Source organism: Pseudoalteromonas sp. P1-8 (assembly GCF_001399985.1).
Classification (GTDB): Bacteria; Pseudomonadota; Gammaproteobacteria; order Enterobacterales; family Alteromonadaceae; genus Pseudoalteromonas.
This window is the reverse complement of record NZ_LJSO01000002.1, coordinates 190267-305609: the sequence shown is the minus strand read 5'-3', so window position 1 is coordinate 305609 and position 115343 is coordinate 190267. Positions and strand designations below refer to the sequence as shown.

The 115343-nt window shown below is 41.8% G+C and carries 102 protein-coding genes and 2 rRNA genes (2 of these 104 only partly in view); 52 read left to right on the top strand and 52 right to left on the bottom strand.

Annotated elements, in window-relative coordinates:
* From AN213_RS04925 to AN213_RS04890, 8 genes are all read right to left on the bottom strand, one after another.
* Positions 1-74, bottom strand: the start of a protein-coding gene (locus AN213_RS04925) for a 1-acylglycerol-3-phosphate O-acyltransferase (RefSeq protein ID WP_095209707.1). 613 nt of this gene lie to the left of the window's left edge; only the first 74 of its 687 coding nucleotides appear in the window; it begins with the start codon at positions 72-74; its stop codon lies off the left edge, out of view.
* A 167-nt stretch (positions 75-241) separates the two neighbouring features.
* Complete coding sequence (gene parC / locus AN213_RS04920) at positions 242-2539, bottom strand: DNA topoisomerase IV subunit A (protein ID WP_055021197.1); 2298 nt, start codon at positions 2537-2539, stop codon at positions 242-244.
* 10 nt (positions 2540-2549) lie between these two features.
* Positions 2550-3650: a sorbosone dehydrogenase family protein gene (locus AN213_RS04915; RefSeq protein WP_054562724.1), complete on the bottom strand. Its 1101-nt coding sequence runs from the start codon at positions 3648-3650 to the stop codon at positions 2550-2552.
* A 52-nt stretch (positions 3651-3702) separates the two neighbouring features.
* On the bottom strand, positions 3703-5592 hold the full coding sequence (gene parE, locus AN213_RS04910) for a DNA topoisomerase IV subunit B (RefSeq protein WP_054552648.1): 1890 nt from the start codon (positions 5590-5592) through the stop codon (positions 3703-3705).
* Positions 5593-5625: 33 nt separating this feature from the next.
* Entirely contained in the window at positions 5626-6186 is a 561-nt protein-coding gene (locus AN213_RS04905) for a YqiA/YcfP family alpha/beta fold hydrolase (RefSeq protein ID WP_055021196.1), read from the bottom strand.
* Positions 6171-6953, bottom strand: coding sequence for a metallophosphoesterase (locus AN213_RS04900; protein WP_055197688.1), 783 nt, complete (start codon positions 6951-6953; stop codon positions 6171-6173). Before AN213_RS04900 ends, AN213_RS04905 begins: the two co-directional genes overlap by 16 nt.
* Positions 6940-7398 (bottom strand): DUF1249 domain-containing protein, encoded by a 459-nt coding sequence (locus tag AN213_RS04895; protein WP_055021209.1) that lies wholly within the window; start codon positions 7396-7398, stop codon positions 6940-6942. Before AN213_RS04895 ends, AN213_RS04900 begins: the two co-directional genes overlap by 14 nt.
* Positions 7399-7407: 9 nt before the next feature.
* Positions 7408-8040, bottom strand: coding sequence for an NUDIX domain-containing protein (locus AN213_RS04890; RefSeq protein ID WP_055197686.1), 633 nt, complete (start codon positions 8038-8040; stop codon positions 7408-7410).
* A gap of 150 nt (positions 8041-8190) precedes the next feature.
* On the opposite strand from AN213_RS04890, the gene tolC reads away from it, so the two are divergent.
* The 3 genes from tolC to AN213_RS04875 all read left to right on the top strand — a co-directional run bounded on the left by tolC (position 8191) and on the right by AN213_RS04875 (position 11200).
* A complete protein-coding gene (gene tolC, locus AN213_RS04885; protein WP_054562729.1) occupies positions 8191-9531 on the top strand; it encodes an outer membrane channel protein TolC in 1341 nt (446 codons plus the stop codon).
* Between the two features lie 107 nt (positions 9532-9638).
* Positions 9639-10565, top strand: a complete 927-nt coding sequence (gene lpxL, locus AN213_RS04880) for an LpxL/LpxP family Kdo(2)-lipid IV(A) lauroyl/palmitoleoyl acyltransferase (protein WP_054562730.1) — start codon at positions 9639-9641, stop codon at positions 10563-10565.
* A 59-nt stretch (positions 10566-10624) separates the two neighbouring features.
* Positions 10625-11200: a TcpQ domain-containing protein gene (locus AN213_RS04875; RefSeq protein ID WP_054562731.1), complete on the top strand. Its 576-nt coding sequence runs from the start codon at positions 10625-10627 to the stop codon at positions 11198-11200.
* Here AN213_RS04875 and glnE read toward each other — a convergent pair.
* The gene (gene glnE, locus AN213_RS04870; RefSeq protein WP_055197684.1) at positions 11197-13983 is read right to left on the bottom strand and encodes a bifunctional [glutamate--ammonia ligase]-adenylyl-L-tyrosine phosphorylase/[glutamate--ammonia-ligase] adenylyltransferase; all 2787 of its coding nucleotides are present in this window, start codon (positions 13981-13983) and stop codon (positions 11197-11199) included. The genes AN213_RS04875 and glnE overlap by 4 nt on opposite strands.
* A gap of 72 nt (positions 13984-14055) precedes the next feature.
* On the opposite strand from glnE, the gene AN213_RS04865 reads away from it, so the two are divergent.
* The 6 genes from AN213_RS04865 to ruvX all read left to right on the top strand — a co-directional run bounded on the left by AN213_RS04865 (position 14056) and on the right by ruvX (position 18317).
* Positions 14056-14949 (top strand): hypothetical protein, encoded by an 894-nt coding sequence (locus AN213_RS04865; RefSeq protein ID WP_054562733.1) that lies wholly within the window; start codon positions 14056-14058, stop codon positions 14947-14949.
* A 28-nt stretch (positions 14950-14977) separates the two neighbouring features.
* Positions 14978-15439: a hypothetical protein gene (locus AN213_RS04860; protein ID WP_054562734.1), complete on the top strand. Its 462-nt coding sequence runs from the start codon at positions 14978-14980 to the stop codon at positions 15437-15439.
* A 69-nt stretch (positions 15440-15508) separates the two neighbouring features.
* Positions 15509-16243: a 16S rRNA (uracil(1498)-N(3))-methyltransferase gene (gene rsmE / locus AN213_RS04855; protein WP_054562735.1), complete on the top strand. Its 735-nt coding sequence runs from the start codon at positions 15509-15511 to the stop codon at positions 16241-16243.
* A gap of 68 nt (positions 16244-16311) precedes the next feature.
* A complete protein-coding gene (gene gshB / locus AN213_RS04850; RefSeq protein ID WP_054562736.1) occupies positions 16312-17265 on the top strand; it encodes a glutathione synthase in 954 nt (317 codons plus the stop codon).
* A gap of 24 nt (positions 17266-17289) precedes the next feature.
* Positions 17290-17847, top strand: a complete 558-nt coding sequence (locus tag AN213_RS04845; protein ID WP_054562737.1) for a YqgE/AlgH family protein — start codon at positions 17290-17292, stop codon at positions 17845-17847.
* A gap of 20 nt (positions 17848-17867) precedes the next feature.
* A complete protein-coding gene (gene ruvX / locus AN213_RS04840) occupies positions 17868-18317 on the top strand; it encodes a Holliday junction resolvase RuvX (RefSeq protein ID WP_054562738.1) in 450 nt (149 codons plus the stop codon).
* On the opposite strand, the gene AN213_RS04835 is transcribed toward ruvX, so the two are convergent.
* Genes AN213_RS04835 through AN213_RS04825 form a run of 3 tightly spaced genes read right to left on the bottom strand, consistent with a single transcriptional unit; the run spans position 18314 to position 21375 of the window.
* Positions 18314-19186, bottom strand: a complete 873-nt coding sequence (locus tag AN213_RS04835; RefSeq protein ID WP_235575490.1) for a hypothetical protein — start codon at positions 19184-19186, stop codon at positions 18314-18316. The two genes, ruvX and AN213_RS04835, sit on opposite strands and share 4 nt — an antisense overlap.
* The gene (locus tag AN213_RS04830; RefSeq protein WP_054562739.1) at positions 19187-20320 is read right to left on the bottom strand and encodes a PilT/PilU family type 4a pilus ATPase; all 1134 of its coding nucleotides are present in this window, start codon (positions 20318-20320) and stop codon (positions 19187-19189) included. It abuts the gene before it with no gap.
* A 14-nt stretch (positions 20321-20334) separates the two neighbouring features.
* On the bottom strand, positions 20335-21375 hold the full coding sequence (locus tag AN213_RS04825) for a type IV pilus twitching motility protein PilT (RefSeq protein WP_054562740.1): 1041 nt from the start codon (positions 21373-21375) through the stop codon (positions 20335-20337).
* Positions 21376-21377: 2 nt separating this feature from the next.
* Between AN213_RS04825 and AN213_RS04820 the strand changes: the two genes are divergently transcribed.
* The 9 genes from AN213_RS04820 to AN213_RS04780 all read left to right on the top strand — a co-directional run bounded on the left by AN213_RS04820 (position 21378) and on the right by AN213_RS04780 (position 29643).
* Entirely contained in the window at positions 21378-22091 is a 714-nt protein-coding gene (locus tag AN213_RS04820) for a YggS family pyridoxal phosphate-dependent enzyme (RefSeq protein WP_054562741.1), read from the top strand.
* Positions 22092-22108: 17 nt separating this feature from the next.
* Positions 22109-22930, top strand: coding sequence for a pyrroline-5-carboxylate reductase (proC, locus tag AN213_RS04815; RefSeq protein ID WP_054562742.1), 822 nt, complete (start codon positions 22109-22111; stop codon positions 22928-22930).
* A 23-nt stretch (positions 22931-22953) separates the two neighbouring features.
* Complete coding sequence (locus tag AN213_RS04810; protein WP_054562743.1) at positions 22954-23487, top strand: YggT family protein; 534 nt, start codon at positions 22954-22956, stop codon at positions 23485-23487.
* A 58-nt stretch (positions 23488-23545) separates the two neighbouring features.
* Positions 23546-23986, top strand: coding sequence for a DUF4426 domain-containing protein (locus AN213_RS04805; protein WP_054562744.1), 441 nt, complete (start codon positions 23546-23548; stop codon positions 23984-23986).
* 7 nt (positions 23987-23993) lie between these two features.
* A complete protein-coding gene (locus AN213_RS04800; RefSeq protein ID WP_054562745.1) occupies positions 23994-24593 on the top strand; it encodes an XTP/dITP diphosphatase in 600 nt (199 codons plus the stop codon).
* Positions 24590-25723 carry a radical SAM family heme chaperone HemW gene (gene hemW, locus AN213_RS04795; protein ID WP_054562746.1) on the top strand — a complete coding sequence of 378 codons (1134 nt, stop codon included), beginning with the start codon at positions 24590-24592 and terminating at the stop codon, positions 25721-25723. The genes AN213_RS04800 and hemW overlap by 4 nt, the downstream gene beginning before the upstream one ends.
* A gap of 40 nt (positions 25724-25763) precedes the next feature.
* Entirely contained in the window at positions 25764-27599 is a 1836-nt protein-coding gene (locus AN213_RS04790; RefSeq protein ID WP_054562747.1) for a DUF885 family protein, read from the top strand.
* Positions 27600-27698: 99 nt separating this feature from the next.
* Positions 27699-28382: a hypothetical protein gene (locus AN213_RS04785; RefSeq protein WP_054562748.1), complete on the top strand. Its 684-nt coding sequence runs from the start codon at positions 27699-27701 to the stop codon at positions 28380-28382.
* A 4-nt stretch (positions 28383-28386) separates the two neighbouring features.
* On the top strand, positions 28387-29643 hold the full coding sequence (locus tag AN213_RS04780; protein WP_054562749.1) for a lipopolysaccharide biosynthesis protein: 1257 nt from the start codon (positions 28387-28389) through the stop codon (positions 29641-29643).
* On the opposite strand, the gene AN213_RS04775 is transcribed toward AN213_RS04780, so the two are convergent.
* The gene (locus AN213_RS04775) at positions 29632-30348 is read right to left on the bottom strand and encodes an SIMPL domain-containing protein (protein WP_054562750.1); all 717 of its coding nucleotides are present in this window, start codon (positions 30346-30348) and stop codon (positions 29632-29634) included. The genes AN213_RS04780 and AN213_RS04775 overlap by 12 nt on opposite strands.
* Before the next feature lie 169 nt (positions 30349-30517).
* On the opposite strand from AN213_RS04775, the gene AN213_RS04770 reads away from it, so the two are divergent.
* Both AN213_RS04770 and AN213_RS04765 read left to right on the top strand, forming a co-directional pair.
* Positions 30518-33187, top strand: coding sequence for a bifunctional acetate--CoA ligase family protein/GNAT family N-acetyltransferase (locus AN213_RS04770; RefSeq protein WP_054562810.1), 2670 nt, complete (start codon positions 30518-30520; stop codon positions 33185-33187).
* A 10-nt stretch (positions 33188-33197) separates the two neighbouring features.
* Positions 33198-34151 (top strand): ion transporter, encoded by a 954-nt coding sequence (locus AN213_RS04765; RefSeq protein WP_054562751.1) that lies wholly within the window; start codon positions 33198-33200, stop codon positions 34149-34151.
* Positions 34152-34178: 27 nt separating this feature from the next.
* Here AN213_RS04765 and AN213_RS04760 read toward each other — a convergent pair whose 3' ends face one another.
* From AN213_RS04760 to AN213_RS04750, 3 genes are read right to left on the bottom strand one after another with little or no spacing between them, the layout of a single operon-like run.
* Entirely contained in the window at positions 34179-38678 is a 4500-nt protein-coding gene (locus AN213_RS04760) for an EAL domain-containing protein (RefSeq protein ID WP_054562752.1), read from the bottom strand.
* Positions 38679-38693: 15 nt separating this feature from the next.
* Positions 38694-39119 (bottom strand): GNAT family N-acetyltransferase, encoded by a 426-nt coding sequence (locus tag AN213_RS04755; protein ID WP_054562753.1) that lies wholly within the window; start codon positions 39117-39119, stop codon positions 38694-38696.
* A gap of 2 nt (positions 39120-39121) precedes the next feature.
* Positions 39122-39322: a DUF3283 family protein gene (locus AN213_RS04750; protein ID WP_054562754.1), complete on the bottom strand. Its 201-nt coding sequence runs from the start codon at positions 39320-39322 to the stop codon at positions 39122-39124.
* Between the two features lie 153 nt (positions 39323-39475).
* On the opposite strand from AN213_RS04750, the gene AN213_RS04745 reads away from it, so the two are divergent.
* Positions 39476-40177, top strand: coding sequence for a transporter substrate-binding domain-containing protein (locus AN213_RS04745; protein ID WP_235575491.1), 702 nt, complete (start codon positions 39476-39478; stop codon positions 40175-40177).
* On the opposite strand, the gene AN213_RS04740 is transcribed toward AN213_RS04745, so the two are convergent.
* From AN213_RS04740 to zntR, 4 genes are all read right to left on the bottom strand, one after another.
* Positions 40174-40419: a DUF1289 domain-containing protein gene (locus tag AN213_RS04740; RefSeq protein WP_055197682.1), complete on the bottom strand. Its 246-nt coding sequence runs from the start codon at positions 40417-40419 to the stop codon at positions 40174-40176. The two genes, AN213_RS04745 and AN213_RS04740, sit on opposite strands and share 4 nt — an antisense overlap.
* Positions 40420-40656: 237 nt before the next feature.
* Positions 40657-41787 carry a 1-acyl-sn-glycerol-3-phosphate acyltransferase gene (locus tag AN213_RS04735; protein ID WP_055197680.1) on the bottom strand — a complete coding sequence of 377 codons (1131 nt, stop codon included), beginning with the start codon at positions 41785-41787 and terminating at the stop codon, positions 40657-40659.
* Between the two features lie 155 nt (positions 41788-41942).
* Positions 41943-43223 (bottom strand): SO_0444 family Cu/Zn efflux transporter, encoded by a 1281-nt coding sequence (locus AN213_RS04730; protein WP_054562757.1) that lies wholly within the window; start codon positions 43221-43223, stop codon positions 41943-41945.
* Entirely contained in the window at positions 43207-43620 is a 414-nt protein-coding gene (gene zntR, locus AN213_RS04725; protein WP_082401639.1) for a Zn(2+)-responsive transcriptional regulator, read from the bottom strand. Before zntR ends, AN213_RS04730 begins: the two co-directional genes overlap by 17 nt.
* Positions 43621-43714: 94 nt before the next feature.
* Here zntR and AN213_RS04720 point away from each other — a divergent pair, with 94 nt between their 5' ends.
* Together AN213_RS04720 and AN213_RS04715 are read left to right on the top strand one after the other, a co-directional pair.
* Positions 43715-44659, top strand: coding sequence for a D-2-hydroxyacid dehydrogenase (locus AN213_RS04720; protein ID WP_054562758.1), 945 nt, complete (start codon positions 43715-43717; stop codon positions 44657-44659).
* Positions 44660-44822: 163 nt separating this feature from the next.
* Positions 44823-45203 carry a DUF3192 domain-containing protein gene (locus AN213_RS04715; RefSeq protein WP_054562759.1) on the top strand — a complete coding sequence of 127 codons (381 nt, stop codon included), beginning with the start codon at positions 44823-44825 and terminating at the stop codon, positions 45201-45203.
* 32 nt (positions 45204-45235) lie between these two features.
* Here AN213_RS04715 and AN213_RS04710 read toward each other — a convergent pair whose 3' ends face one another.
* From AN213_RS04710 to AN213_RS04700, 3 genes are all read right to left on the bottom strand, one after another.
* A complete protein-coding gene (locus AN213_RS04710; protein ID WP_054562760.1) occupies positions 45236-46159 on the bottom strand; it encodes a diguanylate cyclase in 924 nt (307 codons plus the stop codon).
* Positions 46128-49556, bottom strand: a complete 3429-nt coding sequence (locus tag AN213_RS04705) for a response regulator (RefSeq protein ID WP_055197678.1) — start codon at positions 49554-49556, stop codon at positions 46128-46130. The genes AN213_RS04710 and AN213_RS04705 overlap by 32 nt, the downstream gene beginning before the upstream one ends.
* Before the next feature lie 62 nt (positions 49557-49618).
* Positions 49619-51016 (bottom strand): PhoH family protein, encoded by a 1398-nt coding sequence (locus tag AN213_RS04700; RefSeq protein ID WP_055197676.1) that lies wholly within the window; start codon positions 51014-51016, stop codon positions 49619-49621.
* Positions 51017-51315: 299 nt separating this feature from the next.
* Here AN213_RS04700 and rapA point away from each other — a divergent pair, with 299 nt between their 5' ends.
* Positions 51316-54210, top strand: coding sequence for an RNA polymerase-associated protein RapA (rapA, locus tag AN213_RS04695; RefSeq protein WP_055197674.1), 2895 nt, complete (start codon positions 51316-51318; stop codon positions 54208-54210).
* Between the two features lie 56 nt (positions 54211-54266).
* Here rapA and AN213_RS04690 read toward each other — a convergent pair whose 3' ends face one another.
* Positions 54267-54497 carry a hypothetical protein gene (locus AN213_RS04690; RefSeq protein ID WP_055197672.1) on the bottom strand — a complete coding sequence of 77 codons (231 nt, stop codon included), beginning with the start codon at positions 54495-54497 and terminating at the stop codon, positions 54267-54269.
* Positions 54498-54630: 133 nt separating this feature from the next.
* Here AN213_RS04690 and rluA point away from each other — a divergent pair, with 133 nt between their 5' ends.
* Both rluA and AN213_RS04680 read left to right on the top strand, forming a co-directional pair.
* The gene (gene rluA / locus AN213_RS04685) at positions 54631-55284 is read left to right on the top strand and encodes a bifunctional tRNA pseudouridine(32) synthase/23S rRNA pseudouridine(746) synthase RluA (protein WP_082401641.1); all 654 of its coding nucleotides are present in this window, start codon (positions 54631-54633) and stop codon (positions 55282-55284) included.
* Between the two features lie 80 nt (positions 55285-55364).
* The gene (locus tag AN213_RS04680; RefSeq protein WP_055197669.1) at positions 55365-56297 is read left to right on the top strand and encodes a DUF3530 family protein; all 933 of its coding nucleotides are present in this window, start codon (positions 55365-55367) and stop codon (positions 56295-56297) included.
* On the opposite strand, the gene djlA is transcribed toward AN213_RS04680, so the two are convergent.
* From djlA to AN213_RS04665, 3 genes are read right to left on the bottom strand one after another with little or no spacing between them, the layout of a single operon-like run.
* A complete protein-coding gene (djlA, locus tag AN213_RS04675; RefSeq protein WP_055197666.1) occupies positions 56280-57152 on the bottom strand; it encodes a co-chaperone DjlA in 873 nt (290 codons plus the stop codon). The two genes, AN213_RS04680 and djlA, sit on opposite strands and share 18 nt — an antisense overlap.
* A 23-nt stretch (positions 57153-57175) precedes the next feature.
* On the bottom strand, positions 57176-57832 hold the full coding sequence (murU, locus tag AN213_RS04670) for an N-acetylmuramate alpha-1-phosphate uridylyltransferase MurU (protein ID WP_055197664.1): 657 nt from the start codon (positions 57830-57832) through the stop codon (positions 57176-57178).
* On the bottom strand, positions 57829-58830 hold the full coding sequence (locus tag AN213_RS04665; RefSeq protein WP_054562769.1) for an aminoglycoside phosphotransferase family protein: 1002 nt from the start codon (positions 58828-58830) through the stop codon (positions 57829-57831). Before AN213_RS04665 ends, murU begins: the two co-directional genes overlap by 4 nt.
* A gap of 103 nt (positions 58831-58933) precedes the next feature.
* On the opposite strand from AN213_RS04665, the gene lptD reads away from it, so the two are divergent.
* The 7 genes from lptD (at position 58934) to AN213_RS04630 (ending at position 67662) form a co-directional block, all read left to right on the top strand.
* Positions 58934-61180, top strand: coding sequence for an LPS assembly protein LptD (lptD, locus tag AN213_RS04660; RefSeq protein WP_055197662.1), 2247 nt, complete (start codon positions 58934-58936; stop codon positions 61178-61180).
* Between the two features lie 36 nt (positions 61181-61216).
* Positions 61217-62509, top strand: a complete 1293-nt coding sequence (gene surA, locus AN213_RS04655) for a peptidylprolyl isomerase SurA (protein WP_055197660.1) — start codon at positions 61217-61219, stop codon at positions 62507-62509.
* A 5-nt stretch (positions 62510-62514) separates the two neighbouring features.
* Positions 62515-63507, top strand: coding sequence for a 4-hydroxythreonine-4-phosphate dehydrogenase PdxA (pdxA, locus tag AN213_RS04650; protein WP_055197658.1), 993 nt, complete (start codon positions 62515-62517; stop codon positions 63505-63507).
* Positions 63504-64310, top strand: coding sequence for a 16S rRNA (adenine(1518)-N(6)/adenine(1519)-N(6))-dimethyltransferase RsmA (gene rsmA / locus AN213_RS04645; protein WP_054550997.1), 807 nt, complete (start codon positions 63504-63506; stop codon positions 64308-64310). The genes pdxA and rsmA overlap by 4 nt, the downstream gene beginning before the upstream one ends.
* Positions 64294-64683, top strand: a complete 390-nt coding sequence (gene apaG, locus AN213_RS04640; RefSeq protein WP_054550996.1) for a Co2+/Mg2+ efflux protein ApaG — start codon at positions 64294-64296, stop codon at positions 64681-64683. Before rsmA ends, apaG begins: the two co-directional genes overlap by 17 nt.
* 6 nt (positions 64684-64689) lie before the next feature.
* Positions 64690-65505: a symmetrical bis(5'-nucleosyl)-tetraphosphatase gene (locus AN213_RS04635; protein WP_055197656.1), complete on the top strand. Its 816-nt coding sequence runs from the start codon at positions 64690-64692 to the stop codon at positions 65503-65505.
* A gap of 141 nt (positions 65506-65646) precedes the next feature.
* A complete protein-coding gene (locus tag AN213_RS04630; protein ID WP_054562774.1) occupies positions 65647-67662 on the top strand; it encodes a methyl-accepting chemotaxis protein in 2016 nt (671 codons plus the stop codon).
* A 500-nt stretch (positions 67663-68162) separates the two neighbouring features.
* Here the strand turns inward: AN213_RS04630 and AN213_RS04625 are convergent, their stop codons facing one another.
* The 5 genes from AN213_RS04625 to rplU all read right to left on the bottom strand — a co-directional run bounded on the left by AN213_RS04625 (position 68163) and on the right by rplU (position 71070).
* A complete protein-coding gene (locus AN213_RS04625) occupies positions 68163-68540 on the bottom strand; it encodes a DUF3718 domain-containing protein (protein WP_054562775.1) in 378 nt (125 codons plus the stop codon).
* Between the two features lie 79 nt (positions 68541-68619).
* Positions 68620-69099, bottom strand: coding sequence for a type 3 dihydrofolate reductase (folA, locus tag AN213_RS04620; protein WP_082401652.1), 480 nt, complete (start codon positions 69097-69099; stop codon positions 68620-68622).
* A gap of 80 nt (positions 69100-69179) precedes the next feature.
* Positions 69180-70334: an Obg family GTPase CgtA gene (gene cgtA / locus AN213_RS04615; protein ID WP_054562776.1), complete on the bottom strand. Its 1155-nt coding sequence runs from the start codon at positions 70332-70334 to the stop codon at positions 69180-69182.
* Positions 70335-70484: 150 nt separating this feature from the next.
* On the bottom strand, positions 70485-70742 hold the full coding sequence (gene rpmA, locus AN213_RS04610) for a 50S ribosomal protein L27 (RefSeq protein ID WP_054551015.1): 258 nt from the start codon (positions 70740-70742) through the stop codon (positions 70485-70487).
* A gap of 16 nt (positions 70743-70758) precedes the next feature.
* The gene (gene rplU / locus AN213_RS04605) at positions 70759-71070 is read right to left on the bottom strand and encodes a 50S ribosomal protein L21 (protein WP_036965957.1); all 312 of its coding nucleotides are present in this window, start codon (positions 71068-71070) and stop codon (positions 70759-70761) included.
* A gap of 411 nt (positions 71071-71481) precedes the next feature.
* Between rplU and ispB the strand changes: the two genes are divergently transcribed.
* Positions 71482-72453 (top strand): octaprenyl diphosphate synthase, encoded by a 972-nt coding sequence (gene ispB, locus AN213_RS04600; RefSeq protein ID WP_054562777.1) that lies wholly within the window; start codon positions 71482-71484, stop codon positions 72451-72453.
* A gap of 89 nt (positions 72454-72542) precedes the next feature.
* On the opposite strand, the gene mdh is transcribed toward ispB, so the two are convergent.
* Positions 72543-73478 carry a malate dehydrogenase gene (gene mdh / locus AN213_RS04595; protein ID WP_054562778.1) on the bottom strand — a complete coding sequence of 312 codons (936 nt, stop codon included), beginning with the start codon at positions 73476-73478 and terminating at the stop codon, positions 72543-72545.
* 225 nt (positions 73479-73703) lie between these two features.
* Here mdh and argR point away from each other — a divergent pair, with 225 nt between their 5' ends.
* The gene (argR, locus tag AN213_RS04590) at positions 73704-74171 is read left to right on the top strand and encodes a transcriptional regulator ArgR (protein ID WP_054551012.1); all 468 of its coding nucleotides are present in this window, start codon (positions 73704-73706) and stop codon (positions 74169-74171) included.
* Here the strand turns inward: argR and AN213_RS04585 are convergent.
* The 11 genes from AN213_RS04585 to ampD form a co-directional block, all read right to left on the bottom strand.
* Positions 74168-75067 carry a Dyp-type peroxidase gene (locus AN213_RS04585; RefSeq protein ID WP_054562779.1) on the bottom strand — a complete coding sequence of 300 codons (900 nt, stop codon included), beginning with the start codon at positions 75065-75067 and terminating at the stop codon, positions 74168-74170. The two genes, argR and AN213_RS04585, sit on opposite strands and share 4 nt — an antisense overlap.
* 61 nt (positions 75068-75128) lie before the next feature.
* Complete coding sequence (locus AN213_RS04580) at positions 75129-76172, bottom strand: ABC transporter ATP-binding protein (protein ID WP_054562780.1); 1044 nt, start codon at positions 76170-76172, stop codon at positions 75129-75131.
* Complete coding sequence (locus tag AN213_RS04575) at positions 76169-77803, bottom strand: iron ABC transporter permease (protein WP_054562781.1); 1635 nt, start codon at positions 77801-77803, stop codon at positions 76169-76171. Before AN213_RS04575 ends, AN213_RS04580 begins: the two co-directional genes overlap by 4 nt.
* 77 nt (positions 77804-77880) lie before the next feature.
* Positions 77881-78885 (bottom strand): Fe(3+) ABC transporter substrate-binding protein, encoded by a 1005-nt coding sequence (locus AN213_RS04570; protein WP_055197654.1) that lies wholly within the window; start codon positions 78883-78885, stop codon positions 77881-77883.
* 790 nt (positions 78886-79675) lie between these two features.
* Positions 79676-80338 (bottom strand): tRNA-uridine aminocarboxypropyltransferase, encoded by a 663-nt coding sequence (locus tag AN213_RS04565; RefSeq protein WP_055197840.1) that lies wholly within the window; start codon positions 80336-80338, stop codon positions 79676-79678.
* Between the two features lie 209 nt (positions 80339-80547).
* Positions 80548-81972, bottom strand: coding sequence for a dihydrolipoyl dehydrogenase (lpdA, locus tag AN213_RS04560; protein ID WP_054562783.1), 1425 nt, complete (start codon positions 81970-81972; stop codon positions 80548-80550).
* A gap of 188 nt (positions 81973-82160) precedes the next feature.
* Positions 82161-84065 (bottom strand): pyruvate dehydrogenase complex dihydrolipoyllysine-residue acetyltransferase, encoded by a 1905-nt coding sequence (gene aceF / locus AN213_RS04555; RefSeq protein ID WP_055197652.1) that lies wholly within the window; start codon positions 84063-84065, stop codon positions 82161-82163.
* A 9-nt stretch (positions 84066-84074) separates the two neighbouring features.
* A complete protein-coding gene (aceE, locus tag AN213_RS04550) occupies positions 84075-86741 on the bottom strand; it encodes a pyruvate dehydrogenase (acetyl-transferring), homodimeric type (protein WP_055197650.1) in 2667 nt (888 codons plus the stop codon).
* An 84-nt stretch (positions 86742-86825) separates the two neighbouring features.
* Positions 86826-87575: a pyruvate dehydrogenase complex transcriptional repressor PdhR gene (pdhR, locus tag AN213_RS04545; protein ID WP_036965924.1), complete on the bottom strand. Its 750-nt coding sequence runs from the start codon at positions 87573-87575 to the stop codon at positions 86826-86828.
* 544 nt (positions 87576-88119) lie between these two features.
* The gene (gene ampE / locus AN213_RS04540) at positions 88120-88971 is read right to left on the bottom strand and encodes a beta-lactamase regulator AmpE (RefSeq protein WP_054562786.1); all 852 of its coding nucleotides are present in this window, start codon (positions 88969-88971) and stop codon (positions 88120-88122) included.
* Positions 88972-88992: 21 nt separating this feature from the next.
* Complete coding sequence (gene ampD / locus AN213_RS04535) at positions 88993-89535, bottom strand: 1,6-anhydro-N-acetylmuramyl-L-alanine amidase AmpD (RefSeq protein WP_054562787.1); 543 nt, start codon at positions 89533-89535, stop codon at positions 88993-88995.
* Positions 89536-89722: 187 nt separating this feature from the next.
* Between ampD and nadC the strand changes: the two genes are divergently transcribed.
* The 8 genes from nadC to yacG all read left to right on the top strand — a co-directional run bounded on the left by nadC (position 89723) and on the right by yacG (position 98000).
* A complete protein-coding gene (nadC, locus tag AN213_RS04530; protein WP_055197648.1) occupies positions 89723-90571 on the top strand; it encodes a carboxylating nicotinate-nucleotide diphosphorylase in 849 nt (282 codons plus the stop codon).
* 493 nt (positions 90572-91064) lie between these two features.
* Entirely contained in the window at positions 91065-91499 is a 435-nt protein-coding gene (locus AN213_RS04525; RefSeq protein ID WP_055197646.1) for a pilin, read from the top strand.
* Between the two features lie 47 nt (positions 91500-91546).
* Positions 91547-92875: an O-antigen ligase gene (locus AN213_RS04520; RefSeq protein ID WP_055197644.1), complete on the top strand. Its 1329-nt coding sequence runs from the start codon at positions 91547-91549 to the stop codon at positions 92873-92875.
* Positions 92876-92938: 63 nt separating this feature from the next.
* Positions 92939-94168 carry a type II secretion system F family protein gene (locus tag AN213_RS04515; protein ID WP_055197642.1) on the top strand — a complete coding sequence of 410 codons (1230 nt, stop codon included), beginning with the start codon at positions 92939-92941 and terminating at the stop codon, positions 94166-94168.
* A 156-nt stretch (positions 94169-94324) separates the two neighbouring features.
* Positions 94325-95221: an A24 family peptidase gene (locus tag AN213_RS04510; RefSeq protein WP_055197640.1), complete on the top strand. Its 897-nt coding sequence runs from the start codon at positions 94325-94327 to the stop codon at positions 95219-95221.
* A 2-nt stretch (positions 95222-95223) separates the two neighbouring features.
* The gene (coaE, locus tag AN213_RS04505; protein ID WP_055197638.1) at positions 95224-95823 is read left to right on the top strand and encodes a dephospho-CoA kinase; all 600 of its coding nucleotides are present in this window, start codon (positions 95224-95226) and stop codon (positions 95821-95823) included.
* Positions 95824-96016: 193 nt separating this feature from the next.
* Positions 96017-97693, top strand: a complete 1677-nt coding sequence (pilB, locus tag AN213_RS04500; protein WP_055022084.1) for a type IV-A pilus assembly ATPase PilB — start codon at positions 96017-96019, stop codon at positions 97691-97693.
* Between the two features lie 73 nt (positions 97694-97766).
* Complete coding sequence (gene yacG / locus AN213_RS04495) at positions 97767-98000, top strand: DNA gyrase inhibitor YacG (RefSeq protein WP_054562797.1); 234 nt, start codon at positions 97767-97769, stop codon at positions 97998-98000.
* 57 nt (positions 98001-98057) lie between these two features.
* Here the strand turns inward: yacG and AN213_RS04490 are convergent, their stop codons facing one another.
* Positions 98058-98585: a Spy/CpxP family protein refolding chaperone gene (locus tag AN213_RS04490; protein WP_054562798.1), complete on the bottom strand. Its 528-nt coding sequence runs from the start codon at positions 98583-98585 to the stop codon at positions 98058-98060.
* 171 nt (positions 98586-98756) lie between these two features.
* Here AN213_RS04490 and AN213_RS04485 point away from each other — a divergent pair, with 171 nt between their 5' ends.
* The 3 genes from AN213_RS04485 to AN213_RS04475 are packed head-to-tail and all read left to right on the top strand — an operon-like array spanning position 98757 to position 101775.
* Positions 98757-99446: a response regulator gene (locus AN213_RS04485; RefSeq protein ID WP_055197636.1), complete on the top strand. Its 690-nt coding sequence runs from the start codon at positions 98757-98759 to the stop codon at positions 99444-99446.
* Position 99447: 1 nt separating this feature from the next.
* Positions 99448-100833 (top strand): ATP-binding protein, encoded by a 1386-nt coding sequence (locus tag AN213_RS04480; RefSeq protein ID WP_095209705.1) that lies wholly within the window; start codon positions 99448-99450, stop codon positions 100831-100833.
* Positions 100834-101775 carry an alpha/beta fold hydrolase gene (locus AN213_RS04475; RefSeq protein WP_055197635.1) on the top strand — a complete coding sequence of 314 codons (942 nt, stop codon included), beginning with the start codon at positions 100834-100836 and terminating at the stop codon, positions 101773-101775. It begins immediately after the preceding gene.
* Here AN213_RS04475 and AN213_RS04470 read toward each other — a convergent pair.
* Positions 101754-102662, bottom strand: coding sequence for a cation diffusion facilitator family transporter (locus AN213_RS04470; protein ID WP_082401648.1), 909 nt, complete (start codon positions 102660-102662; stop codon positions 101754-101756). The genes AN213_RS04475 and AN213_RS04470 overlap by 22 nt on opposite strands.
* Before the next feature lie 101 nt (positions 102663-102763).
* On the opposite strand from AN213_RS04470, the gene trmL reads away from it, so the two are divergent.
* Together trmL and AN213_RS04460 are read left to right on the top strand one after the other, a co-directional pair.
* Entirely contained in the window at positions 102764-103228 is a 465-nt protein-coding gene (gene trmL, locus AN213_RS04465) for a tRNA (uridine(34)/cytosine(34)/5-carboxymethylaminomethyluridine(34)-2'-O)-methyltransferase TrmL (protein ID WP_054550977.1), read from the top strand.
* A 104-nt stretch (positions 103229-103332) separates the two neighbouring features.
* Entirely contained in the window at positions 103333-105216 is a 1884-nt protein-coding gene (locus AN213_RS04460) for a bifunctional diguanylate cyclase/phosphodiesterase (protein ID WP_054562801.1), read from the top strand.
* A gap of 74 nt (positions 105217-105290) precedes the next feature.
* Here AN213_RS04460 and gpsA read toward each other — a convergent pair whose 3' ends face one another.
* The 4 genes from gpsA to AN213_RS04440 are packed head-to-tail and all read right to left on the bottom strand — an operon-like array spanning position 105291 to position 107548.
* The gene (gene gpsA / locus AN213_RS04455) at positions 105291-106298 is read right to left on the bottom strand and encodes an NAD(P)H-dependent glycerol-3-phosphate dehydrogenase (RefSeq protein WP_054562802.1); all 1008 of its coding nucleotides are present in this window, start codon (positions 106296-106298) and stop codon (positions 105291-105293) included.
* A 3-nt stretch (positions 106299-106301) separates the two neighbouring features.
* A complete protein-coding gene (gene secB, locus AN213_RS04450; protein WP_054550974.1) occupies positions 106302-106787 on the bottom strand; it encodes a protein-export chaperone SecB in 486 nt (161 codons plus the stop codon).
* 41 nt (positions 106788-106828) lie between these two features.
* Complete coding sequence (gene grxC, locus AN213_RS04445) at positions 106829-107086, bottom strand: glutaredoxin 3 (RefSeq protein WP_054550973.1); 258 nt, start codon at positions 107084-107086, stop codon at positions 106829-106831.
* A gap of 30 nt (positions 107087-107116) precedes the next feature.
* A complete protein-coding gene (locus tag AN213_RS04440) occupies positions 107117-107548 on the bottom strand; it encodes a rhodanese-like domain-containing protein (RefSeq protein ID WP_054562817.1) in 432 nt (143 codons plus the stop codon).
* A 192-nt stretch (positions 107549-107740) separates the two neighbouring features.
* Between AN213_RS04440 and gpmM the strand changes: the two genes are divergently transcribed.
* From gpmM to AN213_RS04420, 4 genes are read left to right on the top strand one after another with little or no spacing between them, the layout of a single operon-like run.
* Positions 107741-109285, top strand: a complete 1545-nt coding sequence (gene gpmM / locus AN213_RS04435; RefSeq protein ID WP_054562803.1) for a 2,3-bisphosphoglycerate-independent phosphoglycerate mutase — start codon at positions 107741-107743, stop codon at positions 109283-109285.
* Between the two features lie 3 nt (positions 109286-109288).
* On the top strand, positions 109289-110428 hold the full coding sequence (locus tag AN213_RS04430) for a murein hydrolase activator EnvC (protein WP_054562804.1): 1140 nt from the start codon (positions 109289-109291) through the stop codon (positions 110426-110428).
* Between the two features lie 35 nt (positions 110429-110463).
* Positions 110464-111732, top strand: coding sequence for a S41 family peptidase (locus AN213_RS04425; RefSeq protein ID WP_055197633.1), 1269 nt, complete (start codon positions 110464-110466; stop codon positions 111730-111732).
* 35 nt (positions 111733-111767) lie between these two features.
* On the top strand, positions 111768-112526 hold the full coding sequence (locus AN213_RS04420) for a divergent polysaccharide deacetylase family protein (protein WP_055197631.1): 759 nt from the start codon (positions 111768-111770) through the stop codon (positions 112524-112526).
* A 611-nt stretch (positions 112527-113137) separates the two neighbouring features.
* Here the strand turns inward: AN213_RS04420 and rrf are convergent.
* A 5S ribosomal RNA gene (gene rrf / locus AN213_RS04415) occupies positions 113138-113252 on the bottom strand.
* Positions 113253-113432: 180 nt separating this feature from the next.
* Positions 113433-115343: ribosomal RNA gene (locus AN213_RS04410) — 23S ribosomal RNA — on the bottom strand; it runs 973 nt beyond the window's last position.

Here is a 115343-nt window from a genome sequence, read left to right as displayed (position 1 = left end):
TTATTAGTATGAAACGGCTTGACGATGCATAAAAGCAGCCCAAAAACACAGGTCAAAACAATGAATAACGCCATGAAAATTATGCGAAAAATAGCTAACAAACGAATTCTCCTCGTACTAATCAGCGCGCATTATAACGTGAAAAATACCATTTCCATAGCTTTAAGCGCACATGTGTACGCTTAAAATTTCATAACGTTTTAACAATAAAAAAGGCCTGCAATTGCAGACCTTTTATTTTTTACTCTGTTACTTCGCTTGGCGACTCATCACTATCATCTGTTTGAGTCACTTCGACTACAGCTTCATCAACACGCTGTAAGCCACGCGGTAATTTATTACCTCGTCTACCACGTTCACCATGATAATGCTCAAGATCAGCCGGTTTAAGTGTCAGTTTTCGTTTCCCTGCATGCAGGGTTACGCTACTGCCCGCAGGCACCACAGCCAGTACTTTTACAAACTCTTCTCGGGCTTGTACTTTCGCACTTGGGATAGAAATAATCTTATTTCCTTTACCCTTACTAAGCTTAGGTAAATCACGCAGTGGGAATAACAACATGCGGCCTTCATTAGAAATTGCCATACAGTAATCTGTTGCTACATCTGTTACTCTAATTGGCGCGAGTAATTCACCGCCTTTAGGAACACTGACCAGCGCTTTACCGTTTTTATTTTTACTCACCAGATCTTTAAAGTCGCTTATAAAGCCATAACCTGCATCTGAGGCCATTAACAACACTTGGTTGTCTTCTGCCATCACCACATGCTCAAAGTTGGCTCCTGCGCTTAAGTTAAAGCGCCCTGTCATTGGCTCACCTTGGCTTCGAGCTGAAGGTAAACTGTGTGCATCAGTAGCAAAAGCACGACCACTTGAGTCTAAGAACACTGCAGGTTGATTGCTCTTACCGCGCGCTGAGGCTTTATAGCTGTCGCCTGACTTGTAACTTAGCCCTTCAACATCTAAATCATGGCCTTTGCCAACACGTGCCCAACCTTTTTCAGATAACACAACGGTCACTGACTCTGAAGGGATAAGGTCTTTTTCACTTAACGCTTTTGCTTCTAAACGTTCAACAACTGGTGAGCGACGATCATCGCCATACATTTCAGCCGCTTCTTGGATTTCTTTTTTCATCAAGGTCGACATACGACGTTCTGAACCAAGCGTTTGCTCTAGCTTGTCACGCTCAAGGGCAAGTTCATCCTGCTCACCTTTAATCTTGAACTCTTCAAGTTTTGCTAAATGACGTAGTTTTAACTCTAAAATCGCTTCCGCTTGAATATCAGTTAAACCAAAACGCTCCATTAATACAGGCTTTGGTTTATCTTCAGTACGGATAATTTCGATAACTTCATCAATATTTAAAAAGGCCGTTAATAAACCTTCTAAAATATGTAAGCGAGCTAATACTTTATCTAAACGGTGCTGTAAGCGGCGGCGAACTGTTTCACGGCGGAACGTTAACCACTCGGTTAAAATACTACGTAAATCTTTAACTTGCGGACGACCATCAAGGCCAAGCATGTTTAAGTTTACGCGGTAGTTCTTTTCTAAATCTGTGGTTGCAAATAGGTGCGCCATTAGTGGCTCAGCTTTAATGCGGTTTGAACGCGGTACAATCACGATACGAGTTGGGTTTTCGTGATCAGATTCGTCACGTAAATCAGCAACCATTGGCAACTTTTTAGCATTCATCTGGGCTGCAATTTGCTCAAGCACTTTTGCACCTGAACACTGATGAGGCAGCGCGGTGATCACTATGTCACCTTGCTCTTCAGTGTAAATTGCACGCATCTTGATAGAACCACGTCCGGTTTGATAAATCTTACGAATATCGTCTTTTGGTGTGATGATTTCAGCTTCTGTTGGGTAGTCAGGCGCATGCACTAACTCAAGCAACTCTTCGATTTCTGTCTTTGGCTTATCAAGTAATAGACAACAGGCACTGGCAACTTCACGCACATTGTGTGGTGGAATATCGGTTGCCATACCTACCGCAATCCCCGTTACACCATTAAGTAAGATGTGTGGTAAACGCGCAGGTAACACCATTGGCTCATCAAGTGTACCGTCAAAGTTTGCGGTCCAATCTACAGTGCCTTGACCCAGCTCTTTTAGCAGAACTTCTGAGAACTTAGATAAACGCGCTTCGGTGTAACGCATTGCAGCAAATGATTTAGGATCATCGGCAGCCCCCCAGTTACCTTGACCGTCCACCAGCGGGTAGCGGTAAGAAAACGGCTGCGCCATTAACACCATCGCTTCGTAACAAGCACTATCGCCATGGGGGTGGTATTTACCCAGTACATCACCCACGGTACGGGCTGATTTTTTATATTTTGCTTGCGCCGATAGCCCCAGCTCGCTCATTGCATAGATGATACGACGCTGTACAGGCTTAAGACCATCACCTACATGAGGTAAAGCACGGTCCATGATGACGTACATTGAGTAGTTTAAGTAGGCGTCTTCAGTAAAGCGCCCCATTGTTTGTTGTTCTACGCCTTGCATCAGCAAGGTATCTGTATCACTCATTAACGCTTACCTATTTTTTCTTAGCACTAACGCGATAGATCACATTAGCAAAGTCGTCTGAGATCAATAAGCTGCCATCTGCAAGCTCTGCAAATGCAACTGGGCGACCAAATGTTTCTTCGTTTTGCATAAAGCCTGTGATGAACGGGGTGTACTTAGTAATACGACCTTGTTCAACATTCGCTAGCATCACTTTATAGCCTGATTTTTTACTACGGTTCCACGAACCATGCTCAGCAACAAAAAGCTGCTCTTTGTATTTAGCAGGAAACTGCTTACCGTTATAAAAATGAATACCTAGAGGAGCAACATGAGCACCAAGTGCAAGGGCTGGCGATTTATAGTCAGCAATACTTTTACCTTTGCCAAACTCAGGATCTAAAATCGCACCAGCGTGAACATAAGGGAAACCATAATGCGCGCCCTCTTCACCTTCACCAACACGGTTAATTTCGCATGGTGGCATGTCATCGCCCATCATGTCACGGCCGTTATCACTAAACCAAAATGCATTCGTTGTAGGGTGATAATCAAAACCAACTGAGTTACGAACACCTTTGGCGATGGTTTTAATTTCTTTTGTATCCACATCTAACGAGAAGATACGGCCGTATTTGTCGTCTTCCGCACAAATGTTACATGGCACACCCACTGGCACAATTAGCTCACCGGTTGGCGCAAAACTAATAAACTTCCAACCATGGTGACGATCAGTTGGAAACTTGTCGTATACCACGTCAAATTTAGGATCTTTTAGGTTTTTGTCTACGTCTTTAAAACGAATGATACGTGACACTTCAGCCACATATAAATCACCATCTTTAATCGCTAAACCTGATGGCATTTCAAGGCCAGTAGCAATGACAATCTTTTTATCTGCAACACCATCACTGTTGTGGTCAATCAGTGCATAAACATTACCTGCTTTACGCGAACCTGCGTAAACAATGCCTCTTTTTGATACCGCAATTTGACGCGCGTTTTCAACATCATCGGCAAACAGGCTTATAGAAAAGCCATCAGCAACTGTTAATTTATCGAGAATATCTTTTGCCATTACAGGCGCTGATAACAAGCTCAGCGATAATAATGAGGTCAGTAGTTTTTTCATTTTTGTCTTGCCCTTTAATTCTTTGCTAGCAACTAAGTTGCTACACCCTTTATTAAACTTCTGCGCGGTTACCGTGATCTTCTAACCATTGGCGACGGTCTGACGAACGTTTCTTCGCAAGTAACATATCCATCATTTCCATGGTTTGTTCTTCTTCGTCTAAAGTTAGTTGCACTAAACGACGCGTATTAGGATCCATGGTGGTTTCGCGTAATTGTAACGGGTTCATTTCACCTAACCCTTTGAAGCGTTGAACATTAACCTTACCGCGTTTTTTCTCAGCTTCAATGCGCGCTAAAATACCGTTCTTTTCGTCTTCATCAAGGGCGTAGTAAACCTCTTTACCAATGTCGATACGAAATAGCGGCGGCATAGCTACATACACATGGCCTTGTTTGATAAGCGATGGAAAGTGACGAACAAAAAGCGCACAAAGCAAGGTAGCAATGTGCAATCCATCCGAGTCAGCATCGGCCAAGATACAAATTTTGTTATAACGCAGACCAGATAAATCACTTGAATCAGGGTCAATACCCAAAGCGACAGAAATATCATGCACCTCTTGCGATGCTAAAATCTGCCCAGATTCAACTTCCCAGGTATTTAAGATTTTACCGCGCAGCGGCATGATTGCTTGGAATTCACGGTCGCGCGCTTGTTTTGCTGAACCACCCGCTGAGTCACCCTCTACTAAAAACAGTTCAGTACGGTCATTATCTTGGGCGCTACAGTCAGTTAATTTACCCGGTAATGCAGGGCCTGAGGTAACACGCTTACGCACGACTTTTTTAGCAGCACGTAAACGGCGCTGCGCATTTGAGATACATAACTCAGCTAATAATTCTGCCGTTTCTGTATGCTCGTTTAACCATAAACTAAATGAGTCTTTCACTACACCAGATACAAACGCAGCACATGAGCGAGATGAAAGCTTTTCTTTTGTTTGGCCTGCAAATTGTGGGTCTTGCATTTTAACCGATAATACGTAGCTACAGCGCTCCCAAATATCATCTGGCGTTAGCTTTACACCGCGTGGTAGTAAGTTTCTGAATTCACAGAATTCACGCATTGCTTCAAGCAAGCCTTGGCGTAAACCATTAACATGCGTACCGCCTTGTGCAGTAGGAATTAAGTTTACATAACTTTCAGCGATTGATTCACCGCCTTCAGGTAGCCATACAACAGCCCAGTCAGCGCCTTCTGTTGAACTTGAAAAGTCACCAATAAACGGCTCTTTTGGTAATACTTCAAAACCTTTAACTGCTTCAACTAGGTAATCTTTTAAACCTGTTTCGTAATACCATTCTTGGCTTTCTTTGGTTTGCTTGTTAGTAAACTTAATGCGCAGGCCTGGGCACAATACCGCTTTGGCTTTTAATAAGTGATTAAGCTTAGTGATAGAAAAGTTAGCTGAGTCAAAATAGCTAGCATCAGGCCAAAAACGCACGGTTGTACCTGTATTACGCTTACCCACAGTGCCAATGACGTTTAAATCTTCAACCTTGTCACCGTTTTCAAAGGCCATACGAAATTGCTGCGCATCACGGCGCACAGTGACTTCAACACGAGTCGATAGCGCATTTACAACCGAAATACCTACACCGTGTAAACCACCCGAAAACTGATAGTTTTTATTAGAGAACTTACCACCGGCGTGCAGCTTGGTAAAAATAAGCTCCACCCCTGGAATACCTTCCTCAGGGTGAATATCAATCGGCATACCACGGCCATCATCGATAACCTCAAGGGAGTTATCTTCATGAAGGATGACATCTATTTTAGTGGCATGACCTGCCATTGCTTCATCGACACTGTTATCGATAACTTCTTGACCTAAATGATTAGGTCGAACCGTGTCGGTATACATACCTGGGCGGCGTTTTACGGGCTCTAATCCGTTTAAGACTTCAATTGCTTCGGCGTTATAATTTTGCTGACTCATAGTTTTTATATCTTTTATGCGCTTAGCTATGTTTTACGTGATTTTAAGAAAATCTACAATACTTGCAAAGGTTTGTTCGAAGCCGATAAAACTATGATCGCCTCCAAATTCAACGTGTTGCTTACACTGAGAATAATATTTAACCGCCTGCTGAAACGGCAGTACTTCATCGCCCGTTTGCTGTAGCAAATAAATCAATGAAGGGGTGTCTAATTGCGGCAAATATAAGCTACGCAATGCATCCATGTGACGGGTACCAAGTTCATAATGACTGTCTTGGTACGGGTTATAGTTTTCCCCTAAATAGTTATCAAGTAACTCAAATGGGCGAACTGCAGGGTTAATGACCACCGCAGGGATCGAATAACGTTGCGACAAATAGGTCGCATAAAAACCGCCTAATGAACTACCTAGTAATACAGTATCATCATTTAGCAGTTGTTCTAATTGTAAAATTGCATGTAATGGCTCATGAGTTAATCGCGGCACCTGATAATCGACATCAAATTGCGCCATGTGCTCACCAAAACGAACGGCTTTGTAAGATTGCTCAGAGCTATTAAAGCCATGAATATAAATTACTCGTTTAGCCATACTACATCCGTGCTTAATAGTAAGTTTTGTTGCTCATCAATGTTTAAGTCGATGAGTCGAAATGCGGGGCCCAAATCCTCTTGCAGCCACGCCATAGTGTGTTTGGTAAACTGTATTGAGCTGGCCGGTGTCGCATACACACTAAGATTACGGTAGGTTTGCGTGTACCCATGATGCACATGACCATGAAATACCCCCACACACTGCTCAGTATTAACACAGGTATTTAAAAACTGCGGGCCATTTTCTAGCATATGTTTATCTAGGTAGGCTTGAATAGGCAGCGGGTTATGATGACAAAACACCACGCTAGGTACCTGCCCTACCGCTTGGCTTAATTCATCTAAATGCGTTTGTGTTACCCAACCTGCTGGCGTTGGGCCTTTTGAGTTTGCCAACAGCAGCTGCCCACCTAAAAAGGTAATTCGCTTATTGTTTAAAATTTGCGGGCTTGTAAGCTTTTCATATTCGGCAAGTTCATCATGATTACCCGGCAACCAAAACACCGGACAACTCAGCGCTGAGTCTGCTATTAATTTAGCAAAAAGCTGGTAAGACTCAGTGCTGTGATCTTGTGTTAAATCACCACCAAATACCACACAATCCACATCGAGCTCAGCAATAACCTGTAAACAGCGCCCAAAATACGCTGCCGTATTCACGTTAAAGTATTCACCCGTTGTGTCTTTTGATAAGTGGCAATCAGTGATATGGGCAACTTTCAGTGCTGTTTTATCAAAATGGTAGGCGTTACTAAACCAAGCCATTATTTACATCCCAATTTAAAACTGCTCGGCCGTTTTCAACACAAGCCACCAGCCAGTCATATAAGAAGGCGTTAAGTTGATATTTTTCATCTTTTTGATGCATATTCGGATTCGGGTAAGCATAGGAAGGCTTGATGCGCTGATGAAAATCATGATGCACAATTTCAGCGACTTTCGCATCATGATACATACGTACCGTTAAATACAAAGGCTTAACCGAAGGCAAATTACCGGCTTCTTGTTTGATAGAAATATCTGTAGTGTATTTTGCTGTATCGTCAACTTTAACCGCAAAAGTGCTGTGCCCTAGTTGTACCTTTCGCTCCTGACCTATACGGCGCTCATTGGGTAATAGCTTTAGCGCACGCACGTAATTATGCTCACACAAAGTTAAGTACTTAGGTAAGCTTTGAATATAACGCTGCTGGGCACTGACGTACGACAAAATAATCCCCTATGAGTTTTTCCAATCAGACAGTATACGTTGCTTATTCAGTGCTAACCACTGTAATGAGATAACTGTCGCTGCATTGTCTATTTCACCCTGTTCTAGACGCAGCATAGCTTCATCGTATGACATTACATGGGTTTTGATATCTTCATCTTCATTATCAAGGCCAAAAATACCGCCTTGATACCCTGCTAAGTCAGTGCGCGCTAAATATAAATACAAACGCTCCGTGGTGCCGCCGGGGCTTGATAGATACGACATCATAAATTCTAGCTCGTTAAGCTCAATTCCCGCTTCTTCGAACGCTTCGCGCTTCGCTACATCTTCATAATCAGTACTGCCATCTGCCATGCCTGCAATACACTCAAGTAACCAAGGTGACTGCTTTGATGCGAGCGCTCCGATTCTGATTTGTTCGATTAACAAAACTTGGTCTGTCGCAGGGTCATAAGGAAGTACAGCAACAGCATGGCCGCGCTCTAAAATTTCGCGTTTAACTTCTACTGATTTGCCACCTGCAAACAATGCATGATGAAAGCGATAAGTATTAATTTTAAAGAAACCATCATAAACACGCTCAATCGGCTTTAACTCTATGTCATCATGATTAAATTGTGAGATTGCTGATATTTTCATTCACTATTTCCTTTGCGTTTTAAGTAAATGTTACGGCCAATTATATTCTGTTACACTTGGACATGCAGATTTACGTAATTTTTTTTTGGTTATTCATTAAAAAAGAGTACCATGGTCACAGTACAAAATTGTCTAAGGACTGAACGAACAATGAAAAAAACACTACTCGCTGCGCTGATCGGGTTTTCAAGCGCACTGACTGCAACAGCTAGTTACGCTGAAGACTTACTACAAGTTTACGAAATTGCGACAGCAAACGATCCTACCGTACTTAAAGCAAAAGCCCAAGCAGATGCACAAGCCTATGAGAGCGATCGCGCGTTAAGTGCACTATTACCACAAATTGGTTTAAGCCTTGGTTACCAATCAACCAAATCAGATCTTTACGAGGGTAATGATGCTACGGGTTATACAGGTTATGACTATGATCCTGATGAATTTAGCCGTGGTATTAGCTTAAACCAAACGCTGTTTGATTTAGGTGCATGGAATTCACTCGGTATTGCAGATAAACAAGCATTACAAGCAAACGCTCAGTATGATTTTGCACGCCAAGACTTAATTGTTCGTGTTGCTGAAGGTTACTTCAACGTACTAAGCGCAATCGATAACCTTGAGTTTGTTCAAGCAGAAAAACGTGCCATCGAGCGCCAATTACAACAAACTAAAGAGCGTTATGCAGTAGGTTTAACAGCTATCACTGACGTACACGAAGCGCAAGCTCAGTACGATAACTCTGTAGCACAAGAAATCGTTGCTAAGAACAGTGTTGAAACAGCGCGTGAGCAACTTCGCGAAATCACTGGTAAATACCACGCGAAATTAGACATGTTGAATACTGAAACGTTTTCAACTGTTGCACCTAAAAAGCAGTCAACTGACTACATTGAAATTGCAAAAGACCAAAACTTAAATCTGCAAGTTTCAAAAGTAACGGTTGATATTGCTAAAGATCAAATCGATTTAGCAAAAGCAGGTCACTATCCGAAGCTAACATTAAGTGCTTCATACGGTGACAGCCTAACTGATCTAAACAGCAACTCACACCAGCCACGCGAAGATAGTACAAGTATTGGTGTTAACTTCAGCCTACCTATCTACTCAGGTGGTGCAACAACAGCAGCGACAGATCAAGCACGCGCTTTCTATGTTGCGGCAAGTGAAGATTTAGAAGCAAGCTTACGTGCAGTAACTCGTTCGGTTATCACATCGTACAACCAAGTAGTGTCTGACATTGCTACTTATAAAGCGCTACAACAAGCTGTTGTTTCTGCTGAAAGTGCGCTTAAAGCAACTGAAGCAGGCTTTGAAGTTGGTACACGTACTATCGTAGACGTACTGATCAGCACGCAAAACCTTTATAATGCAAAAAGTAATTTAGCAAACGTTCGTTACCGCTATGTTGTTTCAACACTTCGCTTGAAACAAGCTGCTGGTACACTAACTAGCGAAGACCTTGTTGCAATTAACCAAGGTTTAAAAGAAATCTAAGCATTTCTTCTATAAAGTCCTTATTGTAAAGCCAGCCTCGTGCTGGCTTTTTTGTGTTTTTAAGGACATACAGTTAAACTAGCTTTTTTATTTTTAGAGATTTTTTTGTGGTTAGTTCATCTCCTTTTAAAGCGTCTTTTTTAGGCCCTCGTTACTGGTTAACTTGGATTGGCGTGTTCTTTTTATATCTTATCTCTTGGTTACCACATAAATTACAACTAGCGCTTGGAAAACTGCTTGGCCGTTTAGTACACCGTTTTATGAAACGTCGTCGCCATATTGCTGAGGTAAACATTCGTTTATGTTTTCCTGATATGCCAGAGCATGAACAACGCGAACTAGTTCGAAAGAATATGGAAAATACCGGTATTGCAATGATGGAAACCGGCATGGCTTGGTGGTGGCCCCAGTGGCGAATCAATAAAGTGTTTGGTTCTGTTAAAGGCCTAGAGCACTTTGAAAAAGCTCAGCAATCAGGTAAAGGTGTGCTGTTGCTTGTGCCACACTTTTTACACCTAGAAATGGCGAGCCGTATTATGGGTGTTAAACACCAAGGTATTGGCTTTTATCGCCCGCATAACAACCCTTTAATGGAATATTTCACGACTAACGGTCGTCTTCGTTCTAACGAATACTTAATTGGCAAAAAAGATGTTAAAGGCTTACTGCAAGCGCTTAAAAATAAAAAGGTTTGCTACTATTTGCCAGATCAAGATTACGGCCGTAACCGCTGCGAATTTGCGCCTTTTTATGCGGTAAAAGAAGCAGCAACAACAACAGGAACGCTGTTATTTTCAAGTAGCCGTAACTGCGAAACAGTAAGCTTAACGAGCCGTCGTGATGAAGAGGGTCGCTACCATCTAGAGGTATTACCTGCACTTGAAAACTTCCCAAGTGGCGATGATCTTGCAGACGTTACCCACGTAAATCAGCGTATGGAACAAGCTATCGATTTAGCGCCTGAGCAGTATATGTGGCTTCACCGTCGCTTTAAAACTCGCCCAGATAAGAATGCACCTTCTTATTACAAGTAGAGTGACATTTTACCATTAGTATGGTTTTATAAAGCTAATCAACAACAAGAGTATTAGAAATGTGGTTTTGGGTTAAGCATTTATCATTAGCTGTTATTTTGATTGCTGCTGCTATTTACTTTTTATTTGGTAGTGGTCCAGTAATGGACATTAAAGATACCAAAAATGCTGCAGCGCAAGGATTATCGCGCTTTTATGCGGCGCTACGTAACCAAGTAAATAACAAGAATAATGAGCGCGATAAATACGTTCTTAAATTACCTACGCCAGAAACCAGCTTAGATGTCGCACTTTTTGAACGCGAAAAAGTCGTAGAGCCTTCATCACCTAACTGGACTGGTGATATTCAACCGCGCCGCTTTGAAAATGGTAACACCTTAAAAGATGTACTCTCTGACTATGCTCGTCACGAAGATATCGTACTGTACTGGTATTTAAGCAAAGACTATGTTGTAAAAGATCATTTTCGCGTTGATAGTAACTTTGTCTCAACCCTTTATCAGGTTGGCCGCGCCATCAACGATGATTTCGAAAATGAGGTTTACACCTATTTTTGCTTTAAGCAAAGAGCCGCAGTTATCACTGAGCTGCCCTCTGCTTATGTGCGCGAAAACTGCCGTCGCTTAAAAAGCTAAAACACCTGTTGCCACGCCTGACTTACTAATTCGATGTGCTGAGTTAACTCAGCACGTTGCGCACAACGCCCTTGCTGATTCAAACTCATTACATGATAACGTGAACGATAGGCAATATACGCAGCCACTAATTCTTGCTGCATTTGCTCAGTAATACAGCCTAAACGTGCAGCATCAGCTAAAATACGCACATTGTCAGACCAGGTCGTTAGCTCAGAGTGCTGCATTGCATTATTCAGCACCAGATACTGAGTGATAAACTCAATATCTGTGATACCGCCCCTATCTTGCTTTAAATCAAACAGATCATCATTACCTTTAGCAAGGTGAGCGCGCATTTTTTCACGCATCTCAACCACATCAGTCTTAAGCTTCTCATTATCGCGGGTTTGGCACAAAACGTCTTTGCGGATTTGTGCAAAACGCTCTCGCAACGAATCTTGCCCATAAATCATGCGTGAACGAACCAAAGCTTGATGTTCCCAGGTCCATGCTTGAGTTTGCTGATAGTGGTAGTAACTTTCTAAATTAATAGCTAGTAAACCCGATGCCCCTTCAGGACGTAAACGAGTATCAAGCTCATACAATATGCCTGACGCAGTTCGCGTGTTGAATAGGTGCATTAATCGCTGTGCAAGCTTTAAGTAAAACTGACGCGAATCAATCGACTTATCACCATCGGTATAACTGCTGCCATCGTGGTTATGCACAAATACCAGATCTAAGTCTGAATCGTAGCCAACTTCAAAGCCGCCAGTTTTGCCGTAAGCAATAACAGCAAAGCCCTTTTCTTGATCTGAGGTATTCGCCGGCCGACCAAAGCGCTCGACACATGCATGCCATGCAATATTGACCGCTTGCTCTACAATAGCCTCAGCAAGCGCAGTAAGGTGATCGCTAACCTTCATCACACTCAGTACACCGGTTGCATCGGCTGCAGCAATGCGTAACTGATGCGTTTGTTTAAACTGACGAAGTGCTTCCATTTGCAGCTCTAAGTCGCCATGCTCTATACGCAAGAAATACTGTCTAATTTCATCTTTGTAAGCAGATAAAGGCGTCGGTTTATAAAGCACCTGGGGGTCAATCAGCTCATCAAGTAAAATTGGGTAACGAGAGATATGCTCGCCAATCCATTTACTATGGCAGCAAAGTGCAACCAATTGATTTAACGCCCCTGGGTTTTCGTATAACAGCTCTAGGTAGGCAGTTCGTGAGATGATCTTATTCAACACTTGGCAGATCATGGTAAAAGCGTCGCTACTGGCTTTTGTAACTGTTAACTGTTTAAGTAAAAGCGGCATTAATTTGTCGAGGATATCACGACCTCGACTGCCAATTTTCGCCTTAGTTAAGCGCGCTTTAAAATCTTCAAGCGCCGCTTGCCAGTCAAGATTTGGCTCACACATCAGGCTAACATCTGTCATTTCCCAAGCGCTAATGTACTCACTTTCACACGGATCTGCCGTTTCGCTTTCAAAGCCAATCACTTGTTCGAACTCACCATGTACTTGAGACATGGTCTGCTCAATGCTAGTTAAACACTGATCAAAATCATCTTTATTGAGCAAATAGCATAAACGCTGCTGGTTTAACTCGTCATCAGGTAGGGTTTGCGTTTGCTTATCATCGAAAATCTGTAGGTACTGCTCAATTTGACGTAAGTCTAAATAGTTTTGTGTTAATAACTCAGCTTCTTTATTCGACATCACTTGGTTGTTAACCAGCTCTTTTAAAGCAACCAGTAATGACTGAGTTTGTAGGTTCGCTTCACGGCCACCTCGGACCATTTGCAGCGCTTGTACTACAAACTCTACTTCTCGAATGCCGCCAGCACCTAATTTGATATTGTTTGTAAGGCGCTTTCGGCGTACCTCTTGAGCAATCATTTGCTTCATCTTGCGCAGCGATTCAATCACCGAAAAATCAATATAGCGGCGGTACACAAACGGCCTTAGCAATTCATAAAACTCATCCCAATACCTATTTTCTGTGCCAATTAATCGCCCTTTTAGCATGGCGTAGCGTTCCCACTCACGTCCTTGTTCTTGGTAATAATCTTCCATTGCATGAAAACTCATTACCAAAGGCCCACTTTCACCAAATGGGCGCAGGCGCATATCAACCCGAAACACTTGGCCATTTACCGTGGTTTGGTTAAGCGCCATAATTAGCTTTTGCGCCACTTTGGTATAAAAAACTTGCGCTTCAATGGAGCGGTGCCCCCCTTGCGTTGCAACATCGCGAGGGTAAGAAAAAATTAAATCTATGTCAGATGAGTAGTTAAGCTCTCCCCCACCAAGTTTGCCCATACCTAAAACTAACATTGGCATTGCATTATCGTCATCATCAAGCGGCATGCCACTGACTTTTGCGACCTGCGCAAAGGCCCACTGATTGGCACTATCGATAAGCTGGTTTGCAAGGGCCGAGATATAAGCGATGCTATCGGCAATTGGGTTTGCACAGCACAAATCAAGAAAAGCCACTTTCAACCAGTATTTTTCTCGATACAAACGTAACTTTGCCAGCGCAGCATTGTCATCCAGTTCATTGATTTCAGAATTACTTAACGGAGCTTCAACTGCACGATTAGCGAGCTCCTTATCATCAAGTAACCAGTCTTTTAAATCAGGCTGAGATTGTAAGCAGTTCCACGCAAAGTCACTTAAAGACAGCAAGTTAATAATCTTTTGTTGCTCAGTTTGCCCCTCATACAAGCTCGCGAAGCGGGTTTGGCCTAACTGATGAAGTGACTCGGGAAGCGCGTGTAAATTACTCATTAAATACTCTCTTTTAACTTGCCAATAACCGTACTAGAATGATTATCAAAGAATTATTTAGCAGGGACCTGCATGTCATATTTATCACTATCTAACACTAGTTTAGTCGCGATTGCTATTAGTTTCGCTGTAATTTGCGTCACTATAGTACTGCTACGTATTCTAACGCAAATCAAAGCAAAACAAGCGCTTAAAGAAGAGCTTGCGCAACATGATAACTTTGCCATGGGGATCAGCTTTGCCAGCGAAATTATGGTCGTTATAGCCACTATCGCTTATATATTTGATGAAATTAGCTTAAGTGCAGCCCAATCTAACCCGCTAAAAGTACTTTTACTCATTGTGCTGTTGTTTGCCTTTATAAAAATAGGCCATTTAATTCATCGTAAATGGATTTTGCATCGCTTTAATGAAGAAGCAGCCATTCTAAAGCAAAATGTCTGCGCTGCTTTAGTTGATTCAGGCATGTTAATCGCAAACTGCATTATCGCTCTTGGCCTTTATAACTGGTGCCATACCCAAGGTTACAGCAGCTTATTGATCGCCACTGTGAGCTTTTTTGTGCTGCAAGGTATGTTTGCCCTTGATAGTAAAATTCGTGAATATCGCTTTGCAAAAGCCAACCAAGGTGCATCACTACAAAGTAACTTTAACCTTGAAAATACCTCTATTGGCATTCGCTACGCGGGTAAGTCTATCGGCCTAGCACTTGCGGGCTATGCTGGTCTTGCCAGTGCATCATTTATTAGTGGTAAGATGGTAGAAAATTTATTCACTCTAGTATCTCATTGCGGTGCAATGTGGGTATTGTTATATATTTTGAGCTACATTATTAAATATATCTCTCTACCTAATATCGACACATCGTTAGAAGTAGATCACCAAGATAACATTGGCATAGCCTGTATAGAGTTTGCCGTTTTCGGTGCAATAGGCTATTTACTAATAAGTATGTTTTCAATTTGATACGGAAGTATTTGAATCGTGAGGCATTATGCCCTTTAAAGTTAATAATTATTTATTAGTTGATATAGATGATGAGTTTAGCCGCGCATTTGCTCAGCACTACTTTGCAAATGCCGAAAATTCAACTCTAGTTGTGGCTGGCGCTAATAGCCGCCATATGGTTAAACTCATGTTTGATCAACTCGTTAAGGATTATTGCTATTGCGATTTTAGTAATGAAATTAGTGTCTCAGAACTCGCCAGCTATTTACATGAACACCACGATATTCAAGGTGTACTGATTAATCAGACTGACTATCAACTGGCGAATGATGCACAAAAATTTATTTATAACTCACTTCACAAAATACGTTACTTAGTGCAACAAGATGGACATAGTTTTAGTTTTACACCTTGCCCGGATGCTGCTCACATTAACCACCTTTCTTGCCAATCTGAGATTGCCGAAACCACTGCACATGTTTTAAGTGCCAAAGACGAATTTAAATAACAAATAAATAATTGCACCTAAGCCGCTGTATACTTACCATATTGCTAAATTTATTGATAAGTGACAGCCATGCGAGTTCCACATATTTACCAACCTTCAGCGATTTCTTTAAACACCCCAGTAGCACTTGATGATGATGCAGCAGGTCATGTTGGCCGTGTATTGCGTATGCAAGTCGGTGATAAGGTTTCGATTTTTAATGGTGAAGGAGGTGAATACCTCAGTGAAATTATTGAAGTCAGCAAAAAAAATGTCGTCGTTGAGCCTCAGGAGTTTGTTGATCATGATGTTGAATCGCCTTTAAAAATTCACTTGGGCCAAGGCATTTCTCGTGGCGATAAAATGGATTTCACTATTCAAAAATCTGTTGAACTGGGTATCACAGAAATCACCCCAATTTTTAGCCAACGTTGTGGCGTAAAACTAAGTGGTGACAGACTGCAGAAAAAACATCAACAATGGCAAAAAATTGCAATTGCCGCCGCAGAACAATCAGGCCGTAATTTTGTGCCTGTTGTACACCCTCCTATCGATATAAAAGAGTGGCTAGAACAAGCAAGTGAGGCGATTAAACTTACTTTGCACCCGCGTGCTGAGCACAGTATTAAAACTATTCAAGTACCAAACGAAGGAGTGCGCTTTTTAGTCGGCCCAGAAGGTGGATTTACCGATGCAGAAATTGACATTGCTAAACAGCAAAACTTTGTTGATATTCGCTTAGGCCCACGTGTTCTGCGAACAGAAACAGCCGCTCTGACGGTATTGAGCGCATTACAATTACAGTTTGGCGATTTAGCGAATTGAAAACCGTAAAAATACCCATATATCAAAGTAACAAAACATAGTATGGCATACGATTCTAAGGCAAAAATATGGCAATTAAGCTAGGCATAATCTCTGATCCAATTAGTGGCTTTAATATTAAAAAAGACACTGGCTTTGCAATGATGATGGAAGCGCAACAGCGCGGTTACGAAATTTACTACATGGAAATGGATGACCTTTCTCTACGTCAAGGTCAAGGCTTTGCAACAGCCGCCAAAGCCCGTGTGTTTGATGATGTAAATCACTGGTATGAATTAGAAGAAAAAGCCACCATTGCTTTAGCAGATTTAGACGTTATTTTAATGCGTAAAGATCCGCCTTTTGATACTGAGTACATCTACGCTACCTATATTTTAGAGCGTGCTGAGCAAGCTGGCACGCTTATAATCAATAAGCCGCAAAGCTTACGCGATGCTAACGAAAAGCTATTCACAGCTTGGTTTAGCGAACATACGCCAGATACTTTAGTAACACGTAGCCAAGCAGACATTCGTGCATTTTTAGCTGAGCATAAAGATATTATTTTAAAACCGCTAGATGGTATGGGTGGTGCATCTATCTTTAGAGTTAAAGAAGATGATGCCAATATTGGTGTGATCTGCGAAACGCTAACCGAACATGGTAGTCGTTTTGCAATGGCACAAAACTATATTCCTGAAATCAAGCAAGGCGATAAACGCGTACTTGTGGTTGATGGTGAAGTAATGCCGTATTGCCTAGCTCGTATTCCACAAAATGGCGAAACGCGCGGTAACTTGGCAGCAGGTGGTAGAGGTGAAGCACGCCCGATTAGCGATTCAGACCGTAAAATTGCAGAGGCTGTAGCACCTACGCTGAAAGAAAAAGGCCTTATTTTTGTTGGTCTAGATATCATTGGCGACCGTTTAACTGAAATCAATGTCACTGCGCCAACGTGTGTAAAAGAGATTGAAGCCGCTTATGACATTTCAATCACTGGTCACTTATTTGATGCCATTGAAAGAAAACTGAGCCATACTTAAATTAAACAACAAAAGGGGCGACCTATGCAGTCATTAGAGAATCACTTCTTAATCGCAATGCCGAGCATGCAAGACCCTTTTTTTAAGCGTGCTGTCACTTACATTTGTGAGCACAATCAAGATGGTGCGATGGGCTTGGTAATTAACCAGCCTATCAATATCACCGTGGGCGAGCTACTCGATAAAATCGAAATTGATAACGACAAAAGCAAGCAAGCTGCAGGTTTAGCTGTGTACGCAGGCGGACCTGTAAAAACCGATCGCGGATTTGTTTTGCACTCACCAAAGCCAGGTTATGCAGCGAGTCAAAAACTTAGTAGTGATATTATGATCACCACTTCAAAAGATGTGTTAGCAAGCCTAACCACGAGTGAAGCACCTGAACAATTTATTATCACACTGGGTTATGCTGGTTGGGATCAAGGGCAGCTAGAGCAAGAACTGCTAGAGAATTCATGGTTAATTATCAAAGCAGATCCTGAGATCATCTTTAACACACCCGTTGAAAAACGCTGGGAAAAAGCCGTTTCTATGCTGGGTTTTGATATCGGGCAATTAAGCTCTGAAGCTGGCCACGCCTAACATTTATAAATTTTAAGACTATGACAAAACGAACTTTTAAGCCACTCGGTGAACGCACCGTAATGGGTTTTGACTTTGGCACCAAAAGTATTGGTATTGCCATTGGTCAAGAGCTCACAGGAACAGCATCAAGCTTACAAGCTGTAAAAGCGAGAGATGGGATCCCTGATTGGCAACTTATTAAAAAACAAGTGGATGAGTGGCAACCTGATTTAATGGTGGTTGGTTTACCGCTTAATATGGATGGCACCAATCAAGAAGTTACTTTTAAAGCTAAGAAGTTCGCAAACCGCTTACACAACCACTTTGCTATACCGGTTGAAACGCAGGATGAACGACTAACAACAGCAGATGCCAAAGCCCGTTTATTTGAACAAGGTGGCTACCGAAACCTTGGTAAAGGTAATGTGGATAATATGTCAGCGGTGATCATCTTAGAAAGCTTTTTTGAGCAGTTTTATGGCGACTAAGGCGCTTTATTAATCACCGTATAGTTGTTTAAATCTGGAATGAAGCCTGCCTCTCGGTAGGCTTTTTCAATTGCGCCTGTTTTACGAAGCTGCGCAAGCCCTTTTTGAATTGCAACAAAGGCCGCTTTTCCATCGGGGTGACTCTTCGAAATAATAAAATGACGGCTATCATTAAGCTGGAGCACTAGGTTTGGCACAGCTACCAGTTCAATGTTTTCTAATGTGTAGCGATTATTGAGGCTAGGCATTAAGGGCATCATCATAAAATCAACCCACTGCATCGATACAGTGCGGACTTGCCCAAGCCACTCATCTTCTCTGAGCAACTCTTTTAAGGGCAGAGCAGATAACGTTTGCCAATCGGTTTGCCAGCGTGGCGTTGACACTGCGGTTAATTGTTTAAAGTCAGCAAGCTGTTTTACTTGCTGCACTTTCTTATTGTTCGGTGAAGTGAATATACCCGCAAAATACTCACCATCTCTAATCACAGGATCAGAGATATATACCGACTCAACTAGCTGCTTTGCATCAACAGACCAAACACTATCGAAGCTTAATAGTAGCTGGCCATCTTCTAACAGCTTGGTATTGCGATAATTAACATTGCCTTTGTGATAACGAAATGGCTTGGTAAAACCGCCTAAACTCAATGCTTGTTGAGCTATGATCATATCGACCACATCACGGCGAATGTAAGCACCACTGAAGTCTTTAACTTCAAGAGGTTTGCGACCATTCAAAAAGCGACTGTAATCGTCATAAACATCATCGCGAATAAAAATAACCACACTTTTATTATCATTGCCATATACCTGAAAGGTACTCAGCAATAAAAATAACCAACCGATTAAATTTACTCGCAAACACATTTATTCGTCACTCTTTCCATCAAGACCATCGATAGTCACGCCTTGTAAGAAGCCCGCACCACTTTGTTCATTGTTTTGCAGCTTAATCATTAGGCGTAAGTCATTTGGCGAGTCAGCATGGTGTAACGCATCAGCGTAGTTAATACGGCGCTGTTTATAAAGCTCAAATAAGGCTTGGTCAAAGGTCTGCATGCCCATTTCTTTCGATTTAGCCATGGTTTCTTTGATAGAGCCAATATCACCACGCTTGATGAGCTCTGCCACCATAGGTGAATTAAGCAAAATCTCGATAGCAGCAACACGCCCTTCCCCATCGGAAGTTGGCACCAACTGCTGAGCAACAATGGCGCGAAGGTTAAGTGCTAAGTCGTACTTTAACTTATCGTGCTTTTCTTTTGGTACTAAGTGCATGATACGGTCAATGGCTTGGTTGGCATTATTCGCATGCAGTGTCGCCACACACAAGTGACCCGTCTCGGCAAAGCTGAGTGCGTATTCCATGGTTTCTTGTGAACGGATCTCACCAATTAAGATCACATCAGGTGCTTGACGTAACGAGCTTTTTAGAGCTGATTCAAAGCTTTCTGTATCTAAGCCTACTTCACGTTGGGTAATGATACTTTTACGATGTTCGTGAACAAACTCTATAGGATCTTCAATAGTAAGAATATGACCACGTTGATTGCGGTTACGATAACCTAAAAGCGCAGCGAGCGAGGTTGATTTACCCGTGCCTGTACCACCTACAAACAGCACTAAACCACGTTTTGCCATAATCACGTCGGTTAATGTTGATGGCAAACCTAGTTCGTTGACATCTGGGATTTGCGTCACGATACGGCGAATAACCATACCCGCTCTATCACGCTGCCAAAAGGCAGAAACACGGAAACGGCCTTCATCAGTCGCAATTGCAAAGTTACACTCTTTACTGTCATGAAATTCTTTGCGCTGTTTGTCGTTCATTGCTGACTCGACCAAAGCGAGTGAATCCTCATCAGAGAGCTTCTCATCGCTTAAAGGTATTAATTCACCGTTTACTTTTGCACTGACAGGCAGCTGGCTCGAAACAAACAAGTCTGAGCCTTTTTTGTCGATCATAACTTGTAAAAAATGATTTAAAGGTAAAGACATTTTAAATAGCTCCGTTAACCACCAAATTGGGTTTTATCTTGCGCTTTAGCTCGCGCATCATTGGTTGTAATAATGCCGTAGTTAACTAAGTTTGCTAAACATTGATCCATGGTCTGCATACCATGCGATGCACCGGTTTGAATTGATGAATACATTTGTGCAATTTTATCTTCACGGATCAGATTTCGAATTGCAGGAATACCTATCATGATCTCGTGAGCTGCAACTCGGCCACCGCCCACTTTTTTTAGTAAAGTTTGCGAGATTACGGCACGTAATGATTCTGACAACATTGAACGTACCATGTCTTTTTCTTCACCTGGGAATACGTCAATGATACGGTCAATGGTTTTTGGTGCTGATGTGGTATGCAAGGTACCAAACACCAAGTGACCTGTTTCTGCTGCGGTCATCGCTAAGCGAATCGTTTCAAGGTCACGCAGCTCACCCACTAAGATTACATCCGGATCTTCACGTAGTGCACTTCTAAGTGCATTAGAGAAGCTATGCGTATCACGGTGAACTTCACGCTGGTTAATAAGGCTCAGCTTATTCTCATGTACGAATTCGATTGGATCTTCAATAGTTAAAATATGGTGATGCTTATTTTGGTTAATATAATCAACCATCGCCGCTAATGTGGTTGATTTACCCGACCCCGTTGGCCCGGTGACTAGCACCAAACCACGAGGATTATCGGAAATGGTTTTAAAAATATCAGGCGCACCTAAATCATCCAGTGTTAAAACATCACTTGGGATAGTACGAAACACCGCCGCAGGGCCACGGTTTGAGTTAAATGCGTTAACACGAAAACGCGCAAGGTTTGGTACTTCGAAAGAAAAATCCACTTCGAGATTTTGTTCGTAGTCCTTACGCTGATTATCGTTCATAATATCGTATACCAGACTATTTACATCTTTTTGTTCTAATGCTGGAATATTAATACGACGCACATCACCATCAACACGTATCATAGGTGATACGCCTGATGACAAGTGTAAATCCGAGGCTTTGTGTTGCACACTAAAGGCCAATAATTCGGTAATATCCATTTATGACTCCACAACCAACTGATAATTATATGGTTACAATAGCAGAACGACTTACATCCGCCTACGCAAGAATTGCTCAAGCTGCAAAAAATAATCACCGCGATGAGCAATCAATCAACCTATTGGCTGTTTCAAAAACAAAACCTGCCGACGATATTATTGCTGCCTATAAGCATGGCCAACGCCAGTTTGGCGAATCATACGTTCAAGAAGCGGTAACAAAAGTCACAGCATTGGCTGATTATAAAGACATTGTTTGGCACTTTATCGGCCCTATTCAATCAAATAAAAGTGCCCAAGTAGCCACGCATTTTGATTGGGTACAAAGTGTTGACCGCACTAAAATTGCAAAACGTCTTAATGAGCAACGACCAGCCGACAAAGCTCCGCTCAATGTATTAATTCAAGTTAATATTAGTTTAGAAGAGGCTAAGTCAGGCTGCCACCCAGACGAGCTAATGGCATTGGCCGAATTCGTCAATCAATGTCCTAATTTATGCCTGCGCGGTGTGATGGCGATTCCTGCCAAAACCGATGATGCCCAGCTACAATTACAATATTTTGAGCAATTAAGCGCTTGCTTTGATAAACTAAAGGCCCAATATCCCCAAGTAGACACCTTGTCGATGGGTATGAGTAATGATGTTGAAGCGGCGATTGCAGCAGGTTCAACCATGGTACGCATTGGCACGGATATATTTGGCCAACGAAATTAGAAGGTGATAACAGACATATGTCAGACAAAAAAATCGCATTTATAGGCACGGGTAACATGAGCTACGCCATCATTGGCGGCATGGTAAAGAACGGTTTTGCAGCAAAAAACATCATTGCAACCAATCGCAACCAAGAAAAATTAGCTAAGGTTGCTGCTGATTTCGGGGTGCAAACTACCGCGGATAACAACGCGGCACTTCGCGATGCAGATGTGATTGTCTTATCTGTTAAACCACAAATGATGGGCGATCTTTGCCAATCATTCCAAGATTCAGGCGTTGATTTTAGCGACAAGCTATTTATTTCAGTGGCCGCTGGCCTTACCGTTAGCCGTTTACGTGAAATGCTAGGTCAAGATGTGAAAATGGTGCGTTGTATGCCAAATACACCATCATTACTAGGCCGTGGTGTTTCAGGTCTATACGGCGCGGATGAAACCGCTGAAGAGCACGAGTTTGTACAACAAGTTTTTGAGTGTACAGGCATTGTTGTTTGGGTTGAGCAAGAGTCACAAATCAACGACATCATTGCTGTTACAGGCTCATCACCTGCTTACTTCTTCTTATTTATGGAAGCTATTGAAGAAAAAGCGAAAGCACTTGGCTTTAGTGATGAAGATGCGCGCCGTTTAGTGCAACAAACCGCACTGGGTGCTGCCGAAATGGCTCTTTCGCAACCAGACATCAGTATTTCTCAGCTACGTGCAAACGTAACCTCTAAAGGGGGTACGACTCACGAAGCTGTTGAGCATCTTAAATCACAAGGTTTAGTCGGCACAGTTGCAGATGCAATGGACGCCTGTATTGCTCGCGCTGAAGCGATGGAAAAAGAACTTTAAGCTTACTTTTTGAAGGTAAAACTATGCAAGCCATGCACTTTTTAGTTGGGATTATTTTTGATCTCTTTTTAATGGTGGTCCTTTTACGCTTTTGGTTACAAGCGGCAAAAGCTGACTTTTACAACCCTATGAGCCAGTTTGTGGTGAAAGCCACTTCGTTCGCAGTGAACCCACTTCGTAAAATCATCCCAGGAGTGGGTGGCTTTGATATTGCTTCGTTAGTGCTTGCTTATTTAGTTGCTGTAGCAAAACTCAGTGTTATTTTTCTGATGTTTTATAACGCTTGGGCGCCAGGTCCGGTATTTATTCAAGCGTTAATTACGGTAGTTAAAGAAGGCCTAAACTTACTATTTTGGGTATTAATTATTCGTGCTTTACTAAGTTGGGTAAGCCAAGGCTACAACCCAATTGAGGCTGTATTCCACCAGCTAACTGAGCCGATGTTACGTCCCATTCGTAAGGTTATCCCACCACTAGGTGGTCTAGACCTATCAATCTTAGTGTTGATTATTGGTCTACAGTTTTTACAGTTTTTAGTAATGGATTTAATTGGCTAAGCGTTTAACGTTAAGCAGTAAGGGGCCGAAAGGCCTCTTTTGTTAAGTGAGATATACCATGAAGCAATTTATTTATTTTTCTTTGATTGTATTGAGTTTATTTACAACCTTTGCCAAAGCTGATGAACAAGCAGGCGCCCAGTACAAGGTTCTTGGCCCTTGGGAAGTTCATTACATTGCATTTCCATCGACTTTTATTCAGCCAAACATTGCTAAAAACTATGATTTAGAGCGTAGCCCTAGCAAAGGGATTATTAATATTTCGGTATTAAAAAACAGCGATAAAACAGCGCAGACTGCAACTTTAACTGGCACTGCACGTAACCTACTTGGTAATAAAAAACAGCTTACATTTAAAGAAGTTGTTGAAGGCGATGCGATTTATTACCTCGCGCAAATCGATTACAGCAACGAAGAAATTTACCGTTTTGATATCGAAATTAATCAAAATGGCAAAGTACAAACGCTGAAGTTTCAGCAAAAATTTTACGTAGATTAATAGACCTATGAACAACACCTTGGTTTTAGCCACGGGTAACCCTGGCAAAGTAAAAGAGCTGGCAAGTATGCTCAGCCCACTTAATATTAACGTGGTTCCACAAAGCGATTTTCAAGTGCCAGACGTGCCAGAAACAGGCACCACATTTGTTGAAAACGCCATTATTAAAGCGCGCCATGCAGCAAAGATCACAGGCTTGCCTGCGATTGCTGATGACTCAGGTCTTGAAGTAGACGGTCTAAATGGTGCACCAGGAGTGTACTCTGCACGTTTTGCCGGAGCTGGTGCCAGCGATCAAGATAATATCGATAAGCTACTGAAAGAGCTTGCTGATAACCCAGTTCGCAGTGCGCGTTTTTGGTGTGTGTTAGTATTAATGCGCCATGCTGACGACCCTACACCACTTATTTGTAGTGCTAGCTGGGAAGGCGAAATCACTCATAGCCAAGATGGTCAAGGTGGTTTTGGTTATGATCCTGTTTTTTACGTACCGTCTGAGCAATGCACTAGCGCTCAGTTAACTAAAGAGCAAAAAAATGCCCTTAGCCATCGCGGCCAAGCTTTAAAACAACTACTTGCGCAATTGCAGCAAAAAGGCGGCCTGTGAGTTTACCGCCTTTAAGTTTATATGTGCACGTGCCTTGGTGCGTGCAAAAGTGCCCATACTGTGACTTTAATAGCCATGGCCAAAAAGGCACGATCCCCGAAAAAGAATACGTTCAACATCTTATTGATGATCTCAAGGCCGATTTGCACTTAGTGCAAGGGCGTAAAATCCACAGCATTTTTATTGGCGGCGGCACGCCAAGCTTATTAACCGGTGACGCATATACTCGCCTACTTGGTGAAGTCGACAAATTAATTGGCCTAACTGATGACTGTGAAATTACCCTAGAGGCAAACCCAGGTACCGTCGAAACAGGTCGCTTTAAAGAATATGTTGCCGCTGGCATCAATCGTATTTCGATTGGTGTGCAAAGCATGCAAAACGACAAGCTAAAAACCCTTGGCCGTATTCATGGTGCTGATGAAGCAAGTTATGCGGCTAAACAGGCGCATCAAGCAGGGCTAAACAGCTTTAACCTTGATTTAATGCATGGCTTACCAGGGCAATCTGTTGCAGACGCCTTGGGTGACCTTGAAAAAATTATCGCCCTTAATCCACCTCATATCTCGTGGTATCAGCTAACAATTGAGCCAAATACTCAGTTTGCTTCTAAGCCACCGACCTTACCTCATGACGACACCCTTTGGGATATTCAAGAACAAGGTCAAGCGTTACTCGCAGCAGCAGGTTATGAGCAATACGAGATCTCAGGCTACGCGAAGCCCGGCTACCAATGCCGTCATAACTTGAATTATTGGCGATTTGGCGATTATCTCGGTATCGGCTGCGGTGCCCATGGTAAAATTACTGATGAAAATAAACTCATCACCCGTACGGTGAAAGTAAAACACCCTCGAGGATATATGGATCTTGCCAAACCGTATTTATACGAACAATGGCAAGTAGCAGAAGACGACTTAGCTTTTGAATTCTTTATGAATCGTTTTCGTTTAGTCGAACCCTGCCCCAAAGCTGATTTACCTTTGCTTACAAGTTTGTCACTGCAAAGTCAGGAACAAGCCTTGACTGATGCAATTGCAAAAGGCTTACTAATTGATGATAAAGATAACTGGCAGGTAAGCCCAAAAGGCCACCGCTTTTTAAATGACCTGCTAGAATTATTCGTTTAAGAATTATAATTAAATTTCTAACAACTACAAAGGAACGATAATGCGTAAACTGACCTTCATCGCTGCGGCGGTAAGTGTTGCATTACTTGGCGGCTGCCAACAAATGCAAGAGCAACCGAAGCCTGCACCAAGTGTACAAAGCCAACCTGTACAAAGTGAAATCGATAAAGCTAATGCCTTCTTCGAAGATACTTTTAACCGTGATGTAATGAAAAGCCCTATCTATCAAACATACATGGGCATCAAAAAAGATTACGACAAATGGGACGATGGCAGCGAAGAGCGCGTTTTAGAAGACTTTGAACAAACTAAAGCTGACCTAGTTGCGCTTAACGCAATTAACCGTGACCTATTAGATGACGCAACAAAAGTAAGCTACGACCTTAAAAAGCAAGATTTAGAAAACGAAATTGCTGATTTCAAATGGCGTCATTACAACTACCCTGTGAACCAAATGTTTGGTGTTCACTCGATGATCCCTGCGTTTTTAATCAACCAACATCAAATTGCCGATGTATCTGATGCTAAAGCGTATATCTCACGTTTAAATGGTGTTACAACGGTTATTGATCAGCTAATCAAAGACCTTGAAGTACGAGCAGATAAAGGCATTATCGCGCCTAAGTTTGTTTTCCCACACGTGATTGATTCAAGCAATAATATCTTACGCGGCGCACCCTTCCATGATGGTGAAGACTCAACGTTACTAGCTGACTTTAAACGTAAAGTTAATGCATTAGAGATTGCTGACAGCGAAAAATCTGCACTTATCAGCGACGCTGAAAAAGCCCTAAAAGCAGCAGTAAAACCTTCTTACACTAAGCTAATTAACTTCTTAGCTCAGTTAGAAAAACGCGCTGATGACCGTGATGGTGCTTGGAAATTCCCTGACGGTGAAGCGTTCTACAATAATGCTTTAGCACGTACCACAACGACTGATTTAACAGCAAAAGAAATCCACACAATCGGTTTAGCTGAAGTCGCGCGTATTCACGACGAAATGCGTGAGATTAAGGACAAAGTAGGCTTTAAAGGTGACCTTAAAGCATTCATGCAATTCATGAAAACTGATAAGCAGTTCTACTACCCTAACACAGCTGAAGGTAAACAACGTTACCTTGATGAGGCAACAGCGCTTATCGATAACATGAAATCTCGTCTAGACGAGCTATTCATTGTTAAGCCAAAAGCTGACCTTAAAGTTAAAGCTGTTGAAGCATTCCGTGAAAAAGCTGCAGGTAAAGCGTTCTACCAACAACCTGCACCAGATGGCTCACGCCCAGGCATTTATTACGCAAACCTTTACGACATGGAAGCAATGCCAACATACCAAATGGAAGCACTTGCGTACCACGAAGGTATTCCTGGTCACCACATGCAAATTGCTATCGCGCAAGAGCTTGAAGATGTACCTAAGTTCCGTAAGTTTGGCGGCTACACAGCGTATGTTGAAGGCTGGGGTTTATACTCAGAGCTAGTACCAAAAGAAATGGGCTTATACGAAGACCCATATTCAGATTTTGGTCGTCTTGCGATGGAATTATGGCGTGCATGTCGCCTAGTAGTAGATACAGGTATCCACGCTATGAAGTGGACACGTCAAGAAGGTATCGACTACTACGTAAATAACACACCAAATGCGACGTCTGATGGCGTTAAAATGGTTGAGCGTCACATTGTAATGCCTTCACAAGCAACGGCATACAAAGTGGGCATGCTGAAAATTTTAGAGCTTCGTGAAGCGGCTAAAGAAAAACTAGGCGATAAATTCGATATTCGTGAATTCCACGATGTAGTACTTAAAAATGGTGCAGTACCATTAAATGTACTAGAGAAGTTTGTTGACCAATGGGTTGCTAAAAAACAAGCAGCTTAACCTATAAAGACTTGAAAAAGGCCGCTCAGCGGCCTTTTTTATTTATTTAAACAACTAGTTGAGCTATAAATGTATAAATAATAAAAAACGAGTATCTCCATGCAAAGCGCGATTGAGCAATTGAACAGCCGGCTTCAACATCATCAGTTAAAAGAACTCATTGCCGATTACCAAAGTTTATCGGGAGTGTTGCAAGCGGCACAATTACAGCACATTTATCAATTAGCTTGCAGTAGTGAAGTTAAATACTTGTTTTTACAAAATGTGGCAGCGCATTTACTCGAAGCAAGCCCGCTGCCAAGTGAAGCTGTAGCCTTAATTGATGATATCGATAAACTGAGCTTTTTCACGCCTGGTCTTAAGTTTCAAAATGCTTTTTGTGTAACAGACAGTCAGGGCAATACCTTACTTCATCATTTATTTACGCAGTGTCAGGCTGATAACCTACCCTTTAATTACTTGCGTTCGTTAATGTTATTTGAAAGCAACGAAAGCTTAGGCATAGCGTTAAAAACATTAAATAAACAGCAGCTCACTCCTATTGGTTGCTTTATAGCGCAAAACAGCACGACCCAAATGCTAGCCAAACATGAGTTCTCTGCGCTATTAGCCATGATGGAAGTCGACCAAAGCCACAACCCTCGCGCAGTCAGCGCCTTAATAAATACCTTTAAGCAATTTTATGGTGCCAATCAACCAGCGAGTAGCGACAGCAAAGTGCTGCTTTGCGCGGCCTATTTGCAAGTGCCAACAGCGCAGTTATTAAACGCGCTCAATCAATAGCTCCATGAATAAGGATGTTGTTAAAGCGTTTTTATCGCTCAGCAGTTTTACAGCCCTTAATCACGGTAGCCGTATTGTGCTTACCTTATGCCTTGCAAGGATATTAAGTACTGATGAGTTTGGTACTTTCGCCGCGTTACTCGCACTGTGTGAAATTCTGTTATTACCCGCGAGTATGGGTTTTGCATCGTCTTTAATGCGTATTAGCTACCCACTCTACAAAGCCCAGCAACATGAGTTACTACGTGGCTTAAAACATGTTTATTTAGCTGCATCATGTTTATTTGGGGTGATTTTTGTCGCAGCTGTGGTGATTAGCTTTCAGGCTATTTCACCACACCAAAGTGCTCAAGAGCATGTGGTCTATTTACTGTTACTGGTGCCGATTGGCGCCATTATGCAAAGCCAATCGGCTTTTTTAGTGGCTTTGAATAAACCAAAAATTGGCCTGATAACGCAGCAGTGTATTTTTGAATTGCTAACCGCGGGGTTTTGCTTTTTCGTGTACTTGATACGTGGCGATTTATCTTTAGTCGAGATTTGTATCTTGTTGTTTTGTAGCATCTTGTGCGTAGTCATTTATCAATATTGGTTAATCAAAAAAATGATCGTCGCAAGCACTGCCCGCTACCAAACCAAGCAATGGTGTAAAGACTCCTTGATCATGCTCGCCAGTGGCGCAGGCACCGTATTAGTAGCAAAACTCGATGTATTACTGGTGCATCACTGGTTTGGTGCACAAGGCGTGAGTATCTTCTTTCCTGCGGTAGTGATTGCTGGCTTACTGACTATTTTAGGCAATGCCGCCAACCAATATTTAAAACCCATTTTAATGGCAGATGAAACGACCGAGCAGCAACTTAGCGAATTAATGAAAGTGGTATGGCGTTTTAACTTTGCCGCTATTTTGCTACTTGCCCTGCTCGCAAAGCCACTACTCACTCTCTATGGCGAAAGCCAATTGCAGGAAGGGTTTTGGATTTTAATGCTGCTGTTACTCGGGCAACTGTTATTACCAGCAAGGATTTTAGCCAGTAGCATGATCAAGTTAAAAGGGAACCCGCTTATTAATTTGTACGTATTACTTGGCGCAACCAGTGTCACGGTTTTAATGGCAGTACTGTTAAAAGATCAGTTTGGCTTATTGGGGGTGGCTGTGGCATTTAGTGGCGGCTTTATGCTCGGTGCGCTTTGCCGCATGGTAATTGTATGCACACGCATGCGGCTGCCTTTATCTGTGGTATTGGGTTTAGTCAGATAGATAATATTCAACACTGGTAACAACACGCACTTTTTTCAGCTGAGGTGTGTTTGAATCTCTATCAGAAATTGAAAACTGCCCCTGACGCGCAGTTTTAATTTTACCTAATTTAGATTGTGAATCTTTGGCAAATTTCATTGCCACTTCACGGGCTTTTTCGGTTGCTTCTTGAATCATATTTGGCTTAATTTCATTTAAGCCATTAAATAAATATTGAATACGCGTTTCGTAATTGTCTTGTACTATCGCAATGCCTTGCTTGGCTAATTGGCTTACTGCGCCTAAGGCATGTTGCACTTTTTCGATGTCATTTGAATAAACAATGACATTATTACGGGCAATATAACGAAACTGTTGATTTTCGCCGCCATATTCGCGGGCTTGTTTATCAATAATTGACTGACTACCAAGACTAATTTCTTCATCACTAAAGCCATGTAGCTTTAAAAAGGCGACGACTGCATCGCTTTTCTCTTCAACCCGACCCACTAATTTTTCAAGGTTGTTATCGGCATCAGAAAACTGCAATGGCCAAATTACGGTGTCGGCAGGCACTTCCATTTCAGCTAACCCTTTAACGTGAACAGTGCGCTCCATGCCTTTCACATCAAGGGCTGCACTTTTCAAAATAAAACCTAATCCGAGCAAACCAACCGCCAATGCACACGCTGCAATAACGATATTAAATGGTTGCGCTTTATTCATGCTTTTCTCCTTGATGTAGGTCACTGTTTTTGACTCGAAAAGTAGTTATAAACAGGTTATCTTATGAGTATAACTTTTAATACTTTAGAAGCGTGTCGGTTCTAGTTTGGGTGTATTAAACTTAACAGACCCTGAAGTTTTAACAAACAGCGCAAGCGAAGGAAACAGCATGAGCGTTAAACGTATTAGCCAATTTTTTAACCCTAAATCAGTCGCGGTCATTGGCGCCTCAAATTCCCCTAACCGAGCGGGGTTTGTGGTTATGCGCAACCTTTTACAAGGGGGCTTTAAAGGCCCAATCATGCCTGTTAGTTTAAATCACAGCGCTGTACACGGCGTACTAGCCTACCCGAGCATTGCTGCACTACCCAAAGTGCCTGATCTTGCGGTTATTTGTACTAATAAAAACACCTTAATCAACATCATTAACGAGCTTGGGGAGCTTGGCTGTAAACATGCAGTGGTGATTGCAGCCGGCTTAAACGCCGACCAAAAGTACGCATTAAAAGAAGCAGCTGCTGAGGCAAATGTCTCTTTACTTGGGCCTAATTGTTTGGGCTTACTTATTCCTCATATTGGCTTAAATGCTAGTTTTTCGCATACAGTTGCAAGCCCCGGAAAGCTCGCCTTTGTATCGCAATCAGCGGCTGTTTGCTCAACCATTCTTGATTGGGCGAAGAACAAAGAGATTGGCTTTTCATATTTTGTGTCTGTAGGTGATTGCCTTGATATCGACTTTGATGAGTTACTCGACTTTTTAGGTCGCGATGCTAAAACCAAGGCTATCTTGTTGTATATCGATAATATTGAAGATATTCGTAGCTTTATTTCTGCAGCGCGAGCTGCTGCGTTTAGCAAACCTGTCATTGCCATTAAAACCGGTAAAACCAGCGCCGGAGCCCTTGCTGCAGAAATACACACTGGTGGCAAACAAAGCTCTGATGCGGTCTATGATGCGTTGTTTCAGCGAGCGGGTATGCTAAGGGTAAACGACTTACGAGAGCTTTTTGCAGCAACACAAACGCTGGCAATGCACCCCAAACTACTTAAAGTCGAACAACTGACTATTTTAACCAATGGCGGCGGCCCTGGTGTCATGGCTGTGGATACGCTCTTGCAAAGCTCAGGAAAACTAGCAGAGCTTAGCGACGAGACCAGAGCAGCGCTGAATAAAGTGATCCCGCAATCAGAGATGACCTCGAATCCGGTGGATATTTTTGGTGACTCAGCACCAAGGCGCTATCAACAAGCCTTAGAAATTTTACTGCAAGCCAAAGAAGTTAAAAACCTGCTGATCATTCATACCCCTTCTGCGCTTGCACCGAGTGAAGACTATGCTGAGATCATTGTCGAAACCTTAGAGAAAATCCCGAAGATGGCTCGCCCTTATGTTATGACAAACTTTATGGGTGAAGATGCCGCGTATGCTGCGCGAAAAGTCTGCGCTAATAATGCCATTCCGACCTACCGTACACCTGAAGGTGCGGTTGGTGCGTTTATGCACTTGGTAAGTTATCGCCGTAACCAAAAGCATTTAACGCAAACGCCAGAATCAAACACCGATGATGCAAAAATAAATAAAGACGCAGCACGCATTGTAGTAAATGAGTTTTTAGCCGAAGAGCAAAGCTATTTATCAACCCATGAAGCAAGCCAAATACTCACTCATTATGGTATTGATTGTATTCAAACTGAAGTTGCTTACACACCAACAGAAGCCAAAGAGCAAGCCATTGAGCTAGGTTTTCCTGTAGCGTTAAAACTAATAAGCCCAAGTATTCCTTCTAAATCAGAAGTCGGTGGTGTGGTCCTTAATTTAAATGATGCACAAGAAGTTGAGCAAACAGCCTTTGCCATGCTGCTACGAATCAAAAACACCTACCCTGACGCCCATATTGAAGGCTTTTCATTGCAAAAGATGGCGCCGCGAGCAGGTGCTAATGAGCTACGAATCGCTATTAAAACAGAGCCGAACTTTGGCCCAGTGATCTTACTGGGTGAAGCAGGCACCGGACTTGAATTCGCTCAAGCTGCAGTGGCATTACCACCACTGAATATGAACTTGGCAAAATACCTGATTGCTGCGGCGCACGATAAAGGCGTACTTAAAGACCGCGTACTACCAGAAAAGGTCGATAAATACCGTTTATGCGCCCTACTCACCCGCATCTCGCAGCTTGTTATCGACCAACCTGACATTACCAGTGTTGAGCTAAACCCTATTTTAGCCAGCAACGGGCAGTTTTTAGTCCTTGATGCGACTATCGGCCTTAGCCGTTACAAAGCAAAAGCGAATCGTAAACGCTTGTGTATTCGCCCCTACCCGATTGAATTGGTTAAAGAGGTAACCCTTAAAAACAATACCCAAGCACAGCTAAGACCAATTAAACCGGAAGATGAGCAAGCTCACTTAGAGTTTGATCAATCATTAAGTAAAGAAGACAGATATAAACGCTTCTTCGGTGAATTACCGCAATTTAACCATGATCAGCTCGCGAAAATGACGCAAATTGATTATGACCGAGAAATGGCGTTTATTGTCAGCCAAGAGCAAAATGGTTCAGCCTGTACATTAGGGGTGTCTCGTGTACTTATGGATCCAGACAAACTCGATGCTGAGTTTGCAATTGTGGTGCGCTCTGATTGCCAAGGTTTAGGACTTGGCACAATATTAATGAATGCGGCAATTGAGCATTGTAAAAACCAAGGCGTAAAACAAATTGCTGGTATTACCTTGCCAGAAAACACCGGCATGATTGAACTGGCACGAAAACTCGGGTTTAAGATCACCCGCGACTTTGAAGAAGGCAGCATTAATATGGTGCTAAAACTTAACTAAAAACTGGATCATTATTTTGCATCGTTTAAGAAATTACACTGCACGAGTTTTTGAAGGTAACGGTAAATATCGACGTATAGGGCGCGCTCTCGACGTGTTTTTAATGTCGTTGATCATGATTAATGTGGTGGCGATTGTGTTGGAGTCAGTCGGCCCTTTAGCAAAGCAATATCATCACGAATTTTTAATGATTGAGCTGATTTCTGTCGGTATCTTTACCTTAGAATATGTGCTCAGGCTTTGGTGCTGTGTTGATAAAAGCGTGCATAAAGAAAGTACACTAACAAATTCAAAAATTCGCATTAAGTATTTCTTTTCGCCCATGGCGCTGATTGATCTTATAGCGATTTTACCCACCATTCTGATGGTCTTTGTGAGTGTTGATTTACGCTTCTTACGAGTGCTTAGGTTAATGCGTATCTTTAAGCTGACGCGCTATTCAAGGGCAATGCAGCTGCTATTAAACTCGTTCAAAGAAGAAAGCAGCTCACTGCTTGCGGCTTTTTTTATTATGGCCGTAGTGCTGATCATTGCATCATGCGGTATTTATTTAATAGAACACGATGTACAGCCAGATAAATTTGGCTCTATCCCTGCTGCAATGTGGTGGGCAATGGTGACATTAACAACCGTTGGTTATGGCGATGTCGTGCCTGTGACTCCCCTTGGTCGCTTATTTGGTGGTGCTATTACACTGGTAAGTATGGGCATGGTGGCTATTCCAACTGGTTTGTTGGCCTCAAGCTTTTCTGAGCAGTTACGTAAACGCAGACAAGTGTTTACCGATGCAGTGCATGAAGCCGTTGAAGATGGGCACTTATCGCCTGTTGAAGAAGAGCACTTAGAAAACTTACGGTATAAACTGGGTTTAAGTCAGCAAGAGGCGAATAAAGCGATTCATAACGAGCTTAAAAACCGCAATCGCAATCTGTATTGCCGCCACTGTGGTAAACGCCAAGATTAACGAAAAGGGTAAAGTTTTCGCTTTACCCTAAAATTCATCATCCCACTGGGTATCTAAAAGCGCTTTCACCTCATCACCTGCCACAGGTTTGCTAAACAGGTAACCTTGGAAATACTCACAGCCTAAAGAGCGTAAGAACTGCAATTGCGTGCGGTTCTCAACCCCTTCTGCTACACACTCTTTACCCAAGCTTTTTGCAAGAGTAAGCGTTGAATTGATAATCGCTTCATCACCTTTATCAATACCAATGTCATTAACAAAGCTTTTGTCTATTTTCAGCACATCAACCGGAAAACGTTTCAAATAGGTCAGTGACGCATAACCCGTTCCAAAGTCATCCATATAAATACGACAGCCTAAGGCTTTGAGTTTTTCCATACTTTGCTGCGCTTTATCTGAATCGTGCATCATCACTGATTCGGTGATCTCAAACACTAGCGCGCTCGCAGGAACTTTAATTGCGCTTATTGATTGATGTATTTTCTCAACCAGATTTTCGCTTTCAAAATCTAGGGCTGAGAGATTAATAGAAATATATAAATCAGGATGCGTGGTACGCCATTGGCGCAGCTCAATCAATGCTCTTGATAAAGTCTGCAGCATAATTTTGGTAATTAGCCCGGAGCTTTCTGCTGCATTTGCAAAGTCTTCTGGTTTATATTCATCATTACTCGGCCAACGTAACAACACTTCAAGCCCCGCCACTTGGCGAGTCTCTGCGCTCACGATTGGCTGATAAAAATTACAAAACTCATGTTCTTGGTAAGCTTTACTTAACTGTGATTCAAGATGCAAAGTACGCTGCACTTGTAAGTTCATTTCTTGCTTATAGAACTGATAACAGCCTTCGACATGACTTTTCGCGTGGTACAGTGCCACATTAGAGGCTTTTAATAAGGCTTTGGTGTCCTTTGCATCATCAGGGTAAACAGCAACACCAACACTAAGGTTCACTTTTACAGCTTGCTGGCTAAGTTCAATATGGGTATCGACACAATCCATCACTTTTGCACATAACAGCAGTAACTCATCAAGCTGTTTAAAATCTTCGGCAAGGATCACAAACTCGTCACCATCGAAACGAGCCACGCTATCTTGTGGACGCAACACGTGTTTTAAACGCTTAGCAACACGCTTAATTAATTCATCAGACTCTTCACGGCCTAGCGAATCATTAAAGTGCTTAAAGCGCTTAATATTAACGTTTAATAACGCCACTTTTGTTTGATGGTAATCAGCTTGTTCAATAGCGTGAACGACTCGGTCGTTGAACAAGGTTTTATTTGGCAGTCCCGTCAAAGCATCGTAGTTGGCCAGTAGATGCAGCTCGTTTTCAGCCAGCTTTTGCGCGCTAATATCAGTAACTATAATCACATAGCTATCAAGTTGGCGATTATTGCCTGCAACCGCACTTATTTTTATTAATACTTGGCGCTTTTCACCGCCAGCAACTTCAACAACATCTTCGGCTGAAAAGTGCTCACCCGATTCAAGCTTTTGCATAATGCGTAAGTAATGGATACGAGTTGATATAGGCATACCCAGTGTGAGCGAACGGCTAGACCGAGGCTCTGCAGGAAAGCCAAAGGCATCTTGGAATGACTTATTGGTAGCGCGAATACGCAGATTCTTATCTAAGATAAACACCCAGTCGCGAGTTTGTTCAAATGCCGCACCAAACAAACGGGCATTTTCTTCAAATACCAGCTCTCGGGTCATATTTGTGTAGGTGCCCGCTACTTTTTCAGGGGCGCTGTCTTGCCACTCAACCACTTTGCCAAAGTCTTTATACCAACGCCAATTACCATCAGCATGACGTAGTCTGTAAGTGCAATTGAAATAGCCTTTTTGTGTAGATAAAAACTCTAACCACTCTAACCGGAAAGTTTGCTTATCATGAGGGTGAATCTTTGCTAAATAATCATCTAAATTTACGCTATCAGTTTCATAACCTAACTCATTTTTAAGACGCGGTTGATAAATAATCGGGCTTTGCGATGACCAATCCCATACTCCAGAATGGCTGCCTTCAAGAGCAAGCTTCAATCGTGCTTCACTCTCTTTACTCTCTTTATGGGCGGCTAGTAATATTTGTTGCATACGGTTACGCCTAAACACCCAAGCAGCAACAAACAGTGCAACCAAAATCACATATAAAACAATAAAGTGAGGTGCACGCCAAGGTGGGTATTTCACTTCGATATTCAAAATAGCGGGCGGCGTTAACTCTCCGGTTAATGGATCTTTTGCCCATACCTTAAGGTGGTATTTTCCTGCACTGAGTTTTGGGAAGAGTACTCGGTTGTTATTGCGGGTATAAGTTTTTTGACCATCACCTAGCTGGTATTCATAAATGATACGTTCTTGATAGTTAAATGCCATCGCAGAAAAGGCAACTTCAAGGCCTATATCATCATGCTCAAGAACGACACTATCGATAGGCTGTTTTAGCTCAGCGGGTAAATCGCGCGACATCAAATCAAGGTTAGTAATATTTACGTGATCAATTAAAGCTTGCTGATAGTGGTTATCCATAGGGTAAAAGTAGGTAAAGCCTTTTAGCGTACCATAGACAATTTGCCCTGACTCAAGCTTAGTAAATGCACCACTATTAAACTCGGTTGAGAATAACCCTTCTGAGCCAGTAAATTGCTGAAAATGTAAATTATCTGGGTTCAGTCGCCAAAGTCCTTTGTGGCTACTCATCCATATCATGCCCGCTTCATCAAGCACCATGTCGTATAACAAAGTACCTAACTTATTCTTTTCAAGGTCGATGGTATAAATATGCTCGTAAGTGCTGGCGTCTAAGCCGATTAAGCCAAAGTTTGAAAGCGATAACCACAACACATTGTTATTATCTATGATGTAAGACATCACATTCACAGCAACATTTTCATGTTGTTCAGGCACTTTATATATCGTCGAGAGCTCGTATGTATCAGGGTCAACTTGATACAGAATACCCGCATTATAAAATAATGGCGCTTCTGGATTTGACGACAACGCAGGTAAAAATCCGTAGGCTAAAAACGGCTCAAACTCATCAAACTTGCCGCCTAGTCGGGTCACTTTTTGGCTATCGATATTATAAACAAACATGCCGTAATCAGGGTGAACATAGTAAAGATCCCCCGATGGCATCAACAATATGCCATGCACCCAATCGTTAATTAAAACCTGGTTCTCGGGATTTGCGGCTTTGACTGAGGAGGCCTGCCCGGTTTTCGGATCAAAGCTTAAAATACCGCGATTAGTGTGCAGCCATAACTTATCTTTGTAGGGCATGATTTGGTAAATACTGAATTCAGTAGTTATAAGGTCAACCTGATAATCTTTTAAAAACACTTCACTTTCGTAGGTTTCTAAATCAACCGCTGTTAAACCATTATGGGTGGCAAGCCAGAGACGATTTTGAAACTCAGTGATACTCCAAATTGAATGATGAGATAGCCCATCGCCTGTTAATGAGTTGGCTGTTACATTGATAAAATTGTAATTGTCGTATGACTGATAAAACGCCCCATCATTTTTGGTTGCCAGCCACATTCCACCTGAGCGGTCTTTCACAATATCAATAATGCTGGTGTCAGCTAGTGTGTAACCACTTTCCTTTAGGCGCATATTCTTAGCTAACTCACCCGTGTCAAGGTTATATTCAAATAACCCTTTGTCAGTGCCAAGCGTAATAGAGTTAGCCTCTGGAATAATTTTCCAAATATTTAATTCACTGATGAGTGTTTTATTTTTGAAGGCGATATCAGGGGTATCAAACATTGCTTTTAAATTGCTAATATCAACCTGATAAAGGCCTCTAACAGCCCCCACTAGCAATGTTTGTTCATTGATAATAGCGAACGATTTCACATAATTTTGATAAATATGACTTGGCTCATTTTGGAGATGTTCAAGTTTACGGACTTTTCCTGATGCCAACTCATACACATAAGCACCATTACTAGTGCCCATAAAAATATAACCTTGGTACGCGAAAAGCTCTCGAATAACGCTGCTTTTAACCCGCTCAGGAATTTCAAAAATAGAGGTGATTTTTTTCGTTTCTAAGTCTAGTTTGGCAAAATCCCAGCCTCGCCCTAGCCAAAGTGTTTTGTCATCAACAGCTACCATGCTAAACACCGACTCAATAAAAATTTGCTCTTCAGTGGTTGGTTTAGCAATAAACTGCTGATAAGTATCCGAAGTGGGATCATAGCGGAATAAACCCGCTTGTAGTGAAGCTATCCAGATATAGCCTTGTGGATCTTGGTAAATACGGTCAATGATGGCATCTTCAAGCTCACCATTAGGGCCTTTGATATGAACCACCTGATAACCATCGTAGCGATTGAGGCCACCTTCAGTCGATAACCACAAGTAGCCACTGTTATCGATAAGCATAGTGTTTACATAACTTTGCGATAAGCCTTCACTGGTTGATAAACGTTTTACCTGAGAGATAGCGGGATGGCTAAACAAGCCACAGGTCAAAATAAAAAATAACGCTATACTGGAGAAGAACTTAGTCATTGACGTTCCAAATTGCTAACTTGGCACTGTGTCACGCGTAAAGTGCATCGCAACTACGTTTCGATGCGCATATACCTCAAACAACGATTGCAAAGAATTGGGTAATGTTAATGCATAGTTAAACCCATTTTGTAGATAAAAATCAATCAGATTTTGGTACACGAAGGTAAAAACTGTCCCTTTTTGTGCGGCGGTGACAGCCGCAAGTAATTGTGAAGCAATTTTTTGACCCCGCCATACTTCATCAACATAAAGGGTAGACAAAAATAACAGCCCAGCTTGGTTTTGAACTCGGCAAGCGGCAATTATTTCTGTTTCTTTGTAAGCAACCCATACTTGGTCAGCTTTGCTCGCTCGGCCGCGAGCCTTGTGTTTATCATAAAATTTGTTTACTAACGGCGTTTTAATTGGCTCAAGTAAACAAAATCTAAACGCAGCCATGGTTAGCTCATTAGCGAAAGGTAATGCTCAAACTGCTGCTTTAAGAACGCTTGCTCAGATATTGGACGACTATTTATTGCAGTGTAAACACCTTCGCGGGTGTTCTTACCACGCTTTATTTGATAAGCCCAAAAAGACGCTTCGTAATCCAATTGAATTTGATATTTTTGCTCTCGTGGCAATTTACATAGATTGAAACTCATACTTTCTCAGCAATAAATTTTTGATTTCACAAGTATAACAAAATTAACAGGCTTTAATCCCTTTTATTAGCTTAAAAAGCCCACGGATAAGCTTGATTTTGGAAACACATATCAGTAAATTAACGAGCAATTTATGTACGCAAGGAACGCACGTTGTCGAAGTATCTGAGTCACAGATTTGCCTTATTTTTGCTGTTTTTTTGCTTCTCAAGTAGTGCCAGCACTAATTTACTGATCTTTAATCGCCCCGCTGATACACCACAAGCTCGCTATGTTATTGATTTAATGAAAATGGCATACAAAGAAATTGGCTATGAGATCCATATAATCGATTTTAATCATCAAAATGCGCTGGTTGCTGCAAACCAAGGTGTGCTCGATGGGCAACTAGGGCGCATTGCCGATGTTAAAGACGATTATCCTAATTTATTGAAAGTAGACTATGCGCTTTTTGATTTTAATCTAGTGCTACTGAAAAACTGCCGACAATGCCAATATGAACAGCTTAAATCGTTAGCAATTCAGTCAAGCTACCCAGCGGCTCAGAGTTATATCGATAACCACCCATTTGCAGGCGATGTGATCAAGGTTAGAAATGTCACTGCGCAGCTTAATTTACTCACGCAAAAACGTGTTGAAGGGACAATATTACTAGACTTTTTATTGTCGACTAAGCATCCGGGGTTTGATCAAACAGCCTTTCATAAACAGGTTTTAATGCCGATGCAGAGCTTTCACTTTGTGCATAAACGGCATAAAGCGATAATTCCGCAACTGACTAAAGTACTTAAAAAGCTTGATGAAAACGGCACGGTGCAATTTTTAAAATCGAAATACAACCTCAGTAAATTTTAAAAATCAAAACCGCCTTGCTCAGGATTTGTTTGTTGCTGCTCTGCCTGCTGTTTTTTCTGAAGATAACGTTTATAACGCTGTTGGCATAAGCTAATGACTTTACGTTTTTCTGCATTGGTAAACTTATTCCAATAAAAACGCTCATCACGACTGCGGTAGCAACCTTTACAATAGCCTCGGTTATTAACTTGGCATATCCCTTTGCAAGGGCTTGGAATTTCAAATATTTCAATTTGTTGCATCACAAATGCCGGTTAATAAAGAATATTAAAAGTATAGCCTGAAAATTAACCATAAAAAAAGCCACTTTAAAAAGTGGCTTCTTAAACTAATACCAATTCGCTTAATTAAGTAGTTTATTTTGAGGCAAGAAAATCTTGTTGATAACAAGGAAAAAATTTCGTTATTTAGTTGTTCTAAATCAGGTTTAATCCCTCAAAATGATTAAGTATTATTGCGGATTGGTATAATTGTATCGCTTACTCAGATTCGCTTGTGGCAAGTTCTGCTTTACGATGAAAAGGTTTAGCATACATAGCTAATACCAAAGGTTTTAGCTCCTCTGGCACTTTTGCTAGTCGCTCGTTAAATGCAGCAGCATCTTTTTCGTCAATCTCAGCTTGCGTACAACCACCCGCTATATAGTTACCTGGGTGTAAGAAAAACGAATCAACAATTTGCTGATCAATGGTTTTTGCCAGCTCTTCAGGTGATTCGCAGCCCGATTCAATTGGTTCGCCAAACGCTAAATGTACATGCCCTTTAGCTGTACTAAAACCTTCAACAATACTAGCAATATCTTCACCTTGCTGTTTCACATACTGACCATGTTGCTGTTTATGATAAAGCTCTTTCGCTTTTGCAATCGCGCATGGCTCGTATTGATAAGAGATAGACACTGGCACAATTTTTAATTCGCGTACGTATTCAGCAAACTCTTTTTTCTGCTTACGACCTTGTAACTGCAACATTTTAAGTAAGGCTGGATCTGTTTGATCAAAACCGTCTTTTGCTCGGCCTTCTTTTTGCGCTATCCAAATTGAGTGGCCTTCAGCAAGTGAGTCATAGATATAAGCAGACAGCTGCGACAATGCTTTAAGCATCTCTTTTGGAGCTTTCGCTGAGCGCTTTACAATAAAGCTCTTGTTTAAACGCATTAACTCAGTGATATAAGGAATTTGCAGCAAGTTATCACCAATTGCGATACGAACTGTCGGCATGTTGTGTTTGAACAAGCCCCAGTTCACAAGTGCAGGATCAAGCACAATATCGCGGTGATTCGAAATAAATAAGTAGGCTTGTTTTGGGTCTAGTTTATCGATGCCCGAAAACGTTACTTCTGAAGTCGTACGGGTGATTAGTTTATTTAAATAATCAGCCACTTCGTGCTGAACTTGCTCAACCGATGCGGTGTTGCCCCACTTTTTACGCAGCTGACTGCGCACTAATGGGCGAGTAATAAATGGGAAGTTCGATAAAAAGCGCGGTAGGTTATACTTAGCGATTACATCTACAAAGGCATTATCAGCAATCAAACGCGCTACTGAATCAGCTACTTCATCATCATTGTAAGGTCTTATGTCGGCGTATTTATCCACACTTTCACTCATTAAAAACTACTTAAGTTAAAAAACGGCACGCTGAGCGTGCCGTTAAAAATAATTGGCGGATTATAACTCAGGCAATTTTAAATGCGAACCGAGTCGCGATAGTTAACCAAATTAAATGCCAATTAATGTAGAAAATATATATCTATAACAAATAATTAAGCAATGCTCTTACCAGTTTGCGACGCCTTTTTTAATACCATTTTTAGCAGTAATCTAAGCATTAAAATTGCCAACACAATACCTGCCCCAAGGCTTAACCAATGTGGTAGAACTTCATGTTCTTCGCCCATCATCGGCGCCACCACAAAACCATATTGCGCCACTAAATAATCGGTTAAAAAGCCAAATGCTAGCGCCGTGCCAATCACCCCTATTAAGTAGGCAAATACCGCACGCTTGCCAAGCTCTTTACCAACCACACCAAGTGTTGCAATATTAGTTGCCGGCCCTGCCAACATAAACACTAGCACCGCCCCTGGAGACACACCACTGAGTAATAAGCCTGCCGCAATAGGTGTCGATGCAGTAGCACAAATATACATAGGAATACTGATTAAAATAACCACCAGCATCGCCAGAATGCCATTACCCCATTGGCTTAAATAAGATTCTGGTACATAAGTTTGAACTAGAGCAGCAAAAAATAAACCGATCATTAGCCAAATCATGGTGTCTTCAAGCAGCTTGTTGCAACTAAAGCTCACCGCGCGTTTCAGTTTGTTAAAACGACTTTCAACGGCTTTAGTTGACTGCTCAGTGCTGCAACAGCTTTTCTGCGAAGGTGCTGCTTTTTCAGTTGCGCAACTGTGTTGGGGCTCCTGTGTTGGTTGCGATTCCTTGCTACTACAACAACTTGTTGTTTTAGCAGGCTCAAGTTCTTGAGGTGATTGCTTACTACAACAACTTTGTGCGGGCTTAGTAGATGCCTCTTTGCTACAACAACTCGCTGTAGTCACAGGCTCAGGCTGTTTACTGCTACAACAAGATGTTGATTCTGAGTCTTTTTCATCTGATGCTGTATTTTGATGCTGATGAAGTTCACTGTCTTTCCCCACTAATACACCGGCCACAGTGGCACTGCACACGGCGGCAATAGGACGTATCACCGCCATAAATGGACCTAGTAACACATAAGATACCGAAACTGAATCGACCCCAGTTTCAGGGGTTGAAACTAAAAATGCTGTGGTAGCACTTTTTGACGCCCCTGCCCTTCTCAAACCAATGGCCGCAGGGATCACACCACATGAGCACAAGGGCATTGGGGCACCAATAAAGGCTGCTTTAACTGTGGTCCATAACCCTTCTTTGCCTAAATGCCGGTTAAGAAAGTTAGCAGGCAAATACACATTGAGAAGACCAGCTATGAATAAGCCCAACATTAACCAAGGCGCTGAAAGTAAAAACAGATGCCAAAAATTATTGAGTAAGTCCATCGATATCCTCCAGCGTCGTTAGTATTGAACAGTTTTCAGCAGGCTCTTCTCCGCCACAGCATTTATCTGCTAATAATGATAGTGAGTCATAAAAGCGAGTAAGCTCTGCAATTCGTTGTGCAACGAGATCACGTTTTTGTATCGTCATCTCTTTAACTTCATGACAAGAATGCTGATCTTTATGAAACTTAATTTGCAGTAGCTCTTTGATCTCAGCCAGACTAAAGCCAACATTCTTTGCTCTGAGAATAAACGCCATTTGTTTATAGTCATTCTCAGAATAAAAACGATATCCCACGTCTGAACGCGAACTAGGCGTTAACAAACCATGCTTTTCGTAGTACCGTAGCGTATCTGTTGAGACACCCAACTGACGGGCAAACTCACCTATTTTCATCACCGTCTCCATTGTGAAGCGTTTATTTATTATGCTCACTATAAACCTTGGAGTACACCCCAAGGTCAAGCAATAAATTAAAAAAGGAAAGCACATGAATATTACTGTCCTTGATGCAGCGACATTAGCCAACACTTCGTTAGATGCCTTAGCGCAATTAGGTAAATTAACCTGTTACGATTTAACCGCTAAAGAACAGGTTGTTGAGCGCTGCCAAGATGCCGATATCGTTATCAGTAATAAAGTGGTGATTGATCAGAACGCCATGAGCAAATTAACTAATTTAAAATTAATATGTGTTGCAGCGACAGGGACTAACAACATTGATTTAAGTGCAGCCAAAGAACATAACATCGCAGTGACAAATGTAGCGGGCTATTCAACACCGAGTGTGGTGCAACATACCTTTACTCTCATCACTAATTTACTGGGCAATACTCACAGATACATTAATGATTGCCAGCAAGGCTTATGGCAGCAAAGCCCTATGTTTTGCCGTTTAGATTACAGCTTTAATGAAATTGCCGGCAAAACACTGGCTATTGTTGGCTATGGCTCACTGGGTAAAGCCGTTGCCGATGTAGCACGCGCCTTTGGTGCCAATGTCATCATTAGTGAACGAAAAGGCCAAACGCCTCGTGAAGGTCGTGTTAGTTTCAATGATGCCCTAACCACAGCCGATATCATTAGTGTTCACTGCCCGCTTACTGATGAAACGCGCAACCAAATCGCTGCGGCAGAATTAAGCATGATGAAACCGTCAGCTATCATCATTAACACTGCTCGTGGTGGGATCATCAATGAAGCCGATTTAGCTGATGCATTAGCTAATAATATTATTGCCGGAGCCGGTGTTGATGTACTCAGTAAAGAACCCGCAGAGCAAGAAAACCCGCTGGCACTATACAAAGGTGCAAACTTATTACTTACTCCACACATTGCATGGGCGAGCCAAGAATCTATTGTGCGCTTAGTTAACGAAATTGCGTTAAATATCCAAGCATTTAATCAAGGCGAAACACGTAACAGGTTGGTCTAAACCGCAATTTATTAGTCAATAGAGCTAAGTAATTAGTAATTTATTACTTAGCTCATTGACCAAACACAACCTAAGCAATTGATTTAGTTGTGATTTACAAGTTTGGCAAGCAGTTTGCTATTAAGTGAATAACTATAAAACAATTTCTTCGGGATAAAATAACATGAAAAAAGCACTTCTTATTGCCGCGCTAACAGCTCCATTTTTAACTGGTTGTGTCATTGCTGTTTCTGACGGTGAAGCCGACACACATTGGGCTGGTAACTCTTCTAGCTGGCAAAAACAGCATAAAAATAACCGTGAAGTGATTTCTAATCTTGCATTAGATACGAGCTACCAAACTGTATTAAACAAACTAAATACACCTAACTTTACCGAGTTATTAAAGCAAGGTGATGATGTTTACCAAGTATTATTCTATGCAACGCATAGTATTCACTCTGATGGCAAGATGACTAAAGACGAGTGTACGCCACTCGTATTTAAAAATGATAAGTTAATTGGCGTGGGTGATACGATTTATAAATCACTTAGCAATGGTTAATAAATAATTTGAAACGGGTGAGTAGGCTTTGCCTACTCATGTTCATTTACTGCGATCATTCTCGATACTATCTGATCTCGTCCGGCGTCTTTAGCCTGATAAAGACCTAAATCAGCTTCTTCAAGTAAGGTTTGTTCTGCATAAACCTGACCATTTTCTGTGGTCGCAATACCGATACTAATTGTGACATGGTCGGCATTTAGCGACGCTTTGTGTGGGATGTTTAAATCATTCACCGCATTGCGCAGTTTATTTGCAAACGACATAGCTTCTTTAGCTGAAGTATTGGGTAACACCGCAGCAAACTCTTCACCACCATAACGAGCAACAAAGTCACTGCCTCGTTCACACGCTCCAACTAAGGCATGAGCAATTTGTTTTAAGCAATCATCACCTGCTCGGTGACCATAGCAATCGTTGTAACGCTTGAAGTGATCAACATCCATCAATAACACCGATAGCGGGGTTTGATCTCGACGGCAACGACGCCACTCTCGCGCTAAATTTTCATCTAAATAACGTCGGTTTGGGATCTCGGTTAGGCCATCAATTGAGGCGAGCATTTCTAGTAAGTCATTTTTTTGTTTGATCAGCAGCTGATTACGCACTCGAGCACGCACAATAGCAGCACTAAATGGTTTAGTGATGTAGTCCATCGCGCCTAATTCAAGGCCCTTCGCTTCATCATCGTGACTGGTATTGGCAGAAATGAATATTACAGGCAACATACTGGTAGTCGCGCTTTCTTTTAGCTTAGTAAGCACTTCGTAGCCGTCAATACCGGGCATTACAATATCCAAGATCAACAAATCAACAGTTTGCGTTTTTAAAAACGTCAGTGCTTTTTCGCCACTCTCAACACAAAAAACATCATAGTCTTGCTGCAATGTTTTCTCTAATACCAAGCGGTTTAACGGATCGTCATCAACAATCAGTACCTTGGCTCTTTTCAACATCAGTAGATCCTTGTTCGATGATAAATGCGATGACCTGTTTTATTTGCCATTGCAACTCATCATTTAATTGTTCGGGCAGTTCGCCATCTGCTTTAAGCCTAGCTTCACATTGCTGAGCGCACGCTGACAATCGCTTAAAACCGAGATTTCCGGCTGACCCTTTTACATTATGAACCACACGGACCAACTCATCGGTAGTTTTTAATGTAGAGATTTGTAATAACTGCTCTGCTGCCATAGTCGCAAACTTCGACAACATAGTTAATACTAACTTAGTATTGTTTGCAAACTGAGACAGTATAAAAGCTTGATCAAAAAAGACTTCTTTTGTGTTATCAAGTTCACTCATTGCTAAAAACAACTTACTAGCAACAATCGGTTTAGTTAAATGCTTATTCATACCCGCCGCGATTGAATGCTCAATATCTTCGCTTTCACTGTGTGCAGTGAGTGCGTAAATCGGCATTTGTTCTTTGGTAAATGACTGACGAATAATACGCGTTGCCTGACAACCATCCATTTCTGGCATCTGAATATCCATAAAAATGAGATCGGGCCTTAAGCTATTTGCCAGTTCAATGCCTTTTTCACCACTGTGTGCACACACAACGGTGACATCAATTTGCTCTAAAATACTTTTAATAATGCTTAAATTAAGCGGGTTATCATCCACAGCCAGCACTAACATGCCAGATAAATCAGTACTAGAAGGCAATGAAACCAGTTCTTTTTTCACAGGCTCCGCGGCTTTATCTAGCTGTAAGCAAAAGCAAAATTCACTGCCTTTACCTTTTTCGCTTTCCAGCTTAATTTCGCCTCCCATTAGCGCAACTTCGTACTTAACAATCGCTAAGCCTAAGCCAACGCCCTGATGAGAGCGCGTTAATGATTCATCACCTTGAGTAAATGCATCAAATAAGCGGCTTTGATCTGCCTTGCTAATACCAATGCCCGTGTCTTTAACAGTAAAGCAAATGAGTTGCTGCTCAGCTGACTCTTCCACCAGCATTAAGTTTAATGTCACTGTGCCTTGTTCGGTGAATTTGGCAGCGTTGGTCAGTAAATTAGCCAGTACTTGCTGCAAGCAAATTTGATCACCCACTAAGTTATCGCTAATGCTTTTATCGCATTCGACTTTAAACTCGATATCTTTATTTGCGCATAAAGGGGCTGTTATTCCCTGACAGTAGTCGATTAAATCAGGCACACTAAAAGGGGCTTTATTAAGTTGTACTTGCGAGCTTTCAGCGCGGGCAAAGTCAAGCATACGATTTAGTAAAGTAAGCAAGCTATTGGCTGCTGATTTTGCTTGTTCGGCATGATTACGCTGCGGCTGTGTTAAACCTTGTAAAGCGATGACATCAATTAAGCCTAGTACAGCATTGAGTGGTGTGCGTATTTCATGACTAAGGTTTGCAATGAAGCGACTCTTGGCTAATGTTGCCCGCTCTGCGTCATCTTTTGCTTTTACTAAATCCGTCACATCCTGTACATGGACAACATAGTAATCAGGTGTTTGCTCGGCATTCCAAACTAATGACACACTAATTTGTAGCCAGCGCTGTAGCTCTTGCTGCTCAAGACTAAAGTGATACACTTTTTTCTTCTCATGCAACAGCTCTGTCAGGGTATTTTTTAATGTCTGATAAGACGTCTCAGCAAATAAGTCTATTAATTTGAGGTCATTGGCGTTTTCAATTGCAAAAATTTTACGTGCCGCTTTATTTGCTTGCAGCACCTGATCGTCAAGCGATACCAACAGCACCCCATTAGCAGCATACTCCATGGCGCTACGTAATTTCGCTTCGGAGCTTTGTAATGCATTAAGCGCATTATGCTGCTCGGTAATATCACGACCAATTGCCATAGTGCCAAGAAATTGCTGATGTTCGTTGTAAAATGGCACGATGCTAAATAGATAACTGTTATCTTCTGTGGTCAATCTTTTTTGATAAGCTTGGCGGTCTTTGAGTACTTGCTTTTCAAGCTCGTTTAACTCGCCATTATCATCGCTAATATCACATAATTGCTGCCCTACTAACTTCTCTTGTGGCAAGCCGATATAGCGCTCATACGCCTTATTACAGCCTAAAAACGAGCCATCAATATTCTTAAAATAAATTAGGTCAGGTACGTTATTGAGCATGGTATTTAATAGCGCTAAATGACGCTCTTTCGCATCAATACTACGACGCAATTGTTTTGACTTTACCTGTACTTGCGAATCAAGCGCTTTATTTGCCTCTTGTAACGACTGAACGAGCTCTTCATTACGGCTAAACACCTTTTTCACACGGCTGAACCAAGGCTGCCAATCAACAGGAATACGATAATGAACTAACGCTTGTTTGCCTTCATCATGCTGCTCAAGATAATTCATTAAGTGCGTCATTGGTTTTACAAAAATGCGCTGACTCAACCAAAAAACAGCGCTGAACATCATCACTAAAAACACACTCAAAAATGCGAATTCTAAAAAAATGTCGTAGCCTACAGGTTCACTCAGGGCTTGCTTTGATTCATAGAAACGAGTGTAAATAGGTAAGTTTGTTGCTTCTTGCACTAAATGACTATGGTTATTCTTGCTCATATCTATCGCGACATTCGGCCAATGCTCGCTGGCACTTATGGCAGTATTAGGCTCCGTCTTTGAGCTGGCAATGACTTGGTTATCTTGGTTTATAAAAATATACTCACCATAGTTAGGCGCTATTTTTTTTAACCAGTTAGAAATTGCTTTAAGGTCATAAATCAACACAATGTAATCACGACTATTAGCGGCTCGTTGCTTGCCAATAGCAAAGTAGGCATGGCCATTTATGGTCAACACAGAGCTCGAAGCAAGCTTGTTGCTATTGATTGATAAAGGTCGAAATTTGTTATCTAACACACTGGTCAGAAATTCACTTTTTGCTGTGTTACGGCGCTTAATATAAACAAAGCCTTGCTCATTAACATAAGCAACCGCTTCTAAAGATTGAATAAGCGACAGCGTGGTATTAAACGAGGGACCGAGGGCAATAACACGTCGCCATTGATTAATTGCGTAAGCGGTTGAGGCAAACTTTCCTTGCCCGACTATCTCCCCCACTCCATCGCCCACACTTTGGTAGTAATAGTGATCGTATTGATTCACATTGCGTGCCCAACTAGGATCAAAATCATAAGAAAGTGGCTGCTCATATAGCTTGAACATGGTGTCTATAAGGCCATCTGCGGCACGCATAGCATGGCTAAGCTGAGCTGAAATATTATTAAAACCGTTTTGCCTGCTTTCTATCGCCCGCTCAAGTTTTAAATTATATAAGTGTAAACACAAAAAAAACGCCACCAGCAGCGGCACAATAAGTGCCACTGCCAAAGAGCGATAATAATGCTTTAACGGTAAAAAATTCACTGGCTTATAAGTACCTTACCTCGATAACAGCTAGGTTAACGAGGCATAGGAATACTGGCAAGTTATAAATTTTCTTCAGCAAAGCTGGCTAAGCGGCTACGTACCACACCGTTTAAATTAACGGTAGCACTGCCCTGAAAATCTTTAAAACGTTCAACAATATAGGTTAAGCCTGAGGTAACTGGCGTGAGGTAGTTACTATCAATTTGCGCCAAGTTACCTGAGCAAATGAGTTTAGTGCCTTCACCGCAGCGAGTAATAATGGTTTTCAGCTGTGAAGCGGTTAAGTTTTGACTTTCATCCAAAATAACAACCGCGTTTTGAATACTACGGCCGCGCATAAAGTTTACTGATTTAAACTGTACGTTGGCTTTTTCCATAATGTAATTACGACTCGAAATTGGATTTTCATCTCCTTTATGCAGCACTTCTAAGGTATCGGTAATAGCAGCTAACCACGGCGCCATTTTCTCTTCTTCAGTGCCAGGTAAAAAGCCAATTGATTCAGCAATTTCTGGGGTATTGCGAGTAACAATCACTTTATCGTAAATACCTTTTTCTATAATCATTTCGAGGGCACTAGCAAGAGCGAGCAAGGTTTTACCACAGCCGGCAGGACCAGTTAAAATCACCAATTCAATACTTGGGTCAAGTAGCGCATCAAGTGCCATCCCTTGATAAACATTTTTTGGCTTAACGCCCCAAGCGGTATGGCTCATCAAGCGCTCAACACTAATATCCTTTAAAGTAATTTGTTTATCATCGTAGCTTGTTACTCGAGCCGCAAAGTGGTCGCTTTCATCTAAAATATATTCATTACAGAACACATCGCTAATCGTGCTTTTAGCCACATGATGATAGGTATCTCGGCCTTGCTGCTCTGTTTCGCATTCTCCAACCTGTTGCCAAAAATCACCTTCAATTTTTTTATAGCCGCTAGTAAGCAACGCTATGTCGTCAATTAATTGGTCTGTTCTGTAATCTTCAACAAATTTAAGCCCTGCCCCTTTCGCCTTTAGGCGCATATTGATGTCTTTAGTGACAAGCACCACTTTGCTATCGCTGTGTTGCTTCTGTAAATGAACAGCACAATTGATGATGCGGTGGTCGTTTTCGTTGCCCGGTAACCCCGAAATACTGTCTGCAAATAAATGGTCATTAACGATAATTAAGCGGCCACGAGATTCTGATTTAGCCTTTTTGTTACTAGGAAGCGCGACACCCTGCAACATTTGCTCTGGCGAAGCGTCCTTTAACACTTCATCTAAACCACGAATAGCAACACGGGCGTCACGGCTAACGTCATGTTTCCTATCTTTAATGTGGTCGAGCTCTTCTAATACTGTCATGGGGATAACAACATCATGTTCTTGGAAAGATAAATAAGCGAGGGGTTCGTGGAGTAATACATTGGTATCGAGCACATACATTTTACTATCAAGGTTCGAAGCTTTTTCCATAGCACTTTCCTTACGTTTTATGATTTTTATGCTATACCCAATAAACTAAACAAGCGGCGGATGAAGCTATGGTTTATTCGTCAGGTATATACTCAGTTTAGTCTATTTACGACAAAAGTCCTTTTTATGACAAACAAATATACAATTATTTAACTGGTTAAAATGCATACAATTTTTACCGTTAATAATGGCTTAAAAAGGTTGACTAAATTTAATTGTGTGCGGCGAGTTTACTGCCTTGAAGTAGCATGGCGTTACAGGTAACATAGCCGCCTTTTTTCTTCATAGACGAGACATACATGAATTTTTCCTTAGGTCAGCGTTGGATCAGTGATACTGAGTCAGATTTAGGATTAGGCACCGTTGTTGCCCTTGAAGGCCGTCAGGTCAGCATTTTATTTCCAGCCAGTGGAGAAAACAGAGTTTATTCTTTAACAGAAGCACCTGTTACTCGTGTCGCATTTAATCTAGGTGATATTATTCGCAGCGTTGAAGAGTGGGAATTAGAAGTCGAGTCTGTTGAAGAGCAAGGCGAGTTACTATGCTATCACGGCATTCGTGTTGATAATGGTGAAAAAGCGCAGTTAAAAGAAACCTTTTTAGATCACTTTATCAAATTCAATAAACCGCAAGACCGTTTATTTGCAGGTCAAGTGGACCGCTTTGACCGCTACACGCTTCGCTACCAAACTTGGCAGCACCAGTTTGAGCGCCAACAATCTCCTTTAAAAGGTTTAATTGGTCAGCGCGCAAACCTTATTCCGCATCAGCTTTACATTGCACAAGAAGTGGGTAAACGTTTTGCACCACGCGTTTTACTTTCTGACGAAGTGGGTTTAGGTAAAACCATTGAAGCAGGTATGATTTTACATCAACAAATCATCAGTGGCCGTGCTAGCCGCGTATTGATTGTTGTGCCTGAAAACTTACAGCATCAGTGGTTAGTAGAAATGCTACGCCGCTTTAACTTACGTTTTTCAATCTTTGATGAAGAACGTTGTGATGAAGCATTCGCAGACTCTCCAAACGTATTCGAAACAGAACAGTTAGTACTTACTAGCCTTGAGTTCTTAAGCAAGAAAAAGCGCTGGTTTGAGCAAGCAACCCTAGCTGATTGGGATTTATTGGTTGTTGATGAAGCGCACCATTTAAGTATCAATAATGGTAAGCCAAGCACTGAATACCAACGCATGGCAGAGTTAAGCCAAGACATTCCGGGCCTTATCTTATTAACTGCAACGCCAGATCAACTTGGTCACCGCAGTCACTTTGCCCGCTTACAATTACTCGACCCAGATCGTTTCTACGACTACGATGCGTTTGTTGAAGAAGAAAGTAACTACAAAGAAGTTGCTGAAGCTGCTAATCAATTACTGGGTGAACAAGGCCTTGATGATGCATCTCGTGCAACATTAAAAGAGCTATTAAAAGAAACCGACATTACTGACCTTTTAGCGAAAGCGGAGCAAGGTGATGAAACGGCGCGCAACGAAATTTTATCAATGCTGCTTGACCGCCATGGTACGGGTCGTATTTTATTTAGAAATAGCCGCAGCGGTATTGATGGCTACCCAAGCCGCAAGCTTCATGCATACCCTATGGCAATGCCTAAACAATATAAAACGGCGATGTCGGTACTGGGTAACATGGGCGGCATTCAAAATGCTGAACTAACGGCACTTCGCGCTCTATTCCCTGAAAAGATCTTCCAAGAGTTTGAAGGTGAAAATGCAAGCTGGGGCGCATTTGACCCACGTGTTGATTGGTTAATCGAAACTTTAAAAACCCTTAAACACGAAAAAGTACTGCTTATCTGTGCTAAAGCCGAAACCGCACTTAGCCTAGAACAGATTTTACGTGAGCGTGAAGCAATTAAAGCCTCTGTTTTTCACGAAGGCATGTCGATTGTTGAACGTGACCGTGCAGCGGCTTACTTTGCCGACGAGTACGACAGCGCGCAAATTCTACTTTGTTCTGAAATTGGTTCTGAAGGTCGTAACTTCCAATTCTCGCATCACTTAGTATTGTTTGATTTACCACTTAATCCAGACTTACTTGAGCAACGTATAGGTCGTCTTGACCGTATTGGTCAAACTCAAGACGTAAACATTCACGTGCCGTATTTTGAAAACACCGCACAAGAAGTGTTACTTCGTTGGTACAACGAAGGCTTAGATGCGTTTGAAACAACATCGACAACAGGGCAAATGCTGTATAAAGAGTATGGCGAAGAACTACTTGAATTTATCGGTGCACACAATTGCGACGAAGAAGAGCTAGACCCACTACTAGAACAAGTTGCTGGTCAAAATGCCAAGCTTCGTAAGCAAATGGAAAGTGGTCGTGACCGTTTATTAGAGCTGAACTCAAGTGGCCAAGGCCGAGCAGAAAGTCTTGTTGCTGATATCGAAGAATTAGACGACCAATTCACGCTGCCAAGCTATATGATCAATGTTTTCGACACCTTTGGTGTAAGCCAAGAAGATAAAGGTGAAAATACCATTATCTTAAAACCAACTGAGCACATGCTAAATCCATCTTTCCCATGCTTAAAAGATGATGGCATCACAGTAACGTTTGATCGCAGCACCTCGCTTTCGCAAGAAGACGCCCATTTCATCAGCTGGGACCACCCTATGGTGCAAGGCAGCTTAGACATGATTTGTGATGATGACTTTGGTACTGCCTCTGTGGCGTTACTGAAAAACAAAAAGCTACCTGCTGGTACCTTCTTTGTTGAGCTTATTTTCATTGCGGAGGCGATGGCGCCTAAAGCACTTCAGGTTGGCCGCTTCTTGCCACCAACACCTATTCGTATCTTATTAGATAAGGGTAGTAACAATCTGGCTGATAATGTTGCTTTTGATGCTTTCAATCAGCAGTTGTCTGCGGTTGGTCGCCAAACGGCAAGTAAATTAGCCAGCGCGCTACAAAGTGCCATTCACCCAATGATCACCAGCGCACAAGGCATGGCACAAACCAAGCTAGAAGCACTGCGTGCTGAATCACTAGAGAAAATGCAAACTGCCCTTGGTGAAGAGCAAGCTCGTTTAACGGCACTTAAGCAGATCAACCCGAATATTCGTGATGAAGAGCTTAGCTTCTTTGATAAACAGCGTAGCGAACTCACGACTTACATCGAAAAAGCCCAAGTTAAACTGGATGCAATTCGTTTAATTGTCGTTTCACACTAACGTTGAAGCGCTAAACTCAAAACCACAAACGCGATGTGCTTTCACATCGCGTTTTTTTATACAAAAAACACCACAAGGGTAATAATTACGGCCAATGCCGCTAGCTTGCAAAATAACTTAGCTAAGCTTTTGTTTCTTTTTATTAAATCGTCTTTGTAAGCTTGCTTCAAATATACTGCTTGTAGGTCTGAAAAGCCTTTACAATGCGGACACTCTGGCTCAAGGTCATTAACTTCTAAGCCACAACGTGTACAAGGTTTACTGCGAATTAAACCAAGGCGAAACATTCACTTGTCCTTTGATTTAAACTCCATAGCTGAATTTACTGTATCTTAGCTGCTACTCGAAAACCAGCACTGGCATTGTGTATGCGCTCATACTCCTTTAAAATAGCGCACTTGCATATCATCGAGGCTGGCTGTGTTACTCAATTATAATCCCCCAATGACACCTTATTTAAGTATTGTTTATCAAGACGATGACTTGCTTATTGTGAATAAACCAAGTGGTTTACTTACTGTGCCGGGAAAAGATCCAAAACACGCCGACTGCCTTATTGCTCGCATTAATCGCGTTTTTCCAACGGCAAAAATTGTTCATCGCCTTGATATGGCGACCTCTGGCATTATTTGTTTAGCCATGCACAAAGAAGCGCATCGTAATTTAAGCATTCAGTTTCAAGATAGAAAAACTGCAAAACGCTACATTGCTCGTGTATTTGGTAAGCTTGAGCAAGAAACTGGATCGGTAGATTTACCACTTATTTGTGATTGGCCGAACCGACCAAAGCAAATGGTTGATCACGATAATGGCAAACCGTCATTAACCCATTTTAAAGTGCTTGAATATGAACAGAATGCAACTCGTGTTGAGCTTACCCCTATTACTGGGCGTTCTCACCAACTACGTGTGCATATGCTGTCATTGGGTCACCCTATTTTAGGCGATAAGTTGTATGCTCACCCCGAGGCATTCGCCATGGCCCCTCGCTTACAACTGCATGCTGAAATGCTAACCTTAGCTCACCCAGCCAGCGGTGAAACATTGATTTTTGAAGCCGCTCCTGAGTTTTAAGACAATTCGCTAAATATTTAATAAATACTGCCGATAGTTAATCAATAACTGATTTAATTAAAGACTCAGGTAATATCGGCATGAATTTAAAACCCGTACATCGCTTACTTTACGCAGCCTGTTTTGCGTTGATGGGTAATGTGAATGCTGCCGATTTTATTAAACCCACCCCTTGGTCAAGTTTGGTCACTAACGATATTCAACGCTTTTTACCAAGCGATGAAGTACGCACTCTACTTGCTGGTGAAGATGAGTTCATTAGCTTATATCGTCAATCGATGGCAGCCAGTCAACGCGGCATTGTGCTAATCATTCCTGATTGGCAGCACTTACCCACTAATAATGCTGGTATTAACTTTTTGCGCAAGCAGTTAAACGAAATTGGCTATGCAACCCTTGCCATGACCATGCCTGACATTGATTGGCATCCTGCCGATATGGCAACGCCCGAGTCACCTGAGAGCTCTGAACATGAGTCAACACAAACTGTTGAACAAAGCGATGAGCAAGCAGCTTCTGCTCCACCAGCCCAAACGCAACAAGCGCCGCATTTTGTTACGGGTGAGCCCAATATCAGTGAAGCCGTACTTGATGATTACAAATTAAAGCTAATTGCCAGATTCAATGCCTTGTATAACAGTGCAATGGATGAAGGCGGCAATATTATTGTGGTGGCACAAGGTGCCAGTGCGGGGCTATTGATAGAGCATTATGCTAGCTTTCCAAATAACGAACTAAACGCTTTTATTAGCCTAGGTAGTTATTTACCTAACAGTGTTCGTAACCAGCATCTCAATGCCACGCTTTCGACTATCAGCCCACCGTTACTGGATATTTTTTACAGCGAGGGTAACCCTGACACCCTGCAAAGTGTTAAAGACAGAAAACGCTGGGTAAGAAAACACGCTAAATATGACTACCGACAAAGAGAGTTATTTGGTGTGCCTTCAGAGCCTGAGCAGCACCAGCGGCTGCTTAAAGAGGTAGACGGCTTTTTACGCCGCCTTTTTTAAATACTCATAAGCCGCTTGAATATCTTGGCTTTTCTTTACCGCAACTTCCATCATGTGTTTTGGTAAACCTTGCGATACCAGCTTATCGGGGTGATGCTGAGCCATGAGCTTTCGATAGGCTACTTTAATATCTCTCGAAGAAGCATCACTGTTTAAGCCTAATAGAGCCAACGCTTGGGCGCGGTTCATACCATTATTCGGTGGCACACTGTGCCCTCTTTGTTCACTATGACTGCTGCGATTTTGCTGGCTTTGTTGACGCTGCTGTTCATAAAAACGCTGTTGTTGCTGACGAAATGCAAATTCGGCTTGGTAGCGTTTTAATAAAAATGCGAACTGAGTACGTGAAATACCTAACTGCTTGCTCACCTCTTGCAATAGCTGCTTTTCTTGCTCTGCAAGGTGGCCATCTGAAAAGGCCATTTGAATTTGTATTTCGAGGAACAGTTGCAATAAATCATGGCGTCGAGCAAAGCGCTCTTTAAAGTCATGAACGGTTTCTTTTAATGAAAAGTCGCTTTCTTTACCACTACGAAAGGCATCTTGTGCTTCTCTGCGCTCATCACCTGATAGGCCCATTTCGTCCATAAACAAACTTGCCGCACGGATATGCGTTTCACTAACGCGGCCATTCGATTTGGCGATATGCCCCATCACCGCAAAACAGCTAGAAAAGAAAAGTGCTTGGCGCTCGTTAATATCATCGCCTTTAAACAAACCAGAAAAACCACCTGCTTTATCAAAGTCTTGTTTTAAGCTGCGATCGAACATATGGCCTAGGTATAGGCCTAGTAAGGCTCCTATAAATTTGCCAAACATAAAGCCAAAACAAAAACCGAGTACTTTTCCCCACATAATTTGGCAAACCTCTGTTGTTATTACAAAGCGAAACGTTGATTGATTTCGTCGAGTCTGGCAGGCGTGCCAATATCATCCCATTGCCCCAAATAAAGCTCAGTCGAAACTTGATGTTCACTGAGCTTTTCTCGCAAAATGGGCCCAAGTGGACGAATACCTACGCTTAGACCTTTAAAGAAATCAGCATGATAGCGACTTATACCGGAAAAAGTATACTTTTGACTATCTGGGCTTAGGTGACTCAGTGCAAAATCACCATCAGGGTTATGCGCAGGATTTTCAACAAGGACAATATGCGCCTCCCCTGCTTGCAGATGAAGCTGCATCAACGAAGTCACATCATAATCAGTAAACACATCACCATTGATGACAATAAATTGCTCACCCAATAACGGCAATGCTTGAATGATGCCCCCGGCGGTTTCAAGCCCCCCAGCCTGCTCTTGGCTGTAAGTGATCGATACACCAAACTGCGAACCATTACCGAAATACTCTGTTATTTTGTCACCTTGCCAGGCAAGGTTAATGACAATATCGGTAATGCCTGCTTGGCGTAAGTTATTAATATGATGCTCTAATAATGGCTTGCCGTTAATCTTTAGCATCGGCTTTGGCATCGTTTCTGTTAGCGGCATCATGCGTTTACCACGGCCCGCCGCTAGGATCATTGCTTTCATTTGGACTCTTTAGTTAAACGCTGCTTAGTCTGTGGAATAATAGTCTGCTCTATCCACTGGCCAAGGGCTGTTAACTCTGGGTATTCTTTACTGACATTACTAATGTATGTAAGGGTTGGCAGCACATTATTCAAATAACCAGACTTACCGTCACGTAATTTTAAGCGGCAAAATATACCTGCAGCTTTTAAATGACGCTGCACGCCGGTTAAGTCAAACCAGCGCTTAAACATCGCAAATGAGGTGTCTTGCAATAGCTGTTGCTCGCTGAATTCGTCATAAGCGTAATGTAAAAGGTAATCTAGCTCTTGCTCTGGTAACTTGAAATAGCAATCCCTTAATAACGACACAAGGTCATAACACACTGGCCCTTGTACCGCATCTTGATAATCGATAATTGCCCATTGCTGCCCCGTGCGCATAATATTGCGGCTATGGAAGTCTCGGTGCACTGTAACAATTGGTTGTTCAAGGGCATTGTTAACTAATAACTCACAAGCCTGTTGCCACATTTGCTGCTCATCAGCAGAAAGTTGCTCACCAATAAAGTTATCGACTAACCAATCTCTAAAAATGCTCAGTTCAAATTGTAAAAACTCGCCATCAAATACTTTCATGTATTGGGCTGGCGGGATTTGCGCCCATTGTGCACTTAACTTTATTAGATGTTTGTAGTGTAAAGTGCGGTCTTCGTCGCCCAGTAAATCAGCCAAATGAGTATTGCCTAAATCACTCAGCAAGAAGAAGCCTTGCTTTTCATCTGCTTGAAGAATTTTTGGTAATTTAAAGCCATGCTGAGAAAACACTTTATTGAGTTCTATATAAGGCGTGTTATCTAATTTATCTGGATCTGAGTCCATGACAATATAGCTCTGATCACTTGTGTTTACGCGGAAATAACGGCGAAAACTCGCATCCCCAGTGATGGCGGCTAATTGATATTCATCCTCTTTAAAATGAGGATTCAAAAACTGCTGTAAACTTTTATAACGATTCATTTAGTAAGATATCTATTTTTCACTAAGTCAATTACTGTATTTGCCATTGTTTTCCTTTATTATGTCTAGCTTATATCCAACCAAAGAGCATTAAGGTCATTAAATGAGCAAAACCTGGGGCATAATGATGCTAAGCGTACTTAGCGCACCATCGTTCGCCGAAACTGAACTGACACACAATTTTTGTGGCACTTCAATGCAAACCAGAGCTTGGCAACCGCTCCCTGGCCTTGAACTTAATATGATCGATATCAAATCCGATGATATTGAACTATTGGGTACCCAAAGCGCAGAATTTACCGGTAATGTAGATATTAACACCCTAACGATGAATTTGTCCGCACAAAGTGCACTGATTGACAAACAACGTGGGTTACTTAATGCAACCGGCCCTATCGTTTATCGCGATAAAGTAAGCCAAATTAATAGTTCTGGGCTCAATGCGGATTTAAATAATTCTGAATTAAGCTTGCTTGGTGCTGATTATAAGCTCACCGACCAACTTGGTCATGGTGGCGCAGAAAAACTAACAGTCAACGAGTCTGGCCTAAACCTGATGAACGCAAGCTTTACTACCTGTCCGGGCGAAACACCTGTGTGGGCGATTGAAGCTGACGAAATTGACTTATCAAGCGAAGATGGCTGGGGCGAGACCCACAATACCGTATTACGGTTATTTGATACGCCAGTTCTTTATGTTCCTTATTTTACGTTTCCGTTAGATGACCGTCGTAAATCAGGTTTATTAACGCCTAACTTCTCTAGTTCAGGCCGCTACGGTATTGAAACTATCACTCCGTATTACTGGAATATTGCTCCAAATTACGACGCCACCATTACGCCTCGCTACATGTCTAAACGCGGTTTGCAAATGATTGGTGAGTTTCGTTATTTAACTGAGCAAAACAACGGTCTCATTGCCGTTGAGTATCTAGATAAAGATGATGAAGAGCCAAATGTTGACTCGCGTTATCTATTCCATTGGCAACAGCAAAGTTACTTTGGTGAAAACTGGCGCGGTAATATCGATATTACTAACGTTAGTGATGATAACTACTTAACCGATTTAAATTCTGGCTATGCGACTCGCACAGATACTCAGTTATACCGTACAGGTTCACTCACCCACTTAGGTGACACTTGGCGCACCAATATTAAGCTACAGAGTTTTGAAGTACTTGGTGATCACCGCGAATCGTATGCGGCACTGCCACAAATTAGTTTTTCGCAAACTGATGCGTATGATTTTTATGGTGTTGATTTAACCCTTGATGGTGAGCTTAGTTATTTCACGAATGATGATGCCGTCATTGATGAAGCAAGCCGTGTTCACATAGAACCTAAAGCAAGCTTTGGTTATCAGGAATACGCATGGTCATTTTTATCTGAGTTCAGCGTATTACATACTGAATATAACCAGCATGGCGATTTAGCAGGGACAGACTACGACGAAAAAGTCACCCGTACCCTGCCAAAAGTGCGTTTATACAGCCAATTAAATTTTGAACGTGATACTGCGTTTTTCTTTAAAGATGGTATTCAAACTCTTGAGCCACAAATTCAGTACTTGTATACGCCAAATAAAGACCAATCCAATATTGGCCTTTACGATACGGCAAAATTACAAGATGACTTTTTTGGTTTATTTAGAGATCGTCGTTTCTCAAGTATCGACCGTATTGCTACTGCGAACCAATTTACGTTAGGTGCGACTACTCGCTTATTTAGCAATGAAAACGAAGAAGTATTTAATTTCAGCGCAGGCCAAATCTTCTATTTAAGTGATGATGCCAAGCCTACATCACAAGGTATTAATGTTGATACTAACTACAATGCCTTGTTCGCAGCGCAAACCATGTTACATTGGCACCGTCGCTGGTATCTATCAGGTGGTATTCAATACGACACTGATGGTAAAGAAATTATTCAATCAAATATCACCTTAGATTATAAAGGTGACGATAAACAGCTCGTGCAATTGAACCATCGCTATGCAAATGATGTCTCAGGCAATACAATCGAGCAAGTTGGTCTATTTACCAGCATTCCGCTATCGCAAGATTGGCAGTTTGTTGGCAGCTATCACCGCGATTTAGAAAGTGGTCGTAGCATTGAGGTTTTCAGCGGTCTTCAGTATGAATCGTGCTGTTGGGCGTTTCAAATCACAGGCCGTCGTCAAATCGAAACTGATTTAAACCAGGCGATTGGTCAAGAGCAAGCAACCTTTGATACCAGTATTGGCTTCAATATCGTATTAAAAGGGCTTGGAAGTAAAAGCCGTTATGATGCACAAAAATTATTACAACAAGGTATTTTTGGCTATCGTAGACCGTATTTTCTTAATAACTAGTACCGCAGTACTATTAGCAAGAGTATTAGAAAAAGTATGAATTTAAAAAAATTATTTGCATCTGCATTATTAACAGTTGGCCTTTGCCAAAGCGTTTTCGCAAAACCTGTCGAAATTGACAAAGTCGTTGGTGTAGTTAACCAAGGTGTTATTTTACAAAGTGAAGTAGACACCATTATCAATCGCGTAAAAACTCAAGCGCAAGAGCAAGGTCAGCAATTACCTTCTGATGATACGCTTCGCATTCAAGCAATCGAGCGTTTGGTTAGTCAAGAATTAATGATGCAGCTGGCATCAAGAATGGGCCTGGAAATTTCAGACTCTCAATTAGACCAAACACTAGAAAATATGGCTCGCGAGCAAGGTGGTACAATCGCTGATTTACGCCGCACTATTGAAGCAGCTGGGGACAGTTACCCTGCCTACCGCGAAGAAATTCGTAAAGAAATTACCACGCAACAAGTCACTCGTATGAATGTCGATCGCCGTATATATATTAGTGAGCAAGAGATTGATAACCTTTTAAAAATTATGGAAACTCAAGGTAAGAATGCCGAAGAGTATGATATTGGTCACATCTTGATTGATATACCAAGTGATGCGACAGCTGATGAAATCGCCAGTGCCAAAACTCGAGCAGATAAAGTTATCGAGTTTTTAAAAGAAGGCAAAGAGTTCAAGCGTATCGCTATTTCATCTTCTAGCGGTTCAAAAGCCCTTGAAGGTGGTCAGCTAGGTTGGATGAGCATTAACGAAATGCCATCACTATTTGCTGAAGCAGTTAAAGGCCATAAAAAAGACGATATCGTTGGCCCGCTTCGTTCTGGCGCTGGTTTCCACATTATTAAAGTGCAAGATATTCGTGGCCGTCAAGTTGTTGAAACTACAGAAGTTCGTTCACGCCACATCTTAATTAAGCCTTCTATCATCTTAAGCGAAGAAAAAGCGCGTGACATGCTAAAAGGTTTTGCAAAAGAGCTACGTGAAGGTAAAGCTGACTTTGGTGAACTAGCTAAAGAGTACTCTGAAGATCCGGGTTCAGCATTAAAAGGGGGTGAGTACGATTGGACTGATCCAAGCACCTATGTACCAGAATTCAAAAATACCCTGCTTTCTCTAGATAAAAATGAAATCAGTGAGCCATTCAGAACACAGTTTGGTTGGCACATTGTACAGCTACTTGATAAGCGTGTAGCTGATAAAACAGAGCAAGCTAAGCGTAATCGCGCTCACCAATTACTGTTTAATCGTAAATTTAAAGAAGAAAGTTTCAACTGGCAGCAAGAAATGCGTGAACAAGCGCACGTTGATATTTTCCCAACAGAATAAAAATTATGACCATTAGAATTGCAATTACCCCAGGTGAGCCAGCCGGTATTGGCCCTGATTTACTTATCAAGTTAGCCCAGCACCAGTGGGATGCCCAACTGGTGGTGATTGCTGATGGCGCGCTGTTAAAACAGCGCTCTAAGTTGCTTGGTTTAGATATCAATTTAATTGACTTCGATGACAGCCAAGCACCAAGCATTGCCCCTGCAGGCAGCGTTTACTTAAACCAAGTAGATTTAGGCTCTGATGTTGAAGTGGGCGTACTTAATGACGCCAATGGTCAATATGTGCTGGATACACTGCGCATTGCCAGTGAAAAAAATATGGATGGTACCTTTGCCGCTGTTGTTACAGGCCCTGTGCATAAGGGGATTATCAACAAAGCAGGTATCTCATTCAGCGGCCACACTGAGTATTTTGCACAGCAATCGAATACTGCCGATGTAGTGATGTTGTTAGCTACAGAAGGCTTACGCGTGGCGCTTGTTACAACGCATATACCGCTAGCTTATGTATCGCGCGCAATCACCGTTGAGCGTTTAAGTAAAGTTGCCACTATTTTAAACCATGACTTACAAACTAAGTTTGGTATTGAAAAACCGCGTATCCTCGTCTGTGGTCTAAATCCACATGCTGGCGAAGATGGTCATTTAGGCACTGAAGAAATTGATACCATAGCGCCAACTTTAGAGCTGTTAAATAATCAAGGCATGAACTTAATTGGACCATTGCCTGCTGATACCCTGTTCCAAGATAAATACCTTTCGCAAGCAGATGCCGTGCTTGCAATGTATCACGATCAGGGATTACCTGTGCTAAAATACAAAGGTTTCGGCAATTCGGTCAACATCACCCTTGGCCTGCCATTTATTCGCACCTCTGTAGATCACGGTACGGCTCTCGATTTAGCCGGCACAGGTACTGCTGATGTAGGTAGTTTTGAATTAGCGATCCGCGAAGCAATTAAGCTCGCCCATGAAAAAGCACAGAATCAATGACAGATAAAGTACATTTAGGACACCGCGCTCGTAAGCGTTTTGGTCAAAACTTTTTAAACGATGACATGATCATCGACAAAATCGTCACGGCTATCGATCCTAAACCTGAAGACAATTTAGTAGAAATCGGCCCGGGTCTTGGTGCAATCACTGAACCAGTCGCTGATTTAAGTGGCCACCTAACGGTTGTTGAGCTAGATAAAGACTTAGCAGAACGTTTAACGAGCCACCCATTCTTAGGGCCAAAGTTAACAGTGCATCAAGGCGATGCAATGAAATTCGATTTTAGCTCTTTGATCAAGTCTGACGAAAAGTTAAAGATTTTTGGTAACTTACCATACAACGTTTCGACCCCACTGCTCTTCCATTTATTTGAGTTCGCAGATAACGTAGAGCACATGCATTTTATGCTGCAAAAAGAAGTGGTCAAACGTATGGTCGCAGGCCCGGGCAGTAAAGCCTTTGGTCGCTTAAGTGTAATGACGCAATATTACTGTCACGCAATGCCAGTGATTGATGTGCCGCCAGAGTGCTTTAAACCAGCACCTAAAGTAGATTCAGCGGTTATTCGCTTGATCCCTAAAAAGCCTGAGCAACGTTCAGCTAAAAGCACGAAGTTACTAAACACGGTATGTTTAGAAGCCTTTAATCAACGCCGTAAGACTCTGCGTAATAGTTTATCTAACTTACTTACAGCTGAAGAACTAACAAGCATCGGCATTGATATCACTCTGCGTGCTGAAAGCCTGTCTTTACAACAATTTATTGATATAGCTAATTGGATTTATGACAACAAGCAGTAATTTAGGTTCTCCAATTAAGGTGTCGGTTGAGACCTTCTATGTAGAAGGTCAATCAGAGCCTGAACAAGATAAATACGTTTTTGCTTACTCAATCACCATAAAAAACCACAGTTTATGCAGTGCTAAGCTATTGAGTCGTTACTGGTTAATTACCGATGCCAACGGTAAAGAAGTGGAAGTACAAGGTGAAGGGGTTGTGGGTGAAACACCTACCATTGCCCCAGGTGAAAGCTACAAATACACCAGTGGTGCAGTGCTTGATACCCCTGTTGGGACGATGCAAGGCCATTACACCATGCGTAATGAATTTGGCACTGAGTTCGAAGCGCCAATCGAGGTGTTTCGTTTAGCTCGTCCAAACATATTGCATTAGGTAATAATGGCTAACTACGCAATTGGTGACTTACAAGGCTGTTATAGTGAATTTGATGCGTTACTAAAACGTGTCAACTTCAACCCAAGCCAAGATCACCTTTACTTAGTTGGCGATATTGTTGCTCGAGGTCCAGATTCACTCGCTTGCCTCGAGCGCCTTCATACTATGCAAGGCAGTGTAACTATTACTCTTGGTAATCATGATTTACACCTAATTGCTTGTCATTATCTAAATAAACCAGCAAATCCAAAAGATAAGCTTGCTGGTGTTTTTGACAGCCCAAAGCTCCCTGAATATATTCACTTTTTGCAACAACAACCATTAGCGATTTGGCTTGAACGCTATGACATGCTGATAAGCCATGCTGGCTTAAATCCAAATTGGTCAATAAAAAAAGCATTAAAACGCGCTCGCTTTGCCGAAAGTTGCTACCAAGGTAGTGATGCCTATCATTACTTTGCCAATATGTATGAACCCCACCCATTAGAATGGCAATCAACGCTACCTAACGAGGCTAAATTTCGTTATATCGTTAATTACTTCACGCGCATGCGCTTCGTTAATTTGCTTGGTGAACTCGATTTCAGCAATAAAACCAGCATTAGTGAAGATAGCTCAATAATCCCTTGGTTTGAGCATCCGAGTATAAGTAAGCTCAAGCAACAGATCACATTTGGTCATTGGGCTGCTTTAGAAGGTAAAGTTAAAGCCGAAAATATTCATGCCCTCGACACTGGCTGTGTATGGGGAGGCGCGATGACCCTCATGGAACTCAGCAAAAAAGACTGTTTTGTCGAAAAATCCCACTCTTTTATCTAAATAAACTGAAAAATAGCTGAACATCTGTTAGATTTATAACAATTAAAGTTAATTTAATTTTAAGCTAATTAAATTTAAATACTTAACTAATTGGCAACCTTGCCGATAAGTGTTGATTAGTACTATTTTCTGGAATTACATATGAACTTGACCGTTAGACAGCGTATTTGGGGTGGCTTTATTGTTATTACGTTACTCCTGCTATTTATTGGTGGTAACTCGTTGATCAGAATTACCAACATTGATCAATCGACACAGCGAGTTAATCAGCTGTCATTACCGGCCCTCGACAAAAGTTATGAGTTGCAGGTTGAATTCATCCTGATGAGTAAATCAGCGCAAGCTAGTTTTTACACTACATCACAAGATGAATTAGCAACTATTCGCAAGAACTTTACCGAACAGAAAAAGCGTTACGATAGCTCTTATCAAGACCTACAACAAATAGTGAGTAACGACCCTAAATTAAAACAAAGCAGTCAAGAAGTTGAGCAAACTTATAAGCGCTTTGCCAAGTCTGTCGATAACCTTTTTAAGGATAAACAAACTCAACTTGAACTTAACAATACGCTGCGCACCCAGCTTGAAGATATTGAGATCAGCGCAGAAGATGCTAACTCTGTTGTGCTTGATATAATTGATATTGATGGTCTTGAAGAGAACCATTCACGTGCCTACCAAGCTGCTAACAACATGGAAAACAACTTCCAGTCGGTAGTGACTAACAGTACCGATATGCTAACGGTTAAAACTCTTAACACGTTAGATATCGTGAAAAACGAACAAGTTTATTACTTAGAAGAGGTTGAGCGCAGCCTTGGCCTTATTCGCCCAGCTATCATTGAAAGTAATGCTGATTTATATAATGACCTAAACAGTTATGTTGAAAACCTTGTAAATAACGTACGTGGCAACAACAGCCTATCAGCAAATAAAAAGCGTTTAATTGATGCAATTGCACAAACTCAAGCTGAACTTGCAAATGCAGAGAAATCAACAACTGAAGCCCTAAAACAACTTAAAGAGCTTGTTGACCAAGCAACTGTACTTGCTTTTGACTTACAGCAAGATGTAAGTGGTAACGTATCTACAGCAACCATCTGGACTTGGATTGCCATGGTTATCGCCACTTTAATTGCAATTGCTGTTGCAGCAATTACTGTTAGCCGTATTACTAAACCACTTTCTGAAGTAAACCGTATTCTTGATATTGTTGCTAGCGGCGATATGACTCAACGCCTAGACGACTCTGCTAAAGACGAGTTTGGTGAGCTATCACGTAGTTGTAATACGCTAATCGAAAGTTTACGTACGCTTATTCAAGGCATTATCTCTCGCTCTACACAGCTTGCAGCTGCATCTGAAGAAACTTCAGCAATCACTGAAGAATCAAGCCAAGCTATTCGTAATCAACAAGCGCAAGTAGAACAAGCTGCTACAGCAACCACGGAAATGAGCAGCACATCACAAGCGGTAAGCAGCAGTGCTCAACAGGCACTTAGTGAAATCAAGAACGCAGATAAAGAAGCTGACCGTGTTAAAGGTATTTCTTCGCAAAACAAAGCGACTATTGAACAACTTGCTCGTGAAGTTGATGATGCATCACAAGTTATCAATAAGCTACACAAAGATAGCGCATCAATTGGTGGCATCTTAGATGTTATTCGTGGCATTGCAGAGCAAACAAACCTACTTGCACTGAATGCAGCCATTGAAGCTGCACGTGCTGGCGAACAAGGCCGAGGCTTCGCCGTAGTTGCTGACGAGGTACGTTCTCTAGCAAGCAAAACACAAGAGTCGACTCAAGAGATTCAAGCTATGATTGAATCGCTTCAGGTTGGCGCTGAAGCTGCTGTATCGGCAATGTCGAAAGGTAAGCAACAAGCTGAGTCGTGTGTTGAGCAATCAGACCTTGCAAATACCGCCCTTGATTCAATCACAGCAGCCGTTGCGCAAGCTCACAACGTAAGTGAAGAGATCTCGACAGCCGCTCACGAACAGCAACAAGTATCGCAAGAAATTAGCGAACGCTTAGAGTCAATTGTGGCAATTGCAGAGCAAACAGCTGAGGGCGCAAACCAAACCAATATTTCAAGTTCAGAAGTTGCTAAATTAGCGGAAGAACTACGTTTATCGGTAGACGCGTTTAAAGTTTAAGAAGCTGTAAACGAGTTACGAGTTACGAGTTACGAGTTACGAGTTACGAGTTACGNNNTACGAGTTACGAGTTACGAGTTACGAGTTACGAGTTACGAGTTAACAAAGATAGAAGCCGTGTTTGTGAAAACAAACACGGTTTTTTGTATGTATTCATAGCAATTCGCTTAATTAAATGATCTTTTGGAGGTGATTACTCTTAATATTTTCCTACCTCCCCCATGCAGGCGCATTATTTAATACAAAATAATAACGAATTATTGCGAGTAGGTATGATACCAATTCGCTTAATTAAGTAGCAATAAAACCTCGTTGATAGCAAGGCAAAAATTTCGTTATTTAGTTGCTCTAAATCAGAAATTTTTAACGCAGATAGCGATAGGTTTAATCCCTCAAAATGATTAAGTATTATTGCGGATTGGTATGAAGTTAACGAAGCGTTTTTCAGGCATAAAAAAACCGCAACGAGTGCGGTTTCTTAAATTCTATTGGCGTTTCAATTAAAGGCCTGCGCGGTCTTTAATAACAGCGATTAGTGGAGAACCACCGTGGCCGTTTGATTCTGCCCATGCGATGTCTGCACCGTCTGCTAAAGAGCTTTTAGATAAGTTCTTAACGATGTATTCACCAGCATCCGCAGCGCCGCTTTCAATTGCATGACGAAGCATATTGTTGCCGTTACATTTTACAGCATCAAAGATGTTACGAATTTTCACACGTGAGCTTTTAAGCTTACTACGTAAACGGTTTTTATCATCAGCTGCGATGTACTCACAGATAGAAACCGCTAATTGATCATCAGCTTTTGCTGGTGCTGTATACGCAACTGACGCTGAAACAACAGCCGCTGCAAGTAACATATTTGGTAACTTCATCATATTTTGCCCTTATGTAATACTTTCTTCTTACCAAGATTGTGTAATATTGTACCAACTAATTAATTTTACCGCAATAATGTTACGAGTTTTTATACAGGGTTACAAAAGTATACGAGTAAGGGTTTTTGTTATCAGGCTGATGCTTTTCTTGCTCGGCAACTGTCCAATTAGCAACACTTTCGTAATCTGGAAACTGCGTATCACCGGCCACTTCAAGGTCGATGAATGTTAAGTATAGACGATCTGCTTGAGATAGAAATTGTTCGTATATATTTCCGCCACCTATAATCATTACTTCTTCAACATCAGCAACCAATTCCAGCGCAGCCTCTGGTGAAGTAACCACCTCAATACCTTCAGCTGTGTAATCAGCATTACGCGTGATAATAATATTTTGACGACCTGGTAAAGGCCGACCTATTGATTCAAATGTTTTACGGCCCATGATCACAGGCTTTGCCATGGTTACTTTTTTAAAGTGTTGCAGATCGGCGGGTAAATGCCATGGCATTTGGTTGTCTTGGCCAATTACTCGGTTATTTGCCATAGCAGCAATCATTGAAATTTTCACACTAAACCTTAATACTTTTTTCTTATTAATAAAAAAGGAGCGCATGGCTCCTTTTCAGTTTTAAAATTTTATCGTTGGTAGATAACTTCTACATCGTAGTCATCATCATCCCAGTCGTCATCCCAATCATCATCGTCTTGAGATGTTGCTTTCTGATGATAAGTATCCCACTTAAATTCAACTTCTTCTTTCTCTTCTTCAGCGAATTTCTCTTTCGGCATACTATCAAGTAGCGCCATAATGTCATGACATAGTGCTTGAGTATTTTGCTTATTTGCTGCAGAGATACGGTAAACATTAACCTCTTCACCTAGCTCTTCGGCAATTTCATTACACAGCGCTTCAGCTTCATCTTCTGGTAATAGGTCAATTTTGTTAAATACTAACCAGCGCGGCTTTTCAGCAAGCTTAGGGCTATATTGGTGTAGCTCATTAATAATCGCAAAGGCATTATCAACCGGATTTGTGCCATCAACAGGCATAACATCAATGATATGCAGTAATACACGACAACGCTCTAAGTGCTTTAAGAAGCGAATACCAAGGCCTGCACCATCTGAAGCCCCTTCGATTAGACCTGGAATATCAGCAATTACAAATGACTTATTCGCATCTGGGCGTACTACACCAAGATTAGGAATAAGCGTCGTAAACGGGTAATCTGCCACTTTTGGTTTAGCTGCAGAAACACTGCGGATAAACGTTGATTTACCAGCATTTGGTAAACCAAGTAAGCCAACATCAGCAAGTAGCATTAGCTCTAAGCGTAAGCTGCGAACTTCACCAGGTGTACCTAGTGTTTTTTGACGTGGCGCACGGTTTGTACTTGATTTAAAACGTGCGTTCCCCAAGCCATGGAAACCACCTTTTGCAACAACAACCTTTTGACCATGCTGGGTTAAATCACCTAATGACTCTTCAGTATCAACATCAATGATACGTGTACCAACAGGCACCTTAAGCGTTAAATCAGCGCCTTTTTTACCAGTCATGTTACGGCTTTGGCCATTTGTGCCGCGCTCTGCTTTATGAAAACGCTCAAATTGGTAATCAATTAACGTATTTAAGTTTTCATCGGCTTGTAGATAAACGCTGCCGCCATCGCCGCCGTCGCCGCCATCAGGACCGCCATCTGGTACATATTTTTCACGTCGGAAAGATACGACACCGCTGCCGCCATCACCCGCGTCACAACGAATTTCTACTTCATCTACAAACTTCATGATTACTCACTTTAAGATTGGCTTGTTAATAACTCTATTATATACCTAAGTGCCTTATTCAGCACCCAATGCCAAGGCGCTTAGGTATATATTTATGAGCCTTAAAACAAAAAACCCCGCAAAGGCGGGGTTTTTCAAATATCGAGATGATTACTCAGCTACGATATTTACGTATTTACGGTTTAAAGGACCTTTCTGTTCGAATTGAACTTTACCATCTGCTTTTGCGAAGATAGTGTGGTCTTTACCGATACCTACGTTTGCGCCAGCGTGGAAACGAGTACCACGTTGACGAACAATGATGCTACCCGCTAGAACTGATTCGCCACCAAAACGCTTAACACCTAGGCGTTTGCTTTCTGAATCGCGACCGTTACGAGTACTACCAGCTGCTTTTTTATGTGCCATTTCTCAGTACCTCTAATTAAGCGCTAATGCCAGTGATTTTAACTTCAGTGAACCATTGACGATGGCCCATTTGCTTACGAGAATGCTTACGACGTCTAAATTTAACAATCTTAACTTTCTCACCGCGACCGTGTGAAACAACCTCAGCTGTTACTTTACCACCGTTTACGAACGGTACACCGATCTCGATTTTCTCACCATCAGCAACTAAAAGTACTGAATCAAATTCAACTGCTGCACCAGTTTCAACGTCTAATTTCTCAAGACGAATTGTTTGACCTTCAGTCACACGGTGCTGTTTACCACCACTTTGGAAAACCGCGTACATAATTAACTCCGTCTGTGCGCCCTCAAATCGACGCAACTAAAATATTCTTCAATAGGGCGCGAAGTTTACGCTAATGTGCAAAAACTAGCAAGCCTCTTTTTCGATAAAATGAATAAAAAATAGCTGCATTGAGAGCAATTCAATATTTTCCCCTATTCTATCCTAAAAACACCACATGCCAAGCGGTTTTTACGATCTCATGACAATTAAATTACGCTAATAATACGCACCTTGAAAATTCAAAAAAGCTGATCACTTATTAATCAAGACTATAAATTTATCTTGGCTAAATTGATCTCAAATAAAAAACTTTACAGTGTTTTTTTACTGAATCATCACAAAATATCGAGCAAGCGCTTTTTTTGTTGTACAATCAGCCCCGTATACCCATAAATATTGGCTCGGAGATCAATGGATATAAAAGCTATCCAGACGTTAATCGAAAATGAAATGGATGACGTCAATCAACTTATACATGCCCAAATGCGCTCAGATGTCGCATTGGTTAACCAACTCGGTTTATACATAGTAAACAGTGGCGGTAAACGCGTTCGTCCTATGTTGGCCATTTTAGCGGCAAAAGCACTTGGTTATGAGGGCAAAGACCATATTACGCTTGCCACTATCATCGAATTTATTCATACCGCAACTTTATTGCATGACGACGTTGTCGACGAGTCACATTTGCGCCGTGGTACGCCTACAGCCAACGCAGAGTTTGGTAATGCAGCGAGCGTTTTGGTGGGTGACTTTATCTATACACGTTCATTTCAGCTTATGGTTGGCCTAGGTAAAATGCCAATCATGCAAATTTTAGCTGATGCAACCAATGTCATCGCTGAAGGCGAAGTATTACAGCTAATGAATTGTAATGACCCTGACACGACAGAACAAAGCTATATGCAGGTTATTTACAGCAAAACGGCAAAATTGTTCGAAGCTGCAACCGGCCTTGCTGCAATTATTACCGAGCAAGACGAACAAACCCTTGAAGCATTAAACTTATACGGAATGCATCTTGGCACTGCATTCCAATTAGTGGATGATGTTCTAGATTACAATGCTGATGCCGAGCAACTTGGTAAAAACATTGGCGATGATTTAGCTGAAGGTAAACCTACCCTACCGCTTATCTACGCAATGCAAAAAGGCACACCAGAGCAAGTTAAGCTAGTACGCGAAGCAATTGAGCTTGGTAATGGTATGGACCACTTAGAGAGCATTCTAGCGGCATTAGCTGACACTAAGGCCCTTGAGTTTGCAATGCAAAAAGCTGAGCAAGAAGCTGACAAAGCAATTGCTTGTATTGCGTTCTTACCAGACACACCGTACAAACAAGCCTTAGAGAGTTTGGCCCGTATCGCCGTTGCCCGCGATCACTAAACGCTATTTATTCGAGCCATTAAAAAAGCCTGCATTTGCAGGCTTTTTTGTTTTCGGCGATTTAAAAAATCGCCTATCATCTGTCGGAATTAACCGTTGATGAAATCAACACCTTCCTGGATGTCTTTGTTAAGTGTAGCTAGCATGTCGTTTTTAGCTTGCTCTTCGAATGCACTTAACTCACCGTAAGAAAGGATTTCTTCAACGCCGTTCTTACCTAGACGAACTGGGTGTGCGAAGTATGCTGCGTCACCGTTTTCAACTGCAACGTATGCGTAATCAACTACTTCTTCACCTTGTAAGCCTTTAACTAAAGACATACAGAAGCGTGCTGCTGCAGCACCCATAGAAAGAGTTGCTGAGCCGCCACCCGCTTTAGCGTTAACAACTTCAGTACCTGCGTTTTGGATACGTGGAGTTAATGCTGCAACTTCTTCGTCAGTGAAAGTAACACCTTCAACTTGAGAAAGAAGAGGAAGGATTGTAGTACCTGAGTGACCGCCGATCACTGGAACTTTAACGTCAGTTGCGCTTAAACCTTTAAGTTCAGCAACAAATGCTTCTGAACGGATCACGTCAAGCGTTGTGATACCGAATACACGGTTAGCATCGTAAGTACCCGCTTTTTTGAATACTTCAGCAACGATTGGCACTGTGCCGTTTACTGGGTTAGTGATAATACCTACTAACGCTTTAGGGCAGTTTTTAACGATGCCTTCAGCTAATGTTTTGATGATACCTGCGTTTACGTTGAAAAGGTCCGCACGGTCCATGCCTGGCTTACGTGGCATACCCGCTGGGATAAGAACGATATCACAACCAGCTAATGCTGCGTCTAGGCTGTCAGCACCAAAGCCTTCAACTTTAACGTCTGTTGGGATGTGAGAAAGATCAACCGCTACACCAGGAACAACAGGGGCAACATCGTATAACGATAATTCAGAACCTGCAGGTAAACTTGTTTTTAATAATAAAGACAATGCTTGGCCGATACCGCCAGCTGCGCCTAAAACAGCAACTTTCATTGGAATTCTCCGTAATTTGAGGTAGGAAATATTTGTGGCCCTAAAGATAATGAAATTAGCGACTAAAAACAAATTTATCCTGCTTATTTCGCGTATAATTTCGACCATAGTTGTAAACTTGGCTGTAAAGACACAGCATTTTGGACGACTTTGTAAACTAATACTGCATAAATATGCAGAGTTGTGTAGAATTACCCTACATTTTATGAATAAAGAAACGGCAACATGCAACCACAAGACAAACAAGAAGCACTGATCAAAGCGTTTAAGGCGCTATTAAAAGAAGAAAACTTCGGCTCACAAGGTGAGATTGTCGAAGCATTAAAAGAGCAAGGCTTTGATAATATTAGTCAAAGTAAAGTCTCTCGCATGTTAAGCAAGTTCGGTGCAGTACGTACTCGTAATGCAAAACAAGAAATGGTCTATTGCTTACCGGCTGAAATGGGTGTGCCAACAGCGAAAAGCCCACTGCGTCAGCTTGTTATTGATATTATGCATAACGAAATGATGATTATTATTCGCACCAGTCCAGGCGCAGCACAATTAATTGCTCGTTTACTTGATTCACTCGGTAAGGCGGATGGTGTACTCGGTACCATTGCAGGCGACGACACTATTTTTATCGCCCCTGCGAAGATTTCTGAAATCGATGTAACGCTTGATCGCGTACGCACTTTATTCGATACCGTTTAAAGTTGCTTTAAGAAGTTTACTGACGGGGCGAAAAACGCAGATCCCATATCGGCTTGAGTAAAATCGAGCCAATGATCATAGCAATCGCCCTGCCCCAAGCGACTCTTTAATACCTGCTCAAACGCATCCCCTTGCGCAGCACACGAAACCATTAAAATTCCCTGCTTATGCACATCACCAAATGGCATGCTTTGGTTTAGCAAAAGTGGCTGGCCATGCTCATCTTTTAATTCACTACGAACCGCATGACTGGTTTCTACAGCAGGCACAATCAAGGTATTATCTAGACGCGTGCGCCCCATGATTTGCTCTTGCTCAGACAACGATAAATGCTGCCAGACACTCAAATCATGCACAAAACGCTGAACATGAATATAACTGCCTTGGTCTTCAAAGTGACCCGGTTTATCGATAAGTGCTGTACTACGTTTTTGACGGCCATGGGGTGTATCGCCTGCATAAATAAAGCCGTTAAAATCACGTCCATCTAAAAACCGAAAATTACGGACCTGCTCCACAAGCTCAACATCCGGTGTTAATAATTTTAGAATTTGCAGAGCAAATAGATGGTTTACATCTTCACGGTCTGAACGAATTTGCACAAACAAGTCAAATGGCTGCGCACTAATCACATGCTCACTATGAGTCACATTCGGAAAGCTTTGCAATTGGCTAGGGATAAACTCGGGCAGAATATGCGGCCAATACTGAGCGCCAAGGGCAACCACACACGATAGCATGGCTTCTGAGAACTGATCAGCAAACTCATCTTGAATGACGCTAACGCGTTTTAGTTTTTTACGTAATGACTCATCATGGCCATCGTAAACATTAAAAAACAGGTGCAAACCATGTAAGTTTGCTTCAGCACAAATCCCAGATTGCGCTTGCGCCATAGTGAATCCTTAGCTTCTCGTTATTTGCACAAAGCCAAGGATTCAAGATTGTTATTTATTACTAATCATGAAAAAAATTGACTGTGTGCGGCATTATTTTTATTTTTACAGGCTGCTCAACAGCTAACACGCGGTCTTGCTCTGCAGCAACTTCACACTCTTGCCCTGCAATATTGATACGATAAACATAACGCGTACCGATAAAGCGCCTGTGCAAGATAGTTAAACTGTTTGCGTCACTGTGCGCAGCTTCACACAACTGAATATGATGCGGCCTTATATACACTTGGCCTTGCTGACAATCTGCATTGTTCGCCGTCAAAGAGTGAACCACACCAAACGCCGTCTCATATTCAGTTGGCGTTAATACTTTTGCCGTTAAGTATATGCCCGTACCAAGAAACTCTGCAACCACCTTTGAGTTAGGTTGGCTAAATAACTGCTCAGGAGAGCCTTGTTGGGCGATTTTTCCACCATGCATAACCGCAAGCGTGTCGGCAAACGCGAAAGCTTCTTCCTTCGAGTGGGTAACAAATACCGCAGAAACCTGCTGATCTTTAATAATGCGACGTATATCGGCAATAAGCTCAAAACGCACTTGTGTATCAATATTCGAAAATGGCTCATCAAGTAGTAATAAACTTGGTTTGTAAGCAAGTGCACGGGCTATTGCCACTCGTTGCTGCTGTCCACCAGAAAGCTGATGCGGATATCGCTGTGCACAACCATCGAGTTTAACAAGGCTAAGCATTTCATCTACACGCTCGCGCTTTTGCGCTTTACTCATATTGCTTAGGCCAAACGCAATGTTGTCGCTTACAGTTAAATGAGGAAACAACGCATAGTCTTGGAACATCATGCCAATATTACGTTTTTCCGGTGCAACAAACAGCCCACTATCGTTAACCACTTTTGAATCAATACTCATATAGCCTTGCTCAGGTTGTAAAATCCCGGCAATTGCCTTTAAGGTAGTAGTTTTGCCGCAGCCACTTGCGCCAAGTAAACAGACGATTTCATCTTGTTCAACATTGAGGTTTAGTTCACTCAACACCTGAGTCGCATTGTACTGATAAGCTAAGTCTTTAATTATCAAATGACTCATGAGTGATTTTGCTCCATCGAACGATTAACGAAATACAAAGGGATTAACCCAACTAACACGATAAACAAGGCTGAAATTGACGCAAGCTCCAATTGCTCATCACTAACATATTGAAAAACATGAGTTGCCAGGGTTTCAAAATTAAAAGGTCTGAGTAATAAAGCCGCAGGTAACTCTTTCATGCATTCAATAAACACTAACAAGCCAGCTGTTAGAATGCCGCGTTTTAATAGCGGTAAATGTACTCGCCAAAGGGTTTGTAAGGGCCCTTTGCCCATTGATTGACTGGCCATATCTAGCGATGGGCTAATACGTAAAAAACTGCTTTCAAGCGCGCCATGCGCAATCGCATAAAAACGTACAACATAAGCAAAAATCATCGCAAATAAAGTGCCGCTCAAAAGTAACCCTGGTGATAAACCAAAAGGCTCAAGCCAATTGTTTAACGCATCATCCAGCTGAGTTAATGGTAGTAATACGGCAATAGCTAACACAGTACCAGGTAAGGCGTAGCCAGTACTTGCTAAACGTCCTGGGATCAAAGGGTAAGCTTGTTTCGCAATGCGCTGATAAAACAATACCAATAAGCTCAATAGGATAGTTGCAATGCTCACCACAACAGCCACTTTAAAACTTTGCCAAGCGTAATTAAAAAATGCCCCATTCCATGCTTCATCTGCATAGACAATGGCGTATTTAACTAACACCCCAACCGGTAGGATAAAAGCCAATACCAGCACAACTGTGCAAGCCAAGCTTGCAGCCCATGCGGCACTGCCTTTTAAGCGATACAAGGTTGCACTGTTAACGCTTGACTGACGTTCATACACAGCTTGATTGCGACGACTAAAGCGTTCAACCATAATGGTTAAAAACAAAATCAATAACATGATACCTGAAATTTTCGCCGCTGCCGTTAATGAGTAATAGCCAAGCCACGTATCGTATACAGCGGTAGTGAGCGTACTTACAGCAAAGTAATTGACGGTAGCAAAATCAGCCATGGCCTCCATACTGATTAATGTAACCCCTGCCACAATCGCCCCACGACCAAGAGGCAAACTAACGCGTAAAAAGCTTTGTAATGGTGATAGACCCATCAGCTGACTAGCTTGTACTAGTTTAAAAGACTGCTCTCTGAGTGCCGTTTTAAAAATAAGGAATAAGTAAGGATAGAGTACCAAGGCAATCATAATAATAGCCCCAGATAATGTACGAATATCAAAAAACCAGTAATCGTCTGGTGACTGCCAACCAAACCAGTCTCGAAGGGCGATTTGTACTGGCCCAGCGTAATCAAGCAAGTCGGTATACACATAGGCGATTAGATAAGTTGGCATTGCTAATGGCAGCATTAATGCCCATTCAAATTGCTTACGCCCAGGAAACTCACAATATGCAGTTAACCAAGCTAACGGCAATGCTATTACACAGCTCAGCAGCCCTACCCCTGCAATGAGTATGAGAGTATTACGGGTATAATCCCACAGCACAGTATCGAAAAGGTGCTGAAATACATCTGAATCTCCTTGCAGAGATTCAAATAGTAAAAAGCCTAATGGCGTAACAAGCAACAGGCCAATAAGCCAGGCTATAAGCTGCCAACGCGACAGCGAAAACTTCACATGCATAAGTGGATTAATACCAGATAAAATAAAAGCTGTTAAAAAACAGCTTTTATAAAAATGTGTTACGAGAAATATCCTCGTTATAAATCAAACTTTACTTCGTCAATCAGCTTCAGTGCCACAGGGCGATATTTGCTGATCTCATCAAGAGGAAGGCTATCTTCTTTAAACTCACCCCATGATGCAACCATCTCAGATAATGCAACCCCTTGCTTTACGGGGTATTCCATATTAACTGAAGCATACATATTTTGCGCCTTATTGTCGGTCATATACTCAACCAGTTTCAAGGCATTTTCAGGGTTTTTAGCATAACGGGTCATAACAACGCCCGATACATTGATATGAGAGCCACGGTTTGTTTGGTTAGGGAAGTTAATATAAACCGCTTCAGCCCATGATTTTTGCTGCTCATCTTGCATCATTTTGCCAAAATAATAGCTGTTGCCTAACGCCAGATCGCATAAACCTTCTTTTACGGCTTTGACTTGCGCTCTGTCATTACCTTGCGGCTTACGTGCTAAATTGGCTTTTACGCCCTCAAGCCATTGCTTAGTTTTTGCTTCGCCATGGTGAGCAACCATAGAAGCAACTAAACCTAAATTGTAAGGGTGTTTACCAGATCGAGTGCAGATCTTACCTTTGTATTTTGGATCGGCTAAATCCTCGTAAGTTAATTCAGCAAGTGCACCAACACGCTCTTTTGCAGAGTAAACATTACGTACACGTTTAGTAAGTGCTATCCATTGACCGTCGGCATCACGAAAAGTGCTTGGCACATTCGCATTAACCACATCACTATTAATTGATTGCGTTAAGCCTAAATCTTCTAATTGAATCAGCGCACTAAAATTTGAGGTTAATACTAAATCAGCCTTACTGTGCTTACCTTCACGCTTTACACGCTCAATCAAACCTTTTTTGGCAAAAACCACATTAGTTTTAATACCTGTTTGCTTAGTGAAATCATCCAAAATAGGCTGAATTAAGAATGGTTGACGAAACGAGTAAATATTTACTACATCTGCAGCGAATGTAGGCGCGCTTAATAATGCGCTAAGTAATACTAAGGCTGTTTTCTTCATTTTATAGCACCTAAATAGTAACAATTATCAAAATATTTTACCTAGAGTTAGGGCAAAGTGCACCCGTTTAAACTTATATTTCAATCAACCTAACTGCCATTTAGGAATTTGCATGTAAGACATATCTCACCCACATGGCAGTTATTGAGTAAAAACCACCAGCAAACACTGCACAAAATAACATAAGTACTTGAAATACAAAAACATCTTTTAAATGACAATAAAATAACCAGCAGATTAAGTAAGATTTTGACCTACTCAGCTTCGCCCATTTCTCTATAATTACTTACATCAACTAAGCAAGAATCTTAATGAGTAGATGGATAAGGAAGCATTACTCATAATACCGCGGAATAAGGTTCATTAGGAGAATAAGGAATCAAGGACAGGCTCAGGAAGAGTAACGCAATGGAGTGACAACCTACGGACAACATCAGGATGATGTGGAATGGCATGACAACAGGACGTTGTTATACAGGAAGTTCAAAAAGTGGAATAAAGGACAGGCCGTTAGGGCATCGCAATGGATTTGCAAACAGAGGGATAGTGTCAGGATGGCACGTAAGGGAGTGGTAAAGTAATTACCAGCATGGATGTAAAGGACTAACAAGGAAACAAGGCGGGATTGCCTTATATTGCACAGAACCAATAAGTAAAGTGTAATCGCATGGATTGGCAAAGTTTAGGGAGTTGATTAGATTCAATTGCAGGATGCAAAAAATTAAGAAGATTCCGCAAGCGCGACTAGAGATAGTACGCGCTTTTCTTTTGCCTAAAATTTAGTAAAGAGTTATTGCTCTGGGCGTCCCTTATTACGCTTACCTAGCAGATAAGCATCTCTAAACTTAATAAAATGTTGCTCAAGCTTTTGTGTAGCCTCGTCTTCACCCGCAAGGGCAAGTACCATAATAGCCACCTCAGCGGTGCCTAACTGATGCTCATGCGGAGCAACACGTAATCGATAATCAGATAGCTTTTCAGGCGTAATTGAAAGCACAGGAAAATTATCTAGATAAGGGCTTTTACGGATCATTTTCTTTGCTTCGCGCCAAGTCCCATCTAAAAAGATAAACAAAGGACGCTTACCTTCAACAGGAGTTACTTCGGTGATCACGCGCTCTTCGTCGTCAACATCGCTGGCAGGAAAAATAACCATAGGCTGATACTGAGGATTTGCCAACAAGCTTAATAAGGCTTCATCTGGATTTGTTCTATCCCACTTAAAGGCATGGTTATCTGGCACGATTTCAGCAATTAAACGGCCAGTATTTGACGGCTTAAAACTCTCATTATGGTACATAAGTAAACAGACCGCGGCATCACACTGAGCTTGCTCAACGCCTTCACAAATACAATAGTGTTCCGCTAATAAACAACGCTCACAACGCGTTAGCTTTGCTCCTCGCGCTTTAAATTCACGACGAGACTCAGTCATTTGCTGAGCACGAAGCATTAACACTGAATTATTTGAGATAGTAGCCACTGCGTATTTACCAGAAAATTAAACGGCGCGTATTGTAGCTAAAAATATGGGGAATAGATATTAATCTAAGTATTAAGCTGCAAGCTATAGGCTATAAGCAGCTAGATCTTAAAGCTTATAGTTAAGAAAACAAAAAACCCAGCCGGGGCTGGGTTTTTAAAAAGATTAGTCAAAAGAACTTACTTCTTTTTAACTGCTTTTTTGTTTGGAAGGTCAGTGATTGAACCTTCGAAGATTTCAGCAGCTAGACCGATTGATTCGTTTAATGTTGGGTGAGCGTGAATAGTTAACGCTAGGTCTTCACCGTCTGCGCCCATTTCAACTGCTAAGCCGATTTCACCTAGCATTTCACCTGCGTTGATACCAACCATAGCACCACCGATAACACGACCAGAGTCTTTATCGAAGATTAGCTTAGTTTGACCTTCAGTACGTGCTGAAGCAATTGCACGGCCAGAAGCAGCCCAAGGGAATACAGCAGTTTCGATGCTTAAGCCTTGCTCTTTTGCTTCTTTCTCAGTTACACCAACCCATGCGATTTCTGGATCTGTGTATGCGATTGAAGGAATGCACTTAGGATCGAAGAAGTGTTTCTGACCAGAGATAACTTCTGCAGCAACGTGAGCTTCGTGAACCGCTTTGTGCGCAAGCATTGGTTGACCAACGATATCACCGATAGCGAAGATGTGATCAACGTTTGTTTTAAGCTGCTTATCAACATTGATGAAACCGCGCTCATCAACGTTAACGCCTGCTTTATCAGCGTCAAGTAATTTACCGTTAGGTGTACGACCAACAGCAACAAGTACTTTGTCGTAACGTACTGCGTCAGCTGGTGCGTTTTTGCCTTCGAATGAAACGTATAGACCGTCTTCTTTCGCTTCAACGCCAACAACTTTAGTAGAAAGCATTACGTTGAACTTGTTCTTAACGTATTTTTGGTAGATCTTGATAACGTCTTTATCAGCTGCTGGTACTAATTGATCAGCAAACTCAACTACGTCGATTTCAGAACCTAGTGCACGGTATACAGTACCCATTTCAAGACCGATGATACCACCACCTAAAACTAGTAGCTTCTCAGGAACGTCTTTAAGCTCTAGCGCACCAGTTGAGTCAATTACACGGTCATCTTCAGGGATGAAAGGTAAGTTAACAGGTTGAGAACCCGCTGCAATAATAGCATTGTCAAAAGTGATTGTTGTTGTACCGTCTTCACCTTCAACAGCAAGTGTGTTGCTGCCAGTGAATTTACCGTAGCCGCTAACTACTTTCACTTTACGCATTTTAGCCATGCCGTCTAGGCCGCCAGTTAGTTGACCGATTACAGACTCTTTCCAATCACGGATTTTGTCTAGGTCGATTTCAGGCTTGCCAAAAGTAACGCCGTGAGATGACATTTCAGCTGCGTCATCAATCACTTTAGCTACGTGTAAAAGTGCTTTTGAAGGAATACAACCCACATTTAGACATACACCGCCTAATGTGTTGCGAGATTCTACCAGTGTAACTTCTAAGCCCAAGTCAGCAGCACGGAAAGCCGCAGAATAACCACCAGGACCACCGCCTAGTACAACAACTTGAGTTTTTAATTCGTTGCTCATGCTATTACCTTAAATGTTTGAACGGGACACTGCCCCTAAGTTTAACTGCCATGTTTCTGCAAGGCAGAAAGGGAGAGCAGATATCTATACCAAGATTGTTCTATGGCAAAGATTGTATCATTGCCAATGGTAAAAATCCCAGCAAAAAACAACTTGCTGGGATTTGATTCTTATAAATTATGAGACGATTACATCACCAATTGACGAATATCGCTCATGTAGCTTGCTAGCGTCACAGTAAAGCGTGCTGCTAGTGCACCGTCAATAACCCTATGGTCGTATGACATTGATAATGGAACCATTAATTTAGGTTCAAACTCTTTGCCATTCCACTTAGGTTTCATTTCTGACTTAGATACACCCAAGATAGCAACTTCTGGCGCATTCACAATTGGCGTGAACGCTGTACCACCGATACCACCAAGGCTTGAGATTGTGAAACAACCGCCTTGCATATCAGATGAAGTTAGCTTGCCGTCACGTGCTTTCTTAGAAATATCCATTAACTCACGAGAAAGTTCAATGATGCCTTTCTTATCAACATCTTTGAACACTGGAACAACTAGACCATTTGGCGTATCAACTGCAACACCGATATTGATGTATTTCTTCAAGATTAAGCTTTCGCCGTCTTCAGACAGTGAAGAGTTAAACGTTGGGAATTCAGCTAATGCTTTCGCAGCTGCTTTCATCACAAATACAAGAGGTGTGATTTTAACACCCAGCTTTTTCTTCTCAGCAAGCGCATTTTGCTCTTTACGGAATGCTTCAAGGCTTGTGATATCAGCTTCGTCAAACTGTGTAACATGCGGGATTTGCACCCAGTTACGATGTAAGTTAGCACCTGATAACTTCTGGATACGAGAAAGTTTCTTCTCTTCGATTTCACCAAACTTAGCAAAATCAACCTTAGGCCAAGGGATAAGACCTAACTCACCGCCACCGGCATTACCTTTACCTGCAGATAGCTGACCTGACTCAACTTTCTTCACAAGGTCTTTCACGTAGTTTTGTACGTCTTCTTTCACAACACGATTCTTACGACCCGTGCCTTTTACGTTTGCTAGGTTAATACCAAACTCACGCGCTAAACGACGAACAACAGGCGATGCATGTGCATACGCTTTGTTATCTGCAAAACCTTCGTTGCTTGCAGGTGCTGATGCTGGCTTTTCAGCCGCAGGCGCTTTTGCTGCAGGTGCAGGCGCTGCTTCAGCTTCAGCTTTTGCAGGAGCAGGTGCCGCTGCTGCTGGTGCACTACCCGCTACTTCAAATACAAAGATAAGTGAGCCAGTTGATACTTTATCCCCAGCAGCTACTTTGATTTCTTTAACAGTACCAGCAAATGGTGCTGGTACTTCCATTGATGCTTTATCGCCTTCAACGTTTAAGATTGATTGATCTTCTTCAACCTTGTCGCCTACAGCAACCATCACTTCGGTTACTTCAACTTCGTCACCACCGATATCAGGCACGTTAACTTCTTTAGTGCTTGATGCCGCTGCTGCCGGCGCTGCTTCAGCTGGTGCTGATTCTGCAGCAGGCGCTTCTGAACCGCTTGAAGCTGTTTCAAAAACGAAGATTAGAGAGCCCGTTTTCACTTTATCGCCAGTCGCGATTTTGATCTCTTTAACCGTACCCGCCATTGGAGCAGGTACTTCCATTGATGCTTTATCGCCTTCAACGCTTAATAAAGATTGCTCTTCTTCAACCGTGTCACCTACCGCAACCATGATTTCAGTTACTTCAACTTCATCATCGCCGATATCTGGCACAGTTACTTCCTGCACAGCAGAAGCTGCAGGCGCAGCTGCTGGAGCTGGCGCATCTTCTTTAGCCTCTGCAGGAGCCGCAGCTTGTTCTTCACCTTCGAAGATCATGATAAGTGAACCCGTCGTTACCGTATCACCTTCAGCTACTTTAATTTCTTTAACCGTACCTGCTTGTGCAGCAGGTACTTCCATTGATGCTTTGTCGCCTTCAACCGTTAATAACGATTGGTCAACCTCAACCTTATCACCAACGCTAACAAGGATTTCGGTTACTTCAACTTCATCGCCACCGATATCTGGTACATTAATTTCAATACTCATTGGAACCTCTTATGCGTATAGCGGGTTAACTTTGTTTGTGTCGATGTCGAATTTCTTGATTGCTTCAACAACTACTGACTTCTCAACTTCACCACGTTTAGCAAGCTCAGATAGTGTTGCAACCACAACATAACCAGCATTCACTTCGAAGTGACGACGTAAGTTTTCACGGCTATCAGAACGACCGTAACCATCAGTACCTAACACTTTGTAGTTGCTGCTTGGTACGAATGAACGAACTTGTTCTGCGTAGTTCTTCATGTAGTCTGTTGCTGCAACAGTCACGGCATCAGTTAATGCCTCCGTGATGTAAGCAGTCTTTTGCTCTGCTTCTGGATTAAGCATGTTGAAACGCTCAGCGTCTTGACCGTCACGAGTTAACTCATTGAATGACGTTACAGAGAATACATCTGAACCAATACCATACTCTTCGCTCAGGATTTGTGCCGCTTTACGCACTTCAATCATAATAGTACCTGAACCTAGTAACTGTACTTTCGCTTTATCGCCAGCCACAGTTTCAAGCTTATAGATACCTTTACGAATACCTTCTTCAGCGCCTTCTGGCATTGCCGGTTGATGGTAGTTTTCGTTCATTAGCGTTAGGTAATAGAACACGTTTTCTTGGTCTTCACCGTACATGCGACGGATACCGTCTTGCATGATTACCGCTACTTCGTATGCGAATGTCGGATCATAAGAAATACAGTTAGGAACCGTGTTAGCAAGAATGTGGCTGTGACCATCTTCGTGCTGTAAACCTTCACCGTTTAGTGTAGTACGACCTGCCGTAGCACCTAGTAAGAAACCACGTGCTTGTTGGTCACCGGCCATCCACGCCATATCACCTACACGTTGGAAACCAAACATTGAGTAGTAGATGTAGAATGGGATCATTGGTAAATCGTTAGTGCTGTATGATGTTGCAGCAGCAACCCATGATGACATTGCACCTAACTCGTTGATACCTTCTTGTAGTACCTGACCTGATGTTGCTTCTTTATAGTAAGAAACAATGTCACGGTCTTGCGGCGTGTAGTTTTGGCCATGTGGGTTATAAATACCGATTTGACGGAATAAACCTTCCATACCAAATGTACGCGCTTCATCAGCGATGATAGGAACGATGTTTTTACCAATGCCTTTGTCTTTTAGTAACACGTTAAGTGCACGTACAAAGCCCATTGTTGTAGAGATGTCACGTTTTTGCTCTTCAAGTAGTGGCTTAAACGCGTCAACTTCTGGCAATGTTAAGCTTTCAGAAAACTTAGGAATACGCTTAGGTGTGTAACCTTGAAGCGCTTCACGGCGAGCGTGAAGATACTTGTACTCTTCAGAACCCTCTTCAAGAGTAAGATATGGTAAGTCTTTAATTTCTTCATCAGAAACTAAATCTTGTAGACCTAAACGTGAACGTAGGTGCTCAACATGAGTCATGTCCATTTTCTTAACTTGGTGCGCGATGTTTTTACCTTCAGCCGCTTCACCCATGCCGTAACCTTTTACAGTTTTAGCTAGGATCACAGTAGGACGATCTTTGGTTTCTTCCGCTTTTTTGAATGCAGCGTAAAGTTTTGAAGGCTCATGGCCACCACGCTTAAGTGCGAAGATTTCTTCATCAGTCATATCAGCAACAAGTGCTGCTGTTTCTGGGTAACGACCGAAGAAGTGCTCACGAACATATGCACCGTCTTTTGCTTTATATGTTTGGTAATCACCGTCAATCGTTTCGTTCATTAACTGCAGTAATTTACCTGATGTATCTTTAGCAAGTAGGATATCCCAACCACTACCCCATACAACTTTAATCACGTTCCAGCCTGCACCTTTGAATAGGCCTTCAAGCTCTTGAATGATCTTACCGTTACCCATTACTGGGCCATCTAAACGCTGTAAGTTACAGTTGATTAGGTAACATAAGTTATCTAGCTTCTCACGTGCAGCGAATGAGATTGCACCACGTGATTCTGGCTCATCCATTTCACCATCGCCTAAGAAAGCGTATACACGTTGGTTTTTAGTGTCTTTTAAGCCACGACCGTCTAGGTATTTTAAGAAACGAGCTTGGTAGATTGATGCAATTGGACCAAGACCCATTGATACCGTAGGGAACTGCCAGAATTCAGGCATTAACTTAGGGTGTGGGTATGAAGGAAGACCTTTACCATCAACTTCTTGACGGAAGTTGTCAAGCTGCTCAGCTGTTAAACGACCTTCAACAAATGCACGTGCATAGATACCTGGAGAAATGTGACCTTGGTAATAAACTAAATCACCACCATCTACATCGTTTGGTGCTTTGAAGAAGTGGTTAAAACATACTTCATAGAATGCAGCTGAAGACTGGTAAGAAGCCATATGGCCGCCTAAGTCTAGATCTTTTTTCGACGCGCGTAATACGATCATGATCGCATTCCAACGAATGATTGAACGGATACGACGCTCAATGTTTACGTCACCTGGGTAAGCAGGTTCTTGATCTACCGGAATGGTATTAACGTAGTTAGTGGTTGTGCCAGTAGGCATATCAACACCGTCTAAACGGGCTTGCTCTAACACTTGCTCAAGTAAGAATTGAGCACGTTCAACACCTTCTTCGCGCACAACAGACTCAAGGGCTTGTAACCACTCTTGTGTTTCTAGCGCGTCTACGTCAATTTTATTGACTTCAGACATATGGAGGTTTCCTTATGTTTAAAATACTAATTATTTTAATAAATCTTAAATTAAGTAGTTAACTAAACTTAGCTAATCACTTGCTTAATGTTGTTTGGTGCGTCTTAAACTACGTTCAATCCGCGAATGCTCTTTGCCAGCCTCAAGTAAGGCTTCTTCGATAAAGGCTAAGTGAGCATTACTAGCAAGACGTGCTTGCTCTGGGTTTCCTTCAATAACCGCATCCATCAACAGCCGTCTATGTTCTGCGAGCTGCTGGCTGATCTGTGGTTTTTTTAACAGTACAGTTAAATTCTGTAATACATTTTGCTCTAGCAAGGCCTGCATACCACGTACTAAATGTAGCAGTACAACGTTATGAGACGCTTCTGCCACACTAAAATGAAATGCATTAATTGCTTTTGCTTTTTGCACAATGTCGTCATTAACGAGCGCAATGTTGTCAAAGCTTTGTTTTACTTTTTTGAAGTCATTCGTTGTGCCGCGCATAGCTGCATAATATGCTGCAATTCCTTCAAGGGCATGACGAAATTCGAGTAAATCAAATTGTGACTCTGGATGCTTACTAATCAAATCAAAAAGCGGATCAGTGAGCCCCTCTTCAAGCTGATTTTTTACGAACGTTCCACCACCTTGGCGACGCGTTACTAACCCCTTAGCTTCTAGCTTTTGAATTGCCTCACGCAGTGAAGGTCGCGATACTTCAAATTGTTTCGCTAACTCACGTTCAGGAGGCAGCTTTTCGCCTGGCGCCAACGACCCCTCAAGAATCATATTCTCAAGTTGTTGTAAAATTACATCAGATAATTTTGCTGCTTTAATCTTTAAAGACATTTATTAACGTCCGCATTGTTATGCGCTAACCCCATAAATATCGGGTATTTAGCCTTGTGCTTTGACCAAAAAGGTAAATTGGTCATACCAAATTTGTCGCATACGTTATCAAAAACCCGTATTTCTGTCAATTTCACTACGTTCAGCGCCTAGTTACACCCTAACGTAATTCGTCTAAAGATTAAACAGTATGGATTAAAGTGGCTTTTTCTGAAGGAAAAAACAATAAAAAATAAATGGTCAGACCAGATTAAACGGCAGAACTTTTAGTGGTCAGGTATTAGATTAGTGGTCAGGTATTAGATGTTAGATGAATTGAGTAGCTTTGTAGCAGCGGGTTTACCCCGCATCGTTGAATTGAATGCTGAAAAATATTCGAAGTAGGATGCACTTCAGTGCTGAAAAATTAAAACTCAATCAAAGTGCAACCGCAGAGATTCATGACTAGTAACTTTCCTACAAGCTTTACTCTTGAAACTTGCTAACTCAAACACATTCCCGGCTAAAGCCAGTCCTACATCTCGTAACTTGCTAACTTTACACGCTACGCCAAACCACCAAATAAAGTAAGTGCTGCGATGATCACTAAAAAGAATAATACATTTCTTTTTACAAGTTTCATCATACAGGTGGCTTCATAAGTACAGCCAAAATGTTGCTGCTCAATTTGCTCAGCGGCAAGTGCAGTTTGCGTAACTACTTTTCGGTTACTCACTGAAAAGTCGAGCACATACTTCAGCCAACAACTGGTACCTTTATTAAAGTTACCAATAACTAAATAACCAAAGCTTGCAACCCGAGCTGGTAACCAATCGAGCCAAAACAGTAAGCTATGTACTAGTTTAAAACGCTTAGCATAGGCAACACTGTGATCATCCCTTACTTTGTCAGCAAAAGTACGAACTAATGCGTAAAGCACCGCGCCAGGCACACCTAAAACCACAAACCAAAAAATAACTGCACAATAAAAGCGAAAATTTAACCAAGCTAAAGTTTGGCCAAAAGTCTCACCATGAGGGTCATCTTCTGTCTTCTTTTGGCCCATTTGTAACGCAAATAGGGTTGCCGCTTCTTGATCGTTGCGGGTTAACGCATTTAAGTAAGACTTATATAAAGCACGTTGCTTAGCACAACCAAAACACACCAGTAGCACAGCAACATTCACAGCTAGTTGCCAAATAATAAAATCAGAGAGTTGATAAACTAAACCTGCGGCAACGACAGGCAGCATTAACCAAATCAAAAAACCAATTGGCGAATTAAATAAGCCTTTTTCTGAGAGTTGTTTTTGCGAGTGCTTAAGGTAGGTATTGGCATAAAAACCGATTTGCCAGTAGTTAGCTCGAGCCCCTAAACGCTCAATTACCAAAGCAATAATTATTGAAATTAAGATCATGCTTTTACCTATATCCTTTAACTAAAACACTAAATCAAAATAGTATTGCCAATCAAAACTCGCACCAGGGTCAGTTTTTCTGCCCGGTGCAATATCACAGTGGCCAACAATGCGTGAACGGTTTATCTCAGGGTACTTTGCCATCAACGCCATAGTCACTAAGTGTAATGCATTATACTGGGCTTGGGTATACGCTTGGTTGTCGGTACCTTCAAGCTCAATGCCCACGCTAAAATCATTACAGCGCTCTCGTCCTTCAAACGTCGAGATACCGGCGTGCCAAGCCCTTTTCTCAAAAGGCACGTACTGAATAATTTCACCGGTACGACGAATAAAGCAATGCGCAGACACTCTTAAGCCTTTTAAATCAGTAAAGCTTTCGTGCGCCGTACAATCAATTGCCCCCATGAACAAATCATCAACATAAGGCGTTGCGAACTGCCCAGCAGGCAATGAAATATTATGAATAACAAGTAATGACACCTCGCCCTCAGGGCGCTCATCGTAATGTGTACAGGGCCTTTGTAACACATTGTTTAATTGGCCCAATTCATTTATATGCATATTAAAAACTAACGATGACAATAAAGTTAAATAGTGTAAAGGGTTAAAATCTCAGGGTCTAGTTGCTTTGATTCAATCACTTAAAGTAAGAGTAAGGATACTTTACTGTGGCCGATCTTTGTCTTCTATTAAGGGGTTAAACATAGTAAAATTTCGCCAATTTATTAATAAACAATGAGCTTTCGACATGTCAGTCCCTCACACTTTAATTAGCCAGCTGGTAAAACTCACCCTTGATGAAGATTTAGATTACCAAAGCGCAAATGACGGTGATATTACCGCGCAACTAATTCCAGAAAACGAGCCAGCCAATGCCAAAGTAATTACTCGTGAAGACTGTGTATTTTGTGGTAAAGACATTATTTTAGAAGTATTTAAGCAAGTTGACCCTACAGTAAACGTTGAAGTACTCGTAAATGACGGCGACAAAGTAGCAGCAAATAGTACACTATTTACAGCATCAGGCTCAGCTCGCGCAATTTTAACCGCAGAGCGCACTGCCCTTAACTTTGTACAAACACTCTCAGGTACAGCAACAACAACAGCTCATTATGTAAAAGAGCTTGAGGGCACGACTACGCAGCTACTCGACACGCGTAAAACAATTCCAGGTTTACGTGCGCTACAAAAATACGCTGTGAAATGTGGTGGTGGCGCGAATCATCGTATCGGCCTTTTTGATGCCTTTTTAATTAAAGAAAACCACATTGCAGCCTGCGGGGGTATTGATAAAGCCGTCGCTCAAGCTAAAGTAAACCACCCGACTAAACCAGTTGAAGTAGAAGTAGAATCACTTGATGAGCTTGAACAAGCGATCACAGCTGGCGCTGATATCATCATGCTTGATAACTTTACTGTAGAGCAAATTCAACAAGCAGTTGTGCTAACAGACAAGCGAGCAAAGCTTGAGGTATCTGGCAACATGACCCTTGAAACCTTAAAAGCCTATTCACAGGCCGGTGTTGACTTTATTTCAAGTGGCGCACTTACAAAAAATTTACAATCAATCGATCTTTCAATGCGATTTAACGGCTAAAATTTCCCATATGCGTATTTAATGTTTTACCTAATTCATTGACAAGAAAATAAAAAAAGCATTAAATACGCAGAAAGCCTGAACAGATAACAAAAAATCAATATCTTTTTAGCGCTTTTGACTATTTTGTATACGCACGTCCTGAACCTACACAAGATTGCAATCAATTCAATAAGTTCCTGCAAGGATGCGGTGTCTATAAATAGTACAAATATGTGTAACTAAGCTTATTTTACATCAAACAAAGGTAGGAAAGTTCTGAAAAACTGCTTACTGAACAGGAAAATAGCTTCCAAAAACATTTATTGATGCTAAAGTAAATTTATACACGCTTAACCAGTAAGGTTTTTACTACTTTGTTAACATTTAAGCGTTAATAAAAGTTGTTTTAAGTAAAATTGTAAGATTTATCCTGTAAATTAAGCAATGGTTTTACAACGCTGAAGTTACAGCTAAACTTACTAAATCATCATATCCTTTAGGAGAGGAACAAATGACACAACAAAACCAACAGGGTTTCACCCTAATTGAATTAATGATTGTAGTTGCAATCATCGGTATTCTTGCTGCAGTAGCTCTTCCAGCATACTCTGACTACCAAGCATCATCAAAATTAACAGCTGGCCTAGCTGAAATTACTGGTGCAAAGACCGAAATGGAAATTGACGCTAATAACGGTGAAACGATTGGTTCAGTATCAGATCTTAAAGCTATCAAAAATGCTTCTACTCAAAATTGTACAATCACTGCTAGCTTAGCATCTGATGGTACTGGTAGTATTGTTTGTACTATTGACAATGCTCCATCTCAAGTATCATCGGCTGTTATTACTTGGTCTAGAGCGGCTACAGGTGAATGGACTTGCGCTACCACTGGTTTAACTGGTGATGCAACTGAATTAGCTCCTAAGAGCTGCCCTCATTCATAATATATGAATCTACTAAAGCGCCTTTTAAAGGCGCTTTACTTTAAATAATGAGTAAACTTCCTTATACATTAACTTTTATTACTTTATATTTTTCATTAACCCTTCTTCCGTTTATTCCGATATTTTCATTTGATTATCATAATCACCAGAGATTTCTACAAGTAACTTTACTACTTTTAAGTTCTATACTTTTCTTGGTTAAGGTAAGCAAAGATAAAGAGCTACTACTAGCCTCCCCAATAAACAAATTTGTATTTCTTTTCATTCTCATGGGGTTTATTTCATCTGCTTTTGCTAATGAAATAATTTTTAGTTTTTTTTATACTATTCACTTCCTATTCCTATTTATGTTTTTTTACATAGTGATAAATGAAGAAAGTGAACAGACCACCTCCTATTTTATAGCTTCTATTGCAATCATTCATAGCATTCTTGTATTAGTTTGTTTTTTGAATGTAATCTTTTCAATTGTTGACCAAGTAAAGCTTAATCCATTTGTTATCTATCAGAATTTCATTAACATACGATTTTTTAATCAAGTCCAAGTTTTCATAATACCTTTGCTTATATTCTTATTGAAATATAAGGATATTAAACGCGTAGTATACTTTTTTCTTACTTTAAACTTTCTATTAATATTTATAGGATATGCAAGAGGTGCTTTACTAACATTTTCTATTGTTTTCTTATTAGCTCAGCTTTTTGATAAGCATGAAAGAAAAAAGTACCAAACTGCATTATTTTGCCTTTTGATAGGTTTGTTAACTTATTACACCTGTAATGTACTTTTTAGCTCTGGTGAAGTTTCATTAAAAACAGGCTCTTCAGGTAGATTATTCATTTGGCAACAAACTATCTCTGAATTTACCTGGAAACAATTTTTTATAGGTAATGGACCTGGGGTATTTCAAGCCTCTTTAGAGGGAAAAGCACCAATGAGCCACCCTCATTCCTCAGTCATAGAGGTTACTAACGAGTGGGGTTTTTTAGCATTTGCTTTTTTATCTTCAGCTATTTATTTTACAATTAAAAATGCAGTCGCTTACCTTGTACTGAATAATGAAGACAGTACGTCAAAAGCACTACTTTACTCTTTTCTCTCTGGCCTCATATATTCTCTGTTATCAGGTGTACATGTAATGCCTGTTTCACAAACTTTACTATTTATAGTATGGGCCCTACTGCTGGCTCGAACTTCAAGTAAAACTCTAACATTTATTAACTTTACAAAATGGAAATTAGTTATTTTTGTTATTATATTAACCTCATTGTGGTATTTTTATGGATGGGTAGCTTTAGAAACCTATCAAAAAATGAACCCTGATACAGGTTATATATTTGGGCCAAGATTTTGGTCTATCGCTCATAGATTATGAAATATAACAGTCTAAACTTTCAGAATAATATTTTAAAACATTACAATAAGATGGGTTTTATCCATGGCTAAAAAACAGGAAGATAAAGATCTAGATACCTTTCAGTGGATAGGTGTTAATGCTAGGGGTAAAAAGCTAGAAGGAGAGCTAACGGGAAGTAGTATTGCTCTCATTAAAGCTCAGTTGCGTAAACAAGGCATCACTCCATCAAAAGTTAAACGTAAACCAAAGCCACTTTTTGGAATAAAAAGTGTGCAAAAAATAACCCCTAAAGATATAGCATTAATCACTCGTCAAATAGCGACTATGCTTATTGCTGGTGTACCTTTGATTCAATCAATCGAACTTATAGCATCAGGCGCAAAAAACAAAAGTGTTGCAAAATTAATGGACGAAGTCGGTGATGAAGTGAAAGCTGGTGTACCACTTTCTCAAGCTCTTCGAAAGCATCCTCGTTACTTTGATGATTTATACTGCGACCTGGTTGCTTCTGGTGAGCAATCTGGTGCCCTTGATAAAATATTTGACCGTGTTGCTATATACAAAGAAAAAGCCGAGGCATTGAAGTCAAAAATAAAGAAAGCCATGTTTTACCCTATTTCTGTAATCGTCATAGCTATCATTGTTACTTCAATCCTTCTAATTTTTGTTGTACCACAATTTCAAGATATTTTTAGTGGCTTTGGTGCTGAATTACCAAGTTTTACTTTAATGGTGATTGGTATTTCCGAATTTCTGCAAGAATACTGGTGGATAATCCTAATCGCTCTAATCGCATTTGGTTACGTATACAAAGAAGCTTTACTTAGAAGTAAAAAATTCCGCGATGCTAACGATAGAGCCATATTAAAACTGCCTGTCATTGGTATGATTTTAAATAAAGCGGCGGTTGCACGTTATGCTCGCACGCTTTCAACTACCTTTGCTGCTGGTGTCCCCCTCGTTGATGCGCTTGATTCTGCTGCAGGTGCCTCCGGTAATGCGGTGTATCGTTATGCAATTTTAGAAATCAAAGCCGAGGTAAGTTCAGGTAACTTAATGAACTGGGCGATGAAAAACGCTAAAATCTTCCCTGATATGGTGGTGCAAATGGTGGCCATAGGTGAAGAGTCGGGTTCACTTGATGGTATGCTTGCAAAAGTGGCAACGATTTATGAGCAAGAAGTCGATGATGCCGTAGATGGTTTATCAAGTTTACTTGAGCCCCTTATCATGGCGGTTTTAGGTGTGCTTGTTGGTGGGTTAATTGTTGCTATGTACTTACCTATATTCCAATTAGGTTCGGTGATTTAAACATAGCAGCTGTAAGCTGTAAGCTGTAAGCTGTAAGCTGTAAGCTGTAAGCAAAACTATAAACGCTAGTTGATTGCTACATTAAATAAATAATAACAACGCTTCAACACAGCGAAATAATATCGGCCTGCAAATGGCCAGAAGTTAGGTATTTTAATGGAAAACTTTTTTCTTGATATAACCACTGCGATGCAAAGTCAGCAGTGGTTTTATTTTTTGACGGTAGGCTTAGTAAGCCTGTGTATTGGTAGCTTTTTAAATGTGGTGATTTATCGTTTACCACTGATGATGAAAAGAGAATGGCAAACTGAATGCCGTATTGTATTGGCCGATGAGCTCAATTCAAAACAGCAAACAGAACAAGCTCCCTTTAATTTAGTAAAACCTAATTCGACCTGCCCTAAATGCAAAGCACCGATTAAAGCTTGGCAAAATATCCCTGTCTTAAGTTGGCTATTGCTAAAAGGTCGCTGTGCAAATTGTCAAACACCGATTTCTGTGCGCTACCCTATTGTTGAAATGCTTACTGCGGTTCTAAGTTTAGTTGTCGCCGTTGTTTTTGGCCCGACAAAACTAGCTCTTCTATATATATTGATTACTTGGTTTTTAGTTGCATTAACCTTTATCGATATCGATCATATGTTACTGCCCGACCAGCTCACCCTGCCGCTCGTTTGGTTAGCGCTGATTGCTGCCACTATGGATATTACCATTGCACCGAGCGATGCCATTATCGGCGCAGCAGTTGGCTACCTGAGCTTATGGAGTGTCTACTGGTTATTCAAGCTTGCTACAGGTAAAGAAGGCATGGGTTATGGCGACTTTAAATTATTAGCCGTATTTGGTGCGCTACTTGGCTGGCAAGATATTTTAACTATCGTGCTGCTATCAAGTGTCGTCGGTGCCATCATCGGCATTGCGCAAATTATGATTCAAGGTAAAGACAAAACTACGCCAATCCCATTTGGGCCTTATCTTGCCATCGCAGGATGGGTCACCTTACTTTGGGGTGAGCAAATTAAAAGTTATTACTTTAACTATTTAGGTTACTAATTATGGCAAACTGGGTTTTAGGGCTAACCGGTGGTATTGGCTCAGGAAAAAGTGCAGTAAGCGCCATATTTGAAGAGCTTGGTATTCAGGTGGTTGATGCCGACATAGTTGCCAGAGAAGTCGTCAAGCCTGGCTCTGTTGGCCTTACAAAAATTACAGCACATTTTGGTGATGAAATACTCACGAATAACGGCACGCTTGATCGCGCAAAACTAAGAGCAATTATCTTTGCCAATGAATCACAAAAACAATGGCTAAATAACTTATTGCACCCGCTTATTAGAGAAACAATGCTGAGCCAGTTAAAGCAGGCCACCAGCCACTATGTCATCTTAGTTGCTCCCTTACTTTTTGAAAATAGCTTAGAAAAATATTGCAATCATACCTTACTAATTGATGTTCCGGTTGATGTACAAATAACAAGAACAACAGCCCGTGATAATGTCTCTGTTGAATTAGCCGAGCAAATCATAGCCTCACAAATGAGCAGAGCTGATAAACAACAAAAAGCGGGAGATATTTTAGATAACAACCGCCCTCTTGAAGAAGTAAAAGCTGATGTGCAAAAACTGCACAAAAAGTACCTAATGCACTCTCACTAGGGTATTGATTTTATTTATAGATTCTCATGAATTTGAACCCATAAAAACCAATACAAAAGTACCAAAACACATTCTAAACAACTGAGTTTTAGGTTAATTTTTTTTGCAATTTTCCTAAAATCAGACAAGACTGATGTAATAGCCTTACTTTTTCTGTTAGATTGTGGCAATAAAGGATCAATCTAGGTGCGCAATGAATATAAACTCACCGCTACTTCGAAAATTTATTACACTCGGTCGCATTGATGCAGAGACCGTAAAATCAAAGCAGCGCGAATATAACTCTACTGCAGAGCTTATTTCTAAAACATGTGGAATGGCTGGCCATGAGCTCGCAGAGCAATGTACAGACCTTTTTCGTGTGCCTTATTTTGACATCAAAGACTTTGATGTTGCGAACATTAGCGAAGAACTAGTTAAAGATAAACTAATTCGTGAGCACCACATTTTACCTCTAGTTAAAAAGGGCCGTAAGCTCTACATTGCAGCCTCAGATCCAACCGACTACGGTGCCTTTGAAAACTTTGAATTTAGTACTGGCCTTTCATGCGAAGTGGTCGTTGTTGATTACACGCAACTTGAAAATAAAATTGAGCAATTACTTGATGCCGCAGGTGGCTTACATTTAAGTGAAGATGAGTTTAAAGAACTTGGTGAGCTTGAAACAGAAGCCCCTCGCGACTTAGCTAGCAAAGATGAAGATAAAGACGATGCCCCTATTATCGTTTACATCAATAAAATTTTGATGGACGCAATTAAAAAAGGAGCCTCGGATCTACACTTTGAACCTTATGAACACCGCTACCGTGTGCGTTTTCGCATCGATGGTATTTTGCATGAAATGGCAAGTCCACCGAATAGCTTAGCGAGCCGTTTATCTGCACGTATCAAGGTTATGTCACGACTAGACATAGCAGAAAAACGTAAACCTCAAGACGGCCGTATTAAGCTTAAAATTACTGAACGTAAAAGTATCGACTTCCGTGTCAGTACCTTGCCTACCCTTTGGGGCGAGAAAATCGTAATGCGTATTCTCGACTCATCAAGTGCTATGCTAGGTATCGATGTGCTTGGTTATGAGCCAGAACAGAAAAAACTCTACATGGACGCACTTGAGCAACCACAAGGCATGATCTTAGTAACCGGTCCAACGGGCTCTGGTAAAACGGTATCACTTTATACGGGTTTGAATATTCTTAACCAGCCAGAGCGTAATATCAGTACCGCCGAAGATCCAGTAGAGATCAACCTTGAAGGGATTAACCAAGTACAAATTAATCCAAAGGCAGATATGACCTTTGCCAATGCATTAAAGGCTTTCTTACGACAAGATCCCGATGTCGTAATGGTTGGTGAGATCCGTGACCTTGAAACCGCTGAAATAGCAATTAAAGCGGCGCAAACAGGTCACTTGGTATTATCAACTCTGCATACAAACTCTGCGCCAGAGACCCTTACTCGTCTTTTAAATATGGGTGTTCCTGCTTATAACGTAGCAAGCTCTATCAGCCTTATTATTGCGCAGCGTCTAGCAAGACGACTTTGCCCTAAGTGTAAAACACCAGAAAAACTACCTGATGAAGAATTGATTCGCCAAGGTTTTGATAAAGACAAACTCAATGAGGTTCAGTTATTCGCACCAAAAGGATGCGATAGCTGTACTGAAGGCTATAAAGGTCGAGTTGGTATTTATGAGGTAATGCAAATTACCCCTGAAATAGCACAAATTATTATGCGTGGTGGTAACTCACTCGAAATCGCTGAAGTATCTCTGCGCTCAGGCTTTAATGATCTGCGTTTATCTGGCCTGAAAAAAGCCGCTGATGGCGTTACCTCTTTAGCAGAAATAAACCGAGTAACGAGTTTCTAAACAAATTCGTTACTGGATTATCAGCTAACTGTTCAGTAAGATCTGACAAAAGTGCTTATTTGAGAGTTATTCCATGCCAACAGTTGTAAACTGCCCAACATGCAAAGCCAAAGTTGAATGGTCAGAGCAAAGCCCGCATCGTCCATTTTGCTCAAAACGCTGCCAGCTAATTGATTTAGGCGAGTGGTCGTTTGAAAACAATAAAATTTCTAGCCCAATTAGCAATGCTAATGATTTGAGCCAAGATATGATTGAAGATATCGAAGCAATGCTGGCTAAAAACGATGATTCATTCTTTAAAGAATAAAGCGTCAAATACAAAAAATGCGGCATTTGCCGCATTTTTTAATATAACCTATCACTTTTAACCTTCAGAACTCTCAGCTTTGCGTTCGCCTCGATGACCATGGTGGCCCTTTTTGTGACCTTTTTTACGCAGGTGCTTTTTAATCTCTTGATAGCTTTCGCGCTGTTCTGCATTTAAAACCTGCCAAATCGCATGGTCAGATTTCATTTTTAGCATGGCAAACTGCTGGCCTTTTTCTTGGCGCGCTTTAATCAGCTCTAATGCTGCATTTTCGTCAAATGCTTTTGTTGCTAATAACGCATCCATTTTCTCTTTGTGTGCTGCACGAGCGGCTTTCATTGCATCTTTATCGCCACGCAGTGCTGCAAATTGTGTTTTCTGCTCGGCAAAAATTGCTTTAAGTTGCGTTTGCTGCTCTTCGGTAAGTTGTAATTTATCAATACCACGCTCAGAAAGTAAAAAACGAGCCTGTGGGTTCATACCACGGTTAAAGTCTCCTTTCGCCATTGCTGAAGTAGCACCTACACTGGCTGCTGCTAAACCACAAACAAGTACGAATTTAGAAAGCTTATTTGAAATAGTCATAATCATTACCTTTTGTTGGGTTGTGCTCTGTTGTCGTTTCCGACTGATGGGTTAACTATAACTAATTCAATGCAAAGGAACGCAAACCAGTGTAAAGGTTGTGTAAAGATTCACTTTTACACAATTTACTGAGTAAAATAACCTTAAAGAAATAAATAGCTAGGTGTCAGAATGAAACTATTAATGATCGACGACGATACAGGATTGTGCGAATTACTCAGCGAGTACTTATCAGCACAAGGTTTTACAGTAGAGTGTGTTCATGATGGCGCTGAAGGCCTAAAGCAAGCTATTAAGCATAACTATGAGCTAATATTGCTTGATGTGATGCTACCCTCTATGGATGGCTTTGAGGTGCTAAAGCAGTTAAGACAACATAAGCTTACTCCGGTGATCATGCTAACCGCGAAAGGCGAAGACTTTGATCGTATCTTTGGTTTAGAGCTAGGCGCAGATGATTATATTCCTAAGCCATTTAACCACAGAGAACTGCTAGCTCGCGTTAAAGCAATTACCCGTCGCATCGAACATATCAATAGCTTATCGAGCCAACAGAGCAGCTCATTGAGTGTTAACAGCATCAATATTAATTTCGCAACACGAGAAGCTTCTGTTAAAGATAATGTACTGAGCCTAACCGGCACTGAGTATGAGATCCTTGCCATGCTAGTGCAACATGCCGGTGAAGTGATCAGCAAAGAGCAAATAAGTGAGCAAGTATTAGGTAGACGCCTTGCTCCTTTTGACCGCTCAATCGATATGCATGTCAGCAACATCCGTAAAAAAATTGCAGAGCATGTTAGTAATGAACGGATCAAAACCATGCGTGGCAGTGGTTATGTATTAATACAAGGCGAATAATATGCAAACTCCAAGCTGGCTAAAGCATCCCCGCCATTATTTGTTTTTAAAAATATTTGCTTGGTTTTGGGTTACTGTCATAGCGACTATCACAATACTGGTGTTTTTAAGCCAGTTAACGAGCAATGTCGGCAATGACGACCTGCGTGGACCCATGCTGAAAAATCTTGAGTACACTGCTAAAAGTATTGAACGTATTGTTGCTAAACACGGAAAATCAACTCAAGAGGTTTTATCTCATCCGCGCTTATCAAAGCATAAATTACTGTACTTAAATGGTGAGGTTCATGGTGTTGAAATGCTTAGCGAACCTGTATCCAAAGACATTGATTTAAGCTTGCTGAACTTTACCAAATATATGCGTCCGCAAATTATTTTTACCGATGAATACCAAGCTTATGGGCCGGTAGCTTTGAATGTACCCGAAGGTAAATTTTATCTTTATGAAATCGATGAAAAACGCAAGAAACCGTTTTTTGTCAGCCTATGGCTAATGCCAGTTTGGCTCAAGCTGCTTATTGCTTTAATCGCCTCATTGATGTTGAGTTTCTTCTTTAGCCGTAACTTAATTGCACCTATTAATAGTTTAAAAGAAACCGCAAAAAAGCTTGCTCATGGCGATTTAACTGCCCGTGCCGATGTATCTCCTACTCGTCAAGATGAGTTAGGTGTACTTGGTCGTGACTTTAATACCATGGCAGTACAACTTGAGCAGCTTATTAGCGCTCAAAAACGACTGCTAGCAGATATTTCTCATGAACTACGTTCACCATTAACGCGCTTAAAAATGGCTACAGGCCTTGCACAAATGCAAGCCGACTATGCTCAACACGCTTATTTAGAGCGCATTGAAAAAGAGGCCAATCAGCTCGATAAAATGATTGCCGATGTACTTCAAGTTTCACGCTTAGAAGCCAAAAGCCAGACTCTGGCGTTGAGTACACAATCCTTACAAGTGATTGTTGATCATGTACTCAACGATGCTCAATTTGAGGCCAAGCAAAGTAATAAAGAGCTTATCGTAAATGGTACACTAACAGCCGATTTAAAATGCGATGAAACCTTAATAGCCAGCGCGCTTGAGAATGTACTTCGCAATGCCATTAAATACGCAGAACATTCAATCTCAATAGGCTTAGTTGAATCAGATGCTATCTACATCACTATTTGTGATGACGGTAAAGGGGTTGATGAAGCAAACCTAGCAAGGCTGTGTGAACCTTTCTTCCGTCAGGAGCATGCACGTGATAGAAGCACTGGCGGCACGGGCTTAGGTCTTGCTATTGCAAAGAATGCTATCTCAGCACATGATGGTACACTAACACTTGAAAACCAAGAACATGGCGGACTGTGCGTAAACATCCGCCTACCTTATAAGAGTGAGTAAATGTTTTATAGTCGCGAAGCAAGTCTTGTTAATAACCTACCTAATATTAATCAGTTTTTTTCTGAGCAATTACAGCAAGACTTTCTGAGCACCGCTCATGGCAAGCTTTATTACGGCTATGCAATTCCCCAACAAGCAAAAACGGCCATCGTTATCAGTACTGGCCGAATAGAGTCTTTAATTAAGTACAAAGAGTTGCTGTGGGAGCTATATCAAAATGGCTTTGCAGTTTTTAGTGTTGATCACCAAGGGCAAGGTCGCTCTTATCGTCATTTAAAAAACACTCATAAGGGTTTTGTAAACCGCTTTACTGACTACGCAGATGACTTTGCTGTATTTATAGAAAAAGTGGTGCATCAACACTGGCAAGGAAAGCAGGTTTTGCTTGGCCACTCTATGGGCAGTGCCATTGCCTATGATTACCTATCGCGCTATCAGCATCAATTTGCGGGTGCTTTTTTATCAGCGCCGATGTTTGATATCTATACCAAAGGCACGCCAAAGCCTGTAGCAAAACTGGCTGCTAAAATTGCATCCTTACTTGGTCTTGGCCGCAGCTACGCATTTGGCCAAAGCGATTATTTACCAGTCGACTTTGCAGCTAATGAACTAACCAGTAGTGAAATTCGATATAAACTGTTCAGAGAGCTTTATGCAGCAGAAGGTGATTTACAACTAGGTGGCGTAACCTATGGCTGGCTCAATGCATCGTTTGATTTTATTGCTTCTTTAGTCGATAAAAAAGTCGATATTCCTTTGTTTATCGCAAGCGCCGAGCAAGATACTGTGGTCGATAACGCTGCGCAATTTGCACTTACCCATAGGCAAAAGCAAGCACAACTAAAAAGCTATGCGGGCGCTCGCCACGAACTATTGTGTGAACGCGACGAGATCAGACAAACAATACTCAGCGATTTTTATCAATTTTGTGCAGAACTTTGACGTGTTTTGTTAACCACAGAAAGTGGGTCTAGGTGCATCAAAATATCCATTTCACAATCAAAATGCGTTTGAATTAACGCTTCTACTTCATCAGCAACTTGATGCGCTCTTATCAATGATAATGAGTCTTCCAGCTCTAAATGCATCTGAATAAACTTAATTTTACCACCTTGGCGGGTGCGAATATCATGGGCGCCAAATACGTCTTGATGGCTATTCACAATGGCCAGTATTTGTTGTTTTTCTTCATCTGGGAGCTCTTTATCCATTAAGTGATCAGCACTTTCGCGAGCAATATCCCAGCTGTTATAAAGTAAATAAACAGCCACCCCAATAGCAAATAATGGATCGGCATAAGCGACGCCGTACTTAGCTAACACAATTGCCAGTAATACCGCCAAGTTTAAGATTAAATCGCCTTTATAGTGAATTGAGTCTGCTTTAATGGCGATTGATTCGGTGTGATTAATCACCTTAGTTTGTACAAACACCACCACGAGCGTACAAACAATAGCGAAAATACTAACCCAAATACCAAGGTCTGAATGCTTTAAGGTTACCGGATTAAATAAGCGCTCAATGCCATGAAACGCTAAAAAGCAACCTGAGCCAGCTATAAAAGCGGCCTGTGCAAGCCCGGCTAATGCTTCGGCTTTTCCGTGACCAAAGCGATGGTCGTCATCAGCAGGGCGTAGTGCATAACCTAGCACTAAAAAACTCATCAGTGAGGCTGTGATATCCATTAACGAATCGGTCAATGAACCCAGCATTGACGCCGAGCCAGATGCAAGCCAAGCCCAGCTTTTTGCTGCGATCATTAAACTCACCATAACAATGGTGACTATACTGGCTGTTTTAACCCAAAACTCATAACTACGATGCTGCACAACAACTTACCTTTAGTGAGTAACTGTGTTGAGTATATCATCTTTTAATTCTAGTTCGTGTATACTCAGCAGCAGATCAAATCCTTATAAATGAGATTCACATGCTTGATATTGTGTTGTACCAACCAGAAATTCCACCAAACACGGGTAATATCATTCGCTTATGCGCAAACACAGGTTATGCGTTACACCTAATTGAACCCCTTGGTTTTGAGTGGGATGATAAACGCGTAAAACGTGCAGGTCTTGATTATCATGAGTTTAGCCATGTACAGCGCCATGCCTCGTTTGAAGCATATCTAGAAAAATGCCAACCGAAAAAAGTCTATGCTTGCACCACAAAGGGCAGTCAATTTCACCATCAAGCACAATACCAACCTGGTGATTGTTTAGTGTTTGGCCCTGAAACGCGTGGCTTACCTGATGAACTCATTCAATCGTTGCCGAAAGAGCAACGTGTACGCATTCCAATGCAAAAAGATAGCCGTAGTATGAACTTATCTAACTCAGTTGCTGTATTTGTTTATGAATCTTGGCGTCAGCTGGGGTTTGTGAACGGTCAATAACTCATTGAAAAAGCGCTTGTAATAAATATTTACTAATTGTTTAGCACGACCATTTTTTATGGACTAACCTAAATAGGTTAGTTTGTTCCTAAAGATGGATTTTAATGCGCTTTTTCGCCAGAGTATGCAGTATCATTTTGCTGATGCAGCACTTTTATAGTGCTGCTTCTGCTGCTGTGTCTAATCCCTCTATCTCGCAAGCCCCTAATACAACGCCCCTGTTACTACTGATCCTTTTAGCGATTGTCATCCTCATTGGTGCAGTCATTTACTATCAAAGAAACCAAAAGATGACGCTGATGGATGCCCTACTTTCCCAGTCTAAAGATGGCATTTGGGTCACCGATGAACAGTTTAGGATCATAGAAATCAATAACGCATTTAGTGAAATATCGGGTTATAAGAAAGCTGATGTACTTGGTAAAAAATTCAAAGCATTAACGCAAGCCGGCCGTGATACACAACTCGAAGAAATCATCCAACAAGAACTAAGAAATGACGGTTATTGGTCTGGCGAAATTTGGAATTTACGCAAAGATGGGCAACCCTACGCCATTGATTTATGTATAACAAAAGTGACCACACCACGCTTTGCAAAAAGCTCTGTACGTTACGTTGGCATGTTTTCTGATGTCACAGCTCGTAAGAATAACGAGCGAACTATGCTCAAGCTCACTACCAAAGACAGTGTCACAGGCTTATCAAACCGTGCCATTTTTATAGAGTCCCTTGAAAAAGCAATCAATGCTTGTAACGACACTTACCCTAGTCTACTAATCATCTTTATCGACATAGACAATTTCAAAAAGATTAACGACTCCCTTGGTCACACAATTGGCGATGTACTACTAAAAGAAGTAGCCTGTCGTTTAACTGACTCTCTAAATTCAGGCTTTACCATTGCAAGACTCGGTGCAGATGAATTTGCGGTACTCGTGCCGCCCTACCTTTATTCTGGTCAAACCGTATTTTTTGCTAAAAAAACCGCAGACATCGTGCTTCAGCAGTTTAAAACCCCATTTATGTTAGATGGTTTTGAGACTTCACTATCTGCCTGTTGTGGTCTTGCTATCTACCCAGACAACGCCTACAACTGTGAATACTTAATGCGCAGCGCAAATAGTGCTTTGAATCATGCAAAAAAAATGGGCCGTAATACGTATCAATTTTTTGATAAAGACCGTCATACCCTCGACCCAACCGAATTAACCAAAGAGAGTGCTTTATTCAAAGCAATCACCAACAATGAGTTTGAGCTTTATTTTCAGCCAAAGTTTGATGCCCAGCATAATCAGTTATACGGCTTTGAAGCATTAGTTCGCTGGCCTCAAGAAGATGGCAGTGTTATTAACCCCGATGAGTTCATTCCGCTTGCCGAACAAAATGGTGCCATTATTCCGCTCACCCAATTACTGATGGAGCAGCTGCTTAATCAACTAGCCCAGTGGCGAAAACAAAACATTTCGTTTGGTAATGTCGCTATTAATATTTCAGCCTTACACTTTCAGCAAAGTAGCCTTATTGAAACACTCATCGACAACTTGGCTAAATTTGACGTTCCAGCACATTGCTTAGAACTCGAGATCACAGAAAGCGCCATGATGGATAATCCTGAATTTGCAGAGCAGCAAATGAAGCGCATTAAATCGATTGGTGTGCACATCGCGCTGGATGACTTTGGAACAGGTCATTCATCACTCAGTTACTTAAAGCGTTTTCCAATCGATACACTCAAAATCGACAAATCATTCGTTAAAGATATCGATAAAAACGACCAAGACCGTAATATCACCGCCACCATAGTGCGTCTAGCTAAGTATTTGGACATAAATGTGGTTGCTGAAGGAGTAGAAACTGAAGAGCAAGCCTACATGCTGCATATTATGGGTTGTCATTTTCAACAAGGTTACTATTACTGCAAGCCATTAAAAGCCAATCAAGTCAGCGAATTTATTAATGACACGCTAGAAAAGCAGCAATCTAGCTAGTGGTTGCAACGGTACATCAAATAAAAAACGCGATTAATAAATCGCGTTTTTTATTTAACAATGCACAATCTAAATTATTCAGATTTTTGCTCACGGCCAAGTAGTGCCATCGCAGCTTCTTTTACATCTTTATTTTCATAAAGTACTTGGTAAATTTGCTCCGTTATTGGCATTTCAATACCTGTGCGCTCAGCAAGTAAATACACTTCTTTGGTATTTCTATAGCCTTCAACAACCTGACCAATAGATTCAATTGCAGCTTCTACGCCTTCACCCTTGCCAAGAGCAAGACCAAAGCGACGGTTACGAGATTGGTTATCTGTACAGGTTAAGATTAAGTCACCGAGGCCAGCCATCCCCATAAAGGTATCTGAACGAGCACCTAATGCACACCCTAAACGGCACAGCTCAGCTAAACCGCGAGTGATTAAGGCTGTACGTGCGTTAGCACCAAAGCCAAAACCATCAGACATACCTGCGCCAATCGCAATCACATTTTTAACTGCGCCACCAAGCTGTATACCAATGAAGTCATCATTGTTATAAACCCTAAATGAGCGGCCACAGTGTAAAAGGTCAGCTAATTGCTTAGCGAAGTCTTTAGAGGTCGACGACACCGAAATAGCGGTTGGTAAGCCCATTGCCATTTCTTTTGCAAAAGTAGGTCCTGAAAGCACAGCCAGAGGAACATCATCGCCTAGCTCTTGTACCGCTACTTCTTGCAGTAAACGCCCTGTATTTGGCTCTAAACCTTTGGTAGCCCATGCAACTTCAGCACCTTCTGACAACCAAGGTTTGATTTTTTGCAGCGTGCCAGCAAAAGCATGACTCGGCACAACAACCAAAATGATCTTGCTTGCTTTAACTGCCGTTTCTAAATCTGCTTCTAGTTGGAGGGTGTCAGGAAAGCTAACATCCGGAACATAACGTTGATTCTTTCGCTCAGCTGCAAGCGTAGCAACGTCATCGCTATTGCGGCCCCACAAAGTCACTGGGTGGCCATTTCTGGCAAAGCAAATAGCAAGGGCGGTGCCATAAGACCCCGCCCCTAATACTGTAACAGCTGATTGTGCTGTACTCATAGCTTATGCGTCTGCAGTTGCCTGTTGGTCTTGAGCAGCACGTTGTTGCATGTATTGAGCAAATAGTGCGTCAAAGTTAACTGGCGCTAAGTTTAATTGTGGGAAAGTACCACGGTTAACTAGGTTTGATACTGCTTCACGTGCGTAAGGGAAAAGTACGTTCGGGCAGAAAGCACCTAACATGTGTGCAAGTTGAACTTCTTCAACTTCGCCAATTGTGAAAATACCCGCTTGTTGGATTTCACATAGGAATGCAGTTTCTTCACCGATTGAAGCTGTTACTGTTAAAGCAAGAACAACTTCAAACACGCCTTCTTCTAATTTGTTAGAACGAGTATCTAAGTCAAGCTTAACTTCAGGAGTCCACTCTTTTTGGAAAATAGCAGGTGAGTTAGGCGTCTCAAATGAAACATCTTTAGTATAGATGCGTTGGATTGAGAATTGAGCGCCGGCTTGTTCTGCTGCTGCGTTTTGATTTTCTTCGTTCATTGTAATTCCTAACTTGTATTCGTTTTTATATTTAAAGTTTATTAAGCGTTAAGCTTTGCGTCTAAAAGGCCTTGTGCTTCAATTGCCATCATGTCGTCACAACCGCCGATATGTTCATCATTAATGAAAATTTGCGGAACTGTGTAACCACCATTTGCTTTGTCGATCATTTCATCACGACGCTCAGGGTGAACACCAATATCGATATTCGTGTAGTCTACACCTTTACTGTCTAATAACGCCAAAGCACGTTGGCAGAATGGACAGTATGCTTTTGTGTAAAGAACAACATTACTCATAATAATTCCTCTATCGGGCAGTGAGCCTTATTAACGACCGGTCGTTGTAGGTAAGCTAGCTGATTGCCAAGCGCCCATACCGCCCGCTAATACATAAACACGCTCAAAACCTGCTTTATGCATTGCAGTTGCGATACCTGAGGCAGTCATGCCCGTGGTACATACTAGTATAATGGGTTTAGTCTTAAACTTTTCAAGGCTTGAAAAATCAGATTGCTTTGCTTTTTCTGGATTTAAGTGAGTTGCGCCTGCAATACGGCCAGAGTTAAACTCTTTTTGTGCACGTATATCAATCACTTGACCATCATCACGGTTAATTAGCAAGGTAAGTTGCTGTGGGTTGATTTGACGGATAGCCGAAAATTTACTTTTAAACCAACTGCTGATCAGCATAGCGACTAATGCTAACCAGATAATGCTCAAAACCGGATGATTTGAGATAAATTCAATATATTGATCCATGCGTTTTCCACTAAGAAATTTAGATACCACAGCGCATAGCCATGGGTTAATTAAAATTTGCCACGCAAGTATACGTGCTTGAATTGAAAATGCTAGGGCGTGAAATATTTTAATATGACATATTGATAGCTGATCAAAACCATAAAACACGGTATGCTAGTGATATATAAGTGCCAATCTTCAGGAGCTATAATGACAGAGCATAAAAAACCATTGGTATTAATGATCTTAGACGGTTGGGGATACCGTGAAGACACAGAAAGTAACGCCATACTTGCTGCTAATACCCCAGTACTCGACAACCTTTGGGCAACCCGCCCACATACATTAATTTCAGGTTCGGGACTTGATGTTGGTTTACCTGCAGGACAAATGGGTAACTCTGAAGTAGGTCACGTAAATTTAGGTGCTGGCCGTATCGTTTATCAAGACTTTACTCGCATCACAAAAGCCATTGATGATGGTGAGTTCGATAGCAACCCAGCGCTTGTTGATAATATCGACAAAGCTGTAAATGCAGGCAAAGCCGTGCATATTATGGGGCTTTTAAGCCCAGGTGGTGTTCATAGTCATGAAGACCACATTGTGGCAACGATTGAACTTGCTGCTAAGCGCGGTGCAAAAGAAGTTTACTTCCACGGTTTCTTAGACGGCCGTGACACACCGCCACGTAGTGCAAAAGCATCAATTGAGCGCATCGAAGCCTTATTTGCAGAACTTGGCTGTGGCCGTTTAGCGACGCTTGTTGGTCGTTACTATGCAATGGACCGCGATAACCGTTGGAATCGTGTCGAGCTTGCATATGATGTTATGGTTAGTGGCATTGCTGAATACAGCTACACTGACGGTGTAACCGCACTAGAAGCCGCATACGCACGTGACGAGAACGACGAGTTCGTAGCAGCAACAACTGTTGTGCCAGAAGGCCAAGCAGCTGCTGAGATCAATGACGGCGACACAGTTATCTTTGCTAACTTCAGAGCAGACCGAGCACGTGAAATGACTCGTGCCTTTGTTGATGCTGACTTCAGTGGTTTTGATAAGAAAAAATCACCACAGTTAAGCGCTTTTGTGATGATGACAGAGTACGCAGCAGACATTAAAGCGCCGATTGCGTTTGCCCCAGAGCCTTTAACAAATGTATTAGGCGAATGGTTAGAGAAGCAAGGTAAAACACAGCTACGTATTTCTGAAACAGAAAAATACGCACACGTGACCTTTTTCTTCAGCGGTGGCCGTGAAGATGAATTTGTTGGTGAGACTCGCGAACTAATTCCATCACCACAAGTTGCAACATACGATCTGCAACCAGAAATGAACTCTGAAATGCTGACCGATAAATTGGTTGAAGCAATCGCTAGCGGTAAATACGATGCCATCATCTGTAACTACCCTAACGGAGACATGGTAGGTCACTCAGGCGTATTCGAAGCAGCAGTGAAAGCATGTGAAGCAGTTGATCATTGTATTGGTCGTGTAGTTGCAGCACTTGAAGAACATGGTGGTGAAGCGCTTATTACAGCCGATCATGGTAATGCTGAACAAATGGCTAACCCAGCAACGGGCCAAGCACATACCGCACACACCAGTGAGCCAGTGCCATTTATCTATGTTGGCCGTGATGCAACACCACATGATGGTAAAACATTGAGTGACGTGGCTCCAACCATGCTTCACCTACTCGGCTTAGAGCAGCCAAGTGAAATGACTGGTAAACCAATCATGACGCTGAAATAAGCTATGAGTAAATGTATTAACCACTTCCTTAAAACTGGTTTAATACTGACTTCATTAGTAGCAACTTCGGTTGTTGCTAATGAAGATCAAACCAAAAAAGACTTATCAGACATTCAATCAGCTTTACAAAAAACAGAGGCTGAGCTTAAAGGTCAACGCAAGTCCATTGCCCAAATGCGCAAAGATCTGCGCGCCCATGAACTCGACATAGCTCAAAATGCAAAAGCATTAAACCTTGCCGCCCAATCTGTTAAAGAAAATGAGCAACAACAACGAGAACAACAAGCTAAAGCCGAGCAACTTAAAGCCCAGCAAGCACAGCGCCAAACCTTATTAGCTGCACAACTAAAAAGCGCCTACATGGCGGGTAGCCATGACTACTCAAAAATGTTGCTTAACCAACAAGACACAGCCAAAATTGAGCGCACACTAAGTTATTATAATTATTTAAATAAAGCACGTATTGAGCAAATTGAAGAGCTCAAAGCACTACAGCAAGAAATTGCAGACAACCAAGCTCAGCTTGAAAAAACCAAACAACGTCTAGTTGCCTTATATGATGAGCAAAAAAGACGCCAGCAAGCTCTAGTCAATGCACAACAAGAGCGTAAAACTAACCTCAATAAACTCCAGTCAGCGTTAAAAGAAACGAAAAGCTCTATTGATTACTTAAAAGAAAATGAGCAAACCCTGATCACCGCCATTGAAGAGCTTGAACAAGAGCGAAGTGAAAAGGTTGAATTACTAGGCTTACAAAGTAGTAAGGGCAAACTCGACTGGCCAACTAAAGGGGCATTACGCCACCGCTTTGGGCAACGCAAGCACGGCAACATAGATTGGAAAGGCGTACTTATCAGCGCTAAAGAAGGCAGTAATGTTAAAAGCGTACAGAACGGCCAAGTTGTTTACGCAGACTGGCTAAATGGCTTTGGCTGGGTTATCGCTATTGATCATGGCGATGGCTTTATGAGCTTATATGGTCACGCTCAAACTCTACTTCGCGATGTTGGCGACCTTGTTAGAGAAGGCGAAACAATTGCATTAGTCGGTCAAAGCGGCGGACAACCGGATCCTGGTCTATACTTTGAAATACGCCACAAAGGACGCGCAGTAAATCCTGTAAAATGGTGCAGACGCATTTAATTGATTAAATAGCTGCACTCTATGAGGAGCAGCTGATGCTAAACACAACTTACTCTTACAAAGCTCATTTTTCCCCAGCTAAGTTTTTTACTCAGCTGTCTTTTTTATTACTTGTCAGCTTGCTATGCCTGATACTGCAATCGTTTCAGGCTGTTGCAAAACCCTCGTTACAGTCACTACAGCATCAGCAACTAAACGAAATCCTATTTAATATCCATACATATTATGTTGATGATCTGAAACTACAAAACACATTTGTAACCCAGCCTGATAACTTACAAGTCGAAGCGTTATTCGAACGCCTTGATCCATATTCAAAATATCTGGATGAAACTGAGCTCGATGCTATCTTCAGTAGCACTAATGGTAGATACACAGGACTCGGTATCGAAGTAAAAGTTGAAGATGGTCGCGTGTATATTGTTAACACTATTAATAACTCACCTGCGGCGCTTGCGGGTCTTCAGGTAAATGATGAAGTTATTGCGATTAATCAACAACCTATTTTAGACAAAAGCATCGAAGAAGTGGCTAAATTAATTCGCCAAAGCGGTCAAAGTGCTGTCGATGTCGCTGTTAAAAGAGAGAAAGATACTGAGCTAAACTTCTCGATTAAGCGCCAACAAATCAACTTACAAAGCGTTCATGGCCATTTAGCAGATACAGGCGTTGCGCTTATCAGTATCAACTCATTCAATAACCACACATTACACGATGTTGCTCGGGAGCTTGCAAAAATGCAGGTCACCAATAGCTTCCCTCTTTCAGGTTTAATTATTGATTTACGCGATAACCCAGGCGGTACATTACAAGGGGCCATTGAAGTTGCAGATCTGTTTTTAGATAACGGCACCATAGTGTCAACCAAAGGCCGCTTTAATGAAGCTAATCAGAAGTATAAAGCCCATAAAGGCGACATACTCAGTGGCGCTCCCATTGCTGTACTGATTAACGAAAACTCAGCCTCTGCCGCTGAAATACTTGCAGCAGCATTAAGAGATAATCAACGAGCGGTGCTAATTGGCGAAACCTCTTTTGGTAAGGGCTCAGTGCAATCGCTGATACCTTTAGGTAACGGTAATACCGCATTAAAACTGACTACAGCACGTTATTACACACCTGCGGGTCAATCTATCGATGGTAAAGGGATCACCCCAGATGTGAGTATTAATCAAACAATGCTTTCAGAAATTGACCAAGGCGTTATAATAAAAAACATCCAAGAATTGGCGCTTTTTAGCTCACTTCTAGATAGACAAGACAAAAAGCAACTTACAGCAAAGCAGCTCGTTATTATGCAGTAAGTAAATGCTCACAACGGATATAATAATTACAAAAAGTGAACTTAAAAACAGGCTTATTACTCGCCGTATGTTGCCTACCGCTATTCTGCCAAGCAAAGCAAATAGCCATAGTAATTGATGATATAGGCAATCATCAGCGAGATCTTGAAATATTAAACTTACCAGGGCAAGTGACCTTCTCAATCTTGCCCCATACACCCTATTCGCAAATATTTGCTGAACGCGCCAGTAGAACTCATAAAGAACTACTTTTACATGTACCAATGCAAGCGCTTGATAAAACTAAAGCACTTGGTCCGGGTGCACTCACTGATACTATGGGTAAGTCAGAGTTACAAACAACCCTTGGCCATGCATTAGCCTCTCTACCACAAGTAAAAGGGGTCAATAACCACATGGGCTCTGAGTTAACACAACTTACAGAGCCAATGAAATGGACGATGGAAATATTAAAGAAACGCGGTTTATACTTCTTAGATAGCCGTACAACGAGTCGAAGTGAAGCACAAAACGTTGCTAACCTCTATGGTGTGGCTAATGTATCTCGCCATGTATTTCTTGATAACAATGTCACCCAAAGTCAGCTACAACATCAACTAGAAGAGCTAAAAAGCAAAGCTGAACACTTCAACTACGCAATCGCCATTGCCCACCCCTACCCAGAAACCGTTGCTTTTCTACAACAAGCCCTCCCTGAACTACAACAACAAGGCTTCGAACTTGTTCCCCTCTCACAACTAGTCGAAACAAAATACATTCAGCTTGCCAAAGCAGAGCAAAGACAAGGGGAATGAGTGTTATAAACGTGAGTTGCGAGTTAGCGAGGGGAAAGTTGAAAGAGTAAAGTTTTGAGGTCTGGCGTAGGTTGGCTAGAGCGAAGCGAAACCCAACCTACGCCAGAGCTATCAGCTTTCAGCCGTCAGCGATCAGCCGATAGGTGGAGGTTCTAGGTTCTAGGCAAAGTGTACTTGTTGGAATGGCTTTAGCCATGAATGTGTTTGTAAAGGTCTGAATTCGGCACTGAAGTGCCTCCTACGNGGAATGGCTTTAGCCATGAATGTGTTTGTAAAGGTCTGAATTCGGCACTGAAGTACCTCCTACAGGGTTTGTTGCTGAGGGTGACTCAGTTACCTAACAACCCGGTAGATCAACTGACATCTAATATCTAACGTCTAACCTTCTCATCACGTAGGAATGGCTTTAGCCGTGAATGTGTTTGTTATGGTCTGATTCGGCACTGAAGTGCCTCCTACAGGGGTTGTTTTGCTAAGGGTGACTCTGTACTAAAAAACCCCACAGTTCAGCTGACGGCTGACGGCTGACCGCTGATGGCTGATGGCTGATAGCTGACAGCTAAAACGCAAAAAAGCCCGACTCTTTCGAATCGGGCTTTCTCTTATTTGGAGCCTGGCGATGACCTACTTTCACATAGCAGCTGCTACACTATCATCGGCGCTGTTTCGTTTCACTACTGAGTTCGGCATGGGGTCAGGTGGGTCCAAAACGCTATTGTCACCAAGCAAAAGGCGTGGAAAGGATTCTCGACAAAGCGCGTAGCGCTTACGAGTCCTTTGCGCAAGGTGAACTGATTTCGCGTTAAGCGTTGCGGTTCACCCTACATAAATCTGGAATTCTGATATCAAGTAAATGTCTACTTTAGTAACTTAAGTTACGCTGTCATAAAACGCGTTTGGCGTTGTATGGTTAAGCCTCACGGGTAATTAGTACAGGTTAGCTTAATGGCTCACACCACTTCCACATCCTGCCTATCAACGTTGTAGTCTTCAACGGCCCTTCAGAGACTTTAAAAGTCTAGTGAGAACTCATCTCGAGGCCTGCTTCGCGCTTAGATGCTTTCAGCGCTTATCAGTTCCGAACGTAGCTACCGGGCAGTGCCATTGGCATGACAACCCGAACACCAGCGGTTCGTTCACTCCGGTCCTCTCGTACTAGGAGCAACCCCTCTCAATTCTCAAACGCCCACGGCAGATAGGGACCGAACTGTCTCACGACGTTCTAAACCCAGCTCGCGTACCACTTTAAATGGCGAACAGCCATACCCTTGGGACCGACTTCAGCCCCAGGATGTGATGAGCCGACATCGAGGTGCCAAACACCGCCGTCGATATGAACTCTTGGGCGGTATCAGCCTGTTATCCCCGGAGTACCTTTTATCCGTTGAGCGATGGCCCTTCCATTCAGAACCACCGGATCACTATGACCTACTTTCGTACCTGCTCGACGTGTCTGTCTCGCAGTTAAGCTGGCTTCTACCATTACACTAACCGTACGATGTCCGACCGTACTTAGCCAACCTTCGTGCTCCTCCGTTACTCTTTGGGAGGAGACCGCCCCAGTCAAACTACCCACCAGGCACTGTCCGTAACCCCGATTAGGGGCCAACGTTAGAACATCAACACTACAAGGGTGGTATTTCAAGGACGGCTCCACAAAAACTAGCGTTTCTGCTTCAAAGCCTCCCACCTATCCTACACATGTAGGGTCAATGTTCAGTGCCAAGCTGTAGTAAAGGTTCACGGGGTCTTTCCGTCTAGCCGCGGGTACACAGCATCTTCACTGCGATTTCAATTTCACTGAGTCTCGGGTGGAGACAGCGTGGCCATGGTTACACCATTCGTGCAGGTCGGAACTTACCCGACAAGGAATTTCGCTACCTTAGGACCGTTATAGTTACGGCCGCCGTTTACCGGGGCTTCGATCAAGAGCTTCGTCCGAAAACTAACCCCATCAATTAACCTTCCGGCACCGGGCAGGTGTCACACCGTATACGTCATCTTGCGATTTTGCACAGTGCTGTGTTTTTAATAAACAGTCCCAGCCACCTGGTCACTGCGGCTCCCGTCCGCTTAGAGAGCAAGTCTCATCACAGATAGGAGCGTACCTTCTCCCGAAGTTACGGTACAATTTTGCCTAGTTCCTTCACCCGAGTTCTCTCAAGCGCCTTAGTATTCTCTACCTGACCACCTGTGTCGGTTTGGGGTACGATTCGGTATAATCTGAAGCTTAGAGGCTTTTCCTGGAAGTATGGCATCAACAACTTCACACCCTTGGGTGCTCGTCTCGTGTCTCAGTCTTAAGAGTCCGGATTTTCCTAAACTCTCAACCTACTCACTTTCACATGGACAACCAACGCCATGCTTGTTTAGCCTGCTCCGTCCCCCCATCGCAATTATACCAAGTACGGGAATATTAACCCGTTTCCCATCGACTACGCCTTTCGGCCTCGCCTTAGGGGTCGACTTACCCTACCCTGATTAACATGGGATAGGAACCCTTGGTCTTCCGGCGTGCGGGTTTTTCACCCGCATTATCGTTACTCATGTCAGCATTCGCACTTCTGATACCTCCAGCATACCTCCCGGTACACCTTCAACGGCTTACAGAACGCTCCCCTACCACTCAAAATAAATTTTGAATCCGCAGCTTCGGTGCATAGTTTAGCCCCGTTACATCTTCCGCGCAGACCGACTCGACCAGTGAGCTATTACGCTTTCTTTAAAGGATGGCTGCTTCTAAGCCAACCTCCTGGCTGTCTGGGCCTTTCCACATCGTTTCCCACTTAACTATGACTTTGGGACCTTAGCTGGCGG

Bases quoted from the DNA above. Each gene is read 5' to 3' on its own strand.
- parC (WP_055021197.1), bottom strand. From the start codon at position 2,539: ATGAGTGATACAGATACCTTGCTGATGCAAGGCGTAGAACAACAAACA.
- AN213_RS04915 (WP_054562724.1), bottom strand. From the start codon at position 3,650: ATGAAAAAACTACTGACCTCATTATTATCGCTGAGCTTGTTATCAGCG.
- parE (WP_054552648.1), bottom strand. From the start codon at position 5,592: ATGAGTCAGCAAAATTATAACGCCGAAGCAATTGAAGTCTTAAACGGA.
- AN213_RS04905 (WP_055021196.1), bottom strand. From the start codon at position 6,186: ATGGCTAAACGAGTAATTTATATTCATGGCTTTAATAGCTCTGAGCAA.
- AN213_RS04900 (WP_055197688.1), bottom strand. From the start codon at position 6,953: ATGGCTTGGTTTAGTAACGCCTACCATTTTGATAAAACAGCACTGAAA.
- AN213_RS04890 (WP_055197686.1), bottom strand. From the start codon at position 8,040: ATGAAAATATCAGCAATCTCACAATTTAATCATGATGACATAGAGTTA.
- tolC (WP_054562729.1), top strand. From the start codon at position 8,191: ATGAAAAAAACACTACTCGCTGCGCTGATCGGGTTTTCAAGCGCACTG.
- AN213_RS04875 (WP_054562731.1), top strand. From the start codon at position 10,625: ATGTGGTTTTGGGTTAAGCATTTATCATTAGCTGTTATTTTGATTGCT.
- glnE (WP_055197684.1), bottom strand. From the start codon at position 13,983: ATGAGTAATTTACACGCGCTTCCCGAGTCACTTCATCAGTTAGGCCAA.
- AN213_RS04865 (WP_054562733.1), top strand. From the start codon at position 14,056: ATGTCATATTTATCACTATCTAACACTAGTTTAGTCGCGATTGCTATT.
- AN213_RS04860 (WP_054562734.1), top strand. From the start codon at position 14,978: ATGCCCTTTAAAGTTAATAATTATTTATTAGTTGATATAGATGATGAG.
- rsmE (WP_054562735.1), top strand. From the start codon at position 15,509: ATGCGAGTTCCACATATTTACCAACCTTCAGCGATTTCTTTAAACACC.
- gshB (WP_054562736.1), top strand. From the start codon at position 16,312: ATGGCAATTAAGCTAGGCATAATCTCTGATCCAATTAGTGGCTTTAAT.
- AN213_RS04845 (WP_054562737.1), top strand. From the start codon at position 17,290: ATGCAGTCATTAGAGAATCACTTCTTAATCGCAATGCCGAGCATGCAA.
- ruvX (WP_054562738.1), top strand. From the start codon at position 17,868: ATGACAAAACGAACTTTTAAGCCACTCGGTGAACGCACCGTAATGGGT.
- AN213_RS04835 (WP_235575490.1), bottom strand. From the start codon at position 19,186: ATGTGTTTGCGAGTAAATTTAATCGGTTGGTTATTTTTATTGCTGAGT.
- AN213_RS04830 (WP_054562739.1), bottom strand. From the start codon at position 20,320: ATGTCTTTACCTTTAAATCATTTTTTACAAGTTATGATCGACAAAAAA.
- AN213_RS04825 (WP_054562740.1), bottom strand. From the start codon at position 21,375: ATGGATATTACCGAATTATTGGCCTTTAGTGTGCAACACAAAGCCTCG.
- AN213_RS04820 (WP_054562741.1), top strand. From the start codon at position 21,378: ATGACTCCACAACCAACTGATAATTATATGGTTACAATAGCAGAACGA.
- proC (WP_054562742.1), top strand. From the start codon at position 22,109: ATGTCAGACAAAAAAATCGCATTTATAGGCACGGGTAACATGAGCTAC.
- AN213_RS04810 (WP_054562743.1), top strand. From the start codon at position 22,954: ATGCAAGCCATGCACTTTTTAGTTGGGATTATTTTTGATCTCTTTTTA.
- AN213_RS04805 (WP_054562744.1), top strand. From the start codon at position 23,546: ATGAAGCAATTTATTTATTTTTCTTTGATTGTATTGAGTTTATTTACA.
- AN213_RS04800 (WP_054562745.1), top strand. From the start codon at position 23,994: ATGAACAACACCTTGGTTTTAGCCACGGGTAACCCTGGCAAAGTAAAA.
- AN213_RS04790 (WP_054562747.1), top strand. From the start codon at position 25,764: ATGCGTAAACTGACCTTCATCGCTGCGGCGGTAAGTGTTGCATTACTT.
- AN213_RS04785 (WP_054562748.1), top strand. From the start codon at position 27,699: ATGCAAAGCGCGATTGAGCAATTGAACAGCCGGCTTCAACATCATCAG.
- AN213_RS04780 (WP_054562749.1), top strand. From the start codon at position 28,387: ATGAATAAGGATGTTGTTAAAGCGTTTTTATCGCTCAGCAGTTTTACA.
- AN213_RS04775 (WP_054562750.1), bottom strand. From the start codon at position 30,348: ATGAATAAAGCGCAACCATTTAATATCGTTATTGCAGCGTGTGCATTG.
- AN213_RS04770 (WP_054562810.1), top strand. From the start codon at position 30,518: ATGAGCGTTAAACGTATTAGCCAATTTTTTAACCCTAAATCAGTCGCG.
- AN213_RS04760 (WP_054562752.1), bottom strand. From the start codon at position 38,678: ATGACTAAGTTCTTCTCCAGTATAGCGTTATTTTTTATTTTGACCTGT.
- AN213_RS04755 (WP_054562753.1), bottom strand. From the start codon at position 39,119: ATGGCTGCGTTTAGATTTTGTTTACTTGAGCCAATTAAAACGCCGTTA.
- AN213_RS04750 (WP_054562754.1), bottom strand. From the start codon at position 39,322: ATGAGTTTCAATCTATGTAAATTGCCACGAGAGCAAAAATATCAAATT.
- AN213_RS04740 (WP_055197682.1), bottom strand. From the start codon at position 40,419: ATGCAACAAATTGAAATATTTGAAATTCCAAGCCCTTGCAAAGGGATA.
- AN213_RS04735 (WP_055197680.1), bottom strand. From the start codon at position 41,787: ATGAGTGAAAGTGTGGATAAATACGCCGACATAAGACCTTACAATGAT.
- AN213_RS04730 (WP_054562757.1), bottom strand. From the start codon at position 43,223: ATGGACTTACTCAATAATTTTTGGCATCTGTTTTTACTTTCAGCGCCT.
- zntR (WP_082401639.1), bottom strand. From the start codon at position 43,620: ATGAAAATAGGTGAGTTTGCCCGTCAGTTGGGTGTCTCAACAGATACG.
- AN213_RS04720 (WP_054562758.1), top strand. From the start codon at position 43,715: ATGAATATTACTGTCCTTGATGCAGCGACATTAGCCAACACTTCGTTA.
- AN213_RS04715 (WP_054562759.1), top strand. From the start codon at position 44,823: ATGAAAAAAGCACTTCTTATTGCCGCGCTAACAGCTCCATTTTTAACT.
- AN213_RS04710 (WP_054562760.1), bottom strand. From the start codon at position 46,159: ATGTTGAAAAGAGCCAAGGTACTGATTGTTGATGACGATCCGTTAAAC.
- AN213_RS04700 (WP_055197676.1), bottom strand. From the start codon at position 51,016: ATGGAAAAAGCTTCGAACCTTGATAGTAAAATGTATGTGCTCGATACC.
- rapA (WP_055197674.1), top strand. From the start codon at position 51,316: ATGAATTTTTCCTTAGGTCAGCGTTGGATCAGTGATACTGAGTCAGAT.
- AN213_RS04690 (WP_055197672.1), bottom strand. From the start codon at position 54,497: ATGTTTCGCCTTGGTTTAATTCGCAGTAAACCTTGTACACGTTGTGGC.
- AN213_RS04680 (WP_055197669.1), top strand. From the start codon at position 55,365: ATGAATTTAAAACCCGTACATCGCTTACTTTACGCAGCCTGTTTTGCG.
- djlA (WP_055197666.1), bottom strand. From the start codon at position 57,152: ATGTGGGGAAAAGTACTCGGTTTTTGTTTTGGCTTTATGTTTGGCAAA.
- murU (WP_055197664.1), bottom strand. From the start codon at position 57,832: ATGAAAGCAATGATCCTAGCGGCGGGCCGTGGTAAACGCATGATGCCG.
- AN213_RS04665 (WP_054562769.1), bottom strand. From the start codon at position 58,830: ATGAATCGTTATAAAAGTTTACAGCAGTTTTTGAATCCTCATTTTAAA.
- lptD (WP_055197662.1), top strand. From the start codon at position 58,934: ATGAGCAAAACCTGGGGCATAATGATGCTAAGCGTACTTAGCGCACCA.
- surA (WP_055197660.1), top strand. From the start codon at position 61,217: ATGAATTTAAAAAAATTATTTGCATCTGCATTATTAACAGTTGGCCTT.
- pdxA (WP_055197658.1), top strand. From the start codon at position 62,515: ATGACCATTAGAATTGCAATTACCCCAGGTGAGCCAGCCGGTATTGGC.
- rsmA (WP_054550997.1), top strand. From the start codon at position 63,504: ATGACAGATAAAGTACATTTAGGACACCGCGCTCGTAAGCGTTTTGGT.
- apaG (WP_054550996.1), top strand. From the start codon at position 64,294: ATGACAACAAGCAGTAATTTAGGTTCTCCAATTAAGGTGTCGGTTGAG.
- AN213_RS04635 (WP_055197656.1), top strand. From the start codon at position 64,690: ATGGCTAACTACGCAATTGGTGACTTACAAGGCTGTTATAGTGAATTT.
- AN213_RS04630 (WP_054562774.1), top strand. From the start codon at position 65,647: ATGAACTTGACCGTTAGACAGCGTATTTGGGGTGGCTTTATTGTTATT.
- AN213_RS04625 (WP_054562775.1), bottom strand. From the start codon at position 68,540: ATGATGAAGTTACCAAATATGTTACTTGCAGCGGCTGTTGTTTCAGCG.
- folA (WP_082401652.1), bottom strand. From the start codon at position 69,099: ATGATTGCTGCTATGGCAAATAACCGAGTAATTGGCCAAGACAACCAA.
- cgtA (WP_054562776.1), bottom strand. From the start codon at position 70,334: ATGAAGTTTGTAGATGAAGTAGAAATTCGTTGTGACGCGGGTGATGGC.
- rpmA (WP_054551015.1), bottom strand. From the start codon at position 70,742: ATGGCACATAAAAAAGCAGCTGGTAGTACTCGTAACGGTCGCGATTCA.
- rplU (WP_036965957.1), bottom strand. From the start codon at position 71,070: ATGTACGCGGTTTTCCAAAGTGGTGGTAAACAGCACCGTGTGACTGAA.
- ispB (WP_054562777.1), top strand. From the start codon at position 71,482: ATGGATATAAAAGCTATCCAGACGTTAATCGAAAATGAAATGGATGAC.
- mdh (WP_054562778.1), bottom strand. From the start codon at position 73,478: ATGAAAGTTGCTGTTTTAGGCGCAGCTGGCGGTATCGGCCAAGCATTG.
- argR (WP_054551012.1), top strand. From the start codon at position 73,704: ATGCAACCACAAGACAAACAAGAAGCACTGATCAAAGCGTTTAAGGCG.
- AN213_RS04585 (WP_054562779.1), bottom strand. From the start codon at position 75,067: ATGGCGCAAGCGCAATCTGGGATTTGTGCTGAAGCAAACTTACATGGT.
- AN213_RS04580 (WP_054562780.1), bottom strand. From the start codon at position 76,172: ATGAGTCATTTGATAATTAAAGACTTAGCTTATCAGTACAATGCGACT.
- AN213_RS04575 (WP_054562781.1), bottom strand. From the start codon at position 77,803: ATGCATGTGAAGTTTTCGCTGTCGCGTTGGCAGCTTATAGCCTGGCTT.
- AN213_RS04570 (WP_055197654.1), bottom strand. From the start codon at position 78,885: ATGAAGAAAACAGCCTTAGTATTACTTAGCGCATTATTAAGCGCGCCT.
- AN213_RS04565 (WP_055197840.1), bottom strand. From the start codon at position 80,338: ATGCTTCGTGCTCAGCAAATGACTGAGTCTCGTCGTGAATTTAAAGCG.
- lpdA (WP_054562783.1), bottom strand. From the start codon at position 81,972: ATGAGCAACGAATTAAAAACTCAAGTTGTTGTACTAGGCGGTGGTCCT.
- aceF (WP_055197652.1), bottom strand. From the start codon at position 84,065: ATGAGTATTGAAATTAATGTACCAGATATCGGTGGCGATGAAGTTGAA.
- aceE (WP_055197650.1), bottom strand. From the start codon at position 86,741: ATGTCTGAAGTCAATAAAATTGACGTAGACGCGCTAGAAACACAAGAG.
- pdhR (WP_036965924.1), bottom strand. From the start codon at position 87,575: ATGTCTTTAAAGATTAAAGCAGCAAAATTATCTGATGTAATTTTACAA.
- ampE (WP_054562786.1), bottom strand. From the start codon at position 88,971: ATGATCTTAATTTCAATAATTATTGCTTTGGTAATTGAGCGTTTAGGG.
- ampD (WP_054562787.1), bottom strand. From the start codon at position 89,535: ATGCATATAAATGAATTGGGCCAATTAAACAATGTGTTACAAAGGCCC.
- nadC (WP_055197648.1), top strand. From the start codon at position 89,723: ATGTCAGTCCCTCACACTTTAATTAGCCAGCTGGTAAAACTCACCCTT.
- AN213_RS04525 (WP_055197646.1), top strand. From the start codon at position 91,065: ATGACACAACAAAACCAACAGGGTTTCACCCTAATTGAATTAATGATT.
- AN213_RS04520 (WP_055197644.1), top strand. From the start codon at position 91,547: ATGAGTAAACTTCCTTATACATTAACTTTTATTACTTTATATTTTTCA.
- AN213_RS04515 (WP_055197642.1), top strand. From the start codon at position 92,939: ATGGCTAAAAAACAGGAAGATAAAGATCTAGATACCTTTCAGTGGATA.
- AN213_RS04510 (WP_055197640.1), top strand. From the start codon at position 94,325: ATGGAAAACTTTTTTCTTGATATAACCACTGCGATGCAAAGTCAGCAG.
- coaE (WP_055197638.1), top strand. From the start codon at position 95,224: ATGGCAAACTGGGTTTTAGGGCTAACCGGTGGTATTGGCTCAGGAAAA.
- pilB (WP_055022084.1), top strand. From the start codon at position 96,017: ATGAATATAAACTCACCGCTACTTCGAAAATTTATTACACTCGGTCGC.
- yacG (WP_054562797.1), top strand. From the start codon at position 97,767: ATGCCAACAGTTGTAAACTGCCCAACATGCAAAGCCAAAGTTGAATGG.
- AN213_RS04490 (WP_054562798.1), bottom strand. From the start codon at position 98,585: ATGACTATTTCAAATAAGCTTTCTAAATTCGTACTTGTTTGTGGTTTA.
- AN213_RS04485 (WP_055197636.1), top strand. From the start codon at position 98,757: ATGAAACTATTAATGATCGACGACGATACAGGATTGTGCGAATTACTC.
- AN213_RS04480 (WP_095209705.1), top strand. From the start codon at position 99,448: ATGCAAACTCCAAGCTGGCTAAAGCATCCCCGCCATTATTTGTTTTTA.
- AN213_RS04475 (WP_055197635.1), top strand. From the start codon at position 100,834: ATGTTTTATAGTCGCGAAGCAAGTCTTGTTAATAACCTACCTAATATT.
- trmL (WP_054550977.1), top strand. From the start codon at position 102,764: ATGCTTGATATTGTGTTGTACCAACCAGAAATTCCACCAAACACGGGT.
- AN213_RS04460 (WP_054562801.1), top strand. From the start codon at position 103,333: ATGCGCTTTTTCGCCAGAGTATGCAGTATCATTTTGCTGATGCAGCAC.
- gpsA (WP_054562802.1), bottom strand. From the start codon at position 106,298: ATGAGTACAGCACAATCAGCTGTTACAGTATTAGGGGCGGGGTCTTAT.
- secB (WP_054550974.1), bottom strand. From the start codon at position 106,787: ATGAACGAAGAAAATCAAAACGCAGCAGCAGAACAAGCCGGCGCTCAA.
- grxC (WP_054550973.1), bottom strand. From the start codon at position 107,086: ATGAGTAATGTTGTTCTTTACACAAAAGCATACTGTCCATTCTGCCAA.
- AN213_RS04440 (WP_054562817.1), bottom strand. From the start codon at position 107,548: ATGGATCAATATATTGAATTTATCTCAAATCATCCGGTTTTGAGCATT.
- gpmM (WP_054562803.1), top strand. From the start codon at position 107,741: ATGACAGAGCATAAAAAACCATTGGTATTAATGATCTTAGACGGTTGG.
- AN213_RS04430 (WP_054562804.1), top strand. From the start codon at position 109,289: ATGAGTAAATGTATTAACCACTTCCTTAAAACTGGTTTAATACTGACT.
- AN213_RS04425 (WP_055197633.1), top strand. From the start codon at position 110,464: ATGCTAAACACAACTTACTCTTACAAAGCTCATTTTTCCCCAGCTAAG.